Here is a 115,011-nt window from a genome sequence, read left to right on the forward strand (position 1 = left end):
TTTTCTTTTTTGGAAACGATTTATTTACGAAGGACGCAACTGCGTTTAGTAGCGCAAAATCGCAGTCAAACTTTTTTCTCCTGGGGCATCTTTTTGTTCCAAAATAGATACCTCGCCGCCATTTTCTAAAACATCGATTGCCAGCGTATTTAACACTTGGCGACGATCGTATTCCGTGTCAGGATCTTCTCCAAACCCATCGGCGAGATTGGAAGTCGCTACAAACAGATTGGCGATCCTGCCTTCTTTAGCTGCAGGTACGATATCAACCAATTGGTCAATAAATTTCCGATCCAACAGCTTGCCGTATTCCCCAACTTCTTTTTGTGTCAACTCCGCAATCAGCTTTTGCGTACACGTTTGGATCTCTTTCAAAGATAACGATGCTGGTGAAGAGGAAATGCTTGGTTCTGCTTTGAAAAAGTTCGTTTTTGCCACTTTTTTAAACAGCGTTTGATTTTCTGGTAAAGCAAAAAGATACATTGGTAAATGCTCTTCGTTTGAAAAATCATTCTTAAAAAATGCATCAACTGCTTGGTAGTAGTTGACGTGATCGATCTCGACTTCTTCATCTTTGGCACTAAAGCCGTGATAAGCGACGCCTTCTCCCCCTGAGTTAGGGCCACCTTGGGCACTGTAATTAAAGTTGCCCCCGCCAGTGATTTCTTCCCCCAGCGCTTTTTCGATCGTTGTCGGTGCCTCTTCTGGCAACTCGACTTCACGCACTTGATTGTTTTCAACTTGATAGACTTGCATTGAATCGCGATTCAACGCTAAGAGATAAAATGGGTAATTAAATTGTGCGTTTTTGATGACAGCTAATACATACGGGGTTTCCCCTACATAATATTGATCATCCACACGAATACTTAACCGATGGACCAGTACATCTTCTGGTGTGATAATCACCGCCACACTCGTTGTACTGTTACGCCAAAATGATTGATCTGCAAGCAGTTCATCAATTTTTGTTTGAAAAAGATCCCAAGAATGTTCTGGGTATTTCTTTTCAAAGCGGCGCTTCGCATCTTTGGCAAAGTTCTTAAATTTGATTTGATCCTTTTCGACATTCTGGTGGCCGACATGCGTATTGAGCATGATCGTGACAAATGGTCCTTTGATTCCGTCAGATATTACCTGCGATAAAAAACTTTTTCCAAATTTTCCCATTCCACATTACCTCCTGCTTAATCAAATACAAATAAAGTGTACCATGCTTATTTTCTTCCATAAAGTAAAACGATTGCACGCGTTTATTTACTTATTCGTTTTTCTGATTACTCCATATACTGGCTATTTTTCAGCGGATCAGCCAAGGTATTTCTGGTGGCCCATAGAAAGCCTCGTTTGGTCCAAGTCTGAATGGTGGGCTCTTCTAGCTCTTTTAGACTGTGTCCAATGGATTGAAAAAAGACTCTGCCCTTGCCCCATTTTTTGATCCACATCATTGGCAGTATGACTTCTTGGTTAGCTGCATTCGGATGATCTTTAGCGGCAAATGTTGAGGTAGCTAACACAGTGACGGCTGGATCAACCAGACAATAGTATTGCTCCGTCGTCAACTGAGGGATCGATTGCGTATTTGCCGTAATATAGTGATCTGTCGTAAGATCGATGCTATAGGTCGTTTCCAATCCACCAGGATGTGCCAAAAAACAGCCGCCAGTCAGAAACAACCAGCCTTTACTGGCTTGAAAAGCCGAGGCAAAGCCGCCATGAACGCCTGCTAATCCTAACCCTTCTGCTACAGCCTGAGTGACATTTTGCAGCGGCTCATCAGGCAATTCTCCTCGCGTCCAATTCATGATCAACAGATCCAGCCTTTTTAATTCTTCTTTATGATAGAGAGGTTCAAAATCTGAGGCGAGTGTCACCTGATATCCTTCTGACTCCAGCAACGTTTGGTAAAACTGACTGGTTTCTTTTGGGGCGTGTCCTTCCCAACCTCCGTAAATGATCAATGCTTGTTTCATTTTGTGTTTCCTCCATTCTTTCTAACTTAGCGAAAAAAATGCAAAAAGCGAAGCAGAACGATTCTCCGTTTTCCTTCGCTAGTAATTTTTTCTGATTTAACGGTTGATTGAACGCCCGACACGATTGATCGTATGGCGCATACCTCTAATTGCAACTGATGTTTCGAAAATATTTTCGGTCGGTGCCATGCCGCCATAGCCAGCATCACCAATATGCTGCAGATCGACCCCACAAGTTTTGTTGATAATGGCTAATTGTCGCAACGTTTCTGGACGTGCGCTTTCTTGACTCGTTCCGATCGCTGACATCGTCAATAAGTCATATTGTTTGGCAATTTGAACAGCTTCGATCAGATCCTTTTCTAGAAAGCCTTGAATCGAGCCCACGGAAGGCAGTAACAAAATATCTGCCCCAGCTTCAGCGTAAGAAATGATGGCTTCTCGATCAACCACAGGTTCATCTGAGCCGGCACTGTGCATTTTTCCAGCGATTATCAACCCAGAGAAATGTTCTTTTGCCAATTTTACTGCTTTAGCGATTTCTCGGTTGGTCACACCCGTTCCAGGATTGCCTGTAAAGCAAAGAAAGTCCACCCCGAGTTCTTGGGCTTTTTTGATGGTGTCAACCGAACTTGTTCGGCCTTGACTGATGCTGATCTTTTCACTCATCATTTCCGTCGTAGCTGGGATCGGCTCAAGATTGATGCCGACAGGTCGTCCAATCAGTTGTTTTAGTTGAGGAATCGGATTTTTAATGGGCTGTGTAGGATCAAGCAGCTGCTCCAATGTGATACCAGGCATCCCAAAAATAGCTGGACGATAACAATCAAAGCCATTTAACAAAATCAAGTCAGCCCCAAAAGCTGCCGCGACTTCTGCGTTGGTGATATCGCCAGCTTGCGGCATGGTTTGAACCACCGTTTCACAGACGATCACTCGTCCTTCGCTCGCTTTAATGGATTGTTTCAATTCTTGCGCCGACATTTCTTTGATTTCACTATAGTTTGCACTTATCAATCGTTTGACCATGTTTTTCTTCCTTTCTTTTCCTTCTCATCTTGCGAGAAACACGAATAACAGGTAAAATATAGCTATTGTGTTCCCTTAGTTAAATGGATATAACAAGTCCCTCCTAAGGATTAGTTGCTGGTTCGATTCCGGCAGGGAACGTTTTTTGAAGAAAAAGATTCCTTATTTTTAAGGAATCTTTTTTTGTTGGAAAGCAAATACCTCTGCCTCGATTTGTTTAGAAATAATCTTCCAGAATCGGCTTTCCGTCTGGTAAGTTTTCCTGAATCATCACTGCAGCTTCCTTCTCCGTTTCCATTTGCTGGAAAAAGACCAAGGAATCAAGGGATTGCGCCTGCAAAAACAGTTGCACAAAACGCTGAATGGACAAGGTTGCTTTTGGCAACTTGGTGTCCGTCGTTTTCATGACCTGATGCTGAGCGTTTTCGATCGACACTTCATAACACCCATTATTCCATGGGGCATAATCATCCCCTTGAATTTCTATGGCAAAACGACCAGCTTTTTTCAACGTAAATGGATAGCTTGTTAGAAACCCTTCCACATCGACGACTCTTGCCATCATGTCCGGGCGCACTTGGTAGTGAGCCAATGGTTTGGCTGCATTTACTTGCAGGACTTCCCCATCAAACCCTGGTCGATAATGGATCTGCGCTACTGAATCTGCATGGGAAACGATAAACCGATTGAATCCTTGATACGCGTCAGCGGTCAAATAGCCCCACTCTTGAATATCAAAGCGTCCTCCTTCAACAAAGTAGATCAAATACCCTTCAGGAACGCCCGCTTCATTGCGATAAATCGCAAACGTATACGGTCTGCGCAAAACAAACTTGATTTCTTCCCACCAGGCTTGGCGAATCAGCCCACCTTTTTGATGGCGAGGCAATTGATGATAAATCTCGTGAATGATCGGCTGTGCTTCCTCCCAATTCATGCGTTGAATCCTTCCGTTCACTTTCTTGCCATCGGGCCATTGATGCGCATCAACTTCATAAACGGTGCGTTCAAAGGTATATTCATACCCATATCTGCGATAAAACGCAAAGGAGAAAGGTGCCAGATAGGACAGTACAATTTTTTGTTCATAGCAATCTTTAATGATTTGTTTCATGATCCGATCGATCCGACCTTGGCTGCGATACTCTGGATAAGAAGCCACAAAACCGATCCCTGCCATTGGATAAGTCGTTCCATGAAAATTCACATCAAAAATAGTTGCCATGATTTGGCTCGCTAGTTTTCCATCCTCGTCGTAGGAACCATAATTCCATGAATTCTCCGCAAGCTTGCGATAGCGCTTGATATTTGTTTCATTCAACTCCCACTGAAAGGCATAAGAAACCAATTCCAGTACTTCTTGCGAACCGAATTCGGTCATTTTTTTGACATCTGTCATTCCTTCATCTCCTCTACTTGAAAACACGCAAGAAACGCAAAAAAGGCGTCAGTCGACCCCTTAATATGCTTCTTCCATCATACTCAACATTTTTTTAAATTGCTTGCGTTTGAAATATCCTAGAATGGTGCCTAAGAGCATGTCATTCAATTGTTGGATCATTCCTTCAGAAGTCATTTTTTCTTCATAGTGCAAGGTGCAATGCGCGTCATCTATCGCTTCAATTTGATAGTGTACACGGAAGGTATTTTTTTTCGTCGCCGTTTGGAACGCATAGGCTTGGTTTTTCTTGACTGTTTCAATCGTTATGTTGGCATTGCTATCTTTATAAAATTGTTTTAGATAACTATAGCCTTCTAATTGGTCTTCTGTCAACGTTTGATCTGTCGCTTGTTTAATATCATGTAAAACGGAATCGATGATCGTTTTATATAAAAAGTCAGCGGGTACATTCATTTTTTTAGTGATTTCCATCTTGCGCCTCCTTGTCTTTCTTGTTGCGTTTGTGTCCAATTGAAGCCATGATTCCTCCAATAGCCATTAGAATGACTGACGTGATGAGATTCACCCAGTGGTATTCACCTGACTGCGCATTGGCGCTGTATATAAATAACATACTACCGATACTTATAAAAAACAATCCATTTTTAAACATGATATCACCTCACTATTGACTAACGACGTTGAAGTATAGTACTCGGCCCCAATCGGTATTTTTGATTGCGTCCTTGGCAAGCTTCACTGCTTTTTCTTTGTCATCTGCCGTTGTTTCAAAAATCAACTGAATCCCTTTTTTTTCTTTGAAGGTATACTTGATCTCATCTTCTGACAAAGACTCAAGTAATGCTTTGATGTTGTCTTGCTGCATTGCGGAATTTACGATAATCATTTTTTCTCCTCCTAAAAAAGATGGCTAGATGGGTGAAATCACCCATCTAGAACGTTTGCTTCGTTTGATTAGTTCTCTTGGTCTGCTGGGTTGATTTTGTTGGCAGCAATAATAAATGGTGCCCAGATCAATAAAGCTACAGCCAAATTAATGATCGTCAAGATGATTGCACGCCAGTCCCCACCGGTAGCCAAGAAGCCACTTAGGATCGTTGGCATTACCCAGATCACATTTACCACAACTGGTGCAACTAAGCCTAATGTTGTTGCAAAGTAAGCAATTGTCGCTGTAACTAATGGTGCAACAATAAATGGAATGATAAACAATGGGTTCAACACGATCGGTAGACCGAACATTACTGGTTCATTGATGTTAAACAAACCAGGTCCAATCCCTAGTTTACCAACTGTCTTGTAGTCGGCACGTTTAGAAAATAGCAAGATTGCGATCAATAGCATTAAAGTCACACCTGCTCCACCAGGCCAAACAAACGCTTCGAACGAACCTGCTACCCATTTATAAGGAACTGCTTCCCCTAATTGGTAAGCATTGGTATTTTCAACCATGGCCACACCGTAAATCGATTGTAAAACGGGTCCCATGATATTTGTACCATGTAAGCCAAAGAACCACAAAACATGGACAAGCAATACAATGATAAATACGGCAAAGTATCCTTGAGAAAGACCCAATAATGGTTTTTGGATCGATTCGGAGATCCAGTCAATAATTGGCATACCAACGAAACGTTCAAATAGGTAGTAAATCAAGCCTGATGCATATAGCCCGGCGATCCCTGGGATAATTGCTGCGAAAGCACGAGAAACTGCTGGTGGCACTGAATCTGGCATTTTGATAATAATATTTTTTTGCATCAATTTTGCAAAGATAATAACTGAAACGAAACCAAAGATGATTGCGGTAAACAATCCTGAGCCGCCCATATAAGCACTAAATGGGAAATAGCCCCAGCCAGCAGCGCTGATCGTTGAACCATCTGCTGCAAATCCTGATGTAGCACTTGTGCTGTTGATCAAGTCTACTACGTTGGTTGGTAGTGCTTCTTCTAATGCTAAAGAAAGAGAAGCTGATTGTGGAATACCCATAATAAATGCTGCTAAAGAAACCAACGCACCTGATAGTGCATCAACATTGTAAGCCTTTGCTAAATTATAGCCAAAAGATGCTGAGAAGATAACCGCCATGATTGCTAAGGTACCTGTCCAAACTAATCCGTTGACGGCGATCACTGGTGTGAAAAATTTGGTGATTGCATTGTCCGCACCTAGATAAGTGTTTGGAAAATCACGCATGAAGGCGTTCAATAATACTGCAATTGCCCCAGCCATCGTTGCTGGCATCATTCCGATAAAGGCATCCCGCAAAGCAACCAAATGCTTTTGCGCACCAATTTTAGCTGCAACTGGGAGAATGTGTCTCTCCATCCAACTTGTTAATCCATCCATTCTTAATTCCTCCTATAAGTTCTATTCGTCAAAGAAGATTTTTTGATTCATCGACAATAACTACTTCTATCCGTTCAAAGATTATTCGTTATTTAGACGTCGATAGACATCAATGATTTCTTTCGCTAAATCGGTAAATGCGATTGACGTCATTAGGTGATCTTGTGAATGCACTGTCAACAATGTCACGGTCATATGATTGCCTTGCGCTTCTTGTGTCAATAATCCTGTTTGCGAATGATGCGCTTCCACAAGAGATGCTTCAGCATCTTTGATTTTTTGGTCAGCTAATTCGAAGTCCCCTTCTTTTGCTGCCGCGATTGCTTCCATTGCGTCACTTTTTGCATTACCACCATACATGATCAATCCCATAATGGCTTCCAAATTTTGCTCATCCATCTTTAAAAATCCTCCTTACACTTCGATCCTAAAAATCTTAGTTCATTAATGTTTCTGCTTGTTGCAATACTTTTTCGCCGTTCATCATGCCATAGTCTGCCATGTTGATCACGTCCAAAGGAATGCCTTTTGGTGCTAGCTTTTGTTCAAATTGTGATTTCATGAATCGTACTTGTGGTCCTAATAATAGAACATCGACTGGTTTCGACTCCAAATGTTGGTCGGCTTCTGAAGCTGAAACAGCAAAGATATCTGCTTCCATTCCTTTTGCTTCGGCTGCTTTTTGCATTTTCGTCACCAATAGACTGGTACTCATTCCTGCTGAACAAACAAGCATAATCGTTTTTTTCGCCATCGCGTATCTGCTCCTTTCTGTTGTAAGTTACACTTTACTATAAAGCAAAAAGCGTGCCAAAAAAAAATAAGTCCAGACCTTTATATATCAATGGTCTGAACCAATTTTTCTTTTGCACACTCACGGATTTTTCATTACACACTAATATTGTGTGCGGATTCATCATAACTTTTTATTTCATTTTCTAAGAACATTTGTGTTAAATACGCGATCTCATCTTCAGAGATTTTGATTTGATAGTTTTTCTCTATCTGCAATAAATGAGTTCGTAACACATCTGTTTCGATACGATAGCGTTTTTGGAAGGCCGCCAAATTGGGGAAGGTACGAGAATGTTCCTTCTTCAATAAACTTTCCACTAGAAAGGCTAAATGAATCACTAAGCCCGCATCAACGGTAGGTTCCACAATCACATGCAATTGATTTTGAATTTGATGAACGATTCGTTGTAGACTTTCGATCAGATGATAGACGGACCCCACATGCGTTAAAGTATTTTCTAATGAACGTACGATTTTTTCAATCGGCACTTCATCTGAAACGATCCGCTTCAGTACATTCAACCGATTGTCATCAAAGACATCATAGGCGGAAAAGAACGGGATATTTTGATAATCGATCTCGACGGTGCCCGCAATGGCTTTGATCTCATATTCTTCTAGCAAGCCATCAATATGTTTCTTGAAGGTTTCTTTTTCAATAAATTGCATTTGAATGATCTCGACTTTTGATTGATCGACGACGGGATAAATTCGTTGATAAAGTTTGGCAGCGACACCTTCTCCAGTAAAGCAAGTGACGATGACTGCTTTTTTATTCCCCTTCGCTTCGCGAACTGTGCGGAACTGTTCTTGCACGATGGTTTCAAAAGAACGCTGAATGTTTTGATAAATGTCTTCTAAACTTCGGCCACTTTCCGCCATTCGCAAAGCCTCTAAGACGATCATCGTACTGACCATCGAGATGGCTTTCGTACGAATCCCGGTCTCTTCAGAAATCAAATTCGCAAATGAATTGAGGGAACCCATATCAGTTAAAAGCAATAAGCCGTTGCTCATCTTTTCCTTATTGTCAGTGACATAGTTCAATAGCTGTTCATACATTTGACCGACTTCCATATCTAAAGACATATTCATCGCTTTGCCGTGGTCAGTTTCAAGCAGCTCTTGTGCCGTTTCCAACATACTGCTGGCAGTCGCCTTGCCGTGCATCAAGACAATAATCTCGACTTTTTCAAGGGGCAGCTGCGAGGGTTGTTTGACTTGAATCGCTAAAAACATACTGATAAAGCCGATCTCATCGAAGGGGATCTCGACATGGCGTTCTTCTTCGATAATGGTCGATAGATCCATTGCCACCTGGAACTCGGATTTCAAGTTTTTTCTGACTGTATTTAAATCTGGGTGAACGATCATATGTCCTTCCTTGACACGTTCCAGTGTACTTTGCAAATGCAGTGCAAAGGCAAAGCGGGCTTTTTCACTATAGGTTCGAGACAATCTTTGCCCAGCTAGATCATAAAGAACATTTGTCAGTTTCCAAATGTCTTCTGGAATCAGTTCTTTATGAACGGGATTTTGGATCAATTCTTCGACATACTTTTCAAAATACGCATCGACATCTTTAGAGATCAAATTTTCTAGATCGACATTGGCTACGCCCGTTTCAATCAGCGAGCTGACTTTTTCTTCGATCTCGTTATACACTTGCATATTCCGTTGTGGATCACGAGACCAGACGACATCTGGGTCGCCAGGTTCAAAACTTAGAAAGTCGCCTTTGCCATCCAAAAACCGATCCAAGCGTTCCGACATTTCTTTGATCTTCAACAAGCCTTTTTGAACTTGCAAGGAGCAGTCGCCTTTTCGTATCAGCAAGTGTTTTTTTCCATAGGTTCGATAATGCAAAAATGCTTTGGCACAGACGAGTTTAAGGTCGCGCTTGATTTGACCAATGTTGCCTTCTGCCTCATAGAGCATAAAGGCCAATATCGCATCTCGTTCGACATCGATTCGTTGATTCAGACGGGTCGCCTCTTGCTTGATAAACAACGAAATGATTTCATACCGTTCATCTAAGGAACGACTTTCCACATTTGGCAAAGTAATAGCCATGGGAATTCGCCGATTGAAGGTCGTTAAAAAGGTTTCTGATGATTCCGTGGTGGCACCGATGATCTGCACGGCGGCTTCATGAACTTGATTACTTTCCCCTAATGGACGGTAGATCCCTTTATCAATGAAGGTAAAGAGCATTTCTTGCCCTTCTGGCGGCAGTCGATGGATCTCATCTAAGAACAGGATGCCGCCATCGGCTTTTGCCATAAGTCCTGGACTATCTTCTGCCGCACCAGTGTAGGCGCCTTTTTTGATGCCAAAGATGTGACCAAACAACAATTGCGGATTTTGTGCATAATCCGCACAGTTAAAGGACACGAATGGGGCATCTTTTTCTAACATATTTGATTCAACCGCAAAATGATACATACATTCGGCAAATAAGGATTTACCCGTACCTGTCTCACCAAAAATAATGGTATGGAGTCCTCTAGGTGGATATAAGATCGCCGCTTTGGCTTGCTGGATACTTACTTTCAAGGAAGCTTGGACTCCAACCAGACTTTCAAAACTCACTTCAGAGGAAACATCCACATGGACCGTTTCTTCTAAAGGCTCATAAACAACCGGACGGCCGGAACGTTTGCCGATTTTCTTTTCTTTATAAAGCTCACTGAGATAACGGCTTGCATTGCTGCGATCGATTTGTAAGATTTTAGCGACATCAACTGCGGTCAACCCTTGCTTATGCAGTTCGATCGTTTGAAAAATCTCTTCTTTTCGCGAATTCATTCGATAGCCTCCTCATTTTTTTACACACTAATAATAAACAACGTTAATGGTAACACAAAAAGACGCTCAATGGCGTCTTTTTCCTTTGTCTTTTTGCTTTTTCGTCTTTTTCTTGCTCTTTTTGACAGGAGTGTGTAATTTTTCAGGCGTTTTCTTGGAAATTTTCTGCACACTTGCTGTTTTCGTTTCTTTCTTGCTTTCTTTTTCGACAACAGGTGCTTCTGTGTGTAACTGTCCCCCATGCAGATAGACTTCCTTGAGTTCTATGGACAACTGATTCGCGATTTTTTTCAAATCCTTCAAGGAATGGTCTTGAACGATCGTGACGACGGTTCCTTCTTTGCCCATTCTCCCAACGCGTCCTGCGCGGTGTAAATAGGATTCTTTTTCTAAAGGGACTTCTGTATTGATCACGTAAGGCAGATCCACGACATCTAAGCCGCGAGAGGCGACATCGGTCGTCAATAGTTCCACTAGTTTTCCTTGACGAAAGCTCTCTAATGCACCTTTTCGTGCAAGTTTGTTTTGATCAGATGCCAAAGATGCCACCGGCAAGCCATGAAACAATAGCTTTTCTTCCGCATTCCCCATTGTGCTTAATTCATTAAAGAAAACCAAGGCTTGAAAGTTTGGTAAATGAGCAAAGCGTCTTAAAGCATCCACGATTCGTCGTTGCGGATAGTTCAAATAGTAATGATGGATGACGCCTTTGCTCTGATCTTCTTGGGTAACATCAATGATCAGCGGCTCTTTTGACACGAATGGTCCAATCTCATCGATCACTTCGTTCGCGGTTGCTGAAAAGAAACTGCGCTGGATTTGTTTTGGCAATGTTTGATTGATCTTGGCTGCCAGGGTGAAGGCACCCTCTTTCAATAATTGGTCAACCTCATCCAATACCAATGATTGCAGCTGCTGGGTCTTGATTTTTTTGGCTTTGATCAATTCCAACACTCGGCCTGGGGTACCGATCAAGACCTCGGGTTTGTCTTTTAGTTTTTCCACTTGGCGTTTTGTACTTGCGCCGCCAATTAGCGGCAGAACGGTCAAACCAATGGCTTGGGCCCATTCCCGTGCTACTTCTGTGACTTGCATCGCTAATTCTTGTGAAGAAGTCAAAATCAACAGCTGATTGCCTTGCTTTTTTTCAACCTTCGTTAACAATGGCAAGAGATACGCCAACGTTTTACCTGAACCGGTCGGTGAGATTCCTATGACAGACGCGCCGTCTTTTAAAGGACCAAAGGTTTTTTCTTGGATCAAGGACGGTGCGTGATACCCAGCCGCTTGCCATTTTTCCTGCCAGACGTCTGGCAATTGTGTCAATTCAAATACTGTCATAAATGTTCCATTCCTTATTTTTTATCTGCATCAAAAATGATGTCGGCCTGCTTACGCATCAAAGAGACGGTTTCATTGACACTGCGGGCAAGTTCCACCCATTCCTCATAGCGTTGTCCTTGTTTAGGATCATCTTTGTTTTCAATGATGTCTGCAAAGTCTTGCGCTTCTTCGATCATCGGATTGTCTAAAGCAGCGACTGCTAATGGATGCGTTTGTTTTGTTTGGCGTTCATAAAATGCTGCTTCTTCAATAGCATTGACGGCATTCAAATCTAATGTCCCGTCTTCAAAATAAATTTCTGATCGTAACTCTGAATCAGCGATTTTGCCTGTTTGGATCGTGACATCAAAATCAGCATAGCGTAGCACAGCAGTCCCAATACCATCTACACCGGTCGGTAATTTGCGCGCAAAATAATGAACGTCCTGCGGTTTACCAAACCAAGCGACCGCCGCATATACTGGATACACACCCAAGTCTGCTAAAGCTCCACCAGAAAAATGTGGAGAAAAGATATTTGGTTCCTCCCCAGCTAATACAGCGTCATAACGAGACGAATATTTCATATAAGAAAAGTTCGCCCCAAGAATAGCACCGCGTGTCGGTAAGAATTCGGCTACGGTTGAAAAACTCGCTTCATGAATGTTGCGAGCTGCTTCAAAGAATAAAACCTGTTGTTGGTTTGCTAGGTCAATGATCTCCGCCATTTCCTCAGGCGTTGAAAAGGCTGGCTTTTCCACAATGACATTTTTTCCTGCCAAAATCCCTTGCTTGGCTTGTTCAAAGTGCAAACTGTTCGGAGACGCGATATAGACCGTGTCCATATGAGCTAAGCCAAAAAAAGTGGCCAAATCGGTCGCATATTCGATGTCCCCGTATTTTTCCCCAAAGCGTTGCGCTGTGGCTAATTTCCTTGAGTATACGGCTACCAATTGATACCGTTTGGTTTCGTGGGCTGCTTGTACAAATTGATCGGTGATCCAATTTGTGCCGATAATCCCTAAATGAATCATGTGTTTTCCTTCTTTCTTCTATAGATTGGGGTCGTCAAATTCGACGTTCAAATCAAAAGGGATCGGTTCTTTGACCGCGATCATCCCTTGGTTTACCTGGCAATTATAAGCAAACACTTCGACACCTTTGCTTTGCGCTTCAGCGATCTTATCGGCCAGATCCGGCTGCATCTGTCGATGGATCGTGGCGCTTTGCACCACTTCAAATTGGATCATGAACAAAACCGCCGCATAATAGCCTGCTTCTTTGGCATGGATCAATTCATTGACGTGTTTCAAGCCGCGAATCGTTGGCGCATCTGGGAAGGCGCCGATTTGCTTGTTTTCAAGTGTCATCCCTTTAATTTCTATAAACCCTTTTTCTTGTTCGTCTGTTTCAAAATAAAGATCAAACTTAGACATCCCATAGACGACTTCACGCCGCAAGAGAGCAATTTTCCCTTTGATATTTGGCAACTGGATCGTGCCATCCAAAAGGCCTTCATAGCCTAACCGATTGGGTACTTGACTATCAAGATTGATCCATTGGTCTTCTTTCTTGACTGAGATCAAATCGTAATTGGTTTTACGTTTCGGATTGTCCCAATATTGGAGGGTCACGAGTGCCCCTTTGTGCAATAGTTCTTTTCCTCGTCCCGTATTTTTCACATGGACGATCACTTCTTGCCCATCGACTAGACATCGGGCAATGAATCGGTTGTCGCGAACGAGAAACGTGGCTAAGAGGGTATTCGGATAATTCATTTTCTCACCTGCTCTTTTGAATCATAGCATATTTTGATAAAAACTTCTAAACTTCAAACTAAAGTACCATGCTTTTTTACCTTCTCATGGTATACTTATGGCAATTATTTTCTAGTGTGCAGAAGCGGGCATCTTGTTCACAAGGTGCAACTAGATGAATCGTAAGTGATAGGACGTGTATAAATGAAGAAAAGGTCTCTATTGATTGGTTTATCTCTAGCAACGGGCGTGGTCAGCTCCTTGCTGTTGCGAAAGGAAAAACAAAAAAATGAAAACCGCCAAAATTTCATTGGAAATTGGCGTTTTACTTCAAAGACAAAAGAAGATATCATTTTAGAAATTGCCAATGATTATTCATTGACCATCGAAGGCAAACCGTTGCCTGTTTCCATTGTTGAACTGACTCCGATGCGATTAGTGTTACTGGACACATTTGGCTATCATTTAGTTCTGGAACAAAAAGGCTCCGTTATTACTTTATATGATGAAGCAGAAGATTGCCACTATTCTTTGACAAAAAGCACGTAAGTGACCTGAGAAGATCGAGTTCATGTTTTCTTCACATTTTCTTCGGTCAATTCTCAGACTTTTTATCAGCATTTCCTGGCAATCCATGCTATCATTAACTTAACAAGTGGTTGAACAAGGTGTTCCGTTGAGTGATGTTTGATCGTTCATAGATTAAGGTGTAGGTTCGATTCCTACCTTCCACATTTATTTTAAACAGAAAGAAGGGATTTTTATGTTAACGACCTTTATTTCACTCTTTTCCATCTTTGCTTTAGCTGCGTTACTAGCTGGGACATTCTTTTTAGCAAAATTGGCCATGCAACAAGAAACGAGAGCAGTGAAAGTTCCCGTCAGAGCCCAAAACCAAAACCCGAGAATCCATTCCAATCGTCGCTAAGTGAAATCGTTTGACCCGATGTCAATTCAGAAAAACTTGTCTTCTTTATTAAATAGGAAGGCAAGTTTTTTTTGCTGTCTGTTGCCCTTAGGTCTTCTAGGTTGTAATGGTTTAACAACGCCCATTCCCCCTTTGAGCGGTCTTCTCGCAATTAAATGCTAAGTTTTCTCTTAGAGTATTGCAACAGCGGATACTCTTTGTTAAAATTTTTGCTTAGATACAACTTAAAAGGAGCTACTACATATATGCAGAAAATAACCAAGTTCGGGTATTCCTTCGTTGCTGCTTTGGCAATCCTCTTTGCTGCTGTCGGCATCCCCCTCGTTTCATATGCTGATGATACAGCAATGAGCATCGAAGAGATCCAAGAGTTTTCGATTGACGCCAAAGCCGCCTACTCCATTGATTTTGACACAGGGAAAGTGTTGTATGATCAAGATGGCGAGACAGCCATGGGTATTGCCTCCATCACCAAGATCATCAGCCTCTACCTTGTCGCTGAGCAAGTAGAACAAGGAACGATCGCTTGGGATGATCCTGTGCCGATTTCCGATTATGCCGCAAATCTCAGCGTGTCCCCTAACTTATCAAATGTCCCTTTGCATCAAGACGTTACCTATACAGTAAAAGATCTGTATGATGCCAGTTATATCCAATCTGCAAATGCTGCAATCGTCGCGCTCGCGGAGCTGATTGCTGGGTCTGAAAGTGCCTTTGTGGATTTAATGCAAGAAAAAGTGCAATCATGGGGCATCACCGATGCAAAGATCGTCAATGCTTCTGGCTTGAACAATGCTTATCTAGGGGAAAATATTTACCCAGGATCAACTTCAACTGATGAAAACGAACTATCCGCAAAAGATGTGGCATTGATTGCCCGTCATTTGTTACAAGACTTTCCAGATGTTTTGGAAGTAACCAGCCTTTCAACGAAACAATTTGGTGAAGGTTCCTACTCGCCTGTCGAGATGGTCAATTGGAACTGGATGCTTCCAGGTTTTACGAATACGAAAGATGGTGTCGACGGTCTGAAGACTGGTACGACAGATATGGCAGGCGCCTGCTTTGTCGGAACCGCCGTTAAAGATGGCCAACGAATCATCACCGTGGTGCTAAACGTCAATGGTCATGCAGAAAATCCTAGTGTTCGTTTTATTGAAACAGGCCGTTTGATGGATTACTCGTTTGACGCTTGGGAACAAGTAGAGATTTTACCAGAAAATGCGCAACTAGAAGATACCCAGACGGTTGCAGTCAAAGATGGGAAAGAACTGAGTGTGCCCGTTGCCTTAAATCAAGGCTTGACCCTATGGGTGCGTGGGGATATGGATGCAACCGCCTTTGAAACAACCATTGACTTTAATGAGCATTATCGTGATTCTGCCCTGCAAGCGCCATTGACTGAGGGCACAGAAGTCGGTACCGTAAGTGCTTCGATTCCAGCTGATACGCTTGGTTATATTGATGATTCCGATCATGACGAGACTGCAGGATTGATCACAACACAAACAGTGGAAAAAGCCAACATCTTTGTTCGTGCTTGGCGCGGCGTGTCCAACTTTTTCAGTAATCTTTTTTAACCTAAACGAAAAAATCTGTCCGAAGCAAAGACTGCTTCTCGGACAGATTTTTTTTATTCTACTGTTTCCACCGTTGCTGTTGCCAATGGCTCCACAGGGAAAAACAATTCAACTTCCCCCTCCTTAAAATGAGGAAGATACCTTTCTTGAATGGCTGCTGACAACTGGACGTTGTTTTCTGGTAAAACTTCCATCAGCATTTTTTCAGTCATCATCGTTAAGTTTTTTTCATCCGTTTTTACAACGAGATAGGTCATTGCGGGCATTTCCCAACGGACCCAACCGACAGGAGGAAAATTTTCTGTCTGGACTTGAACGCCTGCCAAGTAGCGACCGGTTTCTTGCCAAGGCTCTAACCAATTGGTGCCATCACTCATCAAGCCCCAAAATTCCAGTTCTTCTGCCTTTTGATCACTTACGAGAAATTCGATCTCTTCAAAATCCTTTGTTGCAAGTTCCCAAAGCGCTGGTACCCAAGAAGCACCTTCTTCTGCTAACCCCTTGCCCTCTTTTCCAATCACATAAAAAGCGGGTCGTTCGACGCGAATCACTTCACCTAATTGCATGTTCCTTCCTCCTTCTTTCCTTCATTTTAGCGAATTGCAAGAAATTCAGCAACTTTGACCTTAGCAACAAGCAATTTCTGCCATTTTTCGGTATACTAAGTGTATCGTTAAAGGAGTGAAAAACATGGATTTTACGCAATTGCTGATTTTTGCCATCAGCTATGTGTCGGGCGTGATCGTTGTTCAAAAATGGCGCAAGAAAAAAGATGATCCGGATATTTTCTTTTTTGAATGTTGTTGGACGATTCTAGCCCTGCTAATTTATTTAGCTGTCTCAGAATTACGGACAGGTAGTTTCTTTATTCTGATACCCGTCGCCTTCGCCGGCCTTTTTTTATTTTCTTATCGGCGCAACAAGCACCAACTTGTAAATGGCTTGCTTTTTAATTTGTTCGTGCTGGCTTTTGGCGGCTACTTAGTCATTAATTTATACCGAACCCAAGACATACTCGTAGGTGGTTTACTCGCTGTATTACTGGCAATCTTCGTTGCTGTACTATTATTCGGTTTGGCAACACTCGTGGTCTTTCTTTACTGGAATTCCATTATCGTACTACGAAGAGAATCGCGATCGATCGCCAATTTGTTAACCCTGATCTTAGCGGTGGTTTTGACCGTTTTACTATTTTCAGATACCCTTTTGCACTTTTTCCCAGATTGGATCCGAATCTTATTCGGCATTGTTCCCCTAAGTCTTTTGTATCTGTTTGTAGTCTTTTTGAACTTTTTATCCATTTCAGTCATTTATCAGTTCAACCATCCTCGCTATAATCAGGACTTTATCATCGTCTTAGGTGCAGGCCTTTTGAATGGCACCACGGTCTCCCCTTTATTGGCAAAACGCATCAATACAGCGATCTCGTTCTACGAATCGCAATTTAAAGCGAAAAAAACCGCGCCTCGATTACTGATGTCAGGCGGACAAGGAAGCGATGAGCAGCTGCCGGAAGCTGTTGCTATGAAAGAATATGCGATTGCCCAAGGCGTACCAGAAGGTGAGATTTTAGTGGAAACAAATTCCACGACTACTTATGAAAACATGAAATTTTCGAAAGAAATCATGGATTCGCTTAAGCCAAACGGCTACAAAGCAATCTTTGCCTCAAACAATTACCATATTTTTCGTGCTGGTCTCTATGCGGATCAAGCCCAACTTAAAGCGGATGGTATCGGAGCACCTACTGCCTTTTACTATTTACCGAATGCCTTTTTAAGAGAATTTGTGGCAATCCTTTTTATGCACAAAAGACGACATTTAACGGTATTGATCACCTTACTGATTCTCTATGCAGGTGCAGCGATCCTCCAACTTATTTTTGGCTAAACAAACAAAAAAGTTCTTTGAACCAGTTGGTTCGAAGAACTTTTTTCTTATTGAATCGTGCGATGTTTCTTCCAGAAGCGTTGTTGCCATTTTTCTTTCATGCTGTCTGTAAGGGGTTCTGATGCTTCTTTGATCGCACAATATTTGTCCACCATCGTGACGATATAGCTTTCTTTATAGCGTGGCGGTGCAATCGTTGCTCCCCACATATGTTTCAAGATGATATCTTTTTCAAGATCACTAAGTTCAGTGATTTTTTCGGCATTTTTTACTGCGATTCGTGGATGCATGTACGCATGGGTACCTTCGTCAAACTTTGTAGTACGCCAATCGTAATAAAATAAATCATGAAGGAGTCCTGCACGAGCTGTTGCACGAGCATCGCCGCCCCATTTCTTGGCCAATTTGTAACTATAATAAGAGACGCTGATCGAATGTTCCAAACGTGTGGAGTTCATATGCTGCACAAAATTGGCTAATTTTTTTACAGCTTCTGTTTCTAACAGGTCAGCCACGTAAGACATATATTCGCTATCTTCTTGCCATTTTTCTGTCATAAATTTTTGTCTGCCACCTTTTTTGATCTGCTTGATTTTTACAAGACAAAGTATAGCACCTATTCCTGCAAGTTTCTAGGTGAGGTGCAATAGATTCAAATAGTTTAACAGTTCCTTAAAAATCTAGCTGACAGCAAAATACATCAAAATACCTGCCGCAATGGCGACGTTCAATGATTCCGCCTGACCATAGATAGGAATATATAGATTTTTATCGGTCAATGCCAACAGTTCCTGATTGACCCCTTGCCCCTCGTTGCCTAAAATGAAGGCAGCCGCTTGTTCTTTAGGAAGCTCGGTATAAGGGACTGCTTCTTTGTTTAACTCGGTGCCATAAATCGCCACGCCAGCTGCCTGCAGCTGCTTTAGAAATGGCGGGATCGCTCCTTCTACGATCGGCAGATGATAGTTGCTACCTTGCATGCTGCGCAAGACTTTCGTGCTGTAGAGATCGGCTGTTCCTTCGCCGAGAAAAACCCCGCTGAATCCAGCGGCATCCGCTGTTCGAATCATGGTGCCAACGTTCCCAGGATCTTGCACATTATCTAAAATCAGCCAATTGCCCGTCAGTGTCTGTAAGTCTTGTTCTTGCTTTTCCACCACAGCAAAAATCCCTTGTGGTGTTGGCAAATCAGAAAGCATCGCTGCGATCTCCTCTGTGATCAAATAACTTTCTTCCTGATAATCATCGAGTTGCCCGTTGGCTTCGCTTAACCCTCGCGGGGTCACCAACAACGCTTTGATGGGTACTTGTGCATGCAATGCTTCTTGCACCAAATGCCAGCCATCGATCAAATAGCTATTGGTTTGTGTCCGATGTTTTTTTTGTGTTAGTTTTTTGATTTCCTTGATAAAGGTATTTTTTTTCGATTGAATTTCTTTCATCTTGTCACCTCGATTCATTATAGCATGAGTCAATCGATCTAACTTGTTCTTTTACTGAAAAAACGCTATCATATAAAGCAGAGGAGGGATTGTCCATGAAGAAACTACGAATCCATGTACAAGGACGTGTCCAAGGCGTCGGCTTTCGTTATACCACAAAAATGCTTGCCGATCAGTTGGGCGTCACCGGATCTGTAAAAAACGAAGCGGATGGTTCTGTTTCGATTGAAGCAATTGGCGATGACAAAGCCATCGATGCCTTTGTTGCTGGGGTTAAGGATTCTCCTTCACCCGCTGGGAAAGTAAATCAGATCGACATCCAACCAGACGATGCCATCAAAGAGCGTCGGAGTTTTGATGTAGTGTACTATTAACAATTGAATGTTTTCTAAGTCGAAAGATTGATTTTTCAATGAATTTCTCTTTGTACATTGAAATAGTCGGTCTTTTTTAGTATAGTTATTTTTGTCTAAATTTATTGTGAAGAGGAAGAATAGAATGTCTAAAATGAATAAATGGCTGCTTTCATCAGGATTATTTGGCCTGTTATTAGCATTATCAGGCTGTGTCAGTACCAATGCTGATGGTACGCCGAAAGAAACAGGAATGATTTATCGCTTTTTGGTGAAACCATTAGGGGATATGATCACGATGCTCGTAGAAAACTTCAACTGGTCTTACGGCTGGGCGATCATCGCCGTAACGATCGTTGTCCGTGTCATTATCTTACCATTAGGGATCCATCAGTCTCGAAAAACGATGGTTCAAAGTGAAAAAATGCAGTTTCTGAAACCTCAAGTGGATATTGCACAAGCCAATTTGAAAAAAGCAACCACTCGGGAAGAACAAATGCAAGCGCAAGCGGAGATGCAAAAAATTTACTCTGAAAACAACGTCAGTATGTTTGGTGGTATCGGATGTCTCCCTTTGCTGATTCAGATGCCGATCTTCTCTGCTCTTTATTTCACCGCTCGTTACACACAAGGAATCCAAAACTCTGAATTCTTTGGCGTATCATTAGGCGACCCAAGCATCCTCTTTGTGGCGATTGCTGGTCTTTCCTACTTGGCACAAGGATATATCTCAACCATCGGGATTCCTGAAGAACAGAAAAAAACGATGAAAACCATGTTGATCGTTTCTCCATTGATGATTGTTTTCATGTCCATGAGTGCACCAGCTGGTGTGACACTTTACTGGGTAGTTGGTGGGGTCTTCAGTTGTATCCAAACGTTTATCACGAATGTCATCATGAAACCAAAAATTCGTGCCCAAGTCGAAGCGGAAATGAAAGCAAATCCGCCTAAAACGGTAGTTACGCCTCGTAAAGACGTAACGCCTGAAAAAACAGAAGCTGTCAAAAAAGCGTTGAACACGACAAAGCCTAACGGAAAAGGTCGTAACGCTGGCAAGCAGCAACGGAAGTAATTCTTGACCAAATCGCTCATTGGGCGGTTTGGTTTTTTGTTGTTTTCAAATGGGAATCAGTTGCTTCTTCTATTGCCTTTCGCTATAGTAAATGAGAGGTGAGCGCATGTTTCAAGCATATATCAATATTTTTGTCATTTTCAGTCTCATGTTTATCGGTTATTGGTTGTCTTACAAACAATGGTTTTCTAATCGAACCGCCGATACGTTTTCAAAACTGGTGTTAAATGTCTCATTACCCGCCAATATGTTTTTGACGATCATTAAAAACTTTACGAAAGACGAGTTTCTCTCATTAGTTTCCGGGATGATCATCCCTTTGCTTTCCATGATGATCACTTACTTCGCTGGTTATTTATGGCGCCGTTTCGCGCAAGTTGAAACCAAACACCAAGGGGCATTTTCCGCCATGTTTACCTTTTCCAATACGATCTTCATCGGCTTACCGATCAATTTAGCCATTTTTGGTGAAAAAGCCGTTCCCTATGTGTTGTTGTACTACATCGTAAATACGACATTATTTTGGACCATCGGTATTTTTGAGTTAGCAAAAGATAACCCCGATTTCGGCGAAGCCCGCATTTCCTTTCATCCATTGGTCATGCTAAAAAAGATTTTTTCGCCAGCCTTGATTGGTTTCATTATCGGCTTGATCTGGATGCTGTTCACATTCCCACTGCCCTCCTTTGTTGATGGACTTGGAAGCTACCTAGCAGATTTAACGACGCCTCTATCAATGTTTATTATCGGGATCATCGTGTACTTTGGCGGGCTCAAGAACTTGCGAATGACCAAAGACATTGCTGGTGTCTTGTTTGGTCGCTTCATTCTTTCGCCCCTCGTTGTATGGCTATTAAGCAGAATCATCCCTGTTCCTGGATTGATGCTTTCTGTGTTTATTATCCAAGCCTCCATGCCCGTCCAAAACTCTGTCCCAATTCTTGTGCGAAACTATCAAGGGGATGAAGAATTTGCAACTTCTTGTCTAGGCTATTCCGTCTTACTGTACATGGTGTATCTGCCTGTTTTGCTTTTTTTCTTTTTTTAGCTAGTTAACGAACTTTGTCGAAAAATACTCGTTACCAAAGGCATTCGCTTCTTTCGGTAACGAGTATTTTTCTTCTCTTTGTATGGTAAAGGTTCGATTGATTCGCTGTCCGGACGGCAACACCCCTTATGATTTGTCACTATAGATCACGATTTTTCTGATTTTCGCCAGATTGTGACTGCTTAGGTCGATTTCAATCCGTCCTTCAATGGAAATGCGTTCGTCGATTTTTGATTACTTACTTTGATAAAGATTAACCTGCAATTCATCCTTATTGGATTCGATATAATAGGCGATGTTTTGTGGATGATCTACTGTGAGATAAAGTTTGTCCTTTTTTACCTCTACTCGCTTTATTTCCTCTTCTTTGAAATTTGACATCGGGAAATGATTAGCGACGCTTTCGTGGGCAAAAACAATTTCAGGTTTCCTCGTCAAAAATAAATAGATAATCGAACTGACGCCGATTAGTAACAAGAAGACCAAAAGCTTATTGACTTTCTTTAGCTGCTCTTTCTTCTTGTTGTCTTCAGCGAATTTATTTACTAGATCGATATCATCATAAAACAATTCATCCAAAGAAACTTGATACATTTGAGCTAGCTCGATCAATGTAGTGATATCCGGGTAATTTCTTCCAATCTCCCAGTTTGAAATCGCTGAGCGACTGACATTCAATTCTTTCGCTAACTCTTCTTGCGTCATTCCTAATTGTTTTCTTCTTTCTTTTATCATCTGATGGAATACCATTTTTTCCTCCTTCTGATCTTTTCTTATATTAAAACACAAAATCCCTTCTCTTTTGTTGTGAAAATGAAGCATTGACGATTGCCACATTTCGTGACATCCTTGATAACTGCCTAAAGCCTGTAAAATAGAAGCCATCTTTGTTCACCCCTTTCATACACAAGACAAAAAAAGCCCATCATGCAGAAACTAGCTATACTAGATGCTGCGATGATGGGCTTATTTTTTTTAAGTGAACAGACGTTGGCTTACAACATATCGAACAACGACAACTGATTTTCATCTGGTAGATCTTTTAGAACACCGTTATCCGTCATGTATTCAATCAATGTCTTAGATACTTTCCCGCGATTGGCGAGGTCTTCTTTCGATAAGAAGGGACCGTCTTTTCGTGCTTCCACGATTTGTTTCGCTACGTTCAGCCCTAAACTCGGTACTGCTCGGAACGGTGCGATCAATTTTTTCCCGTCGATCACGAAGTTTTCCGCATCCGATTTATACAGATCGATCATTCCAAATTCATAACCGCGCTCTAACATTTCATTGGCTAACTCCAGAACCGTCAACAGATTCTTTTCTTTCGTTGACGCATCCAATCCTTTGTCAGTGATTTCTTGCATCCGTTCTTTTACGGCGTCTTTTCCTTTTGACATGGCAATCAAATCAAAATCGTCTGCTCGGACAGAGAAATAAGCACAGTAATAGAGAATTGGGAAGTACACTTTAAAGTAAGCCACCCGTAACGCCATCAAGACATACGCCGCAGCATGGGCTTTCGGGAACATGTACTTGATCTTCGAACAAGAATCGATATACCATTCTGGGACATTGTTCTCCCGCATCGCTTGCAAGTAAGTGTCCCGCAAGTCGTCAGGGATCTTGTTCCATTGTCCTTTACGGACCGTCTCCATGATTTTAAAGGCCATCCCGTCATCTAAACCGGCGTGGATCAAATACACCATGATATCATCCCGACAGCCGATTACTTCTGCTAGACTAGCGTCTCCGCGACGGATCAGTTCTTCGGCATTGCCCAACCATACATCGGTACCATGGGAAAGACCAGAGATCTGCAGGAGTTCAGCAAAGGTCGATGGATGGGTTTGATCCAGCATCCCCCGCACAAAGCGGGTACCAAATTCCGGGATGCCTAATGTACCGGTTTTCGAATAGATCTGCTCTTCGGTCACGCCTAACACATCCGTGCCGCCAAAAATACGCATCACTTCTGGATCATCGGTGGGGATCGTTTTTGGATCGATGCCTGATAGATCCTGCAGCATCCGAATGACTGTCGGATCATCGTGTCCGAGGATATCTAGTTTCAAGATATTGTCATGAATCGAATGGAAATCAAAGTGGGTCGTTTTCCACTCCGCATTTTGATCATCCGCTGGGTATTGGATCGGGGTGAAATCATAGACATCCATATAGTCGGGAATAACGATGATCCCCCCCGGGTGCTGACCAGTCGTCCGTTTGACGCCTGTGGCACCTTTAGCCAGGCGATCGACTTCGGCTGCTCGATAATGAAGATTATGATCGCGCTCAAAGCCTTTTACGAAACCAAAGGCTGTTTTGTCGGCTACGGTACCGATCGTTCCTGCACGATAGACGTATTCTTCACCGAAGAGTACTTTCGTATAGTTATGGGCTTCTGGCTGATATTCTCCTGAGAAGTTCAAATCGATATCGGGTACTTTATCGCCGTGGAAACCAAGGAACGTTTCAAAGGGAATATCGTGGCCATCTTTGTTCAGACGGGTGCCGCATTTTGGACATTTTTTCTCTGGCATATCATAACCAGAACCATACGAACCGTCTTCGTAAAACTCCGAATACTGGCAATCGGGACAATAATAATGAGGAGCTAATGGATTGACCTCAGTGATCCCCGTCATGGTTGCCACGAAACTAGAACCGACTGATCCCCGTGACCCTACTAGATAGCCGTCTTCATTGCTTTTATGAACGAGTTTTTGTGAGATCAAATAGATCACGGAAAAGCCGTTCCCAATGATCGAATCAAGCTCTTTTTTCAAACGTTTTTCCACGATCTCTGGTAATGGATCGCCGTATAGCTCTTTGGCACGGTTGTAACTCAAGTCGGTGATCTCTTGTTCTGATCCGGGAATCTTTGGTGTATACAGATCATCTTTTACCGGAATGACTTTTTCACAAAGATCGGCGATTTTATTCGGGTTCGTCACCACGATTTCTTTCGCCGCTTCCGGACCTAAAAATTGAAAAGCAGTCAGCATCTCATCCGTAGTACGGAAGTGCACGTCTGGTAGGCTATGACGATTCAACGGATTGGCGCCTCCCATTGAATTGATCAAGACCTTGCGATAAATGGCGTCTTCTTCGTTTAGGTAATGGGCATTCCCAGTAGCCACAACGATTTTCCCTAACTCTTCCCCCATTTTTACCAGATTCCGAATGATGTCTTCTAGGTCTTTTTCACTTTTCACGAGTTCCGTTTCCAAAAGATGGGCATAAACTGCTTTGGGCATGACTTCGATGTAGTCATAAAACTTGGCAAGTTCTCGTGCTGCATCGACCCCTTTTTGCATCATTGCCACAAAGACTTCTCCTTTATCACAGGCGGTTCCGACTAACAATCCTTCCCGCAATTTCACCAATTCTGAACGTGGGATTCGTGGGACTTTATCATGGAAGTACTTCACATTCGACATCGAGATCAGCTTGAATAAATTCTTCAATCCTGCCTGTGTTCGAGCCAAGATCGTGGCATGGAAAGGTCGAGCTGCTTTGTAGGAGTTCTCGCCCCCCACGTGTCGGTTCAACTCTTCGTGCAGCAGCATCTCATGTTTTTCCATTGCTTCTTTGACAAAGATCCATGCTAAATGACCGGTTGCCTCCGCATCGTAGATCGCTCGGTGATGTTGTTCTAAGCTGACACCGAATTTTTTAGAAAGGACACCTAAACCGAATCGCTTAAACTCTGGATACAAATAACGAGCGAGTTCCAATGTATCAATGACGGGATTTTCCGCTTCTGGAATACCGTATTTTCGATAACTGGTATTTAAGAAGCCCATATCAAATGACGCATTGTGGGCAACTAAAATGGCTCCTTCAGAAAACTCACGAAACAAACGTAAGACTTCTTCTTCTGATTTTGACCCGCGAACCATTTCATCGGTGATTCCCGTCAGTTCTACGGTCGTTCGCGATAACGGATGACCTGGATCGATAAATTCATCAAAGGATGCCTCCACGTTGCCTTTATGCATCCGCACAGCAGCCAACTCAATGATGGTGTCGTATACTGCAGACAACCCAGTGGTCTCCACGTCAAACACGATATAAGTAGCATCGGTCAGTGGAACAGGCTGAGGATTGTAGGCAACCGCTACGCCGTCATCCACGATATTGGCTTCCACACCGTAAAGAATTTTAACACCAGCCTTTTCTCCTGCATGATGGGCATCAGGGAACCCTTGCGCTCCACCATGATCGGTGATCGCAATCGCCTTATGGCCCCATTTGCCTGCTTGAGCGACAAAATCCGCCACGTTGTTGGTGGCATCCATCGTACTCATATTGGAATGCAGGTGGAGTTCGACCCGTTTTTCGCCTTCAGGTGCATAGTCTTTGCGAGCTTCGTGTTTAACTTCCAGCAAATCTTGCGCATTCATAACAAGATCTCGCATGAAGGTATCTTCTTGGACGCTACCGCGTACTTTGACCCAACTACCTTTGGCGATGGCATCAAAGACTTGTTCATCTTTTTCATTGTTGGAGAATTTTTTCACACTAAACGATGACGTATAGTCGGTGATTTTTAAGATCAAAATCTTCCGTTTTGAACGCAATTCGCGGACTTCTTTATCAAAGACATACCCTTGGATCGTAACTCGGCGTTCTTCCTCGATGATATTGATCATCGGTGTCACAGGTTCATCGGCAGGAATATTACGTCCCAAGGCGATTGGTCCGTCAAATTCGACTGTTTTGACTTCTTTTTTGCGTTGCTCGTGAGCCATTAAGTTCTCAGCAGCTTGTTGTTGGAACGCTGCTGTTTGCTCTTCCTTGCGTGCTTCAAGTTCTTTTAAGGCCGCCTCCGCTTGCTCTTGGTCTAGCTGCGGCAAGATCCGAAATTTTTGAAAGCCGAAGGTACTATAATTTTCCTCAATGATCGGCAAGTACTGCTGCTGCAAAATCGTGATGACCGCATCATTGTTGACTGGCAAAATCACTTTGTTCTCTTGCAGCACAGGCATTTGGTTTTTGATCACTTGATGAACCAATGGTCGATCACAATTTTGATTGGCTAACGCTAATGGCCAATATTCTTGAATGAATTGCTCATCAAAGGAACCATCTTGAGCTTCAATGATGATACGAACTTCCGCAATCTCTTTAAACGCCAATTCAATATGTTGTTTAAAGGACTGATACACCATCACCGGTAATAAACGTTCAAATTGGAAATAAAACGTCCACGCTTTTGATTGTCGATGCACGGTCACTTGTTTGATTTGGGCAGTCTGCATCAACGGATGCTGCCGAAGATTTGGAGCAGCTGCAATTTGGTCTAATAATATCTCAAAGGTCTCTCTTTCTTTTGACAATTGAAGATCCTCCTTTTCTCAGTACTCACTAGTATACCTCTTTTTGCCCTCATTTTCATTAAAAAATCGAGAAAGGATTTCCTCTCTCGATCTGCTATTCATTCTTGTTCGTTCCTGTTTATTCCTGATTGGCTAACAAAATCGTCAGGGTCGAAGCGACTTCTTCTTTTCTCACTTCAACGGTCGCACCAGTATGCTTGATTTTGATCTCTACGATGCCTTCTACGGCTTTTTTACCGATAGTCAAGCGAATCGGACAGCCAATCAAATCGGCATCTGCAAATTTGACCCCTGCACGTTCATTGCGGTCATCTACCAGCACTTGATAGCCGACTTGGTTCATCATTTCTTCTACTTCTTCACTTAAGGCATTTTGATAGCTATCTTCAATCGACGTTTGAATGATATGCACATCAAATGGGGCAATTTCTTGGGGCCAATCGATCCCAAATTCATTGCCGTATTGTTCGACGATCGTTGAAAGCAGCCGAGAAACCCCCAGCCCATAACAGCCCATGATGATTGGTTGCTCATCGCCGTTTTCATCGACAACCGTCGCTTCTTGCGCCTCACTGTACTTGGTTCCTAACTTGAAGATATGGCCAACTTCGATTCCTCGCGTAAAGGTTAAGGTTCCCTTTCCATCTGGGGAAGGATCACCTTCTTGAACCAAGCGAAAATCGGCAAAGGCTAATGGTTGAAAATCACGCCCCACATTCGCATTGAGATAATAGCTTTGTTTTTCTGCCGCTGGAACGATCAGATTCGCCATATCTTGGACATGCTGATCGGCGTACAACTGGATCGAATCAGCAAGCGCAATGGGACTGCGCAGCTGCGTCTCACTCGTCAGATAAGACTCCGCTTCCTCAACAGTCAGCACCTTCACTTGATCAGCGGCTAAGTAATGCTTGACCTTTGTTTCATTGAGGCTGTGATCGCCTCGTAATAACACCATAATGACTTGCTCGTCAACGAGTAATAAAGATACTTGAACGATTTTTTGCAAGTCTGTTTCGTATGCCTGCGCCAGCTCCTCTAACGTTAAAGGCTCATCCTGAACGACTTTTTGTAATTCTAAATAGGTCTCGTGAGATTTTTTGGCGATGTATTGACTGGTTGCTAATTTCCAATTGGCGACATAATCGCTTTCGGTCGAGTAGCAGATCAGCTCTTCGCCGATCCCCGACAATGCCAAAAATTCTTTCGAATCTCTGCCACCCATCAAGCCATTGTCCCCGACCACTGCCCGATACTCGATCCCACAGCGTTTCAATATTGCATGATAAGCCATTTCGTAACGATTATAGGTTTGATCTAAGCTGGCTTCATCGGCATGAAAGGAATAGCCATCTTGCATGATAAATTCGCGGCTGCGGATCAATCCAAAGCGCGGCCGCTGTTCGTCCCGATATTTCGTTTGGATCTGATACAAGCTCAATGGCAGCCGTTTATAAGACGTGATCTCGTTTTTGATCAATGTCGTAAACGGCTCTTCATGAGTAGGTCCTAAAACGATCTCTCGTTCGTTTCGATCTGTTAATCGATACAAGGATTCACCATACAATGAGGCACGTCCTGACTCCTTCCATGGCTCATACGGAAGCAAAGAAGGCATCGCCATCTCTACGGCATCGATTTGTGCCAATTCTTCACGGATGACCCGCTTGATCTTTTCTAACACCCTTTGTGCTAGCGGCAAGTAAACATAAATGCCTGCCGCCACTTGTCGAATATACCCTGCCCTAACTAACAGTTGATGACTTAACGTCTCCGCATCGCTGGGGGTTTCCCGCAATGTCGGAATCAAACATTTTGACTGTTTCATTTTTTTCTCCTTTGCTACAAAAAATCATGTTCACCCGATCAACAATTGATTTGCTTGTGCGTCTTATTTTTAAAAGAAGAAACGTTGGATATCATTCCAGGTAACGAGAACCATCAGCAGCATCAAAAACCCAAACCCAATCAGAGTAATGATGCCTTCTTTTTCTTGGCTGATTGGCTTGCCTCGCAAACCTTCTAAAATATTTAAAACCAGCTTACCGCCATCCAATCCAGGAATCGGTAATAGATTAAAGATCCCCAAGTTGATAGAAATCATCGCCATCATCGCGATCACCGTTGTTACCCCTTGCGATGCAGCTTGAGAAGACAGTTGGAAAATCGCTACCGGTCCACCCAATTTATTGATATCTGGTTGGGCAATCAAGTTGCCGACTGCTCTAAAAATCACCAGTGAATTGTCAATGGTCGTTTGCAAGCCGCCCAGTAAGATATCTCCGATCCCAGTTTTTAAGGAAGCGGTGATCCCTAAGAAACCAATCGTGGTCTCCCCTGATTCTTGACTCGCAGGAGTTGCCGTCAAATCAAGTGTTTCTGATCCTCGTTTGACTGCTAGAGCAATCTGAGTATCTGGGTACTTTTGGATCTCAGTCGTTAATTCTGACCAGTTAGAAACATCGACACCTTCGACAGCTAAGATTTCATCGCCATTTTGCAGCCCTGCTTCAGCTGCCGGTGTTCCTGCTTCGATTCCTGTCACGATGGTTGCATCTTGATTCGCAACACCACCTTGTGCAAACACCAACCCAGTGAATAAGACCAAGGATAAAATAAAGTTGTTCATCGGTCCAGCAAAATTCGTCAGCATTCGCTGCCAAAGCTTTGCGGACTGGAATTGAACGTCTTTAGGCGCGATCCGAACTTCAACGCCATCTTCATGGATGATCGTTGCATCATGATCCACAGCGTACGTAATCGCTTCTTGTTCATTGCCATTGATGAACCCTGTGATCGTCAACTTCTCCTCCAAGTCAAAGTCGGTCACTTCCATAGGGATCGCTTGCGGCAATTGGATCTTTTTGCTCGTATTGATTTTGATAACTTTGCCAGTTGCATCTTGAACCAAGGAGACTGGCATACCTGGTGTTAATTCTGTTTCATCTTCACCCCAGCCCGCCATTTGGACATACCCGCCTAATGGCAGCATCCGAATCGTGTAGGTCGTCCCATCTTTCGCTTGATGCGCGAACAATTTAGGCCCCATACCGATGGCAAACTCTCTTACTAAAATACCTGCCCGTTTTGCAAAGAAGTAGTGTCCAAACTCGTGAATCACTACCACTACGGAAAAGATAATGATAAATACAAGTATCGTTTTCATGCTCGTTCCTCTCTTTCACAGCATCCCTCTCATTCAGGGCAGCCTTTCCTTATTTTATCACACCGATTCCCGTTGAGAAACTCACATTCCCGTTGTAACAAGAATTTAAAAAAAGAAGCGCAAGCCAAGCCTGCACTTCTAAATAATTTCTAAAAAACACCGAATAAATACATGATTGGAAACACAAACAGCATGCTATCGAAGCGATCCAAGATCCCGCCATGTCCTGGCAAAAGATTGCCTGAATCCTTCACGCCATAATGACGTTTGATTGCCGATTCCACTAAATCCCCGAATTGACCAGCGATCGAAAAGAGGACCGTCAATAAGATCATGAGGGCACTACCATGTCCAAAATAATCTTTCCCTGGAAATGCTAGCAGATACAAACCGGCTACGACCACCGCAGCAGCAATCCCGCCTAGGGCCCCTTCGATCGTTTTATTAGGGGAAATCTCTGGCCATAATTTTCGTTGACCGTAACGCCGTCCCACCATGTAAGCCCCAATATCTGTTGCCCACACGATAAACAGACCGAAAACTAAAACGACTAAGCCATCTGTTGCTGAACGTGCCGTCAAGAAACGTTCAAACCCGACACCCGTATATAAGCTGACGATCACTGGAAAACCAGCTTCATCGATAGTATACGTATTTTTAGAAATAACCGCGATCCCTAGTAATAGAAGGACGATTACATAATACAAGGCACTTTTATCTGTGCCCTCTGGCAAAAAGAAAAACCAGCGTTCTTGAGGTAAAACTAAAATCACCGCACCGATGATTGAAAGAATTCCTTCAAAACTGAAAACAGCTAGTCCTTTCATCCGAAATAATTCATAAACACCAATCCCTGCCATCGCTGCTGCCAGCAATTCGACGGCAATGCCGCCAACGTAAATAATTGGCAGGAAAAAGGCTAATGCGACGACCGCAGTGATTACACGTTGTCTCACTCTTCTTCCTCCTTCGTTTTCAAACCGCCAAAACGCCGGTTTCGTTGTTGAAAGCTCCCGATCGCATCTTCTAGTAAAGCAGCATCGAAATCAGGCCAGAGCGCTTTCGTAAAGAATAATTCGCTGTAAGCAATCTGCCATAACAAGAAGTTGCTGATACGTTCTTCGCCACTCGTGCGAATCACCAATTCAGGATCACGTAACGCGTTTGGCAAAAAACCAGTCATCAAATGTGTCGCCAGCATGTCTTCCGTGAGCTTGGGCAGGGCTTCCTCCGAAGCTGCAAGCTCTTCATAAAGGGCTTGGACCGCAGTCAAAATTTCTGCGCGGCTGCCGTAATTTAAAGCAAAATTCAAGATCATCCCAGTATTATCTTTGGTTTGGTCAATCGCTCGCTTGACCGCTTCTTGTGTATGCGCGGGTAAAGATTCCGTGAACCCCATCACTTTGACTTGAACATTTTCTTTGATCAGCTCAGGAACAAACGTGTCGAAAAAGTCGACGGGCAGTTGCATCAAAAAGTCCACTTCTTCGTTTGGCCGTTTCCAATTCTCTGTTGAGAACGCATAAAGAGTCAATACTTTCACACCAAGGTGTGAAGCATGTTTCGTGATCTTTTTTACCGTCTCCATGCCTTCTTTGTGACCAGCTACTCTTGGCAAGCGTCGGTTTTGCGCCCATCTGCCATTGCCATCCATAATGATCGCGATGTGTTGGGGAATCGGCAGTGATGGATCAAATTCATGTTCAGCCGCTTCTTTGATATATTTGTCTTTTTGTGGAAAAAAACGCAGCATCGTATTCGCTCCTCTTCCAATTCTTGAAATTCATCTTTTACATTATAACAATAATCAGATTTCTTGCCTATGAAAACCAAGAAAAGATTTCCATATTAAGAAAAAACAAAAAAACAGTCGTGATATTCAAGTACATACGGCACTTTCGACCATAAAAAAAGAGCCGCTGAAGCGACTCTTCGTCATTCCTTTTAAACCTCAAGTAGCTCTTGTTCTTTTTCAGCTGCGATCGCATCGATTTCTTTGATGCTGTTATCTGTAGCAGTTTGCACTTCTTTTTCAGATTCACGCAAATCATCTTCTGTGATATCGCCAGCTTTTTCTTGTTTCTTGTAAGCTTCCATCGCATCACGGCGAATGTTACGAACCGCGATTTTCGCATTTTCAGCTTCTTTTTTCACATCTTTGGCTAATTCTTTACGACGTTCTTCCGTTAATTGAGGAATCACCAAACGAATGACTGTTCCGTCATTGGCAGGCGTGATACCAATATCACTTTGCATGATAGCTTTTTCTACTTCTTGGATCATTGTTTTGTCAAAAGGTGTGATCATCAAAATTCTTGCTTCTGGAATCGTAATTGAAGCCATTTGGTTCAAGGGTGTTGGTACACCATAGTAAGTAACCATTACGCGGTCTAAGATGCTCGCATTCGCGCGGCCAGCACGGATTTGTCCTAATTCCCGCTGCAAGTTTTCTGCTGCTTTTTTCATTTTGTCTTTTGCTTCTGTTAAAATTTTGTCAGCCATGTTATTTCCCCCTTACTGTCGTTCCAATATGTTCACCTAAAATGGCGCGGCGAATGTTTCCATGCTCATTCAAGTTGAATACGACTAATGGAATATCGTTGTCCATACTTAATGAACTTGCGGTTGAATCCATTACTTGCAATCCTTTAGAAATGACTTCTAAATGGGTCAATTCTTCAAATTTCACAGCACTTTGGTCCGTTTTAGGATCTGCTGAGTAGACGCCATCAACATTGTTTTTCGCCATCAAAATGACATCAGCGTTGATTTCAGCTGCCCGTAAGGCTGCGGTCGTATCAGTTGAGAAATAAGGGTTTCCGGTTCCGCCTGCAAAAATGACGACCCGCCCTTTTTCTAAGTGACGTTCTGCTCTGCGACGAATATAAGGCTCTGCGATTTGACGCATTTCGATCGAAGTTTGGACACGCGTTGGTACACCAGCATTTTCTAGCGTGTCTTGTAATGCTAAAGCATTCATCACAGTCGCTAACATGCCCATGTAATCAGCTTGTGCTCTTTCCATCCCCATTTGCGCGCCGATTTGTCCACGCCAAATGTTTCCGCCGCCGACCACGATCGCCATCTGTACGCCTAATTCGTGGACTTCCTTGATCTCTTTAACGATCTCTTGGATCGTCGGTGGTTTGATCCCAAAGCCTTCGTCACCCGCTAATGCTTCACCACTTAATTTTAATACAACACGTTGATATTTTGGTTTGCCCATCATGATTCCTCCGTACATTCTCCAATACTATTGTAGCATATTGGTGCTCTTTCGTTGAAAATTATCTACACTATTTCTTCAAAAACCGTTTTTGCTTAAAAAAAGGGAGCGCACTTCCATGCGTTCCCATCTGTTCGAGGAACAGAATTATTTTTTCACTTGGCTCATTACTTCTTCAACGAAGTTGTCTTCGCGTTTTTCGATACCTTCGCCGACTTCAAAGCGGACAAAAGATTTCACAGTTGCGCCTTTTGATGCAACGTATTTTTCAACTGTCATATCTGGGTCTTTAACGAATGGTTGGTCAACCAAAGCGATTTCTGCTTTAAATTTCTTCAAGCGTCCTTCAACCATTTTTTCAACGATGTTCGCTGGTTTGCCTTCGTTCAATGCTTGTTCTGTCAAGACTTGTTTTTCATGATCCAATTCTTCTTGAGAGATTTGTGCTTCGTTCACGTAGCGAGGGTTGATCGCTGCAACGTGCATTGCAACATCTTTCGCAACTGATTCGTCAGTTGTTCCTTCAAGAACAGTCAATACAGCAATACGTCCGCCCATGTGTAGGTAACCGCCGAAAGCAGCATTGTCATCTTTTTCAACAACTTCAAAACGACGGAAGCTGATTTTTTCTCCGATTACTTGTGTTGCTTCGATCAACGCAGCATCCATTGTGCCTTTAGAAGTTTCTAATTTTAAAGCAGCATCCATATCAGCTGGTTTGTTTGCTGCGATTACTTCAGCGATTTCTTTTACTAAGTCTTGGAACATTTCATTTTTAGAAACGAAGTCAGTTTCTGAGTTCACTTCAACGATTGCTGCTGTGTTGCCGTTGATCGCTACAGATGCTAAACCTTCAGCAGCAATACGGTCGTTTTTCTTCGCAGCTTTTGCCATACCTTTTTCACGTAATAAGTCTACGGCTTTTTCGATGTCGCCTTCTACTTCAACTAATGCACGTTTTGCGTCCATCATTCCTACACCAGTCATATCGCGTAATTCTTTTACTAATTTAGCTGTTACTTCTGCCATTTTTTGTTTCCTCCTAAATGTTTTTAAACAAGATTGCTTGTCTTTAAAAAAAGCTGTTTCAAAGGAGAGTGAGGCTTGGCGCCTAGCCTTTGAAACAGCTCCATCATTTATTATTCAGCTGATGCGTTGTCGCCTTCGACAACATCAACGATTTCTTCGATTGAAGTTGCGTTTTCTGTTGATTCAGCAGCAAAATCTTCTTCTGCTACTTGGTCTTCGCCTTGGTTACCTTCGATGAAAGCATCTGCCATTTTCGCAGTGATCAATTTAACGGCACGAATAGCGTCATCATTTGATGGGATAACAACATCGATTTCGTCTGGATCACAGTTTGTATCGACCATAGCTACGATCGGGATATTTAATTTGCGTGCTTCTTGGATCGCGATACGTTCTTTACGTGGGTCAACAACGTACATTACATCTGGAATTCTTGGCATATCAGCGATACCGCCTAAGAATTTTTCAAGACGTTCGCGCTCTTTGTTCAAGCCAACGACTTCTTTTTTAGGAAGAACAGCAAATGTGCCATCTTCTTCCATTTTGTTGATTTGTTTCAAACGAGCAACACGTTTTTGGATTGTTTCCCAGTTTGTCAAAGTTCCACCTAACCAACGATGGTTAACATAGTATTGACCTGAACGGATTGCTTCTTCTTTGATTGCTTCTTGTGCTTGTTTTTTAGTACCTACGAACAATGCAACGCCGCCTTCTTCAGCAACATTTTTCATGTAGTCGTAAGCTGCGTCTACTAATTTCACTGTTTTTTGCAAATCAATGATGTAGATGCCGTTTCTTTCTGTGAAGATATATTTCTTCATTTTTGGGTTCCAGCGACGAGTTTGGTGACCAAAGTGTACGCCGGCTTCTAGTAATTGTTTCATTGAGATTACTGCCATGTTGTGTTTCCTCCAATTTGGTTTTTTTGTTTTCCTCTCTTGCTCTTTTACTCCTTGAAGAACTGAATCGATCAGCACCGCTTCGCAGATGGAACAAGATGTGGGATTGACGTGAAAAACTCACGCCTTAAACAGTATACAGTAGCTAAAAAAGAAATGCAACTGATTCAAATGAAAAACTACGATTCGTGGTCCAGATTTTTTTTAACGTTCTAATTCTTTTCTTATTATATCTAGGTTTTTTCGGCTTTATCTGCTATGATAAGGCTGACTTAATCAATCATGCTTAAAGGAGTTTACCTATGCGAAAAGCTGATCGCCATTTACTTATTAGACAAATCATTACTGAACATACTGTACGCACGCAAGAAGAATTATTGCAGCAATTGGAAGCCCAAGGCGTCTCCGCCACGCAAGCGACCATCTCTCGCGATATTCGTGATTTGAAAATCGTGAAAGTGCCCGATGAAACAGGTCAGACAAAGTTTGTCATTTTTCAAGGAATGCAATCGTCAGAAGATGAAAAAGAAGAAGAGCAGCGGTTGATACAGATGATCGAAGACGTTGTCACTAAAGTAGATCGTGTGCAATTTATGACGTTGATCCATACCGTTGCGGACAATGCGCCTTTGCTTTCGGCAGCGATCGATGAAGTGACTATGCCAGAAAAAGTTTGCTCGTTGGCGGGCTTTGATACAGTAGCGGTGATTTCCCGCAGCGACGAAGATGCCGAAACTTTTTATCAATTTATCAGAAACCACGCGGTCTTATAAGACACCGAACAAATGTGACCTATCTGTATTTTTACTACAAAAAAGCTGTGTCCTTGTCGAAACAAGGATACAGCTTTTTTTGTTACATTTTGTCGGGTGCATGTAAACCAAGCAACCGTAAATCTTCTTTTAATAAGGTCGTTACTGCATAAACTAGAGCCAGACGTGCGTCTTTTTCCGCATCTTCAGCCAAGATTTTCACATTGGCGTAATACTTATTAAAGGCCTGTGCCAATTTGATGGCATGTTTAGCAATGACGGATGGTTCATATTTTTCTGCTGCTTGCAGCACGGTTTCTGGGTAGCGCTGAATCAATTTGATGACTTCCCAGCTCTCAGTATCTGCCAATGACAAACTGCTGACAGCAGCAGGATCAAAGTCGGCTTTTTCAAGAATGCTCATGGCACGGGCATGAGAATATTGCACATAGGGTCCGGTCTCTCCTTCAAAACGGACAACTTCTTCTAGCGTAAAGTCGAAATTATTCAAACGGTCATTTTTCAAGTCGTGGAAAACGACTGCCCCGACACCGACTTGTTTTGCAACTTCTTCTTTGTTTTCAAGGGTTGGGTTCTTTTCAGTGATTTGTTCTTTCGCTGAATCGATCGCTTCATTCAATACTTCTTCTAAAAGAACGATCTTCCCTTTTCTCGTAGATAATTTTTTCCCATCTTTGGTGATCAATCCAAATGGTACGTGGGTCATATCATCTGCCCACTCAAAGCCCATTTCCTTCAAAACAGCTTTTAATTGCTTGAAGTGATAACTTTGCTCATTTCCTACCACGTACAATGATTTGGCAAAATTGTAGGTCCGTTTGCGGTACAGCGCTGCGGCCATGTCCCGGGTGATGTAAAGAGTCGCACCATCGGATTTGCGGATCAAGGCTGGATTTAAGTCATACGCAGCCAAATCAACGATTTCTGCCCCTTGGTCTTCTTTCAGCAAGTGTTTTTCCTCTAATAATTCCACGACTTCTGTCATTTTATCATTATAGAAAGCTTCGCCATTCAATGAATCAAAGGAAACTTCCAACATATCATAGATTTTATTGAATTCTTTTAATGATTCATCACGGAACCATTGCCATAAATCCATTGCTTCTTGGTCACCATCTTCTAGTTTCTTGAACCAAGCTCTCGCATCATCTTCTAATTGTTTATCTGTCTCGGCAGCTTCGTGAAAATCAACATACAAACGCAACAGTTCGTTGATTGGTTCCGCTTTGACCGCTTCTTCTGACCCCCATTTTTTATAGGCCACGATCAATTTCCCAAATTGTGTGCCCCAGTCGCCTAAATGGTTGATGCGAATTGGCTGGTAACCGATTTTTTCTAAAATAAAGCCGATTGAGTTACCGATCACAGTGGAACGCAAATGCCCCATTGAGATGGGTTTGGCAATATTTGGTGAAGACATATCGATGGGTACTGCTTGCTGATTGCCGATGGTTTGATCGCCAAAATGATTTTTTTCTTTGAGAACCATCTCTAAGACGTGGGCAGAGATTGCTTTTTTATCCATAAAGAAGTTTAAATATGGACCGACCACTTCAATTTTTTCAAAAGACGCTTGATCGATTTTTTCGGCTAAGTCTGCGGCAATTTGCTGCGGCGCTTTCCGATAGACTTTTGCTAGCGAGAAGGCTGGGAATGCCACATCCCCATGGTCGGCTGACTTTGGATTTTCCAGTAATTGCTGAACTTGTTCGATCGATAGATCTTCTTTTACTACTTGATGGATGGCTTGTGCGACGATTTCTTTGTTATTCATAGTATCCCTCCTATAATGACTGAGCCCATGTTTTGATGAAAAGTTGTTTGAAGCAAGCAAACAGCTGTATGTTTTTAACGCAAGAAATGATTGATAAAAACAAAAAAAGCCTCTAGCGCATAACATGCACTAGAGACGAGATTTCCCGCGGTACCACTCTGATTGTCCTTTTCGGACCTACTTTTTTCTGATAACGGCAGAATTCCGTTTGCTTGGCAAATTCTCACAAGTGCGTTTCACAATCTGATCAATTCGGCTTCCACCACCCCGAACTCGCTAACTGATACTCGAATCGCTACTTCTCTTGTTTCATCAAATCAAGGTTATTTACTTCCCAGAAAGTATAGCAAAGAAATGTTTGTTTGGCTAGCGAGATTTTGGCATTTTCAAAAAAATTATTTTATACTTTAGGAATAAATAGATCTCCAGCAGTCACTGCCATGATCGCTTTGATTGAGTGCAAACGATTTTCGGCTTGATCGAATTGACGGGCATACTTACTGCGAAAGACCTCATCAGTGACTTCCATCTCAGAAATTCCATACGCCTGCGCTGCTTTTTTGCCATACGTGGTCTGATCATCATGAAATGCTGGCAAACAATGCATAAAAATCACTTGATCGTTTTGTGTTTTTTTCATCAACGATTGGTTGACTTGATACGGCAGCAGCTGTTCGATCCGCTCTTGGAATTTTTCTTCTTCACCCATTGATACCCAAACATCGGTATACACGACATCAGCGCCTAGAACACCTTGATCCACATCATCAGTCACCAAAATCTTTGCGCCCGATTGCTTGGCATAGGCTTGTGCCTGTGCGATGATGGTTGCTTCTGGCTGCAAGGCCTTCGGGGTGACGACATGAATATTGACCCCTAAAATCGCACTGGTCACTAATAAAGAATTAGCGACATTGTTGCGACCATCCCCACAGTATGCGATGGTCAAGCCAGTCAGCTCACCAAAGTTTTCTTGAATGGTTAAAAAGTCAGCAATCATTTGCGTTGGATGCCATTCATCCGTTAAGCCATTCCAAACAGGTACACCTGAATAGTTGGCCAGATCTTCGACAACCTGTTGACTAAAGCCGCGAAACTCGATCCCGTCGAACATGCGGCCGAATACTTTGGCGGTATCTTCAACAGATTCTTTAGACCCCAACTGAATATCATTGGCCCCTAAAAATTCCGGATGTGCCCCCAGATCCACCGCTGCAACCGTAAAGGCTGCTCGCGTCCGTGTCGAATTCTTTTCAAACAAAAGTGCAATGTTTTTGCCATCTAAATAACGATGTGGTTGATTGTTGGCCTTCATCCCTTTCAAGTGCTGGGAAAAATCAATCAAATATTGTAGTTCTTCTTTTGTAAAATCCTTTTCTGCTAAAAAACTGCGTCCTTTAAAAACCGATGTCATTGCATACCCGCCCTTCAATTAACTAATAATTATACACGATAATATCAAATTATGAAATAAAATACAACAAAATCTTCTATTTGCTCATAAAGAAACCAAAAAAAACACCTAAGAACGGATCTTAGGTGCAATCATCTTAAGAAATCGTATGGGCAAAGCTGACACTTGGATCAGCATTCAATGAAAGATCTGCTAAGCGTTGCTTTTTCAACGCAACATGGGCATAAGCTCCAATCATGGCCGCATTATCTCCGCAAAGACGCAACGGTGGAATCAACAATTCCACTTCCGGCAATTCCTGCATCGCTTTTTGTAAAGCGTCACGCAAGCCTTGATTCGCCGCGACTCCCCCAGCAACGATCAGCTGGTTTACAGGATAAGCTTGGCACGCCCGCAACGTTTTGTGAACCAAGACTTCGACAACGCTGGCTTGGAAACTAGCTGCTAGATTTTCTACTGACAAAGCTTCCTCTCTTTGCTGTGCATTATGCACAAAATTGATAAAGGAACTCTTTAAGCCGCTGAAACTAAAATCAAAATTATCTTCTTGTATCATTGCTCGAGGAAAGTGATACGTATCACTGCCTAGATGCGCCAGGCGATCAATTTCTTTCCCACTAGGATAAGGCAAACCTAGAACACGACCGACTTTGTCATAGGCTTCACCAGCGGCATCATCTCTCGTTTCACCGATGATCTCAAAAGAGCCATCTTCTGCCATATACACCAATTCGGTGTGGCCACCACTGACCAATAACGCCATTAAAGGAAAAACCAATGGCTTCACTAGGCGAGCTGCATAAATATGTCCTGCCATGTGATTGACCGGAATCAGCGGTAAGCTGTGGGCCCAGGCAAAGGCTTTTGCTGCAGACAGCCCAATCAACAGTGCCCCAACCAACCCTGGACCATAGGTAACAGCAACAGCTGACAACTCTTCAGGTTGGGTGTCGGCCTGTGTCAATGCTTCTTCAATACATAAAGTAATCTGTTCGACATGGTGACGACTAGCGACTTCTGGTACGACACCGCCGAAGCGCTGGTGGCTCTTGATCTGCGAAGCAACAATGTTACTTAAAATGGTGTCGCCGTTTTTAATCACTGCCACACTGGTTTCATCACAACTGCTTTCAATGGCTAAAATCAATTCATTCATTTGATTTTTGTCCGCCTACTTTCTTTTCCATAATCAACGCATCCTCTTCTGGATGACTGTAATATTTTTTTCTACGACCGATGACTGTATAGCCCATACGTAAATAAAGAGCTTGTGCTTGCAAATTCGACACACGCACTTCAAGATAGATGCGCCGACCATCGGTTTGTTCCACGAGCGATTCCATTTGCTTCAACAATTCTTTCGCCAAACCACGACCTTGATACGCTGGTAAAACCGCTACATTAAACAACTCTGCTTCATCCAGCACTTGCTGAAAACAGAGAAACCCAATCAGCTCTTGATTGGTTTTTCCATAACGGAACAAATAGCGACTGTTGCTGTTTTGCAAATCTTGTTGAAATTGCTGCACATTCCAAGGCGAGCCAAAGGGATAGCTCTGATCTGCCAATGACCAGAGCATTTGCGGTGTCGGGATCGTTTGATCTGCTTGTTCGTTAGTCATTTAAAAATTTCACCATATCCAATGCGTCTTCATTGCCTTCGGTGTAGTACGCCGTTTTGATCGCCTGTGAAACAAACCCGAGGGTCCGATACAAACGTTGCGCATCACGATTGCCCAGGCGAACTTCTAATGTCAAACGGTCGCATTTGTTTTTCCTTGCATAACGTTCGATTTCTCCTAGCAAGAAAGAACCGATCCCTTTCCCTTGATAATCAGGAATGATCGCGATATTGGTGATATGGGCATCAGCGCCTAAAATCCGCACCCCGATAAACCCAATCATCCGCTCATTATGCAAGATGCCCAAATAAAGATGTTTGACCCGTGAATAAAGCTCTGACAAAAAGGCGCTCTTGGTCCAAGGCAGTTCCCCCGCATACACGAGACGCTCCACCTGCAGCAGCTCTTTAATGTCATCTCCGACTAATTCACGAACAACGTACGTTTCCCCTCGTATCTCTTTTTTACGCTCTGGGTATTGAATCTGACGGAAAAGAGCCAGCTTTCCCGTCATCGTTTTAAATTTTTTCAACATAGGCATCCACTCCCGGTTCATGCGAGGCTAACCATTTTTCTTCGGCTTCAACTAATTTTAAATAGTCTGGTACAAAATCATGGATCGAAGCGACCGGCGCTTCTTCTTTCGCAATAGCAGCTAAAACAACGCCATTCGGGTAATTCCATAAAGACACTTGATTGATATGGGCTGTCGGCAGTTCCGCCTCGATCATGTCTTTAAATTTGATGGTATCGGCGCCGACAAATAGGACATCTTGACTGTCGACTGCTTTTAGCTGGGCCAATAATTCAGACAGTGAGATATGCTGGTCTTTGATCCTTGTTTCTAAGGTCCCATTATGCCATTGGTAGGCACCTGCGTAGACATTTTGACGGCGAGCGTCAAACAACGGCACGATCACTTGCGATACGCCCACACAATTGGCAGCGACTGCTTTCAAACTAGAAACACCAATCAGCGGGATGTTCAATGTTTGCGCCAGCGTTTTTGCTGTTGTGACGCCGATTCGCAAACCTGTATACGAACCAGGACCTTTCGCAACAACGATTTGCTCCAGCTCTTTAGGTGCTATCCCCACCGCTTGCATCAATCCATCAATGGCAGGCATCAATGCTGTGCTGTGGTTTTTGATCGCCATCGTCTGGCTTTGTCCCAACACTTCTTGACCATCGGCCACCGCAACCGCCAGCGTTTGGTTTGAGGTATCAATCGCTAATGTTTTCATCTATCTTCTCCCCATTCAAAAAACTCTCTCATATTCTACCATATTCTAATCAAATGCCCAACCAAGTCTCCAAAAAGATGCCTGCGTTTAGAAAAAAAGCAATAGGACAACAATACCCGAACCTTTGAAAAAAGCAAGCACGGCTGCAGCTGCAAACCGACGAGGCTGTTTAAAGGTTCGGGTAAGACGATAGTCATTTTTTTGTTATTCCATTAAAACTCAGTTGACGTGTGTAACGACATCCTTCGGGATTCAACTGGTTGCTAGGAGGATTGACGCGTGATCAGCTCCGTTGCGATCGTAACTTTGCGAGGAACGGGTGCTGCATTCGTAATGATATCCAGCAAGGTCGTCACTGCCAGCTCCCCCAGCCATTCCGTATGAACTTTGATGGTTGACAGCGTCGGAAAGACGTACTTTGCAACACTGACATCGTTGAAGCCGATAATTGCGATCTCCTCAGGAATCTTGATGTTTTTTTCTTGCAAAGCACGCATAGCGCCAATCGCTAAGGCATCACTGGAAGCAAATAAAGCACTTGGCAACTCTTTGTTTTGTTGCAAATACTCTTTCATCGCCTCATAACCGCCCTCTACTGTAAACGGTGCGCTGAGGTGATATTGCGGGTGGTGTAGCTTCAACCGACGGAGCCGTTCCTCAAAAATCCTGCGCCGAGGGTCTTCGATTTCTTGGTGATGATCCTTGGTAAACTCAACGCCTGATAACAAGCCGATCCTTTGGTGGCCTTTTGCAATAAAGTCATCGATCACTAAATCCACCGCTTGTTGAAAGTCAACTACCAGAGAATTGACGCCCTGAGCCAATGCGTCAAAATCGACCATCAACAAATTGGCTTGGCTTTTTTTCAATTGTCGAATCTGGTGATCATCGAATTTTCCTAGTGCAATCGTTCCATCGACTGCGGTATCAGTCAATCCTTCGTAGGGTTCTTTCAGCAAACGAATCCCTAATTCTTCGGTTTTGTTTTCAATCCCGATACGGATCGCTAAATAGTAAAGATCCGCTAATTCTTCCTCGGTATCAAACCATTGGATCAAGCGCATACTACTGGTTTCTGGCTGACTCTTTTTTTTATGTTTTGTGTAATTGAGTGCTTCTGCGGCTTTAAAAATTTTCTCTTTGGTTTCAGAACTGACCGATAATTCTGAATCGTAATTCAGCACCCGTGATACAGTGGCTGGCGAGACGCCAGCCTGTTGTGCAATATCTTTAATCGTTGCCATCTTCCAGCCTCCTTTTTTTGCGGGGAACTTTTTTATAAAGTAGCTATAAAGCGAGCAAAGGCCGCTTGCCCTGTCTGGTCTCGCTTGAAGACGCCTGCATGCGTCAATACTTGTGTAAAGACTTCCCCTAATGCATTACGTAAAATCTGCGACACGTTTTCGGCATTGCATTCTGGGTGCTGGGCTTTGATCGCATCTGCCCAAGGAATATGGTATGCCGCGATCTGATTGGGCTGATCCAATAGATAAGCAGTCACTTCTTCTAGTTCCGGAGCTAAACGCGGCGGGAGAACTGCCAAGCCCATGACTTCAATCAATCCGATATTTTCTTTTTTAATATGCTGCACTTCTTGATGCGGATGAAAAATGCCGTCAGGATGTTCTTTGGAAACATTATTATCCCGCAAGACTAAGTCCATTTCAAACAGCTCTCCTTGCTTGCGTGCGATCGGTGTCACCGTATGATGAGGCGTTCCATCTTCTGAAAAGGCATTGATCGAAACACTTGGATCTGAGTACTGTTGCCATTGGGCTAACACATATTGGCAAGCGGCGGCTAATTTTTGTTTGTTTTTCGCTTGTAGTCGTATCACCGACATTGGCCACTTCACGATCCCCGCAGCGACATCAGGAAAACCAGTTAAAGAAAAGCGTTGCTCGATCGGCGCTTTTGCCATGGCAAACGTGTGCCGTCCTCCTTGATAATGGTCATGAGACAAGATCGAACCCCCAACGATCGGCAGATCGGCATTGGACCCGACAAAATAATGCGGCATCACTTCAATGATCTGCAACAAGCGAGCGAAGGTTTGCAAATTGATTTTCATAGGACGATGGTCTAAAGAGAGAAAAATCGAATGCTCATTGTAGTAGGCATAGGGCGAATATTGAAAGCCCCATGCTTCATTATTCAAATTCATGCGGATGATCCGATGATTGGTCCGCGCTGGATAATTGACTCGTCCTTGGTAGCCTTCATTTTCCAAACACAACATGCATTTCGGATAATCTACAGAAGCAGCAGCTCCTTCTTTCGCTATTTGCTTGGGATCTTTTTCAGGTTTTGATAAATTGATCGTGATCTCGATCTCCCCATATTCGGTATCAACTGGGAACACGATATTCTTTGCGATGGCCCGAGTCTTGATGTAATCATTTTGACGGCACAGCTCAAAGAAATAATCCGTCGCTTCTTTAGGATCATTGGCATAATGCTGCGCAAAAAAAGCATTGACTACTGAAGGCGGTGGCGTCAAAAAGTCCATCAACTGTGCTTCAAAGATTTCTCTTTCTGCGTGAGAATCGCCAATTTGCTGATTGCTCAAAGCGCATGCCACCAGCTCGTCCATCAAATCAATGGAGGAACGATCGACAGAACGAGTTTCGCTGGGCTCAAAAACAGCTTCCCCGATCATGGCTAGTACTCGGTTTTGCAAATAAATACGATCCATTTCCATCCAGCCGCCAGCCTTGATTGCTAAAGTGACGAAATCGCTGATTGTTTGGCTGATCGTCATTGGTTATTCCTCCTGCCCTTGATACCCATTTGGATGGCTGACATGCCAATTCCAAGCAGTCTCGATGATTGCTTCGACGTCGGTATAGACTGGTTTCCAGCCTAAAACCTTTCGTGCTTTTTCACTCGATGCCACTAAGGTACTTGGATCACCGGCACGGCGAGGCGCCACTCTGGCTGGGATCTCTTTTTTCGTTACATTGCGAGCAGCTTCCACCATTTCTTTCACAGAGTACCCATGATTGCTGCCTAGATTGAAGACATTGCTCTCATTGCCTTTTTGTAAATATTCTAATGCCAACAGGTGAGCAGCGATCAGATCTTCGACATGGACATAATCGCGAACACAAGTACCATCTGGAGTATCGTAATCCTCCCCAAAAATCGCTACCTCTTTACGTTGTCCTAAAGCAGCTTGCAAGATGATCGGTACTAAGTGTGTTTCTGGATCATGGTCTTCACCAATCGAAGCATCCGACTTCGCGCCAGCCACATTGAAATAACGCAATGCGACATACTTCATTCCATAAGCTTCATCGCACCAACGCATCATTTTTTCCATGATCAACTTGCTTTCGCCATATGGATTTTTAGGATTTGTTGGGGTTTCTTCCGTGATTGGACTATGGTCAGGTTCCCCATAAGTTGCTGCTGTAGAGGAAAAGACGATATGTTTCACTTGATGTTCCTTCATCACTTCTAAGAGGACCTGCATCCCATACACATTATTGTTGAAATACTTCAATGGTTTTTCCACAGATTCTCCCACCAAAGAGCTGGCAGCAAAGTGAATCACGCCATCAATCGTTTCTTTTTCAAATACCGATTGTAAAAATGCTTTGTCGCGAATATCTCCTTCATAAAAGGTTGCTGCTGGATGGATCGCTTGGCGATGTCCTGTCAGCAAATTGTCAACGACAACGACTTGTTTTCCTTGTTCGATCAATTGATCGACTGCATGAGAACCGATATAGCCGGCTCCTCCTAATACTAAAATCGCCATATTTTCAGCCTTCTTTCTTCATTCCTTCATCGTTTCTTATTCTACAGTTTTCGTGCACCATCATCAATACTTGCTTGATAAATGTCGGTTGCGTAGCCGATTCCTGCTAAATAGGCTGCTCTGACTGACGCTTCGAAATCAGACCATTCACTTGCTTTGACCAATGCGATCCCGCAACCGCCAAAGCCCGCACCAGTCATCCGCGCACCTAGAACAGCAGGGTGCGCTTGAGCGGCTGCGACTAGTGTATCTAGTTCATGCCCTGTCACTTCATAATCATCTCGCAATGAGGCATGGGAGGCATTTAATAACTGGCCGAATTCTTCAAGATCACCAGCAGTCAAAGCAGCTTTTGCTTTCAATGTCCGTTGGTTTTCCGTCACCGCATGTTTCGCCCGTTTGATCAAGCGTGGATCATCGATCAATGCTGTATTTGCAAAAAAGGTTGCTTCGTCTAATGCGCCCAATGAATCAATGGCTAATGATTTTTGCAAACGAGCCAATGCTTCTTCACATTCTGCACGTCGTTCATTGTATTTAGAATCAGCCAATTCGCGTCGCTTATTGGTATTCATGATCGCTACGACATAATCGCCAAATGCCGCTGGTACGACTTCATAATTTAACGTGTTCGTATCTAAAAGCAGTGCATGGTCTTTTTGACCCATTCCGATCGCAAATTGATCCATGATCCCTGAGTTAACGCCAATAAACTCATTTTCGACTTTTTTGCCGATTTTAACTAAGTCCAAGGTCGTCAGGGTTAAATCAAAGAGATCTTTTAGACAAACCCCCGTCAGCAATTCAATCGATGCCGAAGAAGAAAGACCTGCGCCATTCGGAATGTTGCCATAAAAAGCGATGTCAAAGCCGCGATTGATCACTTGCCCCGCTTCTTTTAGGAAACGAACGACTCCTTTCGGATAGTTTGTCCAATCATCTTCTTTTCGGTAATCCAGCTCATCTAACGAAAAGGAGATCACGCCTTTTTCTGGAAAGTTCTCTGAATAGAGTTGGATCAACTGGTCTTCACGTTTTCGCGCTACTGCATACGTCCCTAATGTGATCGCCGCCGGGAAAACATAACCGCCATTGTAATCCGTGTGTTCACCGATCAAGTTGATTCTCCCTGGTGCAAAATACATGCCTGTGCCTTCTGTTCCAAATTTATCAATAAATATCTGTTGCAATTGCTCCATTTCTCTCACTCCCACTTTCTTTTTAGTAAACTTATTGTAAAATATTTACTAAATTATTTCAAGCGTTTTCAATCCCAAAAGTGATTTTTTTTGATATTTTTTCCGTTTTCATTCATAATGAACCTATAACTAAAGGCGAGGTGTTTAATGATGAAACGATTTCTTTCAGGATTTTTAGTAGGAACAGTCGCAACGGTTGCTGCAGCTGCAAGTGTTGTTATGACGGTCAAGAAACAAGTGATTGATCCAATTGATGAACAACAAGCGGATCATGATGAAAAACGGAAACGTGCGATGCGTAAAAGCGTTGCCCGTTAATCATTTGCTACAAAAGAGCCGTCAGCCTTCAATAGGCTGGCGGCTCTTTTAGGTATCATTCTTCCTTCTCCAGTAAGTCCTGCAAAATCACGGCTTGATTTTGTTCTTCATTTTTCGCTCCGTATAGTAAGGTCACGGTCTCTTGTTCAGCAACCAACGCGTTTAACTGTGCCAAGGCATCTTTAGCGGGCGCTTTCTCTAATTCTTGTAGATAGCGGTCTTTAAACGCATCAAAACGTTCAGGATCATGCCCAAACCATTTGCGCAATTCAGTACTTGGTGCGACTGCTTTGAGCCATAGATCGATCTGAGCTGTTTCCTTTTTCATCCCTCTAGGCCAGATGCGATCCACCAATACCCGATAGCCATCTGTCGTTTCCGCCGCTTCATAAATTCTTTTTCGCTTGATCAACGCACACTCTCCTTATTGATAGACCTAAGTTCAAATAAAGGCAAAAGCCCACAATGTAAATTGAACAATGACTTACTTGAAACACTCCGTTTGGTGTTTCGTCACTCATTCAAATTTGCTTGTGTTCTTTTGCCTTGAGTTCTCTGTTTTATAAACTATTTTTCTTTTTCGTCTTGCCGCTCCAGCCTTCATATCCTTCTTTTAGGATATAGACATTGGTAAAGCCTTCTTTACGTAATTTATTCGCTGCGCGAATACTCAACGATTTACGCGTGTCATATAAGTAGATCGGTTGATCTTTACGAAATGCGCTGAAGGAATTGGTTAAAACAGTAAAGGGAATATTACGCGCTCCTAAAATATGTCCACTGTCAAACTCATTTTTTTCCCGAACATCGATCACTTGGGCTTTCTTCATTCCTGCTTTGAATTCATCTTCTGAGATGATCGTTGCTGAACGGCGTCCCATGATTTGAAAATACGCCCAGTTCAAAGCGATTGCTAAGATGATTAATCCCAAAACCAAGTTTAGCCACATAATTGGTGTCATTTCTTCTATTCCTCTCTATTGTAACAATCATTCTTTTTTTGATTTATGCTGCTTGAATGTATCATTGCCTAGCAGCTTGGCATCTAAGCTTTTGCTGCAAATTGCAAAGCTAATGATGCTGCCCCGATCACACCGGCATCATTCCCAAGTTCTGCCAATTTGATTTCGGTACTTTCCGTTACCTGTGGGAAGGTAAACTGAGCAAAGTAGGCAGCAACCCGTTCACGTAAAAATTCACCGGCTGCTGATACGCCTCCACCTAAAACGATACTTGATGGATTTAATGTGTTTCCTAAATTTCCGCATGCCAACCCAAGGTAGAAGCACACTTTATCAACGACCATCAAGCCAAATGGATCGTTTGCTTGAGCCGCTTCAAAAATATCTTTACTTGAAACATCTTCCCCATTGTCCAGCTGCTGTTTCAATGCCGAATCGCCAGCATATTCTTCTGCCAACTGTCGAGCAACTCGCACAACACCCGTCGCACTAGAAACCGTTTCTAAACAACCACGTTTGCCGCAAGTACATTCAAACCCTTCAGGATCAACAGTGATATGACCGATTTCTCCAGCACAACCCGCAACCCCATGAAGCAATTGCCCTTCCATGATGATACCACCGCCAACACCTGTACCTAGTGTGATAAAGATGACATCAGGATTGTTATCCCCTGCCCCTTTCCAGCGCTCACCTAAAGCTGCTACATTGGCATCGTTATCGATGGCAAAGGGGATTTTTGTGCCTTTTTCAATCAGTTCTTTGACTGGCTGAAGTGTTTTCCAGTTCAGATTGTAGGCACCGATGACGGTTCCTTTGTCACGATCGACACTTCCTGGTGTCCCCATACCAATACCGATAAATGCTTCTGGCTGTAAGCCATATAATTCTAGGCGATGATTGATCGATGCCACGATTTCTGGCACGATATGTGAGCCTTCATCAAGAATATTGGTGTCAATACTCCATTTTTGCTGAATCTCGCCTTCGCTCGTTAAAATAGCGAATTTCACCGTTGTTCCGCCTAAATCAATTCCGATGATTTTTTTGTCCATCACTTGTTTTCCTCCCGGCTTTCTTCAATTCGATGCTCCCGCGTAAGAATTCGCCGGGCAGTCAGATATACATCCCGATCTATCAAGCGACTGTCATAAAAGTTTTTCAGCTCGATTTGCATCAGTTCTATATCGTAGATCCGCTTGCCGACATATACGTAAACACCAAATTGTTTCAGTAATTGTTGTACGTCATATAACGTTTCCATTTAACCACTTCCTGCTTATTATACAAGTAATTAATATTTTTTAAAACCATATATCACAAAAATAGCCAATAAGAAAACAAAGAGTACGCCAGAGAGGATTCTGGTGTGGATCGAATATTTTCCATAGTTCTTTGGCAATGCCAAAAGATTCCCTAACAATAACCCACCGAGGATCCCCCCAATGTGTCCCCACATATCGATCGTTTGATCAAACACCCCAAAAACCAGGTTCAATCCAACGAATAGGGCAAATTGCCGTACCATTGCTTGGATGCGGTAATCATTTCTAAAATGCCAACCTAAAATCAAAAATGCCCCGAAAAGTCCGAATAAAGAAGTACTCGCGCCTGCTGATTGAACCCCTATTTGGTTGAAGGCAAAACTCATGGTATTGCCCATGATGCCGCTTAGCAAATACAAGGTAAAAAAACGGCTATGACCATAGATGGCTTCTACTTGCTGCCCCATATAATACAGAATCACAGAATTGATCGCAAAATGAGCCAAACCGAAATGTAGAAAGATCGGGGTAACGAAACGCCAATATTCATTTAAATAAACGACAAACGGACCAAACATCACCCCGCCTGATTGAATAGAGGGACTAAAATAACCTAAGATAAACACAATTGTTTGGATAGCTAAAAACAGATACGTGAAGACCGGCTGATTCAGCCATCTTTTCATTTGAGAATTCATTGACATGCTCCTTTACGTGCGAATAAGAGAATCCGTATAGATTTTATCGATTGGGATGTCGAATACATCTGGTGTCCATTGATCGTTGAATTGCTCTCCGAAGACCAAAGAAACGGTCTTGCCATCGAAAGCTGACAAGAAACGATCATAATAGCCACCGCCAAAGCCGATGCGATAGCCGTTTTTAGAAAACGCCAAACCGGGAACAATCAGCAAATCCAAGTGATGGGCTTCTTGCTCACTGATCGGCTCTTCAACTCCAAATGCCGACGCTTCATAACGCGTTGTCGGCTCCACATGATAAAACTGCAATTTTTTCTGTTGTGCTTTCGGCACTGCGATTCGTTTGTTTTGTTCAAATCCTTTAGCAAAAATAGCCGCTGTATCAAATTCAAATGGCAACGAACGGATCACACCTACTGACTCAGCTGTTTGCCAAATCTGAGAAGAAAACAGCAACTGCAAAATCAGCGTTTCTTTCTGCTGCTTTTGTTTGATTGGCATTTGTTTTAATGTTTGGATCATGTGCTCTCTAATGACTGGTTTTTCCATTGGATCACTCCTCTCAGAAATAGTACCAAAAACTGTGTCCAAATAGCAAACTAGAATCGCATTTTTCTTGACAAGATCATGACTAGTTGCTCATCCTTCTTTACGTCGGATCAGCAAAAAGACAAAGTATGGTGCCCCTACGATAGAAATGATGATACCAGCTGGGATCTCGCCGCTTGTCAATAGCAAACGACCGATCGTATCACTGACTAAGACTAGCAGACTGCCGATCATTCCCGCTAAGAAAAAGGCACTGCGAGATTCTCTGCCGATGAGTCCCTTAGCGATATGAGGCGCCAATAAACCCACAAAGGCTAAATTACCAGTATAGCCAACCGTACTGGCAGCTAAACCAACCGCGATCACTAAAAACCACGTCCGCAAACGGGTCAAAGAAACCCCTAAGCTAATTGCCTGCTCCTCGCCAAAGCCAAGTAAGTTAAGCCTTGGTACGGTCCAGAAAGCTGCGGCAGACAATACGATGACCCAAGGAAGCAGACTGGTGATTTGCTGCCAAGAAGTTCCCCAAATCGAACCAGAAAGCCACGCTGTTACAAAGCGATAGCGGTCTTTTGATAATTCCACCGTAAAGAGTAAGGTAGCCGCCGCCAGCCCTGCATTGACGGCGATTCCCGCCAGCAGTACTCGCTCCATCGATAACAATTGGCGGTGCTTATAGGCAATCAAATAGACCAGTACAGCAGCTAATAAACCACCGATGATCCCAACGACAGGCAAAAGCTGAGATCCTTGGGTATAAAAACCTAAGTAGATCATCACAAAGAGCCCTGCCCCATTGTTGATTCCTACGATACTTGCATCAGCCAACTCATTTCTCGTTACTCCTTGCAAGACAAACCCAGAAAAACCAAAGGCACCACCAGCGATCAGCGCTAGACAAGCCCGTGGTAGTCGAAACTCAGTAAAAGTCAGTACTTGACTCGAAGATGCCGTTCCTTGAAAGATTGCCCCTAATGCCTGAAAGGATAAAATTGTTTTTCCCACCATGACACTTCCTAAAAAAGCGACCATCAGCAGTAGGAAAAAAACAGAGAGTGTTTTTTTCATCAGCCTTCCCTCCGTATCTTGATCAATAGAAAAGGCACACCAATCAATGCCATCAGTATCCCAAAGGGTGTCTCAAAGGGCGGATTGATCAGGCGGCCAGCCAGATCAGCGGCCATCACCAGTGTTCCCCCTCCAAGGATCGTCAAAGGCAAAATCAGTTGATAGTTTTTGCCCACCATTCCCCGCACGACATGAGGAACCATTAAGCCGACAAAACTGACCGGTCCAACAAGCGAAACTGCCATTCCCGCCAAAACTACGACTAACAGTAAGGCAGATGCCCGAATCAGATGCGGGTGCTTGCCTAATGAAATGACGGTGTCATCTCCTAGCGCTAACAGATTCAACGCTTTTCCTAGACGTAGCACAAAAACGATGGCAATCAGATAGATGGGGCCCACAAAACGCAGCTGCTGCCAAGTCACATTTGCGGCACCACCGATAAACCAAAAGGCTAGCTCTTGATTTAAATCAAATTGCAGTGACAGGGTCTGACTGATGGCTGAGAAAAAAGAACTTAGTGCCACACCAGCCAAAATCAAACCTGTAGGTGACATACCCAATTTGGCATAGCGAGTCAATAAAAAAAGCAGCGCAGTTGCCGCAAAGGCACCAAAAAACGAAAATAGCGCCGCTTGACTCGGTTGAATACTAGGAAATAGGATAAATGCGATCGCTAATCCCATCGCAGCCCCACTGTTGACACCTAAAAGACCGCCATCTGCCAGAGCGTTTTTCGTAATTCCCTGCATGATAGCACCCGTAACAGCAAAACAACTTCCTACTAGAAAAGCAGCCAACACACGGGGCAATCGAATATTGCGCAAGACTTGATGCAGCTGATTCTCATAGTCAAAAGCAAAAATAGCATGCCAGATCGTTTCAAAGGAAAGGTCTGCAGCGCCTTGGGTGATCGCCAAAAAGAAACAGATAATAAAGCAGCAGCTAAAAAGCAGCAGCAACCAAGAAAACTTTTTCATGCTTGGGCTCCTAACTCATAGGTCAAGACCAATGGCTTTGTGCTATTAGGAAAGGTTCCTAACATGGCGTCGATCTCAAACAAACGCTGCAGCCACTCTTTGGTCAGCACTGTTTCTGGTGTACCAGAGACCAACAGTTCTCCACCTTTTAATGCATAAATATAATCAGAAAAACGTGAGGCATGATTCAGGTCATGAATCGACATAATGATCGTTTTTCCGTAGGTTTTATTGATTTGCTGTAATAAGAGCAAAATTTCTAATTGATGCGCTGGATCTAAAAAGGTCGTTGGTTCATCTAAAATCACGATATCCGTATCTTGCGCCAGTGCCATGGCGATCCAAACGCGCTGTTTTTGTCCCCCTGACAGCGTGCTGATCGTTTCATCTGCTAGTGCCGTCAAACCCGTTGCCTGCAAAGACCATTCGATCGCCGCAAGATCTTGTTCCGATAAACTATTTAGTCCTTTTTGATAGGGAAAACGACCATAAGAAACAATTTCGCGAATCGTCAAGCCAATCGATGAATCGCTAACTTGTGAGAGCAGCGCAATCTTTTTCGCCACTTCTTTGGTTTTGATGTTTTGCAGGTTTTGTGCATCTAAGAGAACCTCACCAGACAATGGCTGTAAAATTCGGGCAAGTGCCTTTAAAAACGTCGATTTCCCACTGCCGTTCGGACCGATTAAGCCGATGATTTTCCCTTCTGGCATCTCAATTGTTAGATTTTGCACAATTTTTTGTTTTTGATAGCCGACACTCAAGTCAACTGTTCGTAATTTCGCCATATTCGTCCCCAAAATAAATGATTGATAATGCTTATCAATTATGAATGTAATCCTACTATTCGTCAATAGTTCTAAAAAAAGGAAATAAAAAAATAAGATTGACAAAGGCGCATTTCTTCGTGATAATAGCTATCAGCAAATGAGAACTATTCTCAATTAAAACAATAAGTGCTCAACATGTAACAAAGGAGGAAGTGTTTCTATGAAACAATGGTCAAAAAGAAGTACTTGGCTTACCCTGCTAGCTGCCTGCTCCCTTACCCTACTGGGTGCTTGCAGCACGAATAATGACTCAACGGATAGCAGTGGATCAGCCACTACTTCTTCAGAAATAGCAACAACCTTTACCGATGCGATGGGAAATGAAGTCACTGTTCCCGAAAACCCACAGCGGGTGATTGGTAGTTATTTGGAAGATTATTTGGTCGCTTTAGGGGTAACACCGGTTGCTCAATGGACCGTCGGCAATGACAGTGATCAAGCATACTTGCAAGACAAACTGGCGGAGGTTCCAAGGATCAACTACGATCTGCCCTTTGAAGATGTCTTGAGCTTTGAGCCAGACCTGCTTCTGATGGATAGCAATTCCATGGTGGAAGGCGACAAATATGATCAATACAGTAAAATCGCGCCGACCTATGTGGTCACAAATGGCGAGGACGTGACTTGGCGGGAACGTCTGACAGATATCGCAAAGGTGTTACACAAAGAAGAGCAAGCTGCCCAAGTAGAAGCTGATTATGATGACTTAGTCGCTGCTACCAAGGAAACGTACGCTGATCAAATCCAAGGCAAGTCGATCGCTGTTTTATGGGTGGTCAATAACTCTGTCTTCATGGTTTCAGAAACAAAATCAAGCGGTCAGCTGCTGTATCACGAACTCGGGTTCGAAGTTCCCGCACTGGTTTCGGAAATCAGTGAAAGTGCCACTGCTGATTGGTCTGCCGTTTCTCTGGAAAAATTAGCAGAATTGGATGCCGATTACCTGATTTTAGTGAATAGTGATAAAGGCGCTGATTTTTTCAGTGAACAAGTCTGGCAAAATCTTGATGCAGTCAAAAACAATCATTTATGGGAATTCGGCCCTGAATCAAGCTGGCTCTACAACGGTCCGATCGCCTACACCAAAATGATCGAAGATATCCAGAGCAAATTGGACTAATGCGTTTCAAGAAATTCGTCAAGTAAAACTACTTAACAAATTTCAGGAAAAAGCTAGCATTCCCTCACGAAACATGCTATTATATTTTAGTCTGAGAGATTTCTTAGAGGATTCTTGTATCGTTAGGGGGGAAAATCATGCGCGTAAACATCACATTAGAGTGCACTTCTTGTAAAGAACGCAACTACTTATCCAACAAAAACAAACGTAACAATCCTGATCGTTTGGAAAAGAAAAAATATTGCCCACGTGAAAGAAAAGTTACTTTACACCGCGAAACAAAATAATGCTATTTAAGAAGTTCGCAAACGCTGATAACCAAGGCGTTTGCGAACTTCTTTTTTTGTAAAAACTAGCTTTGAGGTGATGGTTTTGAATGGAACTCCCCTTCTATTAGCCCTTGTTCTTTCAAACTTAGATAGTAATTGCATCGTCTCCTTGATTACTCTTTGTTTTAGCTGCTTCTTGACTTCTCTTCTTTGGACTTTTAAGCCAATTCTTTGTAAAGTCACAAAAATAAATTTTAATGTATAATGTATAGAAAAAAGGAGAAATTAAATGTTTAACAAAGAAGGAAAAGAGTTTCGTTGCAACCATTGCAAAAAAGTGATCGACACAGGGGAAGTTGTTTGGACAAAATGGCCGTTTCCGCCGAAAGCTTCTGCTTACCAACTAAAACCCAGAAAAGAATTAGCACTGATAAACGCGCCGATCCTTTGCCTAAATTGCTCAGAAAAGCTTCGCCTGGAACACCTCGAGTAACTATTCTTTTCATCGTTTTATTGTCTCTCTTTGTCCATCATAAAAAAGAGCAGGCAGTAGCCAAATTCACTTAGTGAATGTATTGCTGCTTTTTTGAATAAGCATCAGGAGAACGCATGAGCAGCAACAAAGATTTCAGGGGCGATTAAGCGGCAGCTTTATTTTCCGAAATTTTTTGCAGTATCTCTCCCGCGATTATGCGCGAGATGATTTTGGCAATAACCATAATATGAAGCCGCTCTCTCCCGTTGCCATCTTTTCTGTATACTTTGATCTCCGATCGACCCTTTCATGCTATACTGCCTATAGGAGGTGAACCCATGCTTGGCAATTTTACGTATCTACCTAGTAACTATCGTCTGTTTTATGGCGCTTTTCTTTTTGCTCTTATTGGAAATATGCTTTTCATTTTCATCAAACACCCTGCTTGGACCTTTAGCCTACCGACGGTGATTGTCCTCTTCTTAATAAATGTCTTCTTTTGGACAAAATACACGAAGAAACTTATTCCTTGCGTAACAGATGCACTGTTTTATGTTCTGCTCTTCCTCTTGGTATTTCACAATCACTAACATAATGCTTCTTTTGATACTGATTGTTTCTCTTTCCCCTATTTCGTCATAACAAAGGAGTGTTGATGCGATGGAGATTTCCCATATCACGTTGATCGTACAGAATTTAGCAAAGACGACAACGATGCTGGAAACATTGTTTGATGCAGAGGAAGTTTATGATAGTCAGGACCAGGCCCATTCTTACTTCCCAGAAAAATTCTTTTTGATCGATGGCTTATGGCTTGCTGTTATGGAGGATGCCTCCCAGAAGTTGCCAAAAACGTATAACCATATTGCCTTTAAAATCGATCAAGCTCAAATCGATTCCTTGATTACGCGCATCCAAGGACTAGGATTGAAGATCGAAAAAGATCGTTCCCGCAGCAAAGGCGAAGGTGCTTCTATTTATTTTTATGACGATGACAACCATTTATTTGAATTGCATACTGGTACGTTGGCTGAACGGTTGCACCATTACCGTCTGACAAAAACGAGGTGATCTTCATTGCTAGCAACTGCATTGACTGTTATGTAAAGAACGCCCACATGAAAGGAAGAAAACAATGAAACTAGATATGGTCGGTATTATCACAAAAAACATGGAACAGGCACTGGCTTTTTATCAAGTACTTGGCTTCACGCCATTAGGTCAGCACTCAGAAGATTATATGGAATTAGCAAACGACGGGGTTCGCATCTCCTTGAATAGCCGCCAGATGGTTGCTGGGATCTACGGACATGCACCAATGACTGTGGGTGATACGATTGAATTAGCCTTTTTATGTGATTCTCCTGAAGAAGTTGATGCCCTTCATGCAAAAGTCGTTGCTGCCGAGTATCAGTCTTTCAAAGAACCTTGGTCTGCCTTTTGGGGGCAACGCTATGCCATTGTCAAAGATATAGACGGCAATCTCTTAAGTTTGTTTGCAACCCTACCTGCCGAAAATTGATTTAAGCTACGACAGTCGGTCCAATGGAGCGGCTGTTTTTTTATCCGTTTTTCGGGTAAAAAGACAAAACCCCGTATGTATGTCCAATCGAATTCTGATAATCTGAAATGAATGTATTCCTTATAAACCAACGTTTCCCATCATTATAAAACAAAAATAACTTCTCTATAAAAAAACAAATCCCCCTCATCCGCTCCTGTTCGCTTGACAAAAAAGAACAAACGTTCGTATAATTTCGGTAAGGAGTGATAAAAATGGGTGGTTTTAATTATGCGCTCGAGCCAAAACGCGATATCTTATTTATCGATGTCAAAAGTTTTTATGCTTCTGTCGAATGCATCTCTCGCGGATTAGATCCTATCCAAGCGATGCTGGTCGTCATGTCACATTCTGACAATACTGGTAACGGCTTAGTCTTAGCAGCTTCCCCAAAGGCAAAATCGGTATTGGGGATTTCAAATGTGACTCGCAATGACAACCTGCCGACACATCCCGATTTGTACAAAGCATCGCCGCGTATGAGTTTTTATATCAAAGAAAACACCAAAGTCAATAATGTCTTTCGCAAATATGTTGGACAAGACGACTTGCTGCTCTATTCGATCGACGAAACGATGATGGATCTGACCCGTACACTGGATCTTTTCATTCCCGATAAAACGATCTCTCGCGAAGAAAAACGTTGGTTGATTGCCCAGCAAATTCAAAAAGACATTTACGAAACAACGAAATTGTATGTCACCATCGGCATTGGCGATAATCCATTGTTAGCAAAACTGGCTTTAGATAACGAATCGAAACACAATCGTTCCTTGATCGCTGAATGGACCTATGACGATGTACCGACAAAAGTTTGGCAGATCGCCCCTATGACAGAGTTCTGGGGGATCGGTCGGCGTACAGAAAAACGACTTCACATGATGGGGATTGAAACGATCGAGCAATTGGCTCACGCCAGTCCTGATCTTTTACGCAGTCGCATGGGGATCATTGGCGAGCAGCTCTATCATCACGCCCATGGCATTGATCGCACGATTTTATCTGAACCGACACCACAAGTGATGGAAAAAAGCTACGGCAATAGCCAAGTCCTACATCGCAATTATTATTTACAAGAAGAAATCGAGATCGTCATCAAGGAAATGGCGGAGCAAGTTGCCGCTCGGATTCGCCGTCATCATTGTCAGACCGCTTGTATCAATGTTTACATCGGCGTAGCCTTTGGTGAAACTGCCTCTGGTTTTTCCCGACAAATGAAGATCCCGCCAACTGACAATACTCGCAAACTTGTGGCTCATTGCCTGTTTCTCTTTCGAAAATTTTATACGGGGCAAGTCGTTCGCCACATTGGTATTACCTATTCAAAATTGGTTTATACAGAAAATGTCCAGCTGGATCTTTTTGAGCAAGCAGAAACGCAGTTGCGCCAGCGTAAATTAGATTTGATCATCGATAAGATTCGTGAGAAATATGGCTTCACTTCGATCGTTCATGCCACAAGCCGAATGGAAGGCGCTCGCGCCATTGCTCGCAGCAAATTAGTCGGCGGACATGCCGGTGGTCTAGATGGGATCGCTAATATAGGACCCGTCCATCAGCAAAAGGAAAAAGAATCGTTTGCTGATGGTTCGAAAAATACTGGCACTTGATTCGTTTTTCTTTCCTTTTTGCTGACAAATCTTAAGATAACATTAACAAACGGTCCATTTTTTAAAGATTTATGTAATTTCGATTCGCCCACCTCCCCCTTTGTTCTTTTCTAAGGTACTTTAATAGCAAGGAGTGTGAGCAGATGAAAATTGACAAAATCGAATACAAACGAGTCATCAACGGTGCGGGACACCTTGAGTACGATTTGCTGCAATATTTAGAAAAGAATCGGGCGACTGCTGCACAAAACCTGAAACAGTCTGAGATCGATTACCTTTTAGAAAAAGATATTCAGCATCGTATCATCCAACATGCGCGTAAGAGTTTCTTTGGCGATACGATCGTTTTAAAAGATGAATATGCCGAAGATTATCTTTTATTAAAAAAGTATACGGATATGTTCCAAGAATCATTCTAAAAAAAACGCAGAACCAGCTGGTTCTGCGTTTTTTTTATTCTTCGAAATGTTCTTTATAAACATCATCGACTGTCTGGTTCGGGTCGATCACGATATAAAGGCTCTTCGTTTTCTCACTGATTTTTGTTGATTGGTATACGTTATCCAATCCTTCCGTATCTTTGTCCTTATATGGGAAATACACAAGATCCGGTGTACCGTTACGGTAAAGAATTTCCATCCGTTCGATATCTTCATATTTCAACGCACGGGCAAACATCCCTAATTCAAGCCCACCTAAGTTGATGTCATGCGTTGCCACATGATCGCCTTCTTGGAAGATTTCAATTTTGAACCCAGCACATGGATGAATCTCAACAAATTCGCTTCCGTGGATGCGGCCAAAACTGGTCGTGATTTGTTTGATCCACAAGTCACCGATGTAACGGCGCTCAATCGTCCATGTTTCTCCATTACGGAAATAAAATTTTAAAGCTTTCATTTCTCTAGCCATGACAAAACGCTCCTTTTTATTAGTAATACACTTTAATTCTAACACATAGTCGCCATCGGGACACAAATTAACTTTGTTTTTCGTTGACTTTTTTCATGAACCGAGAGATTTCCACTGCTGCTCGTTGATGCGTCCCAGTGGCAATGATCTGTTGTTTCGCGTCTATTACCTGATAATGAAATTGGAGCCCCTGTTCTTTTTCCCACTGCACAAGAACTGTGATCGTCGCTCCAACTGGTGAAGGTTTCAAATGATTGATCGAAAACTTTGTACCGACGGTAGTAAACCCTTTATCTAAAGTAGGCTCAAGGGCTTCCCAACAGGTGTTTTCCACCATTGCTACCAATCGCGGGGTTGCTAAAACGTCTAATCCTCCAGAACCCAAAACAGCCGCAGTGTCTTGCTGTCCCACGATAAATTCTTTTTTGCTTTCCATTCTTCAGTTATCCCTCCTTTGCTAAATACGCTTGGACAAACGCTAATAGTGCTTCTTTTTCATTAGGGATTTTTCGTGTGATGACTGCAGCTTCGGCAGCGGTCAAGACTTCTTTGAGCCACGGACCAGAAGAACGATCGATCGTTTGCAGTAAATCACGTCCATTGATCGCCAACTCCTTCAGTGAATGGATCGGCAGCTGCTGATAGCGCTGACTGATTTTTGCTGGATCGTTGGGCTGATTGTCATAACGCAATAATCCTTCGGCTAAACAGGTTGCTTCTAGACCGAACTGATACAACACTAGGTCATTCCATTCGCCGTTTCGACGCGCGAGCAGTGCTTGATAAGCCGTGTGTACTTGGCGGATGCAGTCATTGGAACATTTCCAAGCTTTTAAAAAGCTGCGGACTGCCTCTGTCGCTAAACCCATTTGGTCAATGAGCAAAACCCAGGCCGCCGTTTCGTTTTCTAATGGGATCGCTGGCAGGTCTGCCATCCGCAGTAACGCCTCACCGTATTCCCGCAAGCCTGGGCAATAGATATAGCATTCGGTTTCTACTAGCGCCCGTAGTGCTTGGTTCCGATGATTGCCTAACAGCAATTTCACGAATTCAATCATGATCCGTTCAACAGAGATTTTTCCCAACAAGGCATGATTCGCATGGATAGCAGCCAATGTTTCTGTTTCTAAAACAAAGCCCAATTGACTGACAAAACGCAGCCCCCGCATCATTCGTAGGGCGTCCTCATGGAAACGTTCCTGGGGGTGACCCACTGCTCGTAAGATTTGATTATCGATATCTGCCAGACCATCGAAAAGATCAATGATGACACCATCTTCTTGAAGTGCCAACGCATTGATGGTAAAGTCCCGCCGTTTTAGATCTTCTTTCAGGGAACGGACAAAATCCACTTTGTCGGGTCTGCGGTAATCTTGATAGGCTGCTTCCGTTCGAAACGTAGTGATCTCATACTGCGCCTGCTCCCACAAAACCAACACCGTCCCATGCTCGATGCCAATGTCAATGGTTCGAGGAAAAAGCGCCTTGATTTCGGCTGGAAATGCACTGGTAGCAATATCGACATCATGAATCGGCTGGCCTAAGATCGTGTCTCGCACGCTGCCGCCGACAAAGTATGCTTCATAGCCTGCGGCTTCGATTTTTTTTAAAAGCGGTGCAGCTTCTGCAAATTCTTTTGGTAGTTTAGTCAGTTTCATTTACTTTCCCATCTTTTCTTTCAAAACGATACGCATCCCGCTGATTGAATTTTGCCATATTTTCCTCAAACACTTCAGTCAGGTCGATGTCTAGTGAATTGGCCATGATCATCGTCACAAAGAGTACATCACCGAGCTCTTCTGCCACTGTTTTTTCAACTTCATCGCTTTTTTTATTTTTTTCCCCGTAATAGTGATTCACTTCTCGCGCCAATTCGCCGACTTCTTCGGTCAAACGAGCCATTTGGGCGAGGGGGCTGAAATAGCCAGTTTTGAATTGCTGAATATACGCATCGACTTCTTCTTGCATCGATGCCAAAGAACGTTTTTCTGTCATTTTCTCCACCCTTTCTCGTTTATCTTACCAAAAGAATGGCTGCCTGCCTAGATAGAGCCCCCTTCAGGATTTGTTGTGCATTCAATGATTTCGTGCTACATTGATACTTGTGGAAGTTGAATAACGGAGGAAACAGGATGCGGGCATTTTTTTCATGGCGAACGATTCGCGATATTGTTTTGATTATTTTTGGTACAAGTATCTATGGCTTCGGTCTAGTCTATCTAAATATCCCAAATGACTTAGCAGAAGGCGGTGTGACGGGGATCACCTTGATCCTGCGAGCCTTATGGGGAATCAATCCTGCCATCAGTACACTGATCTTAAATATTCCGATCATTTTGATCGGTGGCAAAATTCTTGGTCGACGCTCATTAGTGTATACGATTTTAGGAACTTTTGGTTTGTCTTTTTGGTTGGCATTTTGGCAGAGTGTTCCCCTGTTGATCGATCTGCAGCACGATCTGCTGATCGTTGCGCTCTTGGCTGGTTTGATTGCAGGGATCGGTAGTGGGATCGTCTACAAGGTCGGGGGAACGACTGGCGGAGTCGATGTATTGGCACGTATTTTAGAGAAAAACTTTGGGGTGACGATCGGTCGTTCGCTTTTGATCTTTGATGTGTTCGTCCTGTTGCTTTCTTTGACTTATATAGATTTGAACCGCATGATGTATACCTTGATTTTTTCTTATGTCTTCACGCGCGTGATCGATTCGATCCTAGATGGCGGCTATTCAGCCAAAGGGATCTTAGTGATCAGCAATCACAGCGAAGAGATGGCTCCTGTTTTAATGGATGAATTAGAACGAGGCGTCACGTTTTTACAGGGCGAAGGGGCTTACTCAAGAGTGTCGAAACAAATCATTTATATGGTGGTCAGCGGGCGGGAGATTTCTGAAGTCAAGCGCATCGTTCATGACTTTGATCCGCAAGCGTTTGTTTCTGTCATCAATGTCCATGAAGTCGAAGGTGAAGGCTTTACCTACTTAAGACCTAAGTCGCGGTTCTTACAGCGCAAAACCGCTGTTTCTAAAACAAAATAAAGACTGAAAAAAGCAGCCCCGGTTAAAGGGCTGCTTTTTGCTTGTTAACGGCTTTCTTCTTTTTGCTGGAGCAAGTGTCGATTTACTTCATCCGAAAGTTCTAAGAAGGCATCACGATCCCCATTTTCCAAGGCTAGATCGATTTGCCGATACAAGGTATCGATTTTGGTTTTTGTTTCTTCTTTTTCAAGATACTGGGTAACATGTTGGGTCATTTCTTGATCCAAGTGGTCGTTCCAACGTTCATAAGGATTGTCTTCTAAAACTGCTAAATAAAAGGATTGCGACCAAGAATCTGGGAAGAGACATTCAAGATACAAGGGTTGTTTCCAATTCATGCGAATCTCATGAAAAATCTGATCAATGTCATAAAAGGTCTGCCCTTCGATGCTCAAGACAAACGGTTCGCCCCCAATTTCTGTACTGCGGACACTCAAGCCCCGTTTGGCTGCGGCTGCCCCTTCTACAAAATGAACATTGGTCAAGATCGCTTCATGGTTCGCCAGATAGTTTAACACCCAAGAGACTTCTCGGCGGCTGAAGGAAACGGTCGAAACTAACCAATTAAGAAACTTTTTCTTTTCTTGTACATTGATGTTCATTTCTCTCACCTATCTTTCTAATAAGTCCTCCACGATCGACTGTACTTCTAAATCACCTGGCTCATGCGCCAAATAATGTTGCAGCAAATGAAGTGCTTCAGGTAAACGCCCTTCTTCACGTAAGAAAATGCCATATTCTTTCATAAATGCTGGCTCATGGTGCAAATCAGCATTGGCTTCTTCGTAATAGTTTGCTGCTTTGTCAAAATCTTCCAGCGCATTATACGCTTGCGCCAAATTCCAAAGGGCATGCGGCTGTTCATTGTCTTCCATTCGTTCGATGGTCAAGATCGCTTCTTGCCAACGCTCTTCATTCAAGTATAAATTACTTAAGGTCAGTAACGTATCATCTTCTTTGTCACCAGTCTCCAATGCTTTTAGTAAAAATGATTCTGCTGCTTCACTGTCATGAAGTCGGTAAGCATTCTCGGCAGCAAAATGATAGAAATCCACTTGATATGGATCTTCATGAATCCCTTCTTCGATCACACGCTGCGCTTCTTCCAGCTGCTCTTCTTCTTGCAATGCTTCTGCAAGATAAAGATACAAGGCGCGGTATTGCGGATTCATGACCCGCAACTGCTGCAAGTAGCGAATCGCTTGTTCATTTTCTTTTAGCTGCAAATAGACTAAAGCTGTTTGAAAAAGACGCTCATCGGTCTGTTCGTCTTCTAGGCTTGCTTCAAAATATTCCAATGCCTCTTCAAACTTTCCCGCCATACTCAATGATGTACCAGTCCGTTCAACGATCGAGATCCCCGAAATATCCGTGATTTCTTCTTCCAGCAATCCTTGATAAAGGTCAACGGCTTCTTGATAGCGATCAGTCGAAAAGGCTAACTCAGCTAATGCAAACCGTATCAAAGGTTCATCTGGCACAATGCTTTGCGCTTCTTTTAGTTTGGCTTCACTAACTTCAGGGATACCGATCAATTGGTAAAGATCCGCACTCAATAGTAAGGCTTGCAAATACGCTTCACTGGTCGGTGGTATTTGATCAATATAGGCAAAAGCCGTTTCGATCTGGTCTTCTTCCATCGCAATTTCTGCTAAAGGAAGCAGCAAAGCTTCATTATCAGGATGTCGTTGCTGCAAGGTTTCAAATAACGTTTTCGCCTCTTCCAAAAAGCCGATCTGCAATAGTTCATCACCTAAAGCGCCTAAAGTTTCATCATCATCTTTTTGCAGAGCTTCGGTAAAATTTAATTGTGCTTCAGCCAGTTCTTCCGCGGCTAATGCTTTTAACATTTTTTCACTATATGTTTCCATTTAAACCCCTCGAATCTCATTGATTAATCGCTGATAAGTCTCCATCGTCTGGACGAGATCTTTTTCCTCGATTTTTGTTCTGCCCCCTATTGTACCAACTTTTGCCAAAAATAACAGTTTTTTTTCTTTTTGCTGCAATTCCAGTACATGACTGAAATATTCGCTTAATGAAAAAGACTCGGGCAATTCGATGGGAAAGCCTAATCGGGCAAGCCATTGGCAGAACACGGGCAGATCGACAGTCAATTGCTGCTGCTGGACGGTCCACATAAAATGAAACAAAAAGCCAAAGAATAATTTCATCGCATCAGACAGCAAGTGCCCATTTTCCGTTCGATAAGCAGCATCGGCAAAGAGTTGGCCAAACTCCTCCAATTCGCTGCCTGATTGCTGGTATAGTTGGATCAACCGATCGGTATACGCAGCCAACGAATGTCTCATCAACGCCTGATGACTGGGATAGGTTCGATAAAGCTCTTTTAAAAACTCACTATCGGCAAGCACGCCACAACGAATCAGAGTCAAAAAATCGACCAATTTCCCATCGATCTGTTTTTCTGCGATCGTCTGATCGTAAATAACAAATTCGGGTGTATTAGGATTTTCCAGCATCGGGATATCTGGCTTTTTCACAACGATCGCTGTTTCTTTCACACTTTTAGCTAAAGCCCGCAAGGAAACGGGAATCAGCCAAAGCTGTGTCGTCAGAACCGACGTCGCGTGGATAAAACTGCTCAATGCCAACACGCCTTCATTCCCAAAACCGACGATCAACAGCGGCTCTTGTTTTGAAAAGCGACCGAAGAAATCCATTGCAGCTTTAAACTCGCTAAAGTTGTTGCAATACATTTGATTGGTACAAATATACCAATTGACCTCTCGTGGCAAAAACAGGCGGGTCAATTTTTCTGAAAAGCGGTCATAATAGCGCTGATTCGTCAAAATGATCACCTGCTGCGGCTCGATCGACTGTTCTCTCATGACCGATGCTAGTGTTTCACCATAAGAAATTTGGGTTTCTTGTTCATTTCGGAAAAAAACAGCTTCCATCGGCTCACTCCTTTGCTACTACTTCCTATTATAACAAGAAGCCGCTTAAACACCTACTAAATCGCTAATGATTAGGAAGTATTTTCCTGTGATTGGTTCAATGATCCGATAAAAAGCAAAAAACATGATTTCCTCTTCTTCCAAAGGAAAATCATGTTTTTTCTTAAACCAAAAGTGAGTAGAGTGATTGATTTTGCTGAAGGTTGATATAGTTTTGGTCAAACTGTTCAATTCGTGACAGTAATGCGGGGAGATCTTTTTTGTGTTTCAACAAGATTCCCAGCATTACTGGTCCTGTTCCACGATTGATTTTTTTTGTATATTCAAACCTAGTGATATCATCATCGGGACCTAATACATGGCTAACAAATTCCTTCAACGCACCGGGACGTTGTGGGAAATTGACGATAAAATAATGTTTCAATCCTTGATAGATCAGTGATTTCTCTTCGATCTCTGCCATACGGGAACTATCATTGTTACCACCACTCACAATACAGACGACTGTTTTGCCTTTGATTTGCTCTTTGATCAGATCCAAAGCTGCCACACTCAAGGCACCAGCTGGTTCAGCGACGATCGCTTGCTTGCTGTACAATTCCAGAATCGTTTGACAGATTGCGCCTTCTTCCACAGCTACCAATTGATCCACGTAGCGTTTGGCATGGGCATAGGTTTGAGCTCCGACTTGTTTGACCGCTGCACCATCCACAAAGGTTTCAATATGCTCCAGTGCCACTGGTCCTTGATGATCAAAGGCGGCTTGCATCGAGGCTGCCCCTACAGGTTCTGCTCCAACAACTTTTATCTTCGGTTGCTTTTCTTTCAAATAGGCTGCGGTTCCGCTGATCAAGCCGCCCCCGCCAATCGCTGCCACGACCAGATCGATCGTTACTTGTTTTTTTTCAGCATCCGCCAGCATCTCCACAGCAACGGTTCCTTGTCCTGCGATAATATTAGGATCGTCAAAGGGAGCAATGAAGGCCATTTGCTGTTCTTTTGCAAAGTGTTTAGCCGCTTGGGCTGCCGCATCAAACGTATCTCCCACCAATTCGATTTTGACATAGTCTTCACCGAAAAAGAGGACTTGCGCGATTTTTTGCTGTGGCGTCGTTGTCGGCATGAAAATAACCGCTCGGATCTGCTGTTCTTGACAGGTATAAGCAACACCTTGCGCATGGTTTCCGGCACTGGCACAGACGACGCCACGACGAGTCAGTTCAAGATCTGCCTGGGTGATCGCATAGTAGGCACCGCGTAATTTGAAGGAGCGGACTTTTTGCAAGTCCTCTCGCTTCAACAAGACCGTCGCTTGATACTTCTCAGATAAAAAGCGATCATACTGCAGCGGCGTATGACTAACTGCTCCCCGCAGTCGCTCGTAGGCTTGTTCGATTGCAGAAACTGTCACCAACAAACGCGTCCCTCCTAATCTTTCGCAACAAACGGCATCATTTTCCGTAACTCGCTGCCGACTTTTTCAATTTGATGATTGCCGTTTTCCTCACGCATTTTATGGAATTCAGGGAAGCCGTTTTGATTGTCTTCAATGAATCCTTTCGCAAATTGGCCGTTTTGGATGTCTGTCAATACGGCTTTCATGTTTTCTTTGGCTTGTGCAGTGATCACCCGAGCACCAGAAACGTAGTCACCATACTCAGCCGTATTCGAGATCGAATGGCGCATTTTTTTGAAGCCTCCTTCATAAATCAAGTCAACGATCAGTTTCAATTCATGACAAACTTCAAAATAAGCCAATTCCGGTTGGTACCCCGCTTCTACCAATGTTTCAAAGCCCGCTTCGATCATACTGGTCAAACCGCCACAAAGTACGGCTTGCTCACCGAAAAGATCGGTTTCGGTCTCTTCTTTAAAGGTCGTTTCCAAAACGCCGACCCGTGTGGCACCAATGCCTTTTGCATAGGATAAAGCCGTTGCTTGTGCGTTACCAGTCGCATCTTGATAAACTGCAAACAAGGCTGGTACCGCAAACCCTTCGGTAAAGGTTCGACGCACCAAATGACCTGGTCCTTTTGGCGCAACTAGAAAAACATCCACCTCTTTTGGTGGCGCGATCACATCAAAATGAATATTGAAACCATGAGCAAATGCTAATGCATTGCCCGCAGAAAGATTCGGTTCGATCTCTTTTTTATACAACGATCCTTGGATCTCATCGGGTGCCAAGATCATGACTACATCCGCTTTTTGAACGGCTTCGGCTACTGGGAAAACCTCAAATCCATCGTTTCTTGCGGCTTCCGCTGATTTTCCTTCACGAATGCCGATAAAGACTTCATGACCTGTGTCCCGTAAATTTTGCGCATGAGCGTGCCCTTGAGAGCCGTAGCCGACGATCGCAATCTTCTTGTCTCCTAAATTATCTGTAACTTCCTCGTTGTAATATACTTTTACCATACTTGTTTCCTCCGAATTCTTTCTTTATTTTAAGCAATTCAAAATTGCACTTACCCTCTTGTAAAGCCAGTGACACCCGTCCGTGCCAATTGTTTGATGCCGTATGGACGTAAAACCTCGATGCACGCTTCTACCTTTTTCGTATCGCCAGCAACTTGCACAACGATTGTTTTTAGTGCCACATCGACAATGTGTGCTCGAAATGGATCGATCACTGCTTGGATCTCCGAACGGCTTGTGGTTGGCGCATTGACTTTGATCAGCACCAGCTCCCGTTCGATATGAGGAACTTCTGTAATATCAGAAACCTTCAAGACATCGATCTGCTTGTTCAGATGCTTAGTCACTTGTTCTGTTTCTGCCAAATCGTTCACGTTGACAATGATCGTCATACGTGAAAACTCTGGTCGTTCTGTCGTACCGACAGAGATACTCTCGATATTGACTTGACGACGGTTCAAGACACTCGTGATACGGCTCAAAACACCTGCTTCATTATGGACGATTGCTGCTAATACCCGTTTCATCCTCTTAGACCCCCATCATTTCATGATTGGCTTTCCCCGGTGGGATCATCGGCAGCACATGCTCAGATGGCGAGACCATTACTTCGATCAGCTGCGGCCCTGCTTGAGAAAAAGCTGCTGCCAATTGATCAACCAGTTGCTCTGGGGCATCGATCCGACAGCCTTCAATGCCATAAGCCTGTGCCAGTTTGACAAAATCAGGCTGCTGCGCAAAAACGGAGGCAGAGCGCCGCTTGCCATGGAATGTTTCTTGCCATTGGCGAACCATTCCTAAAGAGCAGTTGTTCAATAACACAAATTTGACATTCAAGCCATACTCATTCAAAATCGCAAATTCTTGGTTCGTCATTTGAAATCCACCATCGCCAACGAACACCACGACCATTTTTTCTGGATGAGCAAATTGAACGCCGATTCCTGCAGGGATGCCATAGCCCATCGTCCCTAGTCCGCCACTGGTGATCAATTGTTTGGGAAAGTGAAAAGGATAATACTGCGCGACCCACATTTGATGCTGACCAACATCGGTGATGACGTAAGCCTCTCCTTTGGTCAAACGCCCTACTTCTTCGATGACTTTTTGAGGTTTGATCTCTTGTGTCTGAGTGCGATCATAGCGATAAGGTTTTTCCTTTTTCCGTTTTTGGCATAGATCCAACCAAGTCGTCCAGGTTCCTCTTGTTGGTGGGTACCGCAGCATTTGCTGCAAAGCAGCCTTGGCATCGCCGACGATTGGGATCTTTGTCGTTACGATCTTGCCGATCTCCACTGGGTCAATATCGATATGAGCAACGATCGCCTGCTTGCCGAACTGACTGCCGGCCGTTGCTAGGCGATCATCGAAGCGAGAGCCGATATTGATAATCAAATCGGCTTCTGATAAAGCCATGTTCGCCGCATAGGTGCCATGCATACCGCCCATGCCTAAGAAAAATTGATGATCACTTGGCAGTAAGCCTAAGCCAAGCAACGTTGTCACTGTCGGCAACTTGTACTTGGCAATAAATGCATTTAGTTCAGCTGCAGCTTCGGCAGCGATCACGCCTGCACCCGCCAGTACCACTGGTCGCTGAGCTTTTTCCAAGACTTGCATCAGTTTTTCGATTTGCAGACGGGATGGCTCTGCCGTCGGCTGATAACTTTTCCTTGTGATCGGCAATGAGCAGGTTTCAGCGGTTTCTTGTAATGTAATATCTTTCGGAAGGTCGATGACAACCGGTCCTTTTCGCCCTGTGGAAGCGATATGGAAGGCTTCAGCGATCACTTTTGGCAGCTCATCGACACAGCGGACTTGGTAGTTGTGCTTCGTGATCGGCAACGTGATACCCAGAATATCCGCCTCTTGGAAGGCATCTTTGCCAATTCCTGGTACCGCCACTTGTCCCGTGATAACTACCAATGGTACGGAATCACTCATAGCATCGGCAATGCCCGTGACGACATTTGTAGCACCTGGTCCGCTCGTCACTAAAACGACCCCAACATTGCCAGTAGCTTTGGCATAGCCTTCAGCGGCGTGGATCGCGCCTTGCTCGTGACGCGTCAAAATATTCGGAATCGCTGCATCATATAATTGATCATATAACGGCAGGACGGCGCCGCCCGGATAGCCAAAGATCATTTCGACGCCTTGCTCTTGTAAGCTGTCCACTAATACTTGTGCGCCAGTCCTTAGATGCGATGCTTGATACTCGATATTTTCCATTGCTACTCCTCCTCATCAGGTACTCGCATAATCCCGCCCGTATTGGCAGAAGTCACTAAAGCGGTATAACGTGCAAGCCATCCTTTTTTCACTTTTGAACGAAACTTCGGTCGTTCTTGCGCACGCTGGGCAAGCTCTTCATCGGATACTTGCAGATTCAGCGTTCGATTTGGTAAATCGATAATGATTTCATCGCCATCGTTGACAAGGCCTAATGGACCCCCTGCAGCGGCTTCTGGCGAAATATGGCCAACGGCGATTCCTCGGGTCGCTCCTGAAAAGCGACCATCGGTGATCAAGGCGACATCTTTGCCTAACCCACGTCCAACGATGCTTGAGGTAGGCGCCAACATTTCTGGCATACCTGGTCCTCCTTTTGGTCCCTCATAGCGGATCACTACAACATGTCCTTTTTGTACGGTATGATTGTCGATGGCAGCAACTGCTTCATCATGTGAATCAAAACAGATCGCTTTGCCTTTGAACACTTGGACACTTGGATCGACCCCACCGACCTTGATGACACTGCCTTCTGGGGCGATATTACCGTACAAGATCGATAGACCACCCACAGGACTATACGGGTTTTCTTTGGGATGAATAACTTCTTCGTTGTGGATCTTCGCTTCAGCGACATTTTCGCGTAACGTCTTGCCTGTGACAGTCGGTCGATCAGGATGAATCGCTCCCTCGATATCACAAAGCTCCCTTATGATTGCCGAAACGCCGCCAGCTTCATGAACATCGTGCATCGAATAGGCTGATGATGGCGCGATTTTTGAGAGATAAGGCACTCTTTTAGCGATTTCATTGACCCGTCTTAAGTCATAATCTATCTCAGCTTCATTGGCGATCGCTAAGGTATGCAACACTGTGTTGGTGGAACCCCCCATCGCCATGTCTAAAGCGAAGGCATCATCAATAGCTTCTTTGGTCACGATGTCTCGAGGTTTCACTTGTTTTTCAACAAGATCCATCAACTTAAAGGCGGCTTGTCTAACTAGTTCTCGTCGTTCTTCAGATACGGCAAGAATCGTACCATTGCCTGGCATTGCCAATCCTAAGATCTCTAAGAGACAGTTCATTGAATTGGCAGTAAACATCCCTGCACAGGAACCGCAAGTCGGACAGGCATTTTGCTCCATAAATTCAAAGTCTTCTTTCGTCATGTTGCCAGTCTTGTAAGTCCCCACGGCTTCAAACATGGAAGACAAGGTTATCTGGTGGCCCCGTGGATCAATACCGGCTTTCATCGGACCGCCAGAACAAAAGATCCCCGGTACGTTCGTCCGCATCGCTGCTAAAATCATGCCAGGAGTGATCTTGTCGCAATTCGGGATATAAAATACGCCGTCAAACCAGTGAGCATTGATCACGGTTTCTGCGGAATCAGCGATCAATTCTCGGCTGGGTAGCGAATAACGCATGCCAATATGACCCATCGCAATGCCATCATCCACACCGATCGTATTGAACTCAAAAGGGATGCCGCCAGCTTCACGAATCGCTTCCTTAGCGATATCTGCTAACTCCCGTAAATGCACATGTCCAGGCACAATATCGATATAGGAATTACATATCGCAATAAATGGCTTGTTCATGTCATGGATATTTTTTACTTGTCCTGTGGCATAGAGCAGACTCCTAGCTGGCGCTGCATCGATCCCTTTTTTAATCTGATCACTTCTCACACTCATCATCTCCTGCATTTTGGAATAAAAAAAAGCATCCCGGTTATAAAAAACTGGGATGCTTTGCCAGAATCCCATTTTACTTACGCAAATAGGACTCAAACAAACGGATAATTTTTGCTTCCGTGTTCTAAGTCCTGGTATCAATAATAATGACTAATAAATATTGATTAAAATTGCGCATAGAAAATGGCTCCTTCATTAGAAATAGTAACGTTCTTGTAATTGTTTACCAATATACCCTTTGCCAAAACACTTGTCAACGAATTTTCTGAATTTTTTTTCAATAATGACAATTCCAAGGAACCCTTCCTCACATTAAATGTCATTTAATCGCTTGCTTCTTTTGATAAAAATGACTTTTAAATCACCTTTATTCTTGCTTGAGAATTAAAGTGTGCCCGCAACCCTTGTTTTTTTTAGATCAAAAGAAAAACAAAAAATATTTTTGAATTTTCTGACAATAATACCGTTTCTTTTCCCATTCGATCCGCCTGCATGGTGGCAGTTCCTAGTTAGACAAAAGAAAAAACCCTTGATTACTCAAGGGTTTCTACAAGACTCAATTATTTCACTGCGTCTTTAAGAGCTTTACCTGGTTTGAATGCAGGTACTTTGCTAGCAGGGATCTTGATTTCTTCACCAGTTTGTGGGTTGCGTCCTTTGCGTTCTGCACGAGAACGAACTTCAAAGTTACCAAAGCCGATCAATTGAACTTTTTCACCGTTAGCTAAAGCGTCTTGAATTGTTGAGAATACAGCGTCTACTGCTGCAGTTGCGTCTTTCTTAGTTAAGTCAGTAGCTGCTGCAACTTTTTCGATTAATTCTGCTTTATTTGCCATGGATGGTTTCACCTCCTGATATTTTTTTTGATGTCATGCATCAACAAAAATCTTGAGTGGTCCAAGGTTTTTGTCAAATATTGATTACCATCAATATTCTGATATAACGTTATCATAAGAACCTTGTAATATCAAGGATTTTAACGTTTTTAGGGGGTTTTTTTTTGGTTTTTTCCCATTTTTCTAGAAAAGGACAGATTTCTTTGTAAAAAGAAACAAAGTATGATAAAATCTCTATTTTCTTCTGCGAGGAATGATCCGAATCGGCGTTCCTTCAAAAGTGAATGCCTTGCGGATTTGATTTTCTAAGAAACGTGCATAAGAGAAATGCATCAGTTCTTCTTCGTTGACAAAAATAACAAAAGTTGGCGGTTTGACAGCTACTTGCGTCGCATAAAAAATCTTCAAACGTTTGCCTTTGTCTGTTGGGGTTGGGTTGATCGCCACAGCGTCCATAATGACGTCATTCAACAACGCAGATGGAATACGCATGTTTTGATTCATGCTGACTTCTTCAATCAATTGCGGCAGCTTATTCAAGCGCTGTTTCGTCACTGCGGAAACAAAAATGATTGGCGCGTAATCCAAATATTGGAATTCGTCTCTGATTTCTTCTTCAAAATCACGCATCGTATTCGTTTCTTTTTTCAATGTATCCCATTTATTGACAACAATAATGATTCCACGGCCTGCTTCATGGGCATAGCCAGCAATCCGTTTGTCTTGCTCGCGAATCCCTTCTTCGGCGTTCAAGACCATCAAGACGACGTCTGAGCGTTCAATGGCCCGCATCGCCCGCATCACACTGTATTTTTCAGTAGACTCGTAGACCTTCCCTTTTTTACGCATCCCTGCCGTATCAATCATGGTAAATTCTTGACCGCTTTCGCTGGTAAAATGGGTATCGATCGCATCACGAGTCGTTCCTTCGATATCAGAAACGATCACTCGCTCTTCCCCTAGAATTGCATTGATCAAAGAGGATTTACCGACATTTGGACGACCAATCAAACTAAACTTGATGATGGAATCATCTTCTTCTTCTGCTTCATTGGTGAAGTGTTTGACTGCTTCATCAAGAACATCCCCGATCCCTAATCCATGACTTCCTGAGATTGGGTATGGATCGCCTAGACCCAAACCATAAAATTCATAGATGTCGGTACGCATCTCGGGATTATCAACTTTGTTGACGGCTAAAATCACGGGTTTGTTGCTTTTGTACAGCAAACGAGCCACAAGCTCATCAGCATCTGTTACTCCTTCACGAGCACTCGTAATAAAAACAATGACATCTGCTTCATCGATGGCGATTTCTGCTTGATGCTTGATTTGATCCATAAACGGCTCATCACTTAAATCGATCCCACCTGTATCGATTACGCTAAACTCACGGCCTAGCCATTCACCAGTGGCATAAATACGATCTCTGGTCACTCCTGGAGTATCCTCAACGATCGAAATTCGTTCTCCAGCTATCCGGTTGAAAATGGTCGATTTCCCCACATTCGGACGTCCAACGATCGCTATTGTTGGATTTGACATTTTTTACCCTCCATTTAAAAAAGCAGTCCTTGTACGCTGCTTCTTGTATTCAATCTTACTTAGTTTACCTAAAGCCATGGAAAGTTGCAAGCTTTCCTGGCAAACAAAAAACCAGCTTATAACAAATTCAAACATCGAATCGTTATAAGCTGATGGCATACAATTACTCTTCGTCGCTGTCTTTTAAGGCATCACCTAAGATATCACCCATAGTAAAACCAGTTGATTCTTCTGGCAATTGATAGTCGTCCTCTGAAACCTCTTGTGTTTCATTGGTGTTTTCGGCTTTTTCTAATGCTTTGATACTTAATGCGATTCGGTGTTCTGAAGGGTTCACTTCAAGCACTTTCACTTGCACTTCATCACCTTCTTGTAAGACTTCATGTGGTGTCGCAATGTGTTTATGGGAGATTTGTGAAATATGGATCAGCCCTTCAACACCTGGGAAGACTTCCACAAACGCACCGAAGCTTGTCAAGCGTTTAACAGTCCCTGTCAAGACACTGCCAACAGCCGCTTGCTCTTCAATATTGGTCCAAGGTCCAGGCAATGTGTCTTTGATCGAAAGTGACACACGTTCTTTGTCTGCATCAACAGATAAGATACGCACATTGACGGTATCGCCAACAGATAAAACGTCACTCGGTTTGCCAACATGTCCATGAGAAATTTCAGAGACATGGACAAGTCCATCGATGCCGCCAAGGTCTACGAAGGCACCAAAGTCGGTCAAACGCGCTACTTTTCCTTCTACTTCTTGTCCTTCATATAAATCAGCTAATAAAGCTTCTTTTTGTTTTGCTTTTTCTGCTTCGACAACTGCTTTATGAGAAAGGATCAAACGGTTTTCTGAAGGCTCGATCTCAACGATTTTGAAGGTCAAAGTTTTCCCTTTGTAATCTTCGAAATCCGCAACAAAATGGTCTTCGACCATTGATGCTGGGACAAACCCACGAACACCTACATCAACCACTAACCCGCCCTTAACGACGTTGGTGACTGGTGCTTCAATGATTTTTCCTTCTTGGAAATCTTTTTCGATATCTTCCCAAACTTTTTTCGCGTCTAAGCGACGTTTAGAAAGGAGATAGCTGCCGTTTTCTTTGTCTTTACCAATTGCTGAAATCACAACCAATTCTAAGACATCCCCAACTTTGACTGCTTCGTTGATGTCTTCAACAGGTAAAGTTGATAATTCTTTTGCAGGAACAACGCCTTCAACGCCGGCGCCTTCGATCCCAACGATCGCTTGTTTATCCTCAATGGCCAATACCTCACCTTTAACGATATCTCCAACTTTTACTTCTTGGAAATTGTCTAAAGCGGCTTCCATTGATTCATTTCCACTCTCAACCTGATTATTTTCAAATTCTGTCATCTCTCATGTCCTCCTAACCAACAATTCTGCAATAATTGCACTACATCTTTTAGTTTAAAATAGAATGAAAAAAAAATAAAGCGATTTCTCTTATTTTCCTAAAAAACTAGGGTTTTTTCGTTAAAAAAGTCTTTTCACCTCTGTTTTCTTACTCACTTTCATCTTTTGGTTTCGAAAAATAAAAAAACAATGGGGAACACCCATTGTTTTTGTTAATCAATTTTTTCTTTGATGGTTTTTTTGATTGCTTCGACGACTTGCTCGATCGTTAAACCAGACGTATCGATTCGAACCGCATCCTCCGCTTGTTTCAAAGGGGAGACTTCTCTGTGAGAATCCAGATAATCTCTTTGCTGGATCTCTTCTTTCAACGTCTCATAATCGGTTTTGATCCCTTTTTGCTGATTTTCTTTAAAACGGCGCTGTGCGCGTTCTTCCACACTTGCTACCAGAAAAATCTTAACTTCTGCTTGTGGTAAAACCGCCGTACCAATATCGCGGCCATCCATCACGACACCGCCATCTTTAGCGATCAACTGCTGTTGTTGGACGAGTTTTTCACGAATCGCTGGGTATGCCGACACCTTCGAAACTGCGTTGGTTACTTCTGGCTGACGGATCGCTTCGGTGACTTGCTCTCCTCCTGCAAAGACCTCTTGACCGTGTTCAGTCGGTTCAAAAGTGATGGGGTATTGATCGATCAAAGCAGCGATCGCCGCTTCATCTTCAAGTGAACAGCCCGTTTTTAAAGCTAAATACGTGATGCTTCGATACATGGCACCAGTATCCGTATAAATAAATCCCAGGTCATTCGCGATGATTTTTGCCACTGTGCTTTTCCCAGATGACGCAGGACCATCAATAGCGATGTTGATTTTTTTCATTTTTCTTACTCCTCGTTTCCCAACGATGTGTATTCCTTCATCGTTTCTGCTTATCGCCCACCTTGGCTTCTTTCTTTCAAGAAAAAAAACCGCCAAAGCGGTTTTTTATTTAATTCGTAAGGTGTCGCCAGGGTAAAGCATGTAGTTGTTTGGATCAATCCCATTTAATTGATATAGGGTTTCAACTGAGATGCCTGTACGGGCTGCCACTTGTTCAGGACCTTCGCCAGCTTGGACTGTCGTGTATTCCTCGGTACCAGTTGCGCCTTGACCTTGATCAGTTTGCGTATTCTCTTGTCCCGCATTGTTTTCTTGTTGCGCCGGTTCACTACTTGATGGCGTCGTTGAAGCTGGTGCAGAACTACTGCTACTTGATGAAGAACTTGATTCACTTGTTGACGAACTCGTTTCACTTGTCGATTCCGTAGTGGATGATTCCGTCGTTGATGATTCGGTTGTTGAAGACTCTGTCGTACTTTCTACAGTACTGCTCGAACTTGCTGTGGTTGGGGCATCATTGTTATGGTTCAATACCCAAATACCGGCACCAACCGGAATTGCCACGATCAAGAAAAGCAAAACTAAAACGATCGTCAAAAAGAGTGAATTCCCACGCTTTTGTTTTCTTTGTTGGGATCTTGATGCAGAATCATCGTATTCTGTATCATAGATTGGTTGTTCCCACGGTTCTTGATTTTCTGAATTGTAGTCATTGTCTTTCTTGCTCACTCGTATTCCCTCCTAGTTTCCTTCCGATGTATTATACCATAGGTAAATAAAAACTGTCCTACAAAATACGATTCAATTTATATCTTTAAAAATTTTTATTAAACGTTCCTGCCAATGATGGGCTTCCTTTTTCTCGGGCAGCTGTTCTTCACCCGCTATTTCGATCCCGTCATTGTCGCAACAATAAGGATTCTCCTGGGCTTCCTCTCCGAAATGCGCCAGTAAAAATTGTCGGCGACAACCTGTAAAATGAATATAAGCCAACATTTTCTGTAATTGTTCTTGTTTTTGCTGTTCATTGCGTTTTAATGTTTCCAGCCAAAAGGAAGTTCCCAACTCTTTCATTTTTTGCTGCCACTTTTCTTGCAACGGTGTCAAGGGTTCTTTCCTCTTCTCCTGAACCGTTCGTTCTAAAGCAAGGCGTTCTTCTTTATTTTCTCGCTGAAAGAAGTAATGGATCTGCTCATCATGTTCCTGATAAAGCAAAATCGCATTGCTTTGTTTGCCGTCACGACCAGCTCGCCCGATTTCTTGACTGTAATTCTCTAACGAATCAGGTAGATCATAATGGATCACAAAGCGAATATCTTCCTTATTGATCCCCATCCCAAACGCATTGGTAGCAACGAGTAATTTTAATTTATTCTGAGAAAACTGCTGCTGCAACGTTTTTCTTTGATCACTCGCGAGACCACCATGATAATAGCCTACCAAATAGCGCTGACGCAGTTTGTTATAGACTTCTTCGACTTTGCTTCTTGTGGAACAGTAGATGATCCCAGCCCCGCCTAAGCGGCTGAGATAGTCTGCTAATGCCGCATCTTTGTCTGTCGTTTGCTCTACGAACAAGCCGATATTGCTGCGGTTCATCGAATAACGGTAGACATTGGCGTTCTTTGCTAATAATACTTGCCGTATATCTGCTTCCACTTGTGCTGTTGCAGTAGCCGTCAAGGCTAACGTAACGGGTGCCTTCAAGCGTTTCTTTACTTCACCAAGCTGCAAGTACTCTGGTCGAAAATCAATGCCCCATTGCGAAACACAATGGGCTTCATCCACCACGAGCATGGCGATCTTAACCTGTTCCAATTGATGCAAAACAGCTTCTTGTACGATCATTTCTGGACTTAAAAACAAAAACTTGTACTTCTGCAAATGCTGCATCACATACTGGCGATCAGCAAGGTCCAATTGACTATTAAACGCAATCGCGTGTTTTTCCCCTTGCTTTTGTAAGCCGTAGACTTGATCTTCCATCAAAGAGACTAACGGCGAGATAATGATCACGATCCCGTCTACTAGGTACCCTGGCAGCTGATAGCACAGACTTTTGCCATTCCCAGTAGGCAGAATCGCTAACGTATCTTGCTGTGCTAAAACACTTTCGATGACTTCTTTTTGTCCTTGGCGGAATGTTTTGAAACCAAAATACTGATTCAGTGCATCTTCTAACATCGAATCCCCCGCTTCTGAGCAATCTGTAACAAACGAATCGTCAAAAAATCAGTCGTAAGAAGCGCCTGTAATTCTTGATAGCTATTTTTCCAAGAAGCTTCTGGCAGCTTTTTCAGCAACGCTGTATCAAAGCGCTGAAAAGGAAACGTTGGATCAAGCAATGCCCACTCAATCAAATGATCATTAACAGTTCCTCGTTTGATCCTTCTTTTTTCCATAATCTGCTCGACAGAATCGCCTCGCAAAAACAATGCTCGGCTTTCCACCATGCTTTGGTTTAAATTTCTCTTTAGAAAAGGCGACAATCCTCGAAACAGGATCGTCTGGGGCGTTTTTTCGATCAAGGTTAAAAATTGATGGATCGAAGCTCCTACATAAAGAGTGTCCCAAGGCTTACTTTGAACATTTTCTGGTAAAAGCTGAAAAAACGCCTGCCCTAGAATATCTGGACCCGATAAGGTGCCCGCTAAAAAATCTGCCACTTCTGCGGGAAGCTGGTCAAAAATTGCTGATAGCTCTTGATACAGGCACTTTTTGATGTCAGGATTGTGACGGATCAGCTGACGGACAGGTTCTGTATAGAGTGGCGTGTTTTCAACGGGAATATACTGATTGGTCACGCCTTGATACGCAGCTGCTTGAACCAGCAGTCGAACAAAACGCCAAGCCTCCTCCGTCGTTCGTCCATAACGAAAGTAATTCGCATAACGCAACAATCGTTCACCTGGCTGCTGGCTGTTTATAGCGGTTGTTTTGAGCAGCAGACCATCTGAATCTCGACTTAGAGCCCCTCGTTGGATCAAGTCAGCGAGCGTTTGTTGATACGCTTTCTCATTCAACTGGGGCAACGATTGAAAGAGACCTAAGCGATCATAAAAAAAGGCATAACTCAAGACAGAGCTAGTACGCTTACCAATGAGAATTTGATAAAGTGTTGATGGGCGCAGCTTGTCAGTATCAGAAAACAGCGCTAAAATAAAAGAATCCATATTTCCCCTCCAGAAAGGACTAAAAAATGTCACAACGCTGTAAAATTATTCCTGAGCGCTGCATTGCTTGTGGCCTATGTGCGATCTATGCCCCCGAGATCTTCGATTATGATGAAGACGGGATCGTTTTATTTGCCCAAGAACCAAATGCTCGGCAACAGTTTATCATAGAAGACCAACAAGAAAAAGTCAAAACTGCTTATCGCAAATGCCCTACCCGTGCGATTATCATGGAAAAATAAAAAAAGCCGACTTGCCATTGACAGACCTTTCGTCTGCAACAGCAAGTCGGCTCATTTTTTTATTTTCCTATAGCAGAATGATGGGGCTGCTTACGAGCCAACCATGGCAGCAGTTTGGCGTGAAGTGCTAAAAAGACGGCACTGACGATTGCGCCTTTGACCAAATTGAAAGGTAAGATCCCGATCGCCACATATTGCGGCAAAGACATTCCTAAAAATTGATCGGCTGTGACCCCGAAAAAGCGCAGGTAAAGCGGTGTGATCACAAATAGGTTCGCCACACTCATAAAAATCGTTACCGACAAGATACCGCTGATGACACCAACCATTTTGTTTTTGGTGTGAATACCTTTGCGGAAAAAGTAGTACATTGGCAAAGTAAAGGCACATGATGCTAAAAAGCTTGCCGTATCCCCCACCATATCAGCAGGTGAAAAACCAGATAAGAACAAATGCAGCACCGAACGAATGAAAGCAGTCAATACCCCGCTCCAAGGACCAAATAAAAACATCATGATCATCACGGGAATATCACTAAAATCGATCTTTAAAAAGCTGAATGCTGGGAAAATCGGAAAAGCGATAAATTGCAAAATTGTTCCCATAGCAGCACACATGGCGATCGTCACCATTTTTCTTGTTTTGTTGTTCATCAGTATAAATCCTCCTAAGTTCAGGATTCCTCTTCAAACGAACCTATTAAATTTCCTCGGCTTTCTTGTCGGCGCCAGACAAAAAATACCCTCTTTTTTCCACAGGGAAAAAAGAGGGTATTCGAAATAGCCATAAGCAAATCAAATACGCTCTATCTTCTTTATCCAGACTGTACTGTCGGTATCGGAATTTCACCGATTCAGCTATTTCCGAAGAAATAGGTCGTGGACTATAACCACCGGTCGGGAATTGCACCCTGCCCCTGAAGACGAACCTTTATTCTATTTATTACATGTTCTATTATACACAAAATCTAAAAATTAACAATAGTTACGTTTTCAGATACTTTTCAATTATTTTGCACTGTTTTTCAGCTGGCTGACTTCCTTCTTCGTCAGCTCTCGGTATTCCCCTGGACGAAGACCTTTCAAATCTAACGGACCATAATTTTCCCGTTTTAATTTTTGCACAGGCAAACCAACTGCTTTTAACATATTTTTGACTTGATGGTTGCGTCCTTCGTGGATCGTCAATTGCACAATACTAGATTGCGCTGTTTGATCTGTCGACAAGATCTCAAAGCGAGCAGGTGCCGTCTTACGGCCTTCGATCCGAATCCCTTTTGTCAATGGGAGCAGCTGCTTTTTATCCGCAATCCCTTTGACTTTGGCAACGTACACTTTGTCGACTTCGTGTTTCGGATGCATCAGTGTCTGTGACAATTCCCCATCATTTGTCAGCAATAACAAACCAGAGGTATCATAGTCCAAGCGCCCGACGGGATACACCCGTTCAGGAACTTCAGCAAAATAATCCAAAACGACTTTGCGCTTTTTATCATCCGTTACAGCTGAGATCACACCACGAGGTTTGTAGAATAGATAATAGACGTGTTGTTCTTGTTCGATTGGTACACCATCGACTTCAACAACATCTTTTGAGCTAACTTGGACCCCTAATTCTTTGATCACTTGCCCGTTGACACGCACTCGGCCTTCAGTTATCAATCCTTCAGCTTTTCTTCTTGAGGTGATGCCAGCATGGGCAATCACTTTTTGCAAACGTTCCATCTTCATTCTCCTTCTGTTTCTGCTTGTTTGTAGCGGTCGTAAAAAAGATCAAACGGTGCATCTTCTTCAAGTTCATCTTCCATGGATTGGATATCGGGTAATTCAGCCAAACTTTTTAAGCCAAAATAATCCATAAAGTATTCCGTCGTACCATATAGGATCGCTCGTCCTGGTCCGTCAACGCGGCCTTTTTCTTCAATCAGTCGTTTTGCCACCAATTTTTGAACCGATCCGCTAGATTGGACGCCGCGGATCTCTTCTACTTCCATCCGAGTGATCGGCTGCTTGTAAGCAATGATCGACAACGTTTCTAAAGCGGCCTGAGACAACGAGCTGCCCATCGGTGATTCAGCATATTTCTTCAATAAAGGGGCAAATTGTTTCTTGGTGGTCAAAATGAAATGATTGCCCACTTCAAGAATATGCAACGCAGTATGTTCATTTTCTTCATATTGCTGATTTAGTTCCTGCAAATGCTGATAGACACTGGCAGTATTGCTTTTGACTAAGTAACTCAATTCTTCAAGACCGATCCCCTCATCACCGACGACGAATAAGATCGCTTCTAATTCACTATATTTACTCATCTTCTTTACCTGTTGGATAGAGCAGAATCGACGCATAATTGTCTGTTTGCTCTACTCGAATCGTTCCTTTTTTCATTAATTCTAACAGTGCCATAAAAGTTACCACAACTTCTGTTTTATTGTAGGTCGTAAAAAACGAATCAAAGCTGCGGCCTTTTTTAGCACTGACATGTTGCATCTCCAGCTGAATCGCCGCCATCTTTTCATCGATGGTGCTTTCATCAGGAGAAATTTTGGTTTCTAGTACTTGGCGATTTTTCTTTTTCTCGATCATTTTTTGAAAAGCCAAAAAGAGATCGATCGTATTGAATTGATTGGCTCTTAACTGATCTTCTTCCTCTTTGTATTCATCGACATCCATCGGATCTTTCGTATAATACAAACTTCGCTCTTCCGCTTTTTCGGAAAGCTGCTCGGCTGCATACTTAAATTTGCGGTATTCTAGCAGCTGTGCCACCAGCATATCCCGTGGATCTTCTTCGTACTCTTCCACTTCAGCAATCAGCTCTTGTTTCGGTAACAGCATCTGGCTTTTGATCGCCATCAGAGTTGCCGCCATGACTAAATATTCACCAGCGACTTCTAATTCTAAAATTTTCATGGCATGGATATACTGCATGTATTGTTCGGTGATGGTTGCAACTGGAATGTCATAAACATCGATTTCCAGTTTTTTGATCAAATGAAGCAGCAAATCCAACGGTCCTTCAAAGACAGCTAATTTTATTTTGATTTCTTCCATTCCATCCTCGATTTCTAGGCGCGCGGAAAGTGCTGCTTGTACACTTCCGTCATCCGTTTCTTCGTTATATGCGTGTAAATCTGAGTGGTCGAGATATCTGCGTGTCCTAACAGCTCTTGAACCGTTCGCAGATCTGCCCCGTTTTCTAATAGATGGGTCGCAAAACTATGGCGCAACGTATGGGGAGTCACATTTTTGGTGATCCCAGCTTGTCGAACCAAGGCTTTTAAATTTTTCCAGATTCCTTGACGAGACAGCTGCCTGCCATGGTTGTTTACAAACAGGTGGCTTTCATCCGGTGTTTTTCTCGTCAAATACGGACGTGCATCGCTGAGATACGTTTCGATCCATTGAATCGCTAGATCCCCTAATGGGACGATCCGTTCTTTGTCGCCTTTCCCGGTTGTTTGCAACAAGCCCATACTTAAATGCAAATCATTCAATTTCAAACCGATCAACTCGCTGACGCGCAAACCTGTCGCATACATCACTTCCAAAATCGCTCGATCGCGAATGCCCAACACCGCTCGAGTATCTGGTGTTTCGATCAAGCGCTCCACTTCCTGCAAACTCAAAGTGTCAGGTAGCTTCTGCTGTTTTTTCGGCGAATCAATATGCTGCATCGGATCATGATCTGTCAACCGTTCTTGACGCAAATATTGATGGAATCTTCGCAAACTGGAAACCATCCGAATCACGGTTGCCGAGGATTTTCCCGCCTCTTGCAGACTTTGCAAAAAAGACAAAACGATCACTCGGTCGATCTGTTGCCACTGCGTCACTTGTTTTTTTTGTAAAAACGCAAGATACTGTTGCAGATCCCGCTGGTAGCTGGCACGGGTATTTTGGGATAGCCCGCGCTCAATGGTCAAATAATGAAGATAATCAATAATTTGTTCGTTCATGGGGCTTCCTCTACTTTCAGCTTTTTTATCATATCAAATTCTGGCTCGTTTAGATAGTAGCTTGCCAACAAAAAAAGAGGCATTTACCCGTATCTTTTGCCCAAGGAAACACCCGAATCATAGCAGATTTTTTGGTTTCTTTCAAATCGGAAAAAAGGACACTCTTCCTATTGAAACCATCTGACTATCATTCGGGTGATAACAAATTTTTTTCAAATTACCCAGCTACAGACACTAGGCTTTGTTTTGGCATTTTTGGCAGACACCATGAAATGTCAACCGATGATCCTTTACTAAAAAATGGTACTTTTGTTCGACGATCTCTTCGACTGTGCCCAACAGATCCTCTTCAACCTCTTCAATATTGCCGCATTCCAAACACAACAAGTGATGATGGAAATGTTTGGCGCCTTCTTTACGTAGATCATAACGAGCGACACCGTCATTAAAGCTGACTTTATCGACGATTTTCAAATCCGTCAAAATCTCCAATGTTCGATAGACGGTTGCTAAGCCAATCTCAGAATTTTTTTTACGCACAAAGAAGAAAATCTCTTCGGCGGATAAATGATCTTTCTCATTTTCTAATAAGACCAACAACGTCGCTTCTCGCTGAGGAGTTAATTTGAACCCCGACTCGTGCAATTGTTTCTTGGTCTTTTTTAACGCTGCTGTTGTGTTCATAGTTGCCTCCGTATGCCGCTAATTTATAACGATTCTAATTTGAGTGAGAATCACCCAAGACAAACATTGTAATCATTATAAATTAGAACAGCAAAAGAAACAAGTATTCTCAATTAGGTTTTTTAACAAGAATCGTAAAGCCATCTTTTTGCTCAATCAAACGCTGTTTCATCAAGGTTCCTAACGCCCGTTTAAATTGGCCTTTACTAATACCAAACGTTTGTAAAATCTCTTCTGGTGCTGATTTATCGGTAAAAGGAATTTTATTTTCTGGTGCTCGTTCTAAAAAGGTTAGGACCATGGCGGCATCATTTGAAATCGCCTCGTGGGCTCTTGGTTTCAACGAAAGGTTCAAGACCCCATCTGGACGAACCCCGATCACTCGTCCTTTAACAACTTCCCCAAGACGCGGCTCTTGATAGCGCTCTGATGGGTGGACGAAGCCAATATAAAAATCATCCGTCAATAAGTAGGTTCCCGCTAGTTTTAAGCGATACACGGTACCTGTAACATCTTGATTCTTCATCTGTTCCGTACCATTCTTACTCAGTGCCTTGAAGATTTTCTCATCTGCTAACGAAGCCCATATACGCTCTTTGTCGTCGACGCGCAAGCTGACCATCAAACGATCGCCTTTTTTGGGCCAAAGTTCCCGCATTGTTGGCAATTCATCTAATGAAACCACCATGTCCTTGTCTTTTAAACCGATATCGACGAAAACGCCTAAGTCGCGACGGCTTCCTGTGACTGTACCAAAGGCATAATGCCCTTTGCGGCTTTTCGGAATATTCGTAGTGAGCACATTTTCTTGCTTTTGGTTTTGATAGCCAAACCCTTCGACGGCTTCACCTAAATGATGTTCGCCTTCTTCCTTGGCTAGTCGGAAGGTAACCCCGCCTTTTTGAACAAAATAATTCTGTTCATTTTCATCAATGATCAATCCGCTAAATACGGATGCTAATAAGTCTTTCATCTATTCTCTCCTTCTTCATAAAAACTGCCCGTTGCTAGAAAAAGAAACGCAGCAGTGCCATAGCAATAACGCCTGTGATAACGATCTTCATCAAATCTTTTGTATAATACCCCACCAACAATGCTGGGATACAGGCAACAGTTTCTTTGACTTTCAAGATGGGAAATTGCCCTACTCGAAAGATCAGCAAATTTTGAACCAACAATGCCGCCAAAATACACAACGGCAAGTAACTCAAAAAGATGGTGAAAGGTTTTGGAAATACGAGCTTTTTAGAAAATAAAAAAGGAACGATTCGCGGAATCCAAGTAACCAACCCACATGCTAGCATTAGTATAACAAAATTAGTCATGATGTGTCACCGTCCCAACCAAACATCCTGCCAAGGTCGCAGCTATTACCGCGATCTCAGCAGTAGAAAAACGCATAAATAAAATCAATGTCCCCACAACTGCCCCGAGTACTAAGAGCGTTTGCTGGGTTTTCTTCTTGAGGGGTCGCTCTACTTGAAATAAAAAAAGACCAACAAACATGGCTACCAAGGCAAAATCTAAGCCTAACGCTTCTGGATCTGGAATAAACGAGCCTAATAGTCCGCCCAAAAAGGTTGCGAAGATCCAACTCAAATACGCCATCACGTTCAACCCATGGGTCCATTTCGCTGTGACTGGTTTGTCTTGTTGCAGTGCCGTCGTCAAAACGCCATAGGACTCATCAGTCAAAAGCGTCCCAATCCCGATAGCAGAAAGCAAAGGAGTCTTTTTAAAATAGGAAGCCACTGATAAGCTCATTAAGAAATGTCGTAAATTCACTAAAAAGACGGTTGCGACGATCGTCATGAACGGTGCTTGAATCGCGAGTAATGCACAAATAATAAATTGAGCACTGCCTGCATAGACAATAATAGACATTAAAATAATTTCAAGAATCGACAACCCAACGCCTTTTCCCACGACCCCCATCGCAAAACCAATCCCTAAGTACCCAAGAATCGTTGGTACACAAGCAATGACCCCATCTTCAAAGCGATCATATCTTTCTATTTTCTGCACAAAAAACCCTCCCTGTTTGAACGATTATCTTTCATCATATCGAAAACAGGGAGGGGAAACAAGTGTTTTTCACATGTGCATGTAATAACTCTGAAAGTTTTCTAGTGACTCATGAGACTTAGCGAACGGTGTGATCGTTCCCATTGCCTCTGAAATAGCCAGTTTTGGCGTTTACCGTAAATAAGTATAGCGGGAACGCTGAATCATTCGTTCCTTTAAGCAAGCTGCCTTGGGCATTTGTCGCATAAAAATTGTAATAGCCTTCGCCGTTGACGATCCGCACGCGTTCAAAAGTATAACCACCTTCAACCACGTAACCACGGGCAATCGCTGTGGCGATGATTTTTTCTTGGACACCATCTGCCCACACCCAAGCGCTATTGTTTACATCATTCAAATCACTTTGACGGGCTGGAATAATTGGCTGATTATTGGTATTTGTTGGCGTATTTGGCGAAAGCACATACTCTTCTTCAGACGTGCTTTGTGCGGGCGTCGCAGCGCTTGTAGAACCGCCGCTTGAAGCGGAAGCGTTGTTCTCAGAAGCCGCCGCTTGTGCTGCTTCTTGGGCCGCTTGTTGTTGTGCCGCTGCTTCTTGCGTAGCGGTTTCACGCTTCGTCAACGCAGTATCGACTTTGCGCAGATCAGCAGTGAGACTTTCCACCAATGAATCGATCGGTAAAGCTTGGACTTTTTTCATCAAGGCATTGTAGTTCTCACGGGTGACACTTGCAGGTGCTTCACCATCACCACTTAAAGCCACCATGCTCTTCACCGCATTTTGAACTTCCTCGATCGCACTGAACTCTTTTTGTCCCATGTCGATGGCTTGATTGATCAACTCATCAAAGGCATCCCCGTTCTCACGCTTCGCCATTGTGACGGCAGCCGCTTCTTTCAATGAGACTTCTTCCAATTGATCTTCCACAACGGCAGGACTGCTAAAATAGCTGTTGATCTCGGTCAAAGTTGCTAGTTTGTCAGCGATCGTCGCAGCTTCTTGTGACAAGGCATCGTACCGTTCATGGTCTTGAAACTCTGCCAACTGATTCGTCACAGCCGTCAGCTGTTCTGATGTTTTGTCGTTTTTAATGAACACTCGTTCATCATTTGTATAAAAATCATTCAGCTCATTTTCAATTTGATCGAGTGTACGGTTTTCCTGCGCCAGTTGCGTTTCTCGGGCTGTTTCTTGTTGCTGCTGTTGATAGTAATACGCCCAACCGCCACCAGCTGCCACTAATAAACAAGCCGCTGTAATATAGAGTGCTTTGCGAGGACTCTTCTTTTTTTCGCTAGGCGTCGACGTTTTTTCTTCAGTAGTCGCCTTTTTCGGTGCTTCATCCGCTGCGGTGATCGGCTCAGGAATTGGATCGATCACTGGTTCTGGCTGCTTCTTCGCTTCTTCAATGACTGGATCCGTCACTGGTTCATCTTCGCTTATCAGTAGAGGTTCCTCACTGGCTTGTTCCTGACTTTCTTCTTCAGTAGCAGACAAATCATCAGTGGCGGCTTCTGCTTCTAGAGCAGCGGCTTTTTCTTCTTCATCAAGTTTGTGTTGGCGGATATAAGCAGCCAAAATATCAGCGTCATGCTGTTCCTCCGTACTTAATGCATCGGTTTCACTTGCTTCCTCACTGGCTGATGTCGCATGCTCTTGCGTTGCGCTAGAACTTTCTACTTCCGTTTTTTCCTCAGCTTCTTTCTTAGAGGCTGAGGTGGGGGTTACATGTTGCTCATCGGAAAAAGTCCCTTGCTGCGCGAGGTCGATCGTTTCTTCATTTGAGGATGGCCGATCACCTAAGTGCTCCTCCATTTTTCCGATCGGGACGTTTTTAAAGTCTGACCAGCGAATATCATCATTTTTATTCTGTGGCTCTTCTGGCGTAACGGAAGAGTCAGATGTTGGTTCCAGTTCATTCTCCTTTGCCTGGTTCCATTGGAACCCGCAATTGGGACAAACGGGTGTTTCTTCTATTGCTTGAAATCCACATTCAGGACATGTCTTCTTCATTGATTCAAACTGACTCCTTTTGTTTTTTGCATTTCCTTTTATGAAGCAGTCGCCTCTTTCATCAGACGCTTGCTGTACCTACTGCTTCTTTTTTTAGACCAGCAAATAATGGGTCTTTTTTGACACTTCGTTGTTTGTTACGTTTTGATGCAGATGCACAAAATTAAATTTATCACATTCTTGGCAATTAGCCAACACTTGCTTGGTTACGTTTTTATTAAGTTCTTTACCAATCTTGTGTCGAGAGGATAAAATCTGAATAAAAAAGACTTTCCAAAGGGTTCCTTTGGAAAGTCGATAAACCTTGATTATTCTAAGAAATCTTTCAATTGTTTTGAACGAGATGGATGGCGTAGTTTCCGTAATGCTTTTGCTTCGATCTGACGAATCCGTTCTCTCGTTACCCCAAAGACTTTTCCGACTTCTTCTAATGTCCGAGTACGACCATCATCGATTCCGAAACGCAAGCGCAGCACGTTTTCTTCACGGTCAGTCAACGTATCCAGTACATCTTCTAGCTGCTCTTTCAACAGCTCATAAGCCGCATGCTCTGCTGGACTTGTGGCATCTTGGTCTTCAATAAAATCACCTAGATGAGAATCGTCTTCTTCACCGATCGGTGTTTCTAATGAAACAGGTTCTTGAGCGATCTTCAAGATTTCACGAACTTTTTCCGTCGGCAGATCCATTTCTGCGCCGATTTCTTCTGGTGTCGGTTCGCGCCCTAAGTCTTGCAGCAATTGCCGTTGAATACGGATCAATTTGTTGATGGTTTCCACCATATGCACAGGAATACGAATGGTTCGCGCTTGGTCAGCGATCGCACGGGTGATCGCTTGACGGATCCACCAGGTCGCATACGTCGAGAATTTGAACCCTTTGCGGTAGTCGAATTTCTCAACGGCTTTCATCAAGCCCATGTTTCCTTCTTGGATCAAATCAAGGAATTGCATTCCTCGACCCACATAACGTTTGGCAATACTAACGACCAAACGTAGGTTGGCTTCTGCCAAACGCTGTTTTGCCTCTTGGTCGCCTTCTTCGATTTTCAGTGCGAGCGCCACTTCTTCTTCTGCGGTCAATAATGGCACACGACCGATTTCTTTCAAGTACATCCGAACGGGGTCATTGATTTTCACACCAGTTGGTGCAGACAGATCTTCTTGAGGTTGTGTTTCTTGTCGTTTTTCATTGCTCTTTAGACTATGGACTGAAGGCTCTCCATTTTCATCCACGACACTGATGCCTGAATCCTCCAGTTTTTGAATTAATTTGTCCATTGCATCAGCATCCAAAGTATACGGCGTTGCTAAACGATTCGTAATGTCATCGTAAACAACTTGCCCCTTTGTTTTGTTTTCTCGGATGTATTCGGCAACTGCTTTGTCATACGTTTTTTTTGTTTCTTCTGCCATGAAAGAAAGCCCCTTTCAGTTCGCTATTTAGCTTGTTTCAACCGTTTGGTCAAATCAATGATTTCGATCGCAAGTTCAAGTTCTAATTGCTGGTTTCCTTTTTGTCTTGCTTCTTGCTGCTGGATTCGTTTTTGATTGATTTCTTCAGCAATGCCCGACTTTTGAAATACCTGCAGAATGTCCTGAAATTCTTGTTCAGTCCCTTCCTCAGAAGCTTTAAGATCTGCAATATCGATCACCATTTTTTTCATTGAATCTTCTTTTAAAAAATCTAAGAACTTTGCTAAAACAAAGTGTTCTTCTGTTTCCATATACGCATCAAACAGCAGATAAAGCTGTTGGTAACGATCATGGATAAAGGATATGCCACTCGCTCGAAAGCGATGGTTTAACGTACTGTCATGAAACAAACGGTACAATAATAATTCTTGTGCTTTTTCTACCTGTGTTTTGGGCTGCTGCCGCGTAGGCGGCGTAAAGACCATAGGATTGGTTGTTGGCGCTGGCGGCGGTGCATCTTGCCGCGGCTGCTGCTCTTGCCGGTTTTGCTTGAGCTGCTGCTGCAAGGTCTCACGGCTCAAGTTGAACTCTGTGGACAACTGAGTCAAATAACGGTCTTGCTCCAGCAAAGAATCCACCCGCTGTAATTCCTTTAAAACGACTTGGACATAATCTAGCTGCTCTTTCTCATTGGCCAAATTTCGATTTGCTCGATGGTAATCCATTTTGAAAGCAAAGACGGTTTCTTTCCCATGTACAGCTAATTTATAAAAAGCTTCTGTCCCATATTTGCGCAAATAGTCATCTGGGTCCATCCGTTCCGGCACTCGAACCACAGATAATTTCAAGCGGCTATTGTTTTGCAAAAGATCGATCCCACGGTTCGTGGCTTCAACCCCTGCACTATCTCCATCGTAACAAAGAATCACTTCTTGTGCCACTCGCTCGATGTGAGCGATCTGCTGATTGGTCAGGCTGGTCCCCATCGAGGCGATCCCATTTTCGATCCCTGCTTGCCAAGCGGCGATCACGTCCATAAATCCTTCAAATAAATACACTTGGCCATCTTTACGCATCGCTCGTCGCGCTTTGTCAAAGTTGAAAAGAACCTCGCGTTTATTGAAAAGAATCGTTTCAGGACTATTTAAATATTTTGGTTGGTCTTGATCACCGACTTTTTCGCTTGCTAACCACCGACCAGAAAAACCAATCGTTTTCCCCTGAGGATTGCGGATCGGAAACATGATTCGCTGGTAAAAGCGATCCGCCAGTGAGCCATCGTTGCGCTGAACAAAGAGTCCTGTATCAGGAAAAAACTCTGCTTTGGCTTTTTCATTCAAAAAAACTTTCTCCAAAAACGAGCGTTCATTCGGTGCAAAGCCAATATTGAACTCTTCGATCAGTGCCATCGTCAATCCACGATCTAATAAATAGTCAAGCGCTTCTTGTCCAGCAGCTGTATTCACCAACATGTGATGATAGACTTCGGCGGCTTTTTCATGTAACGCAATCAATTGACTCGTTTGTGAGGTCGCTTCATTGATGCCTTCAGACTGCTGATATTGCGGATCAAGAGGAATATCGTTCATTTCTGCTACTTTGACGACTGCTTCTGGAAAACTGATCCCTTCAAGCTCCTGTAAGAAACCATACACATTTCCACCACGACCACAACCAAAGCAATGAAAAATTTGTTTGTCCTCTGCAACGGAAAAAGAAGGTGATTTTTCATTATGGAACGGACACAAACCAAAATAATTTTTTCCAGACTTCTTTAACTGGACATACTGTCCCACGATATCGACGATATTGCTACGTTCGCGAATGTCGTCAATGACCGTTTGAGGAATTCGTGCCATCCACTCACCTCCATTTGGTAAGTATTCATTGGTTTACTAGGTAAAAAAACGCACTAATAGATATCAGTGCGAAGAATAATTAGACAGAATCACTCATAATGATTTTACCATATTTTATTTGTATTTCAAGCTTTTTTGTTTCACTTATTTTCCAACGCTTATGAAAAGAAACGCGCCGTAACATTGATCTTCCATTGATTCATTTTTATTAAATCAGCGTAGAATAAATTGCCGCCGTTATGATACAGGTGACCACCATTATAAAAAACGGATTGGATGCCCCAGTAACGATAGGTTTGTTCCGTATCATTGCCTAACAATGGAGATAAAACCTCTCTGGAATATGTTTCTGCTAGCTCTAAGGTGTTCACTCCCCCTCGGGCAGCGACATAATCAATATAATCTGTACCAAAATTATACGCCTGTACGGCGGTCCAAAGATCACAGTTCATTTGCTCGGCTTTTTCAATCAACTCGGCTAAATAGGAAACACCTTGTTCGATGCTTTGTTCTGGCGTATCGAACTGATTTTGTTTTCCATAAACACTTTCAGAACTTTGCATCGGGTCGTTGCCTTGTCCTTTTGACTCCGTCAGCATGATGCTCATGGCTAATGACTGATATTCAGAGATGTCGTGGGCTTGCGTCTGTTGCGCGATTGCTTCTTCATACGCATAGACAGCTTTCAATGCCGTATAGTTTCGATAGACCCAAACCCCTGCCCCGATCAGCAACAGCACGAGGGCCAGCTTCAGTATAAATCCTAGGAAACGTCGAATTTTTCTCATCAAATACATCCCATCTTTTCTAAGTCAGAATCTATCGTACTATGAAATGAACGGGCTGACTAGAATTTTTTCTCTCCTAAAAAATCCTTAATAAAATCACAAGATTATTTAGAAAAAAACAAGCAATCCTAAGCTGACCGAGGGTTTGGCGATCTTTCGACAAGAAAAAGGAAACAGCGCTTCTTCAAAAGGAAGCACTGTTTCACTCATCATTATTTTTCGATCGTGGTGACAATACCAGAACCGACTGTTCGTCCACCTTCACGAATCGAGAAGGTCGTTCCATTTTCTACAGCGATCGGATGGATCAATTCCACATCGATCGTTACGTTGTCACCAGGCATCACCATTTCCGTTCCTTCTGGTAAAACGATATTCCCAGTTACGTCCGTTGTACGGAAGTAAAATTGTGGGCGATAGTTATTAAAGAATGGGGTATGGCGACCGCCTTCTTCTTTTGTCAACACATAGACTTCCGCTTGGAATTTCGTATGCGGTGTGATAGAACCTGGTTTTGCTAACACTTGGCCACGTTCAATTTCATCACGGGTGATGCCCCGTAACAATACCCCTACGTTATCGCCAGCTTCTCCGAAGTCCATCGTTTTGCGGAACATTTCTACCCCTGTCACGACTGCTTTTTGTGTTTCAGGTTTGATTCCGACGATCTCTACTTCATCCCCGACTTTTACCATGCCGCGATCGATCCGACCAGAAGCAACGGTTCCCCGTCCTGTGATCGAAAAGACATCTTCGATCGGTAACAACAATGGTTTGTCAGTATCTCGTTCAGGCGTTGGGATATATTCATCTACTGTATCCATCAGCGTTAAGATCGCTGCTTCAGCATCTGGGTCCCCTTCCAAGGCTTTTAACGCAGAGCCTTTTATCACAGGAATGTCGTCGCCAGGAAAATCATATTCAGTCAGCAATTCTCTGACTTCCATTTCAACTAAATCGATCAACTCGTCATCATCGACAAGGTCCGTTTTATTCAAAAAGACGATCAAATGTTTCACACCCACTTGACGAGAAAGCAAAATATGCTCCCGTGTTTGTGGCATTGGGCCATCTGTCGCTGATACGACCAAGATTGCGCCGTCCATTTGAGCAGCCCCTGTAATCATATTTTTCACATAATCCGCGTGTCCCGGTGCATCGATATGGGCATAGTGCCGTTTTTCCGTTTCATATTCCACATGAGCAGTATTGATTGTGATACCACGTTCGCGTTCCTCAGGAGCCGCGTCGATACTTGCGTAATCTTGCGGATTGGCAAGCCCTTTTTTCCCAAGAACTGTGGTAATTGCAGCAGTCAAGGTGGTTTTCCCATGGTCGACGTGTCCAATCGTTCCGATGTTGACATGGGGTTTGCTACGATCATAATGTTGTTTTGCCATATTGTTTCCCTCCTAGAGAAAGTTGAGTCGTTGGTTGACTCGAATCATATTTTTGCGATTTACGCTTCCAAAGAGATAAGGATTAACTTATTTTTTGTAAGTTTAAATCTACCCTTATTATAGGTCAAAATTAGTCAAAGTCAAGCAAGAGGTCTCGGCAGCTAATCCCTAAGAATTTCTTTGCTTTTTGTGATCCATTGGACGTAAGCCTGGTTTTTATGAATAATAGAAGATGAGGTGAGAAATGTGAAGAAAATCATTGCAGCGCTGGTTTTTACAGCAATTTTTCTTGGCGGCTGCTTCCTTACTTATGACTATTACTATGGTGGAAGTGACTATTATACAGTTATCAACGATGCGGGGGAACACGATACCGAAGTCAGTGACGAGGGGGTCGTTGAAAACATCTATCGTTATACACAAACAGCCTACAGCGCCTCTGGTGACGTCAAAACGGTCAAAATGAATGAACACCGTTCCGCTCCTTTGAAAGAAGGCGCCTATTTGAAACTATTGGTCAATCCAAACAAAGGCGTTATAAGCTGGAAAGAAGTTTCTGAAGAAGACGTTCCTCAAGCGGCTCTTGAAAAGCTGACCCCTCAATAATTGCTGCTATCAAGCAAGCGTCTGTAAAAAAGCAGGCCGTCCTCTTTCTAAATGAGGACGCCCTGCTTTTTGTGCTCTATAATTTATGGGCCTGATGAATCAGAATTGATTCTTCAGCCCCATTTTCATTATTGACAAAGAGCCGCTTTTTTGTACTTGTTTTGCCATCGTCTGCTTAGAAACAGCTCTTGTTACATCCGATTAATCACTTCTTCTACATTTTTGATCGTTACGGAAATCGTGCCATCAGGGTTATTGATAAATTCGATCAAATTCGGATCTCGGTAAACATCCAAAGGAACGATCAATTCGATTCCATTCGATAATTTTAGTTTTTGCTTACCAAATTTTTTCTCCGAGATCTCACGAACATCCCGCATCATCGGTGCTTGATTGACGAATCCTTTTTCAACCACTTCTTCTTGAAATGAAAGCTGAGCAGTAATATTGTCTTTAAAGACTTTTTGCGCCACTTCACTCACATCGATATGACCAGACTCTTCGATCGTATCGTAGACCGCTTCTTTCAAATCGGCAACAACGTTATAGGTGGGTGTTTCAAATTTCTGACCAATTTTTTCGGCTACTTTTTTGATGACTTTGACATTTTCTTCTAAAGATGGGATCGGTTCGGCATCAATGACTTTTGTTGAAAAGTAGGCGTATTTTTCACCTGAAAAGCTATATTTCTTTTCAATCAGTTCAAAGTCTAAGCTCTCCACATCGATCGTGATCCCTTCATCTGCCTTTTGGGTTTTACCAGCTAGTAAGGCACGATGCAAAATCAAATTATTTTCGATCCCAGCCTCCCCATTATCAATAAAATGCGTATAGCCATCTTGATAATTGACCTTCAAAAAAGCCAGCTGCATTCTTGTATCTAATTCATATAAGACGACAAACGCATCCGCACTTGGCGCATCTTCACTTTCCTTGTACGCTTCATACCAGCGTTGCACGATCGCTTCACTGGCTGCGATAAAGTCGTCTGGTGCTTGTTTGACCAATTGAGCGATCGTTGAAGTTTCGAGTAAACGACCTGTTTTGGTTTGCGGTGTAGCAAGTTTCTGAATTTTCTTCGTCAAATAATCACGAATGTATTCCGTTGTTAAATCAAGTTCAACTTGAGAAAAAACTGGATCGCCTGTTTGACGGTCCACAATGTGTAAAATCGCATGTTTCAAATAAATATCCATTGGTTACGCTCCTTATCCATTTGTCTAGTGTACAAAATAAATAGGCGAACTGACAAGAGCGAATCGGCATTTTCCTTCAATATTCGCTTTCTTTTTAAAAGGTGCAATCATTGGAAATTCCTGCCTCGTCTGCTAAACTAGAAGTATCACAGAAAACGGAGGAATGAACATGAACAGCTATACGTTATCAAACAATGTGACCATCCCTGAGCTAGGCTTTGGCACATGGCAAACACCAGACGGCGACGTTGCCGTAGCATCAGTCAAAAAAGCACTAGAAGTAGGTTACCGCCATATTGATACAGCACAAGGCTATAAAAATGAAGCCAGTGTTGGTCAAGCGATCAAAGAAAGCGGCATTCCCCGCGAAGAGCTTTTCTTGACTACAAAATTATGGAATGCGAACCATTCTTATGATCTTGTGATGTCCTCTTTTGAAGAATCTTTAGAAAAATTACAAACAGACTATATCGATCTTTTCTTGATCCATTGGCCAAATCCAGTGGCTTTTCGCGACAATTGGCAAACAGCAAACGCAGAAACATGGCGTGCTTTTGAAGAGTTGTATCAAGCAGGCAAAATCAAAGCGATCGGCGTCAGCAACTTCTTACCACATCATTTTGAAGAATTGAAAAAAACAGCGACTATCTTCCCAATGGTCAATCAAATTTTCCTTGCACCTGGCGAGTTACAAGAAGAAGTCGTGACTTATTGCCAAGAACACGATGTATTGCTTGAAGCATACAGCCCATTAGGTACTGGGAAGATCTTTGATGTACCAGAAATGAAAGCATTAGCTGAAAAGCATCAAAAATCAATCGCTCAAGTTGCATTACGCTGGTCTTTACAACATGGTTTCTTGCCATTACCAAAATCAGTTACACCAAGTCGGATCGAAGAAAACATTCACGTCTTTGATTTTGAGCTATCTGAAGATGATATGAAAACGATCGATCAATTAGATGGTGTGGTTGGGAAAGCGACCAATCCAGATACGACAGGGTTTTAATTTCACTCTCTATAAAGGAGAAGCCTATGAAAAAAACTGATTTCAATCATCTCTCCCCTGCTGTTCAAAAAGCCTTACATGCTGATTTTGTTTTTCTCGTTTGGCCAGACAAAGTCCAACACTTTCCAGCACGTCAATGGACGACCAGCGACTATCAGCAGATGCTGACCGAGAAACTTACTGGGGAACCACGCTTTTTTCTTTGGGAAAACTACTTAGTCGCAACTGGAGAAAATGACCTTTTGGTCCTGATGCCCAAGTACCATCAAATCAATGATCTAGTAGAAACACCAGCGCCGCTTTTTTAGCAGCGTTGGTGTTTTTTCAGGAAGTATATAAATTTTTTTGTATTTTTCATGAGAATCACTGTTCTTTTCTGCAAATTTTCCTTATAATCGATAGTGATCGAGAGGAGAAGATTATGAAAAAGAAACAATTAGCAAAATTGAAACAACAATTCCGCCCGTCTTATGAAACAGCTCGACAACAGTTGTTTACAGCGATCGAGCGCAAAACAGCAGATAAGTTTGACCTTCCGACAACTGTGTATATCAATCCTAAAAACCAAGAGGAATTATTGATTGAATTGTTGAAGGAAACGCCAAAAGAACAAAAAATCGCTGTTCCTTTAGATGAGAACTTCAAGATCGTCGTGAAACGAATCCAACGCTTAGAAGCTGGTTTGCTTGATCGTTTCAGCGATAACTTAGTCGATGAGATCGCTGCTTACTGGTTGCCGACCAATCCGCAAGAAAGTACGGCACCCGCTCCTGCAAAAGAACCAGCGAAAGTGAAGGAAGAATCAGCACCAGCTGAAGCGGCTGCACCGACTACCTCTGCATCAACTAAAGAAGTAGAAAAAGCAACTGAAACAATGGCTGATACTGCTGACAACACAATGACTTTTTCAGCATTTGCTGAAAAAATCGCAGCATTCCCTAAATTTTCTGCCAAACAATCTTCAGGAGAAACGATCGTGATCGAAGCTTCCCCGAAAGAAGATCGTGTTCTAGCAACGATTTCTGAAACAGAAAGTGATACTTTTACCATCGAAACTGCGCTAGAGCGCAAATACAAAGTAAAATTAGAAGTCATTCCATTGATCGAGGCGTATGCCCACACGGCGATTTCGAAACGATAAAAAAACTGGGAGAATGGTTCATTCTCCCAGTTTTTTTATATCCCGACGATAGTGAATAAAAATATAGTTGATTGATTTTTACTCTTTGCTTAAAATCAGTAAGAATTACCACAATTTATTAAATTTGTCCTTCTCCACAGACGAAATTAATGGGATACTTTAGTATTCCTTTGCTTCTTTTGCGTCAATCCTTCTTCCTTAAACACTAGCTTCTCTTCCTTCTTCAATAAACTAAAGTACTCTGCCAAGATTTGCGGTGACTCTGAAAATAAAAGCGAGAAGCGGCTATTTTGGCTTTTATAAAAGGTTACAAAAGTTTGATTATTTACTGTTTGTTCAATCTCTATTGCGGTATATTGATCATATTCACCTTTTAAAACACCCAGTTTGATCAGCTGATCTGCTCCTAATCCTTCTTTTGAAAAACCAACTAAACAGACTAAGCCGATCAGTGCAAACAATTTCAACTGGTCACTCAACTGATCTGGCCAAAAAATGACGAAAAGAAGCGCAGACAGAATGAAAGCAGTTGCCTTTTTTATAGAGCTCGCTTTTGCCTGCAAAAGAATTTTGCGCTGCTCTTTGAGTTGTATCACTAACAGAACGAGTAAAAATAAGTTGATCATAATTGCTTCCGCCATGAGTAACTTCCTTTCAGACTACCATTCTGCAATAGTGCCATCATAGTTCTTCCATTTAGGGTTAGTCCAAATCAACCCTTCTTGTGAAATATCTCTAACTCTATCCTCATCCATCTCCAACCCTAAACCGGGCTTACTTGGTATTTCTACATAGCCATCCTTATACTGAAATACTTCTTTGTTTTTCACAAAATCTAACAGATCAAAGCCTTTATTGTAATGGATTCCTAAGCTTTGCTCTTGAATAAAAACATTTGGGGTACAAGAATCAACTTGCAGTGTTGCTGCTAAAGCAACGGGACCATATGGTGCGTGCGGGGCAACAGCCACGTCATAAGCTTCAGCCATGGCAGCTATTTTTCGCATTTCCATGATCCCTCCACATAATGCCACATCAGGCTGGATCACATCTATTGCTCCTTGCTGAAAAAGTGTTTTAAACTGCCAGCGAGTATACAGTCTCTCCCCAGTGGCTAAAGGCGTTGCCACAAGCTGGGCAACTTCTTTAAAATGTTCCTCATTCTCAGGAAGAACAACTTCTTCTAAAAACATTGGATGATAAGGTTCTAATGCCTTAGCTAAAACTTTTGCCATCGGCTTGTGGACTCTCCCATGGAAATCAATTCCAATATCCAATTTATTACCAAAGCGTTCCCTAATCGAAGTGACACGTTCCACCACTTCCTCTATCTTTACATAAGAGTCAATATAGTGCAGTTCCTCTGTTGCGTTCATTTTAACTGCAGTAAACCCACGGTCAACACGATCTTGTGCTTGCTCTGCGACATCATCCGGACGATCACCGCCGATCCAAGAATATACTTTGATTCTGTCACGAGCAGCACCGCCTAATAGTTCGTAGATAGGAACATTCAATGCTTTTCCTTTAATATCCCACAGAGCCATCTCTAGACCAGAAACGATTGTTCCATGTATGGGACCGCCACGAAAGAAAGATCGGTGCATTTCTTGGAACAATCGCTCAATCTCAAACGGGTTTTGTCCTAACAGAAATCTTTCCCCTACCTCATAAGCTCCTGCAACAACTGTTTCGGTTTTTGTTCCAGAAATCATCTCTCCCCAGCCATCGATTCCTTCATCTGTTGACAATTTTACAAAAATCCAGCGGGGTTTTACTTTATATACTGTAATTTTAGAAATTTTCAAAACAATCTACTCCTCTTTTTCGACAATATTTTATTCAATTGCTGCTTCACGATTAATTTTTTTGATTCCTTCAAAGAAATACCATACACCGCCAAATCCTAGAAGAAGAACTGGAATACCAATCATCGGTTCATAGGTGAATGCAATGAAAACCAGGTAACTTTGAATCATTGAAGTTGCTGCAAAAGAAGAAATAAGCATGGCACTGGACCCAAGATCAATCCCTACCTGTTTGGCTATTTCGGTTAGAATAGGTGAAGTGACTGTTCCACACCAAAGCAAAGAGGCTGTGACAACTAAACCGATAATAATGTTTTTCAGCAAGTTTCCTCTAGTCAATGCAACAACCATTGCTACTCGAAATGGAACTACAGCTAAATCGGCAAATGGTAACACACGATTTCCGGGTAAGACCAAAGCCATAGCAATTGTTAAAGGAATAATAATCAGTGCAGTTGTTATAACATCTGGATTGCCCACAACAACCGCTGCATCTAGTCCAATAAATAAACGGCGACCTTTAAATTTCTTCTGAGACCATTTTTGCGCTGCGTCTGAAATAGGCATTAATCCTTCCATAAAAAGAGAGGTCATTTTTGGTATCAGAACAAGGACAGCAGACATACTAACCCCTAATTGAAGAATCTGAGTGATATCATAGCCAGCTAAAAAGCCGATTGCGATACCTATGACACCGCCCATAATCATAGAGTCCCCAAAGAAACCCAAATATTTTTGTGCATCCTTAATGGTAAACTTGGAATTTCGAAAAAGAGGAATGCGGTCTAAAAGCCAGTTTAACGGCCATGCAATTACTAAAGAAGATAAGGCTGAAACCGTGGGTAATGAAACCCCTGGAATTCCAAAAAAATCTTCAACCAAAGGCTGTGACCAATCAGACATTTTAAATGTGACAATTGCCATTACAACTGATGCGCCCACACCTAACGCTACGTTCTTAGTCACAAAATAAACCATTACACCAACAATAGCCATATGATGATAATTCCAAATATCAACATCCAACGTTTGAGTTCTTTTGAGAACCAACAAGATGATATTAACGATCAATATAGCAAATATAAGCAGTGCAATAATTGGAGATGCCCAAGTAACCGCCGCGATTGAGCCCCATCCTACGTCCAAGGCATCCAGCTGTACGCCGGTCCGCTCTACCATAGCACGGGCTGCTGGTCCGACATTGGTTGTCATAAAATCCAGAATCAGACGAATCCCTGCAAATCCGATTCCTAGTGTTAGCCCAGACTTAAATGCTCTTGAGATTTTCAAACCGAAAATCATGCCGATAATTGTAATAATGACAGGAAGCATCACTGTAGGACCAGCGTCAATAAAGAAATTGAATACATTCATTACATAATTCATTCTTTTTTCTCCTTAACTTTTTTATTTTAAATAATTCAAAATTTCTTCCATAGTTTGTTCAGAACCAATTCCCGTTAAAATAGGCATTCCCTTTACCACAGGAACTTCACCAGTCTGACCTTCAAATTGACCAGTTGTCACTAACAAGTCATAGTCTTGAACTTTACTAGGTACTTCCATCAGTTTGGTTTGGGTTGTGGAAGCCTCAACTCCATGTTCATTCAGATAATCCTTCACTTTTGATGCTACTACGGTTGAAGTCGCAATCCCATTCCCACAAGCAATTAAAATTCTTTTCATTTTCATTTCCTCCTATTTTTTAGGCTATCGCCTTTTTTAATAATGTTAGCAATTTTAGATCCGAATTCGCCGCCGTCATTTGTTCACGAAGTGGCTCATCTTGAATAATACTGACAATCTTTTGTAACATCTCCACTTGGCCGTGCGGTTCACCGATGGCCATCATGATAACAATTTTAGTAGGTAAAATGACTTGATTATCTTCCATATTGCGAAACCCTACAGCTGTTTCTAAGGTTGCAATCGCCAAAGTTGTTTGATTGACCAAATCAAAATTTGCATGAGGAATTGCTACGCCGGGCTGTGTCGAAGGTAAACCGGTTGGATATTCGGACTCGCGTAACTGTATTGCTTCGATATAATCTTCTTTGACATAGCCTCGTTGGTATAGTTCATTCGCTAAAAAAGCAAGGACTTCTTTATCACTACCTGCTTTTATATTTCGAAATACTAGTTCTTCGTTCAGTTGCAATTCCATTTGTTTTCCTCCTTAAATCTCTGTCGCTAATTTCTGTAGTGATAGCGCTAGTTTTGCTGGGTCAGCAGCTTGCAAGTCTTGCGATTGAAAAAGATTGGAACCTAAACCAAGATAACTCGCTCCATGGTCAAAATATTCCTTGGCGTTAGAAATCGAAATTCCACCAACACCCATCAAAGGTAGCTTGCCCAATGGAGCTTGCACATCTGTGAAAAAGCGTGGTGTCACAACTGCAGCGGGGAAAACTTTAACGATATCCGCTCCATCTGTAAACATCTCATTGATCTCAGAAGGGCTCATTGCCGCCGGTACTGAGAGCACTTGCTCTTTCCTTGCAAAATCCATTATTTGCTTCGTAAAACGATGGGGACCTAATAAAAAACGAGCCCCAGCTGCGACGGCTTTTTGGGCGTCAGGTAACGTTCTTACTGTTCCTGCCCCAATGAGAATAGTTTCACCAAATAATTTGCTTAACTTGTTGATATGTTCTAGAGCCCCTAAAGTGTTTAATGTGATTTCAACTGCAAACTCTTTCTCAAGCCCACTCATTGCCGTTAAAACTGCATAAGCTTGTTCATATGTGTAACCCCTCATAATAATTGTAAAGCGTGGGTAATCTTCTACTTTCATCGTTTTCCTCCTAAGTCACTTGTCTAATTAGCTGATAAGCTGTTTTCGTATCTGAGCTTTCCTTCAAACGATTTAAAAACGTAGAATCATTACTAATATCTGCTAACTGATTCACAGCTTTCAAATGTTTCGTCAAATCATAAAACGATAATGGATAAATAAAATGGATTTTTTTACCGTTTGGAAAAGCGATTGGCTCAGCAGCAATCAATAGACTTATCCCGTCTTTTAACACGCCATTTTGTGGTGCTGTATGCGGGATACACGTTTGACTCCCTAAATACCCAGCGTATCCTTGTTCTTCGATTTGATCCAAACAATCTTGAATAAACAGCTCTGTAATCATCTGATTTTCTAACAAAGGATGGCAAGCAAATTTCACTGCTTGTTGCCAAGTTAGCTTCTCTGACGTTCTTCTTATAAAATCAGGTTTCAAATAATCAGTCAATGATGGTAACGCTTTAAAATTTTCTAAAGGTGAATCTTGCTTTTGCTTCAATAAAAAGTACTCTAACTCTTCCCTTAGTTGCTTCGCATCATTTACTTGAGCATATGTGCGAATCACCGAAAACAACTCATCAACTGAGCGGTCTACTTCATTTAATCCTAACTCTTTTAACACACGGTATCGCAGACTGATCTGCTGCTTATAAGTCATGATAGGATCAATAATAAATTGCGGTAATTCACTGTTTAATGCAGTAGTTGTAAAAACCAAGTCATAATCCGTTCCAAATTTATAAAAATCTCTTACTGAAAATGAAGCTAAAAAATGCAACTCGGGAAATAGTTTTTTTAAATTTTCTCTCATCAGTTTTGAAACCATAACCCCATTTGCACAGACAACTACTGCCCTTGGTAATTGCGCTGCTATTTGACGAGGACTCATTAATTGAAAACCAAAGTAATAAGATAGAAGTGCCAACTCATCATTTGGAAACGCTCGGCCTAACCAGTTTTCTGTGGGAACAATCAGCTCCTTCATAAGATCCTTCAAAATTGCATGGTTGCTATCTTGAACTAAGCTATCAAGGGAGTACATACCCAAGCTCAAATTGTATTTTATACGAAAACACGCTGGACGCAGATGGCCCAAAATCCGACGTTCAAATGCCTCTCTATCTTCAATCATAATTAGTGTTTGGTTTTGAAAACTTGTAACCATTTCACTGATCAAACATCTTAATTCACTATCTGAATCAAATACTTGAGTCGTCTTACGTTCAAAAATATTAGATGTCAAAAATAGCAGAGCTAGCCAAGAAAGATAGTTAGGAGACATGCTGGACCAAGGTGTATCTTGAAGCAAAATAGTCAGAACTTTATATTCTGGAGTTTTTCGAATCTCTATTTGTACCATTTCATCTTTTGAAGCAATCGGTGAAGTTGCACGTTGCAAGGTCATTCTTACAGCTGATTGCAGATAATCAATAGATTCATCTGAATACCTTAAATGAAGCAATTGCTCCATGTTGTGTATCAAATGAACAACCTCTTCTTCGGGAATAGTCGGTGCCAATTTTCCTTTAATATCATCAAGACGAAATAATGAATGCTGCTTAATTAAATCAGAGAGCAGTTGTAAGATTCTCCTTTCCAATCCTTGCAGTTGATAACCGCTTTGACGATCATAGTGAATGGACAGGGCGTATTTGCTAACAAACTGCTTCGCTTTCTTTAAATCTTCTTGAATCGTATTGCGACTTACCGATAAGAGCTGTGTAAAATGATCCATGTCAATGTAACCGGTATTAGTACATAAATAACTTAACATGATGGCAATTCGCTCATATTCAGAGAAAATTGTAACCATGGCAGAAGAATCTTCTTTATTTTGTTCAAGAGAAATCATTCGTAACACTTCTAAAGGAATAATAAAATCTCCCATATGGTTACGCCTGATTTGAGGCAAACCGTTTTCAAGTAACTCCTCATTAAATTGCTTAATGGAATAATTAATCTGTCTTCTTGTTAAAGAAAGTGATGTGGTTAACTCTGCCATCTTTGTCTCGGGTTTTTTTACCAATCGTGTGAGAATTCTTCGGATCCGTTCATTCATTTGATTCCCTCCTGATGAAATCATTATAGCTTTGATTCTTCGTAAAAAGATGTATAATTGAAAGCGTTTTTTGTCATAGTTGTTTTTTCTTTTTGTCCTAGTAAAACTATTTTTGATAAATCGCTGCTTGGAACCGACAAATTAAAAAAGTCCTCTATCAGCAAAAGTACAGCGAGATTTTTTATCTATTGCATTATTATCTCCAAAACAAAAAAAGGACGAACTCCCTTTAGTAAGGGGATTCGTCCTTTCCATTTATTGTTTAGGATAAAAAGTTTTAAAAACTAGAGAACCTTTTTTAATTGCGTATTTCGGTTAAAAATTTACGGGCTTGCTCTTGGTTCATTTGAGTCGCAGCTCGCAGCTTAGCTGCCAGCTGTTCAATCTCGGTTCCTTTTGCTCCAACTGAAATAGCTAATGAACGGGCTTGCATGCTCATATGGCCTTGCTGGATACCTTCTGAAACCAATGCTCGCAACGCGGCCAGATTCTGAACCAGCCCGACACTTGCCGCCAGCGAAGCTAACTCACTCGCCGTTTCAACACCAGTCAATGCCAACGCAGCTTGGGCTTTTGGCAATATTTTTGTGGCACCCCCGACTGTGGCTATCGCCAACGGCAGTGTGATACTACCAATCAAACGGTCTTCTATGATGGTCCAGGAAGTCAACCCTTGCATGCGGCCATTACGGGCAGCATAGCCATGACAAGCGGCAGAAACGGCGCGAGTGTCGTTTCCGGTAGCCAAAATCAGCGCTTCAACCCCATTCATGATCCCTTTGTTATGGGTAGCGGCACGATATGGATCGATCTTGGCAAAATCAGCTGCATGAACAATTTTTCCGGCAACTTGTCTGCCATTTCCGGTCTTGCTCAATTTGTCAAAAGGTACCGAGCAAGTGGCTGTTACTAACGATTCCGTAGCGAGATTGCTTAAAATACTAAAGAGAATTTCTTCTTCTGGGAACCATTTGCGAAAAAGTTCTGCCACTCCTTCTAAAATCGAATTGATGATATTGGCGCCCATCGCATCTTTGACATCAACCATTAAATCGATCGACACATAAGCGGTTGCTAAGTCAGATTCTGCTGGCGAGAAGTTCCGACCGATCACTCTTCGCAATCCACCGCCGCGTTTCACGATGGAAGGATACGTCTCATTCGCCACTGCAAAGATCGTTGCTTGCTCGGATTCAACTTTTGCCAAAATCGCTTCCGGATCCTGAACATCCATAAAGACGATCTGGCCTCGAAGCAAACGTTCTTGACTGGTCGTCGTAATGGGCCCAACCATTTTTGCTCCATTGCTCATCGCTGCGATCACCGAGGGTTCTTCTGTGGCTAACGGGACATTGTATGCTTTGCCATTCACCTGCAGGTTCAGCCCTACGCCTAACGGGATCTCTACTTCACTGATTTGGTTTTCGATCATGTGATTAGCCGTTTCCTTGTTTAGCGTCATTTCTTGAAAAATTAAGGATTCTGCTGCTGTGATCGCTCCTTGTGCTTCAAGAAAGGCTAATCGTTCATTAGGCGCGAGGGCGTAGAACTTTTTTTTTTCTGTTTTTTCTGATGCCGACTCTTCATCAAAATTCGTTTGACTTGCTGTCGCCGAAGGATTTTCTAACAGCATCGCTAGCCCTAATCCGCCACCGACACACAAAGAGGCGATTCCATAGCGCTCTTGGGTGTCTTTTAGCTGATAAGCGACGGTCGTTGCGATCCGCGCGCCAGTCGCTCCAATGGCATGTCCCAGTGAAATGCCCCCGCCGTAACGGTTGACTTTCTTCGGATCCAAACCAAGTTCACGTTCTACTACGATCGAAGAAGCTGCAAAGGCTTCATTGATCTCAAAAATACCGATATCTTCAATCGTCAGTGCTTGCTTTTTCAGTAACGTATCGATTGCTTTGATTGGTGAGATTCCCATGATCTCTGGGGCAAAACCGACTTCGACGATCTCTTTGATCACTGCCAGATAAGGAATCTGATGCTCTTCACAATAGCTTTTTGACGCGATCAAGACCATGGCCGCCCCATCATTGATGGTTGAGGCGTTCCCAGCAGTCACCGTACCGTCTTTTTTGAAAACTGTTTTTAATTCAGCTAATTTTTCGACTGTCGTAGTGGCGCGAATGCCTTCGTCCTGTAAAACGGTTCCTGATTTTTCAGTCAACGGCACGATCTCTTGATCAAATTTCTTTGCTGCTTGCGCTTTGGCAGCTTTCATTTGTGAGTGGTAGGCAAACTCATCTTGCTCTTTGCGAGTGATCCCGTATCTTTCTGCTACCGTCTCAGCCGTCAGTCCCATTGGCTTGCTACTGAATGCATCTGTTAATCCGTCATGCATCATTGTTGACACCGGAGCTGAATACTGATCTTCCGCCTTGTTATAATAACTAAAGAGCGGCGCATTCGTCATACTTTCAATCCCACCAGTCAATACGACGGATGCCTTGTTCAATTGAATTTGCTCCATCCCCATTAGAATCGCTTTCATTCCCGAACCACATACTTCGTTGATCGTTGAGGCTGGTATATCTGAGGAAAGCCCACTTTGCAAGGAAACTTGGCGTCCTGGATTTTGACCACTGCCTGCTTGTAGCACATTTCCGATAATCACTTGTGCGATATGTTCTTTTGCTTGTTGGTTTCTTGCCAACAAGGCTTTTGCAGCGACTGTTCCTAATTCTACCGCTGTATATTCTTTTAATGACCCATGGTATTTGCCAATTGGCGTTCTTAGTGCGTCGATAATGACAACTTCTTCCACGTACGTCACCTCCTCTTGAAATATATCATTAAATCCTCCAAAAAAGAATACCCCACATTCGGTTGTCGCACCCTTTTCTACTTTCTTTAATAAAGTTTAAATTCTAATCAATTCTTTTTCATTTTTTTCAAAAAATATGATACCTTAGAACGTGTAGCCTACTAAGTATGTAGAACATAAAGGAGCGACGGAATGAACGTTGGTATTGATAAAATAAATTTTTTTGTCCCCCCCTATTTTATAGATATGGTTGATCTAGCTCACGCCCGAGAGGTAGACCCGAATAAATTTACGATCGGGATCGGTCAAGATCAAATGGCGGTCAATAAAAAAACACAAGATATCGTCACCTTTGCCATGCACGCGGCAAAAGATATCCTTACGAAAGAAGATTTACAAGCAATTGATATGGTGATCGTCGGAACAGAATCTGGCATCGATGAATCAAAAGCTTCGGCAGTGGTTTTGCATCGCCTATTAGGTATCCAGCCATTTGCACGGTCCTTTGAAATCAAAGAGGCGTGTTACGGCGCAACGGCGGGCTTACAATTTGCCAAAGCCCATGTACAAGCCAATCCACAAAGCAAAGTTTTGGTCGTGGCTTCAGATATCGCCCGTTATGGCTTAGCTTCTGGTGGCGAGCCCACTCAAGGTGTGGGCGCTGTTGCTATGTTGATCTCGGCGGATCCAGCAATTTTGCAGCTTGAAAATGATAATTTGATGTTGACGCAAGATATTTATGATTTTTGGCGTCCAGTAGGACATCAATATCCAATGGTAGATGGTCATTTGTCAAATGCCGTTTATATCGATTCATTCAAACAAGTTTGGCAAGCCCATTGCGAAAAAAATCAGCGGACAGCAAAAGATTATGCGGCTTTGAGCTTCCATATCCCTTATACAAAAATGGGTAAAAAAGCCTTGTTGGCTGTTTTTGCCGAAGAAGATGAAACAGAACAAAAACGCCTGATGGCTCGCTATGAAGAATCGATCGTTTACAGCCGTCGTACCGGTAACTTGTATACTGGTTCACTGTATCTGGGCTTGATCTCTTTATTGGAAAATTCCTCTAGCCTGCAAGCAAATGATCGAATCGGATTATTTAGCTACGGATCAGGAGCGGTTGCTGAATTTTTCAGCGGCTTGTTGGTACCCGGCTATGAAAAACAGTTGGCGCAAACGGCACACCAAGCGTTGCTCGATGACCGTCAAAAGCTAACGATCGCTGAATACGAAGCGATGTTCAATGAGACGATCGATATCGATCAAGATCAATCCTTCGAAGATGATCTGCTTTATAGTATTCGTGAAATCAAAAATACCATTCGTTATTATAAAGAAGAAAACGAATGACCCTGAAAAAAACTTTGCTTCTTTTTTAGCTAAAAAGCTTGAAGGAACAAAGTTTTTTTCTTTCTTTGAAAATGATTGAAACGAAACTTGTTTTCCAAACATTTTCTGCATGTTATTCAAAAATTTTCAGATAATTCAGGAAAAACATTTGACAGTCCGCTTTTTTTTGTCTATACTAAAATCAATTCAAGTTTGGAGGGACTTTTTATGTTAAACACGACCGTATCCCCACAACTGAATACCTTTTACTTTAGCTACTTTAGATAGTTTGTATTCATATTACATTATGGATGCAAACCAAAAACGAGTTTTGTTTGTATCTATGATGGCTAAAGCATTTTAACTTGAACTTGCAGCCATGTAGAAAATCTTCTAAATGGTTGCCAATATACGTTTACGCTTGGTATAGGATCGAATCCATTTAGACGATTGTCTGAATGGATTTTTTTGTTCAGGTAAACCCCCATAAAAAAAGAGACGATCATAGGAGGAATTACAATGAAAATGAAAAAATGGATCACGACTGGGTTACTGACAGCTTCCCTACTGGCATTGGCAGCTTGCGGAGAATCAAGCAACACTTCGGAAGAAAACGACGGAACAAAAACAGTCGGTGTCTTACAATTGGTCGAACATGGCTCCTTGAATGCAGCCTACGAAGGGTTCAAAGAAGGCTTAGCAGAAGCGGGCTACACGGAAGGTGAAAACCTAACGATTGAATACCAAAATGCGCAAAACAGTCAAGACAATTTAAAAAGTATGAGCGAACGCCTAGTGAATGCCTCACCAGATCTTTTATTAGGCATTGCCACTCCTGCTGCTGTATCTTTAGCAAATGAAACCACCGACACCCCAATCGTAGTTACCGCAGTCACTGACTTAGTTGGAGCGAAATTGGCCGATTCAAATGAAGAACCTGGTCGCAACATCACCGGTACTTCAGACATGGTGCCGATTGAGCAACAGATCAACTTGCTGTTAAGCATCGTGCCTGATGCCAAAACGATCGGCATTATGTATAACGCAGGTGAAGCCAATTCAAAAATCCAAGCTGACTTGGCAGAAGAAGCCTTAAAAGCTGCGGGCGTTGATGTAAAAGTATTGACCGCCAATACAACCAATGATGTGCAACAAGTAACCACCAGCCTTGCAAAAGATGTTGACGGCATTTATGTTCCAACAGATAATACCTTTGCCTCTGCTGCTGCAATCGTCGGCGAAGTTGCCAAAGAAACCAAAACACCGATCGTCGCTGGTTCCGTAGAACAAGTCGATGATGGTGCCCTAGCAACTTACGGTATTGATTATAAATCCCTTGGCATTCAAACAGGGAAACTAGCAGCGAAAATTTTGGATGGCGATGCAGAGCCAGCAACGACGCCCGTTGAAACAGCGGATAATTTAGAGTTAGTCGTCAATGAAGAGATGGCTGCTGCTTTAGGGATTGATCCTGCCAGCATCACTGCACCAGAATAACCATACTAACTTAGATTTGAGGAAATCATATGAATTTAGTCGACACATTCTTGCTCTTACTACAATCTGCCACCTCTCAAGGGATCCTTTGGGCATTGCTGGCGATTGGTGTATTTTTAACCTTTCGTATTTTAGATATCGCTGATTTAACTGCAGAAGGGAGTTTCCCCTTAGGCGCTGGGATCGCAGCAATCAGTATTACGAATGGTCTCTCGCCTATTTTAGCGAGTCTGATGGGCTTTGGCGGCGGCATGGTAGCCGGCTTAGTATCTGGTCTGCTGCACACAAAACTAAAAATCCCTGCCTTATTGGCGGGGATCATCACGATGACTGGACTGTATTCCATCACAAATCGTGTGATGGGTGCTCCCAACATCGCCTTGCTGGGGCAAGACACGGTCTTCACCCAATTTCAAGCCATGGGACTGACCAAAAACAATGCCGTGATTCTTGCAGGCTTTCTCTTCGCGGCAATCGTCATTTTGTGCTTGTTCCTCTTTTTCCGTACAGAGATCGGCTTAGCATTGCGAGCGACGGGCGACAATTTAGCTATGAGCGAGGCCAACGGCATCAACACTGATAACATGAAGATTATCGGCTATATGATCTCTAATGGCTGTATCGCCCTCTCTGGTGCCCTCTTAGCCCAAAACAATGGCTTCGCTGATTTGAACTCAGGGATCGGTACGATCGTGATCGGTTTAGCATCGATCATTATTGCAGAAGTTTTATTTGCCAATAAATCTTTACTTTTGCGATTGATCACCATCGTGATCGGGGCAATCGTTTATCGCTTTATCTTGGCTGTCGTATTCGAATTCAATGTCGAGGCCAACGATATCAAATTGGCATCTGCAATCGTCTTAGTCATCTGCCTCTCCTTACCGCAGCTTCGTTCAAAACTAGGACTTAAAAAGATGCTGCCAAAAACCAAAGGAGGCCAATCCTAATGACTTCAGTCTTAACAATCGAGAATCTACACCAAACCTTTGAAAAAGGAACGATCAATGAAAACCATGTCTTGCGAGGCATTGACCTGACGATGAATGCCGGTGATTTTATTACGATCATCGGTGGGAATGGTGCTGGAAAATCGACCCTCTTAAACAGTATCGCAGGAACGATCCCAACAGAACAAGGAAAAATCACCTTAGATGGGAAAGACATTACCCGTTTATCCGTGACCAAACGGTCAAAAGATATTAGTCGGGTCTTTCAAGATCCACGTATGGGGACCGCGGTTCGTTTGACCGTTGAAGAAAATTTAGCATTGGCTTACAAACGCGGCCAAGTCCGCGGATTTGCAACAGGCGTCAAAGCGAAAAACCGCGCGTTTTTCCAAGAGAAGTTAGCCAGCCTAAACTTAGGCTTAGAAAATCGCCTTTCTGCTGAGATCGGTTTACTATCAGGCGGACAGCGGCAAGCCATCACCCTCTTGATGGCGACGTTGCAGCAGCCTAAATTGATTTTATTAGATGAACATACCGCAGCCCTTGATCCTAAGACCTCATTGACGGTCATGGCATTGACTGATCAGTTGATTCGGTCCCAACAGTTGACGGCTTTCATGGTCACTCATGACATGGAAGATGCCATTCGTTATGGCAATCGCCTGATCATGCTTCATCAAGGCAAGATCGTCGTAGACATTGCCGGTGAGCAAAAGCAGCATTTGACGGTCCCTGAATTGATGGAAATGTTCCATCAAAATAGTGGTACTGAGTTGAAAGATGACCAACTGCTCTTACGCTCTTAACAAGCAAAAAAGGCACGTAGAAAGAATCCTCCTTTCTACGTGCCTTTTGCTGTAATCACACTGCTTGCAAAAGTCTTACTTCGCTTCGTTTTCTGCAATGATGTCCGTTACCTTCATCAAGCGAGTCAATGTTGCTCGTTCGTCTTCTGCCAGATTGCTTTCGATGTATTGAATGGTTTCTGTCAGCTTGGGAATCGTCATATACTCTAACGCATTGACTCTTCGTCTCGTCCGTTCGATCTCATTGGCCATCAGTTGACAGGTTTTCTCGATCTCGGCCAACTGCAGCATCACTGGCAGCATTTGATCCAGATGGGACAACGAGAGATCCAGCTCACTGGTGGTACTCACAAAACCGTAGGAAAAATCATCATCCGAGCTTTCTTCTTCGTAAACAGGGTTCAACACTGGCACATCCATATTCATGATGGTTCGGCTTTGCACATCTAAGGTCACTTTATTCAAAGGGATCATAAAGGCTTCTTGCAAAACAACATCGGGAATACTACTAGAAGCCAGCACATACTCTTCCATTCCTGCTTGCAATGCGGTCTCCATCTTTTTACGAAGTTCCTGGTTTTTCTTTACTAGCTGAATGAACTGACGTACTAGCTCATCTTGCTTGTCTTTCAATAATTTGTGACCACGGGTTGCCGTCGTCAGCCGCTTTTTCAAACGACTTAGTTCCATCCGTGTCGGATTGACATTTAAGATCGCCATTAAGAACTCACATCCTCGTCCGTTGGGTAATAGGCGTCGATAAATTCTTCTTTGATACGGCTCAACTCTTGTTTTGGCAAGGTAGCTAATAGCTTCCAGCCTAAATCTAACGTATCTTCAATCGTCCGATTGGTTTCAAATCCTTGATTGACGTACTCTTTTTCAAAAAGATCAGCAAAGCGCGCGTACTTTTTATCAAGGTCAGATAAGGCAGACTCCCCTAAAACGATCGATAGCTCTTTGGCAGCTTTCCCATCGGAATAGGCGGCATAGATTTGATTCATCGTTGCCGCATGATCGGCACGGGTCTTACCTTCTCCCGTTCCTTTGTCCTTCAACCGTGAAAGACTTGGTAAAATATCCACTGGCGGGTTGATATTGCGCTTGTAAAGGTCCCGCGACAAAATAATTTGTCCTTCCGTGATATAGCCGGTCAAATCAGGAATCGGGTGGGTTTTATCGCCATCTGGCATCGTTAAGATCGGTATTTGTGTGACCGATCCTTCTTTGCCCATCAAACGTCCTGCCCGTTCATACAGCGTCGCTAAATTGGTGTACAGATACCCTGGATAGCCACGACGTCCCGGAACTTCTCGGCGGGCAGCGGAGATTTCTCGCAACGCTTCACAGTAATTCGTCATATCGGTCATGATCACTAAGACGTGCATGCCTTTTTCAAAAGCCAAATACTCTGCTGCGGTCAATGCCATCTTAGGTGTAGCGATCCGTTCGATTGCTGGATCATTGGCAAGGTTCATAAACAAAACAGAACGATCTAACGCACCGGTTTTGCGGAATTCATCCACGAAAAATTCAGCTTCTTCAAAAGGGATCCCAATTGCTGCGAAGACGATCGCGAAATTGCCTTCTTGGCTAGGTACTGTTGCTTGTCGTGCGATTTGAGCAGCGATCTCTTTATGAGGCAAACCAGACGCAGAAAAGATTGGTAGTTTTTGTCCACGAACTAATGTATTTAAATGATCGATCGTTGAGATCCCCGTTTGGATAAATTCATCTGGGAAGTCCCGCGCCATCGGATTGATGGCTTCACCGTTTACATCGATGCGTTTTTCTGGCAAGATTCTCGGGCCGTTATCTTTTGGTTTTCCTAAACCGTCAAACACCCGACCCATCATATCTAGAGAAACCCCTAGAGTCAAACCAGTCCCTAGAAACCTTGCTTTGCTTTCTTCTGCACTCAAATTACTGGTACCTTCAAAGACTTGGACAACAGCATTGTCATCACTGACTTCCAGTACTTGTCCTTGACGGATCTCGCCTGTGTCCATGCGGACCTCAACGAGTTCGTCGAATTTCACGCCTCGAACATTTTCGACCACCATTAAGGGGCCAGCAATTTCGGAAACTGTACGATATTCTTTTAACATCAATGAACACCTCCAGTTTCAATGATTCGTTGTAACATTTCTTTGATGTCATGCTTGATCGTATCCAAGCGAGTCAATTCTTCTTCAGGAATGTATTTGCTGCGGGCGATGCGCTCACGCAGATCAACCGTTCCTTTGGTGATCTCATCTAAGTAAGCACCTAGCTGCAATGCACGCTGTGCTTGTTCATTAAAGTAGAGAATGTTTTCCAGCATCTTGAACTGCTTGTTGCGGGAAGTGTACGTATCAACGTCATCGAAGGCGTTTTGCTGCAAGTAGTCTTGTCTTAAAGAACGAGCAGTCATCATCGTCAAGCGGTCTTTCTGGGAAAGAGAGTCCATCCCTACCAGCTGAACGATTTCTTCTAATCGGCTTTCCTCTTGGAGAATCGCCATGGATTCATTGACTAGCTCCGACCAGCGATCACCTAATAATTGATCCAAATAAGAATTGATTTGATCCTCATAAAGGGAATAGGAATTCATCCAGTTGATGGATGGAAAATGCCGCTTTTGCGCCAACATACTATCCAATGCCCAAAAGACTTTCACGATTCGTAAGGTATTTTGAGTGACCGGTTCTGAGATGTCTCCTCC

117 protein-coding genes, 1 tRNA gene, 1 riboswitch and 1 other annotated feature (1 of these 120 running past the window's edge) are annotated in these 115,011 nt (G+C 42.9%); of the genes, 27 read left to right on the forward strand and 91 right to left on the reverse strand.

Annotation, left to right across the window (positions count from 1 at the left end):
- Positions 1–45 precede the first annotated feature (45 nt).
- The 3 genes from ACTW1R_RS10850 to ACTW1R_RS10860 form a co-directional block, all read right to left on the reverse strand.
- The gene (locus ACTW1R_RS10850; protein ID WP_005229492.1) at positions 46–1,170 is read right to left on the reverse strand and encodes a baeRF6 domain-containing protein; all 1,125 of its coding nucleotides are present in this window, start codon (positions 1,168–1,170) and stop codon (positions 46–48) included.
- Positions 1,171–1,277: 107 nt separating this feature from the next.
- On the reverse strand, positions 1,278–1,973 hold the full coding sequence (locus ACTW1R_RS10855) for a ThuA domain-containing protein (RefSeq protein ID WP_270290134.1): 696 nt from the start codon (positions 1,971–1,973) through the stop codon (positions 1,278–1,280).
- 96 nt (positions 1,974–2,069) lie between these two features.
- On the reverse strand, positions 2,070–3,002 hold the full coding sequence (locus ACTW1R_RS10860) for a DUF7916 family protein (RefSeq protein ID WP_010749339.1): 933 nt from the start codon (positions 3,000–3,002) through the stop codon (positions 2,070–2,072).
- 69 nt (positions 3,003–3,071) lie between these two features.
- On the opposite strand from ACTW1R_RS10860, the gene ACTW1R_RS10865 reads away from it, so the two are divergent.
- A tRNA-Arg gene (locus ACTW1R_RS10865) sits at positions 3,072–3,143 on the forward strand.
- Positions 3,144–3,219: 76 nt separating this feature from the next.
- Here the strand turns inward: ACTW1R_RS10865 and ACTW1R_RS10870 are convergent.
- The 11 genes from ACTW1R_RS10870 to sfsA form a co-directional block, all read right to left on the reverse strand.
- Positions 3,220–4,401 carry a GNAT family N-acetyltransferase gene (locus tag ACTW1R_RS10870; RefSeq protein ID WP_271813266.1) on the reverse strand — a complete coding sequence of 394 codons (1,182 nt, stop codon included), beginning with the start codon at positions 4,399–4,401 and terminating at the stop codon, positions 3,220–3,222.
- 60 nt (positions 4,402–4,461) lie between these two features.
- Entirely contained in the window at positions 4,462–4,875 is a 414-nt protein-coding gene (locus tag ACTW1R_RS10875; RefSeq protein ID WP_005229481.1) for a DUF3284 domain-containing protein, read from the reverse strand.
- Positions 4,862–5,056, reverse strand: coding sequence for a hypothetical protein (locus ACTW1R_RS10880; RefSeq protein ID WP_005236946.1), 195 nt, complete (start codon positions 5,054–5,056; stop codon positions 4,862–4,864). Before ACTW1R_RS10880 ends, ACTW1R_RS10875 begins: the two co-directional genes overlap by 14 nt.
- Positions 5,057–5,068: 12 nt before the next feature.
- A complete protein-coding gene (locus ACTW1R_RS10885; RefSeq protein ID WP_005231914.1) occupies positions 5,069–5,290 on the reverse strand; it encodes a hypothetical protein in 222 nt (73 codons plus the stop codon).
- 68 nt (positions 5,291–5,358) lie between these two features.
- Entirely contained in the window at positions 5,359–6,756 is a 1,398-nt protein-coding gene (locus tag ACTW1R_RS10890) for a PTS sugar transporter subunit IIC (protein ID WP_081116262.1), read from the reverse strand.
- Positions 6,757–6,837: 81 nt separating this feature from the next.
- The gene (locus tag ACTW1R_RS10895; RefSeq protein WP_005229473.1) at positions 6,838–7,155 is read right to left on the reverse strand and encodes a PTS lactose/cellobiose transporter subunit IIA; all 318 of its coding nucleotides are present in this window, start codon (positions 7,153–7,155) and stop codon (positions 6,838–6,840) included.
- Positions 7,156–7,192: 37 nt separating this feature from the next.
- Entirely contained in the window at positions 7,193–7,510 is a 318-nt protein-coding gene (locus ACTW1R_RS10900) for a PTS sugar transporter subunit IIB (protein ID WP_005229471.1), read from the reverse strand.
- Positions 7,511–7,644: 134 nt separating this feature from the next.
- A complete protein-coding gene (locus ACTW1R_RS10905) occupies positions 7,645–10,359 on the reverse strand; it encodes a sigma-54-dependent transcriptional regulator (protein WP_270290133.1) in 2,715 nt (904 codons plus the stop codon).
- A gap of 66 nt (positions 10,360–10,425) precedes the next feature.
- Positions 10,426–11,700 (reverse strand): DEAD/DEAH box helicase, encoded by a 1,275-nt coding sequence (locus ACTW1R_RS10910; RefSeq protein ID WP_074933044.1) that lies wholly within the window; start codon positions 11,698–11,700, stop codon positions 10,426–10,428.
- Between the two features lie 14 nt (positions 11,701–11,714).
- Positions 11,715–12,716 carry a Gfo/Idh/MocA family protein gene (locus ACTW1R_RS10915; protein WP_081116266.1) on the reverse strand — a complete coding sequence of 334 codons (1,002 nt, stop codon included), beginning with the start codon at positions 12,714–12,716 and terminating at the stop codon, positions 11,715–11,717.
- An 18-nt stretch (positions 12,717–12,734) separates the two neighbouring features.
- Complete coding sequence (gene sfsA / locus ACTW1R_RS10920) at positions 12,735–13,460, reverse strand: DNA/RNA nuclease SfsA (RefSeq protein WP_074933048.1); 726 nt, start codon at positions 13,458–13,460, stop codon at positions 12,735–12,737.
- Between the two features lie 183 nt (positions 13,461–13,643).
- Between sfsA and ACTW1R_RS10925 the strand changes: the two genes are divergently transcribed.
- The 3 genes from ACTW1R_RS10925 to ACTW1R_RS10935 all read left to right on the forward strand — a co-directional run bounded on the left by ACTW1R_RS10925 (position 13,644) and on the right by ACTW1R_RS10935 (position 15,947).
- Positions 13,644–13,988, forward strand: a complete 345-nt coding sequence (locus tag ACTW1R_RS10925) for a DUF4828 domain-containing protein (protein WP_074933050.1) — start codon at positions 13,644–13,646, stop codon at positions 13,986–13,988.
- Positions 13,989–14,202: 214 nt separating this feature from the next.
- Positions 14,203–14,367: a hypothetical protein gene (locus ACTW1R_RS10930; protein WP_005229460.1), complete on the forward strand. Its 165-nt coding sequence runs from the start codon at positions 14,203–14,205 to the stop codon at positions 14,365–14,367.
- 245 nt (positions 14,368–14,612) lie between these two features.
- Positions 14,613–15,947, forward strand: a complete 1,335-nt coding sequence (locus tag ACTW1R_RS10935) for a serine hydrolase (RefSeq protein ID WP_016610746.1) — start codon at positions 14,613–14,615, stop codon at positions 15,945–15,947.
- Positions 15,948–16,000: 53 nt separating this feature from the next.
- On the opposite strand, the gene ACTW1R_RS10940 is transcribed toward ACTW1R_RS10935, so the two are convergent.
- Complete coding sequence (locus tag ACTW1R_RS10940) at positions 16,001–16,513, reverse strand: GyrI-like domain-containing protein (protein ID WP_010749327.1); 513 nt, start codon at positions 16,511–16,513, stop codon at positions 16,001–16,003.
- Between the two features lie 124 nt (positions 16,514–16,637).
- Between ACTW1R_RS10940 and ACTW1R_RS10945 the strand changes: the two genes are divergently transcribed.
- Entirely contained in the window at positions 16,638–17,837 is a 1,200-nt protein-coding gene (locus ACTW1R_RS10945; protein WP_128432502.1) for a YdcF family protein, read from the forward strand.
- Between the two features lie 47 nt (positions 17,838–17,884).
- On the opposite strand, the gene ACTW1R_RS10950 is transcribed toward ACTW1R_RS10945, so the two are convergent.
- Together ACTW1R_RS10950 and ACTW1R_RS10955 are read right to left on the reverse strand one after the other, a co-directional pair.
- Complete coding sequence (locus tag ACTW1R_RS10950) at positions 17,885–18,394, reverse strand: HD domain-containing protein (protein ID WP_005229452.1); 510 nt, start codon at positions 18,392–18,394, stop codon at positions 17,885–17,887.
- 123 nt (positions 18,395–18,517) lie between these two features.
- Complete coding sequence (locus ACTW1R_RS10955) at positions 18,518–19,279, reverse strand: TrmH family RNA methyltransferase (RefSeq protein ID WP_074536769.1); 762 nt, start codon at positions 19,277–19,279, stop codon at positions 18,518–18,520.
- Between the two features lie 95 nt (positions 19,280–19,374).
- Here ACTW1R_RS10955 and ACTW1R_RS10960 point away from each other — a divergent pair, with 95 nt between their 5' ends.
- The 3 genes from ACTW1R_RS10960 (at position 19,375) to ACTW1R_RS10970 (ending at position 21,755) form a co-directional block, all read left to right on the forward strand.
- Positions 19,375–19,653 (forward strand): acylphosphatase, encoded by a 279-nt coding sequence (locus tag ACTW1R_RS10960; protein WP_010749324.1) that lies wholly within the window; start codon positions 19,375–19,377, stop codon positions 19,651–19,653.
- Positions 19,654–19,777: 124 nt separating this feature from the next.
- Positions 19,778–20,707, forward strand: a complete 930-nt coding sequence (gene yidC / locus ACTW1R_RS10965; protein ID WP_010749323.1) for a membrane protein insertase YidC — start codon at positions 19,778–19,780, stop codon at positions 20,705–20,707.
- Between the two features lie 106 nt (positions 20,708–20,813).
- On the forward strand, positions 20,814–21,755 hold the full coding sequence (locus ACTW1R_RS10970; RefSeq protein WP_271813278.1) for an AEC family transporter: 942 nt from the start codon (positions 20,814–20,816) through the stop codon (positions 21,753–21,755).
- 234 nt (positions 21,756–21,989) lie between these two features.
- Here ACTW1R_RS10970 and ACTW1R_RS10975 read toward each other — a convergent pair whose 3' ends face one another.
- The 10 genes from ACTW1R_RS10975 to rpsB form a co-directional block, all read right to left on the reverse strand.
- Positions 21,990–22,640: a helix-turn-helix domain-containing protein gene (locus ACTW1R_RS10975; protein ID WP_271813279.1), complete on the reverse strand. Its 651-nt coding sequence runs from the start codon at positions 22,638–22,640 to the stop codon at positions 21,990–21,992.
- Between the two features lie 110 nt (positions 22,641–22,750).
- On the reverse strand, positions 22,751–27,100 hold the full coding sequence (locus ACTW1R_RS10980) for a PolC-type DNA polymerase III (RefSeq protein WP_142968305.1): 4,350 nt from the start codon (positions 27,098–27,100) through the stop codon (positions 22,751–22,753).
- A 118-nt stretch (positions 27,101–27,218) separates the two neighbouring features.
- Complete coding sequence (locus ACTW1R_RS10985; protein ID WP_005229438.1) at positions 27,219–28,928, reverse strand: proline--tRNA ligase; 1,710 nt, start codon at positions 28,926–28,928, stop codon at positions 27,219–27,221.
- Between the two features lie 69 nt (positions 28,929–28,997).
- Complete coding sequence (gene rseP / locus ACTW1R_RS10990) at positions 28,998–30,266, reverse strand: RIP metalloprotease RseP (RefSeq protein ID WP_005229437.1); 1,269 nt, start codon at positions 30,264–30,266, stop codon at positions 28,998–29,000.
- 149 nt (positions 30,267–30,415) lie between these two features.
- Positions 30,416–31,222: a phosphatidate cytidylyltransferase gene (locus ACTW1R_RS10995; protein WP_005229436.1), complete on the reverse strand. Its 807-nt coding sequence runs from the start codon at positions 31,220–31,222 to the stop codon at positions 30,416–30,418.
- Positions 31,219–32,019, reverse strand: coding sequence for an undecaprenyl pyrophosphate synthase (uppS, locus tag ACTW1R_RS11000; protein ID WP_010749317.1), 801 nt, complete (start codon positions 32,017–32,019; stop codon positions 31,219–31,221). The genes ACTW1R_RS10995 and uppS overlap by 4 nt, the downstream gene beginning before the upstream one ends.
- A gap of 191 nt (positions 32,020–32,210) precedes the next feature.
- Positions 32,211–32,768 (reverse strand): ribosome recycling factor, encoded by a 558-nt coding sequence (frr, locus tag ACTW1R_RS11005; protein WP_005229434.1) that lies wholly within the window; start codon positions 32,766–32,768, stop codon positions 32,211–32,213.
- A gap of 1 nt (position 32,769) precedes the next feature.
- Entirely contained in the window at positions 32,770–33,492 is a 723-nt protein-coding gene (pyrH, locus tag ACTW1R_RS11010; RefSeq protein ID WP_005229433.1) for a UMP kinase, read from the reverse strand.
- A 147-nt stretch (positions 33,493–33,639) separates the two neighbouring features.
- Positions 33,640–34,521: a translation elongation factor Ts gene (gene tsf / locus ACTW1R_RS11015; RefSeq protein ID WP_005229432.1), complete on the reverse strand. Its 882-nt coding sequence runs from the start codon at positions 34,519–34,521 to the stop codon at positions 33,640–33,642.
- A 110-nt stretch (positions 34,522–34,631) separates the two neighbouring features.
- Positions 34,632–35,420, reverse strand: coding sequence for a 30S ribosomal protein S2 (rpsB, locus tag ACTW1R_RS11020; protein ID WP_005229426.1), 789 nt, complete (start codon positions 35,418–35,420; stop codon positions 34,632–34,634).
- A 302-nt stretch (positions 35,421–35,722) separates the two neighbouring features.
- On the opposite strand from rpsB, the gene ACTW1R_RS11025 reads away from it, so the two are divergent.
- Positions 35,723–36,193: an arginine repressor gene (locus ACTW1R_RS11025; protein WP_005229424.1), complete on the forward strand. Its 471-nt coding sequence runs from the start codon at positions 35,723–35,725 to the stop codon at positions 36,191–36,193.
- 82 nt (positions 36,194–36,275) lie between these two features.
- Here the strand turns inward: ACTW1R_RS11025 and argS are convergent, their stop codons facing one another.
- The 10 genes from argS to ACTW1R_RS11075 form a co-directional block, all read right to left on the reverse strand.
- Positions 36,276–37,967 (reverse strand): arginine--tRNA ligase, encoded by a 1,692-nt coding sequence (gene argS / locus ACTW1R_RS11030; protein ID WP_005229423.1) that lies wholly within the window; start codon positions 37,965–37,967, stop codon positions 36,276–36,278.
- Positions 37,968–38,095: 128 nt separating this feature from the next.
- Positions 38,096–38,289: a binding site (T-box leader), on the reverse strand.
- A 78-nt stretch (positions 38,290–38,367) separates the two neighbouring features.
- Positions 38,368–39,381: an ornithine carbamoyltransferase gene (gene argF / locus ACTW1R_RS11035; RefSeq protein WP_005229421.1), complete on the reverse strand. Its 1,014-nt coding sequence runs from the start codon at positions 39,379–39,381 to the stop codon at positions 38,368–38,370.
- Positions 39,382–39,517: 136 nt separating this feature from the next.
- Positions 39,518–40,537 carry a tRNA (adenosine(37)-N6)-threonylcarbamoyltransferase complex transferase subunit TsaD gene (gene tsaD, locus ACTW1R_RS11040; protein ID WP_015510054.1) on the reverse strand — a complete coding sequence of 340 codons (1,020 nt, stop codon included), beginning with the start codon at positions 40,535–40,537 and terminating at the stop codon, positions 39,518–39,520.
- Positions 40,530–41,003, reverse strand: a complete 474-nt coding sequence (gene rimI, locus ACTW1R_RS11045) for a ribosomal protein S18-alanine N-acetyltransferase (RefSeq protein WP_005229417.1) — start codon at positions 41,001–41,003, stop codon at positions 40,530–40,532. Before rimI (ACTW1R_RS11045) ends, tsaD begins: the two co-directional genes overlap by 8 nt.
- On the reverse strand, positions 40,996–41,538 hold the full coding sequence (gene rimI / locus ACTW1R_RS11050; RefSeq protein ID WP_005237007.1) for a ribosomal protein S18-alanine N-acetyltransferase: 543 nt from the start codon (positions 41,536–41,538) through the stop codon (positions 40,996–40,998). Before rimI (ACTW1R_RS11050) ends, rimI (ACTW1R_RS11045) begins: the two co-directional genes overlap by 8 nt.
- Positions 41,522–42,247 carry a tRNA (adenosine(37)-N6)-threonylcarbamoyltransferase complex dimerization subunit type 1 TsaB gene (tsaB, locus tag ACTW1R_RS11055; RefSeq protein WP_271813287.1) on the reverse strand — a complete coding sequence of 242 codons (726 nt, stop codon included), beginning with the start codon at positions 42,245–42,247 and terminating at the stop codon, positions 41,522–41,524. The genes rimI (ACTW1R_RS11050) and tsaB overlap by 17 nt, the downstream gene beginning before the upstream one ends.
- A 263-nt stretch (positions 42,248–42,510) precedes the next feature.
- On the reverse strand, positions 42,511–43,491 hold the full coding sequence (locus tag ACTW1R_RS11060) for a LacI family DNA-binding transcriptional regulator (protein WP_005229404.1): 981 nt from the start codon (positions 43,489–43,491) through the stop codon (positions 42,511–42,513).
- Between the two features lie 32 nt (positions 43,492–43,523).
- Positions 43,524–45,008, reverse strand: coding sequence for a UDP-glucose--hexose-1-phosphate uridylyltransferase (gene galT / locus ACTW1R_RS11065; protein ID WP_271813289.1), 1,485 nt, complete (start codon positions 45,006–45,008; stop codon positions 43,524–43,526).
- Between the two features lie 3 nt (positions 45,009–45,011).
- Positions 45,012–46,010, reverse strand: coding sequence for a UDP-glucose 4-epimerase GalE (gene galE / locus ACTW1R_RS11070; RefSeq protein ID WP_005229400.1), 999 nt, complete (start codon positions 46,008–46,010; stop codon positions 45,012–45,014).
- 41 nt (positions 46,011–46,051) lie between these two features.
- A complete protein-coding gene (locus ACTW1R_RS11075) occupies positions 46,052–47,209 on the reverse strand; it encodes a galactokinase (protein WP_271813291.1) in 1,158 nt (385 codons plus the stop codon).
- Between the two features lie 150 nt (positions 47,210–47,359).
- On the opposite strand from ACTW1R_RS11075, the gene ACTW1R_RS11080 reads away from it, so the two are divergent.
- Positions 47,360–47,527: a DUF3042 family protein gene (locus ACTW1R_RS11080; RefSeq protein WP_017144401.1), complete on the forward strand. Its 168-nt coding sequence runs from the start codon at positions 47,360–47,362 to the stop codon at positions 47,525–47,527.
- A gap of 55 nt (positions 47,528–47,582) precedes the next feature.
- On the opposite strand, the gene ACTW1R_RS11085 is transcribed toward ACTW1R_RS11080, so the two are convergent.
- The 9 genes from ACTW1R_RS11085 to ACTW1R_RS11125 form a co-directional block, all read right to left on the reverse strand.
- Positions 47,583–47,939, reverse strand: coding sequence for a DUF488 domain-containing protein (locus tag ACTW1R_RS11085; RefSeq protein ID WP_010749308.1), 357 nt, complete (start codon positions 47,937–47,939; stop codon positions 47,583–47,585).
- A 148-nt stretch (positions 47,940–48,087) separates the two neighbouring features.
- Entirely contained in the window at positions 48,088–48,489 is a 402-nt protein-coding gene (locus ACTW1R_RS11090; RefSeq protein WP_005229396.1) for a rhodanese-like domain-containing protein, read from the reverse strand.
- Positions 48,490–48,572: 83 nt separating this feature from the next.
- Positions 48,573–49,544 carry an ROK family glucokinase gene (locus tag ACTW1R_RS11095; RefSeq protein WP_005229395.1) on the reverse strand — a complete coding sequence of 324 codons (972 nt, stop codon included), beginning with the start codon at positions 49,542–49,544 and terminating at the stop codon, positions 48,573–48,575.
- Entirely contained in the window at positions 49,544–49,753 is a 210-nt protein-coding gene (locus ACTW1R_RS11100; protein ID WP_005229394.1) for a YqgQ family protein, read from the reverse strand. The genes ACTW1R_RS11095 and ACTW1R_RS11100 overlap by 1 nt, the downstream gene beginning before the upstream one ends.
- A gap of 30 nt (positions 49,754–49,783) precedes the next feature.
- Positions 49,784–50,452, reverse strand: coding sequence for a rhomboid family intramembrane serine protease (locus ACTW1R_RS11105; RefSeq protein WP_489927277.1), 669 nt, complete (start codon positions 50,450–50,452; stop codon positions 49,784–49,786).
- 12 nt (positions 50,453–50,464) lie between these two features.
- Complete coding sequence (locus tag ACTW1R_RS11110; protein WP_010749307.1) at positions 50,465–51,004, reverse strand: 5-formyltetrahydrofolate cyclo-ligase; 540 nt, start codon at positions 51,002–51,004, stop codon at positions 50,465–50,467.
- Between the two features lie 90 nt (positions 51,005–51,094).
- Entirely contained in the window at positions 51,095–52,072 is a 978-nt protein-coding gene (locus ACTW1R_RS11115) for a FecCD family ABC transporter permease (protein WP_087627760.1), read from the reverse strand.
- Positions 52,072–53,052 carry a FecCD family ABC transporter permease gene (locus ACTW1R_RS11120; protein ID WP_195961135.1) on the reverse strand — a complete coding sequence of 327 codons (981 nt, stop codon included), beginning with the start codon at positions 53,050–53,052 and terminating at the stop codon, positions 52,072–52,074. The genes ACTW1R_RS11115 and ACTW1R_RS11120 overlap by 1 nt, the downstream gene beginning before the upstream one ends.
- On the reverse strand, positions 53,049–53,840 hold the full coding sequence (locus tag ACTW1R_RS11125; RefSeq protein WP_060792279.1) for an ABC transporter ATP-binding protein: 792 nt from the start codon (positions 53,838–53,840) through the stop codon (positions 53,049–53,051). Before ACTW1R_RS11125 ends, ACTW1R_RS11120 begins: the two co-directional genes overlap by 4 nt.
- A 202-nt stretch (positions 53,841–54,042) precedes the next feature.
- Between ACTW1R_RS11125 and ACTW1R_RS11130 the strand changes: the two genes are divergently transcribed.
- The 7 genes from ACTW1R_RS11130 (at position 54,043) to ACTW1R_RS11160 (ending at position 59,336) form a co-directional block, all read left to right on the forward strand.
- Complete coding sequence (locus ACTW1R_RS11130) at positions 54,043–55,002, forward strand: ABC transporter substrate-binding protein (protein ID WP_015510061.1); 960 nt, start codon at positions 54,043–54,045, stop codon at positions 55,000–55,002.
- 137 nt (positions 55,003–55,139) lie between these two features.
- The gene (rpmG, locus tag ACTW1R_RS11135; protein ID WP_005229384.1) at positions 55,140–55,289 is read left to right on the forward strand and encodes a 50S ribosomal protein L33; all 150 of its coding nucleotides are present in this window, start codon (positions 55,140–55,142) and stop codon (positions 55,287–55,289) included.
- Between the two features lie 271 nt (positions 55,290–55,560).
- The gene (locus tag ACTW1R_RS11140) at positions 55,561–55,764 is read left to right on the forward strand and encodes a hypothetical protein (protein WP_195961133.1); all 204 of its coding nucleotides are present in this window, start codon (positions 55,561–55,563) and stop codon (positions 55,762–55,764) included.
- Positions 55,765–56,406: 642 nt separating this feature from the next.
- Positions 56,407–56,817: a FosX/FosE/FosI family fosfomycin resistance hydrolase gene (fosX, locus tag ACTW1R_RS11145; protein WP_005229379.1), complete on the forward strand. Its 411-nt coding sequence runs from the start codon at positions 56,407–56,409 to the stop codon at positions 56,815–56,817.
- A gap of 64 nt (positions 56,818–56,881) precedes the next feature.
- A complete protein-coding gene (locus ACTW1R_RS11150; protein WP_271813295.1) occupies positions 56,882–57,268 on the forward strand; it encodes a VOC family protein in 387 nt (128 codons plus the stop codon).
- A 254-nt stretch (positions 57,269–57,522) separates the two neighbouring features.
- Positions 57,523–58,917, forward strand: a complete 1,395-nt coding sequence (locus ACTW1R_RS11155; RefSeq protein ID WP_271813296.1) for a Y-family DNA polymerase — start codon at positions 57,523–57,525, stop codon at positions 58,915–58,917.
- Between the two features lie 143 nt (positions 58,918–59,060).
- Positions 59,061–59,336, forward strand: a complete 276-nt coding sequence (locus tag ACTW1R_RS11160; protein ID WP_005229370.1) for a hypothetical protein — start codon at positions 59,061–59,063, stop codon at positions 59,334–59,336.
- A gap of 34 nt (positions 59,337–59,370) precedes the next feature.
- On the opposite strand, the gene ACTW1R_RS11165 is transcribed toward ACTW1R_RS11160, so the two are convergent.
- The 4 genes from ACTW1R_RS11165 to ACTW1R_RS11180 form a co-directional block, all read right to left on the reverse strand.
- Positions 59,371–59,829: a hypothetical protein gene (locus ACTW1R_RS11165; RefSeq protein WP_005229368.1), complete on the reverse strand. Its 459-nt coding sequence runs from the start codon at positions 59,827–59,829 to the stop codon at positions 59,371–59,373.
- 67 nt (positions 59,830–59,896) lie between these two features.
- A complete protein-coding gene (locus ACTW1R_RS11170) occupies positions 59,897–60,265 on the reverse strand; it encodes a thioesterase family protein (protein WP_128488667.1) in 369 nt (122 codons plus the stop codon).
- Positions 60,266–60,272: 7 nt separating this feature from the next.
- Positions 60,273–61,487 (reverse strand): CCA tRNA nucleotidyltransferase, encoded by a 1,215-nt coding sequence (locus ACTW1R_RS11175; protein ID WP_128488665.1) that lies wholly within the window; start codon positions 61,485–61,487, stop codon positions 60,273–60,275.
- Positions 61,474–61,824 carry a nucleotide pyrophosphohydrolase gene (locus ACTW1R_RS11180; RefSeq protein ID WP_005231912.1) on the reverse strand — a complete coding sequence of 117 codons (351 nt, stop codon included), beginning with the start codon at positions 61,822–61,824 and terminating at the stop codon, positions 61,474–61,476. The genes ACTW1R_RS11175 and ACTW1R_RS11180 overlap by 14 nt, the downstream gene beginning before the upstream one ends.
- A gap of 137 nt (positions 61,825–61,961) precedes the next feature.
- Between ACTW1R_RS11180 and ACTW1R_RS11185 the strand changes: the two genes are divergently transcribed.
- Positions 61,962–62,867, forward strand: a complete 906-nt coding sequence (locus tag ACTW1R_RS11185) for a YitT family protein (RefSeq protein WP_010749295.1) — start codon at positions 61,962–61,964, stop codon at positions 62,865–62,867.
- 44 nt (positions 62,868–62,911) lie between these two features.
- Here ACTW1R_RS11185 and ACTW1R_RS11190 read toward each other — a convergent pair whose 3' ends face one another.
- From ACTW1R_RS11190 to ACTW1R_RS11260, 15 genes are all read right to left on the reverse strand, one after another.
- Positions 62,912–63,469, reverse strand: coding sequence for a YpiB family protein (locus ACTW1R_RS11190; protein WP_005229358.1), 558 nt, complete (start codon positions 63,467–63,469; stop codon positions 62,912–62,914).
- A 9-nt stretch (positions 63,470–63,478) separates the two neighbouring features.
- Positions 63,479–64,738: a tetratricopeptide repeat protein gene (locus ACTW1R_RS11195; RefSeq protein WP_005229356.1), complete on the reverse strand. Its 1,260-nt coding sequence runs from the start codon at positions 64,736–64,738 to the stop codon at positions 63,479–63,481.
- Positions 64,739–65,788, reverse strand: coding sequence for a hypothetical protein (locus ACTW1R_RS11200; protein WP_005229354.1), 1,050 nt, complete (start codon positions 65,786–65,788; stop codon positions 64,739–64,741).
- Between the two features lie 163 nt (positions 65,789–65,951).
- Positions 65,952–67,205 (reverse strand): threonine ammonia-lyase IlvA, encoded by a 1,254-nt coding sequence (ilvA, locus tag ACTW1R_RS11205; protein WP_271813300.1) that lies wholly within the window; start codon positions 67,203–67,205, stop codon positions 65,952–65,954.
- Between the two features lie 11 nt (positions 67,206–67,216).
- Positions 67,217–68,206: a ketol-acid reductoisomerase gene (ilvC, locus tag ACTW1R_RS11210; RefSeq protein WP_128488661.1), complete on the reverse strand. Its 990-nt coding sequence runs from the start codon at positions 68,204–68,206 to the stop codon at positions 67,217–67,219.
- A gap of 50 nt (positions 68,207–68,256) precedes the next feature.
- Positions 68,257–68,733: an acetolactate synthase small subunit gene (gene ilvN / locus ACTW1R_RS11215; protein ID WP_005229349.1), complete on the reverse strand. Its 477-nt coding sequence runs from the start codon at positions 68,731–68,733 to the stop codon at positions 68,257–68,259.
- Between the two features lie 4 nt (positions 68,734–68,737).
- Entirely contained in the window at positions 68,738–70,438 is a 1,701-nt protein-coding gene (gene ilvB, locus ACTW1R_RS11220; RefSeq protein WP_128488659.1) for a biosynthetic-type acetolactate synthase large subunit, read from the reverse strand.
- Between the two features lie 2 nt (positions 70,439–70,440).
- Positions 70,441–72,129: a dihydroxy-acid dehydratase gene (gene ilvD / locus ACTW1R_RS11225; protein ID WP_015510070.1), complete on the reverse strand. Its 1,689-nt coding sequence runs from the start codon at positions 72,127–72,129 to the stop codon at positions 70,441–70,443.
- A gap of 566 nt (positions 72,130–72,695) precedes the next feature.
- Positions 72,696–72,971: an HU family DNA-binding protein gene (locus ACTW1R_RS11230; protein WP_003126821.1), complete on the reverse strand. Its 276-nt coding sequence runs from the start codon at positions 72,969–72,971 to the stop codon at positions 72,696–72,698.
- 234 nt (positions 72,972–73,205) lie between these two features.
- Positions 73,206–74,516, reverse strand: a complete 1,311-nt coding sequence (gene der, locus ACTW1R_RS11235) for a ribosome biogenesis GTPase Der (RefSeq protein ID WP_005231911.1) — start codon at positions 74,514–74,516, stop codon at positions 73,206–73,208.
- A gap of 163 nt (positions 74,517–74,679) precedes the next feature.
- Positions 74,680–75,894: a 30S ribosomal protein S1 gene (rpsA, locus tag ACTW1R_RS11240; RefSeq protein WP_005229333.1), complete on the reverse strand. Its 1,215-nt coding sequence runs from the start codon at positions 75,892–75,894 to the stop codon at positions 74,680–74,682.
- 212 nt (positions 75,895–76,106) lie between these two features.
- Positions 76,107–76,778 (reverse strand): (d)CMP kinase, encoded by a 672-nt coding sequence (cmk, locus tag ACTW1R_RS11245; RefSeq protein WP_034858340.1) that lies wholly within the window; start codon positions 76,776–76,778, stop codon positions 76,107–76,109.
- A 105-nt stretch (positions 76,779–76,883) separates the two neighbouring features.
- Positions 76,884–77,507 carry a LysM peptidoglycan-binding domain-containing protein gene (locus tag ACTW1R_RS11250; protein ID WP_015510072.1) on the reverse strand — a complete coding sequence of 208 codons (624 nt, stop codon included), beginning with the start codon at positions 77,505–77,507 and terminating at the stop codon, positions 76,884–76,886.
- A gap of 72 nt (positions 77,508–77,579) precedes the next feature.
- Positions 77,580–78,962: a RecQ family ATP-dependent DNA helicase gene (locus ACTW1R_RS11255; RefSeq protein WP_213335534.1), complete on the reverse strand. Its 1,383-nt coding sequence runs from the start codon at positions 78,960–78,962 to the stop codon at positions 77,580–77,582.
- Complete coding sequence (locus ACTW1R_RS11260; protein ID WP_271813306.1) at positions 78,956–79,951, reverse strand: helix-turn-helix domain-containing protein; 996 nt, start codon at positions 79,949–79,951, stop codon at positions 78,956–78,958. The genes ACTW1R_RS11255 and ACTW1R_RS11260 overlap by 7 nt, the downstream gene beginning before the upstream one ends.
- 26 nt (positions 79,952–79,977) lie before the next feature.
- Here ACTW1R_RS11260 and ACTW1R_RS11265 point away from each other — a divergent pair, with 26 nt between their 5' ends.
- Positions 79,978–80,193, forward strand: a complete 216-nt coding sequence (locus tag ACTW1R_RS11265; RefSeq protein ID WP_005229322.1) for a ferredoxin — start codon at positions 79,978–79,980, stop codon at positions 80,191–80,193.
- Between the two features lie 59 nt (positions 80,194–80,252).
- Here the strand turns inward: ACTW1R_RS11265 and ACTW1R_RS11270 are convergent, their stop codons facing one another.
- The 14 genes from ACTW1R_RS11270 to tuf all read right to left on the reverse strand — a co-directional run bounded on the left by ACTW1R_RS11270 (position 80,253) and on the right by tuf (position 94,336).
- A complete protein-coding gene (locus tag ACTW1R_RS11270) occupies positions 80,253–80,846 on the reverse strand; it encodes an ECF transporter S component (RefSeq protein ID WP_010749232.1) in 594 nt (197 codons plus the stop codon).
- Between the two features lie 150 nt (positions 80,847–80,996).
- Positions 80,997–81,121: riboswitch (FMN riboswitch) on the reverse strand.
- A 79-nt stretch (positions 81,122–81,200) separates the two neighbouring features.
- Entirely contained in the window at positions 81,201–81,917 is a 717-nt protein-coding gene (locus tag ACTW1R_RS11275) for a pseudouridine synthase (RefSeq protein WP_074536680.1), read from the reverse strand.
- Between the two features lie 2 nt (positions 81,918–81,919).
- The gene (gene scpB, locus ACTW1R_RS11280) at positions 81,920–82,504 is read right to left on the reverse strand and encodes an SMC-Scp complex subunit ScpB (protein WP_005229316.1); all 585 of its coding nucleotides are present in this window, start codon (positions 82,502–82,504) and stop codon (positions 81,920–81,922) included.
- Positions 82,497–83,246 carry a segregation/condensation protein A gene (locus ACTW1R_RS11285; RefSeq protein ID WP_005229314.1) on the reverse strand — a complete coding sequence of 250 codons (750 nt, stop codon included), beginning with the start codon at positions 83,244–83,246 and terminating at the stop codon, positions 82,497–82,499. The genes scpB and ACTW1R_RS11285 overlap by 8 nt, the downstream gene beginning before the upstream one ends.
- Before the next feature lie 14 nt (positions 83,247–83,260).
- Positions 83,261–84,151, reverse strand: coding sequence for a site-specific tyrosine recombinase XerD (gene xerD / locus ACTW1R_RS11290; protein WP_128488653.1), 891 nt, complete (start codon positions 84,149–84,151; stop codon positions 83,261–83,263).
- 234 nt (positions 84,152–84,385) lie between these two features.
- Positions 84,386–84,835 carry a ferric iron uptake transcriptional regulator gene (gene fur / locus ACTW1R_RS11295; RefSeq protein WP_015510076.1) on the reverse strand — a complete coding sequence of 150 codons (450 nt, stop codon included), beginning with the start codon at positions 84,833–84,835 and terminating at the stop codon, positions 84,386–84,388.
- A 109-nt stretch (positions 84,836–84,944) separates the two neighbouring features.
- Positions 84,945–85,808: a CvfB family protein gene (locus ACTW1R_RS11300; protein ID WP_015510077.1), complete on the reverse strand. Its 864-nt coding sequence runs from the start codon at positions 85,806–85,808 to the stop codon at positions 84,945–84,947.
- Between the two features lie 34 nt (positions 85,809–85,842).
- Positions 85,843–86,160, reverse strand: a complete 318-nt coding sequence (locus ACTW1R_RS11305; protein WP_128488649.1) for an AzlD domain-containing protein — start codon at positions 86,158–86,160, stop codon at positions 85,843–85,845.
- A complete protein-coding gene (locus ACTW1R_RS11310; RefSeq protein WP_081116294.1) occupies positions 86,153–86,860 on the reverse strand; it encodes an AzlC family ABC transporter permease in 708 nt (235 codons plus the stop codon). The genes ACTW1R_RS11305 and ACTW1R_RS11310 overlap by 8 nt, the downstream gene beginning before the upstream one ends.
- A gap of 118 nt (positions 86,861–86,978) precedes the next feature.
- A complete protein-coding gene (locus ACTW1R_RS11315; protein ID WP_489927278.1) occupies positions 86,979–88,874 on the reverse strand; it encodes a cell division site-positioning protein MapZ family protein in 1,896 nt (631 codons plus the stop codon).
- Positions 88,875–89,182: 308 nt separating this feature from the next.
- Positions 89,183–90,289 carry an RNA polymerase sigma factor RpoD gene (gene rpoD, locus ACTW1R_RS11320; protein WP_005229298.1) on the reverse strand — a complete coding sequence of 369 codons (1,107 nt, stop codon included), beginning with the start codon at positions 90,287–90,289 and terminating at the stop codon, positions 89,183–89,185.
- 23 nt (positions 90,290–90,312) lie between these two features.
- Positions 90,313–92,148 carry a DNA primase gene (gene dnaG, locus ACTW1R_RS11325; RefSeq protein WP_060792343.1) on the reverse strand — a complete coding sequence of 612 codons (1,836 nt, stop codon included), beginning with the start codon at positions 92,146–92,148 and terminating at the stop codon, positions 90,313–90,315.
- A gap of 158 nt (positions 92,149–92,306) precedes the next feature.
- Positions 92,307–92,936: a lysozyme family protein gene (locus ACTW1R_RS11330; RefSeq protein WP_005229291.1), complete on the reverse strand. Its 630-nt coding sequence runs from the start codon at positions 92,934–92,936 to the stop codon at positions 92,307–92,309.
- A 212-nt stretch (positions 92,937–93,148) separates the two neighbouring features.
- A complete protein-coding gene (tuf, locus tag ACTW1R_RS11335; RefSeq protein WP_005229289.1) occupies positions 93,149–94,336 on the reverse strand; it encodes an elongation factor Tu in 1,188 nt (395 codons plus the stop codon).
- Positions 94,337–94,582: 246 nt separating this feature from the next.
- On the opposite strand from tuf, the gene ACTW1R_RS11340 reads away from it, so the two are divergent.
- Positions 94,583–94,942, forward strand: a complete 360-nt coding sequence (locus ACTW1R_RS11340; RefSeq protein WP_144809609.1) for a YxeA family protein — start codon at positions 94,583–94,585, stop codon at positions 94,940–94,942.
- A gap of 191 nt (positions 94,943–95,133) precedes the next feature.
- Here the strand turns inward: ACTW1R_RS11340 and ACTW1R_RS11345 are convergent, their stop codons facing one another.
- Positions 95,134–96,138, reverse strand: a complete 1,005-nt coding sequence (locus ACTW1R_RS11345) for a nucleoid-associated protein (RefSeq protein ID WP_005229284.1) — start codon at positions 96,136–96,138, stop codon at positions 95,134–95,136.
- A 163-nt stretch (positions 96,139–96,301) separates the two neighbouring features.
- Between ACTW1R_RS11345 and ACTW1R_RS11350 the strand changes: the two genes are divergently transcribed.
- The 3 genes from ACTW1R_RS11350 to ACTW1R_RS11360 all read left to right on the forward strand — a co-directional run bounded on the left by ACTW1R_RS11350 (position 96,302) and on the right by ACTW1R_RS11360 (position 98,288).
- Entirely contained in the window at positions 96,302–97,147 is an 846-nt protein-coding gene (locus ACTW1R_RS11350) for an aldo/keto reductase (RefSeq protein WP_375826630.1), read from the forward strand.
- A gap of 26 nt (positions 97,148–97,173) precedes the next feature.
- The gene (locus ACTW1R_RS11355; protein ID WP_271813318.1) at positions 97,174–97,455 is read left to right on the forward strand and encodes a hypothetical protein; all 282 of its coding nucleotides are present in this window, start codon (positions 97,174–97,176) and stop codon (positions 97,453–97,455) included.
- A 113-nt stretch (positions 97,456–97,568) separates the two neighbouring features.
- Complete coding sequence (locus ACTW1R_RS11360; RefSeq protein WP_010749217.1) at positions 97,569–98,288, forward strand: hypothetical protein; 720 nt, start codon at positions 97,569–97,571, stop codon at positions 98,286–98,288.
- Positions 98,289–98,434: 146 nt separating this feature from the next.
- Here the strand turns inward: ACTW1R_RS11360 and ACTW1R_RS11365 are convergent, their stop codons facing one another.
- The 8 genes from ACTW1R_RS11365 to ACTW1R_RS11400 form a co-directional block, all read right to left on the reverse strand.
- Positions 98,435–98,929, reverse strand: a complete 495-nt coding sequence (locus ACTW1R_RS11365; protein ID WP_005229276.1) for a hypothetical protein — start codon at positions 98,927–98,929, stop codon at positions 98,435–98,437.
- 18 nt (positions 98,930–98,947) lie between these two features.
- Positions 98,948–100,096, reverse strand: coding sequence for a galactonate dehydratase (dgoD, locus tag ACTW1R_RS11370; RefSeq protein WP_271813320.1), 1,149 nt, complete (start codon positions 100,094–100,096; stop codon positions 98,948–98,950).
- A 30-nt stretch (positions 100,097–100,126) separates the two neighbouring features.
- Positions 100,127–101,482, reverse strand: coding sequence for a PTS galactitol transporter subunit IIC (locus tag ACTW1R_RS11375; protein ID WP_060792349.1), 1,356 nt, complete (start codon positions 101,480–101,482; stop codon positions 100,127–100,129).
- Between the two features lie 21 nt (positions 101,483–101,503).
- Positions 101,504–101,782 carry a PTS sugar transporter subunit IIB gene (locus tag ACTW1R_RS11380; RefSeq protein WP_005229267.1) on the reverse strand — a complete coding sequence of 93 codons (279 nt, stop codon included), beginning with the start codon at positions 101,780–101,782 and terminating at the stop codon, positions 101,504–101,506.
- A 19-nt stretch (positions 101,783–101,801) separates the two neighbouring features.
- Complete coding sequence (locus ACTW1R_RS11385) at positions 101,802–102,260, reverse strand: PTS sugar transporter subunit IIA (RefSeq protein ID WP_005229265.1); 459 nt, start codon at positions 102,258–102,260, stop codon at positions 101,802–101,804.
- Between the two features lie 12 nt (positions 102,261–102,272).
- The gene (locus ACTW1R_RS11390; protein ID WP_060792350.1) at positions 102,273–102,890 is read right to left on the reverse strand and encodes a bifunctional 4-hydroxy-2-oxoglutarate aldolase/2-dehydro-3-deoxy-phosphogluconate aldolase; all 618 of its coding nucleotides are present in this window, start codon (positions 102,888–102,890) and stop codon (positions 102,273–102,275) included.
- Between the two features lie 10 nt (positions 102,891–102,900).
- Positions 102,901–104,949, reverse strand: a complete 2,049-nt coding sequence (locus ACTW1R_RS11395) for a BglG family transcription antiterminator (protein ID WP_489927279.1) — start codon at positions 104,947–104,949, stop codon at positions 102,901–102,903.
- Between the two features lie 298 nt (positions 104,950–105,247).
- The gene (locus ACTW1R_RS11400) at positions 105,248–107,722 is read right to left on the reverse strand and encodes a hydroxymethylglutaryl-CoA reductase, degradative (RefSeq protein WP_271813326.1); all 2,475 of its coding nucleotides are present in this window, start codon (positions 107,720–107,722) and stop codon (positions 105,248–105,250) included.
- Between the two features lie 192 nt (positions 107,723–107,914).
- On the opposite strand from ACTW1R_RS11400, the gene ACTW1R_RS11405 reads away from it, so the two are divergent.
- From ACTW1R_RS11405 to ACTW1R_RS11420, 4 genes are all read left to right on the forward strand, one after another.
- Complete coding sequence (locus ACTW1R_RS11405) at positions 107,915–109,075, forward strand: hydroxymethylglutaryl-CoA synthase (RefSeq protein ID WP_271813328.1); 1,161 nt, start codon at positions 107,915–107,917, stop codon at positions 109,073–109,075.
- Between the two features lie 498 nt (positions 109,076–109,573).
- A complete protein-coding gene (locus tag ACTW1R_RS11410; protein ID WP_010749214.1) occupies positions 109,574–110,551 on the forward strand; it encodes an ABC transporter substrate-binding protein in 978 nt (325 codons plus the stop codon).
- Positions 110,552–110,580: 29 nt separating this feature from the next.
- A complete protein-coding gene (locus ACTW1R_RS11415) occupies positions 110,581–111,501 on the forward strand; it encodes an ABC transporter permease (RefSeq protein WP_005229245.1) in 921 nt (306 codons plus the stop codon).
- The gene (locus tag ACTW1R_RS11420) at positions 111,501–112,307 is read left to right on the forward strand and encodes an ABC transporter ATP-binding protein (RefSeq protein WP_142965342.1); all 807 of its coding nucleotides are present in this window, start codon (positions 111,501–111,503) and stop codon (positions 112,305–112,307) included. Before ACTW1R_RS11415 ends, ACTW1R_RS11420 begins: the two co-directional genes overlap by 1 nt.
- Positions 112,308–112,382: 75 nt before the next feature.
- Here the strand turns inward: ACTW1R_RS11420 and ACTW1R_RS11425 are convergent, their stop codons facing one another.
- The 3 genes in view from ACTW1R_RS11425 to ACTW1R_RS11435 are tightly spaced (each overlapping or abutting the next) and all read right to left on the reverse strand, a layout consistent with a single transcriptional unit that may run on beyond the window.
- Positions 112,383–113,027, reverse strand: coding sequence for a V-type ATP synthase subunit D (locus tag ACTW1R_RS11425; protein WP_005229243.1), 645 nt, complete (start codon positions 113,025–113,027; stop codon positions 112,383–112,385).
- Positions 113,027–114,415: a V-type ATP synthase subunit B gene (locus tag ACTW1R_RS11430; RefSeq protein ID WP_128488642.1), complete on the reverse strand. Its 1,389-nt coding sequence runs from the start codon at positions 114,413–114,415 to the stop codon at positions 113,027–113,029. The genes ACTW1R_RS11425 and ACTW1R_RS11430 overlap by 1 nt, the downstream gene beginning before the upstream one ends.
- Positions 114,415–115,011, reverse strand: the end of a protein-coding gene (locus ACTW1R_RS11435; RefSeq protein WP_271813330.1) for a V-type ATP synthase subunit A. The gene runs 1,179 nt beyond the window's last position; only the last 597 of its 1,776 coding nucleotides appear in the window; its start codon lies off the right edge, out of view; its stop codon occupies positions 114,415–114,417. The genes ACTW1R_RS11430 and ACTW1R_RS11435 overlap by 1 nt, the downstream gene beginning before the upstream one ends.

Source organism: Enterococcus sp. R12, assembly GCF_058135755.1.

Excerpts from the sequence above, each read along its gene's own strand:
- ACTW1R_RS11425 (WP_005229243.1), bottom strand. The coding sequence starts at position 113,027 with ATGGCGATCTTAAATGTCAATCCGACACGGATGGAACTAAGTCGTTTG.
- ACTW1R_RS10870 (WP_271813266.1), bottom strand. The coding sequence starts at position 4,401 with ATGACAGATGTCAAAAAAATGACCGAATTCGGTTCGCAAGAAGTACTG.
- ACTW1R_RS10880 (WP_005236946.1), bottom strand. The coding sequence starts at position 5,056 with ATGTTTAAAAATGGATTGTTTTTTATAAGTATCGGTAGTATGTTATTT.
- ACTW1R_RS11155 (WP_271813296.1), top strand. The coding sequence starts at position 57,523 with ATGGGTGGTTTTAATTATGCGCTCGAGCCAAAACGCGATATCTTATTT.
- ACTW1R_RS11090 (WP_005229396.1), bottom strand. The coding sequence starts at position 48,489 with ATGACACCAATTATGTGGCTAAACTTGGTTTTGGGATTAATCATCTTA.
- ACTW1R_RS10895 (WP_005229473.1), bottom strand. The coding sequence starts at position 7,155 with ATGGATGAGCAAAATTTGGAAGCCATTATGGGATTGATCATGTATGGT.
- ACTW1R_RS10900 (WP_005229471.1), bottom strand. The coding sequence starts at position 7,510 with ATGGCGAAAAAAACGATTATGCTTGTTTGTTCAGCAGGAATGAGTACC.
- ACTW1R_RS11300 (WP_015510077.1), bottom strand. The coding sequence starts at position 85,808 with ATGAAAGACTTATTAGCATCCGTATTTAGCGGATTGATCATTGATGAA.
- ACTW1R_RS11080 (WP_017144401.1), top strand. The coding sequence starts at position 47,360 with ATGAAACGATTTCTTTCAGGATTTTTAGTAGGAACAGTCGCAACGGTT.
- tsf (WP_005229432.1), bottom strand. The coding sequence starts at position 34,521 with ATGGCAGAAGTAACAGCTAAATTAGTAAAAGAATTACGCGATATGACT.
- ACTW1R_RS11130 (WP_015510061.1), top strand. The coding sequence starts at position 54,043 with ATGAAACAATGGTCAAAAAGAAGTACTTGGCTTACCCTGCTAGCTGCC.
- rpsB (WP_005229426.1), bottom strand. The coding sequence starts at position 35,420 with ATGGCAGTAATCTCAATGAAACAATTACTAGAAGCCGGCGTACACTTT.
- ACTW1R_RS11275 (WP_074536680.1), bottom strand. The coding sequence starts at position 81,917 with ATGGAACGTTTGCAAAAAGTGATTGCCCATGCTGGCATCACCTCAAGA.
- ACTW1R_RS11385 (WP_005229265.1), bottom strand. The coding sequence starts at position 102,260 with ATGGAATTGCAACTGAACGAAGAACTAGTATTTCGAAATATAAAAGCA.
- ACTW1R_RS11075 (WP_271813291.1), bottom strand. The coding sequence starts at position 47,209 with ATGGAGCAATTGCAACAGATATTTATTGATAAATTTGGAACAGAAGGC.
- rpsA (WP_005229333.1), bottom strand. The coding sequence starts at position 75,894 with ATGACAGAATTTGAAAATAATCAGGTTGAGAGTGGAAATGAATCAATG.
- ACTW1R_RS11140 (WP_195961133.1), top strand. The coding sequence starts at position 55,561 with ATGTTTAACAAAGAAGGAAAAGAGTTTCGTTGCAACCATTGCAAAAAA.
- ACTW1R_RS11265 (WP_005229322.1), top strand. The coding sequence starts at position 79,978 with ATGTCACAACGCTGTAAAATTATTCCTGAGCGCTGCATTGCTTGTGGC.
- ACTW1R_RS10970 (WP_271813278.1), top strand. The coding sequence starts at position 20,814 with ATGTTTCAAGCATATATCAATATTTTTGTCATTTTCAGTCTCATGTTT.
- ACTW1R_RS11110 (WP_010749307.1), bottom strand. The coding sequence starts at position 51,004 with ATGGAAAAACCAGTCATTAGAGAGCACATGATCCAAACATTAAAACAA.
- ACTW1R_RS11160 (WP_005229370.1), top strand. The coding sequence starts at position 59,061 with ATGAAAATTGACAAAATCGAATACAAACGAGTCATCAACGGTGCGGGA.
- ACTW1R_RS11390 (WP_060792350.1), bottom strand. The coding sequence starts at position 102,890 with ATGAAAGTAGAAGATTACCCACGCTTTACAATTATTATGAGGGGTTAC.
- argF (WP_005229421.1), bottom strand. The coding sequence starts at position 39,381 with ATGACATCGGTTTTTAAAGGACGCAGTTTTTTAGCAGAAAAGGATTTT.
- ilvC (WP_128488661.1), bottom strand. The coding sequence starts at position 68,206 with ATGGTAAAAGTATATTACAACGAGGAAGTTACAGATAATTTAGGAGAC.
- ACTW1R_RS11165 (WP_005229368.1), bottom strand. The coding sequence starts at position 59,829 with ATGGCTAGAGAAATGAAAGCTTTAAAATTTTATTTCCGTAATGGAGAA.
- ilvN (WP_005229349.1), bottom strand. The coding sequence starts at position 68,733 with ATGAAACGGGTATTAGCAGCAATCGTCCATAATGAAGCAGGTGTTTTG.
- ACTW1R_RS11095 (WP_005229395.1), bottom strand. The coding sequence starts at position 49,544 with ATGGACAAAAAAATCATCGGAATTGATTTAGGCGGAACAACGGTGAAA.
- ACTW1R_RS10975 (WP_271813279.1), bottom strand. The coding sequence starts at position 22,640 with ATGGCTTCTATTTTACAGGCTTTAGGCAGTTATCAAGGATGTCACGAA.
- ACTW1R_RS10855 (WP_270290134.1), bottom strand. The coding sequence starts at position 1,973 with ATGAAACAAGCATTGATCATTTACGGAGGTTGGGAAGGACACGCCCCA.
- galE (WP_005229400.1), bottom strand. The coding sequence starts at position 46,010 with ATGGCGATTTTAGTATTAGGAGGAGCCGGCTATATCGGTTCTCATGCA.
- pyrH (WP_005229433.1), bottom strand. The coding sequence starts at position 33,492 with ATGGGCAAACCAAAATATCAACGTGTTGTATTAAAATTAAGTGGTGAA.
- fosX (WP_005229379.1), top strand. The coding sequence starts at position 56,407 with ATGGAGATTTCCCATATCACGTTGATCGTACAGAATTTAGCAAAGACG.
- ACTW1R_RS11270 (WP_010749232.1), bottom strand. The coding sequence starts at position 80,846 with ATGAACAACAAAACAAGAAAAATGGTGACGATCGCCATGTGTGCTGCT.
- ACTW1R_RS10950 (WP_005229452.1), bottom strand. The coding sequence starts at position 18,394 with ATGACAGAAAAATGGCAAGAAGATAGCGAATATATGTCTTACGTGGCT.
- ACTW1R_RS11375 (WP_060792349.1), bottom strand. The coding sequence starts at position 101,482 with ATGAATTATGTAATGAATGTATTCAATTTCTTTATTGACGCTGGTCCT.
- ACTW1R_RS11380 (WP_005229267.1), bottom strand. The coding sequence starts at position 101,782 with ATGAAAAGAATTTTAATTGCTTGTGGGAATGGGATTGCGACTTCAACC.
- frr (WP_005229434.1), bottom strand. The coding sequence starts at position 32,768 with ATGGCTGACAAAATTTTAACAGAAGCAAAAGACAAAATGAAAAAAGCA.
- yidC (WP_010749323.1), top strand. The coding sequence starts at position 19,778 with ATGTCTAAAATGAATAAATGGCTGCTTTCATCAGGATTATTTGGCCTG.
- ACTW1R_RS11420 (WP_142965342.1), top strand. The coding sequence starts at position 111,501 with ATGACTTCAGTCTTAACAATCGAGAATCTACACCAAACCTTTGAAAAA.
- dnaG (WP_060792343.1), bottom strand. The coding sequence starts at position 92,148 with ATGGCACGAATTCCTCAAACGGTCATTGACGACATTCGCGAACGTAGC.
- fur (WP_015510076.1), bottom strand. The coding sequence starts at position 84,835 with ATGAACACAACAGCAGCGTTAAAAAAGACCAAGAAACAATTGCACGAG.
- ACTW1R_RS10940 (WP_010749327.1), bottom strand. The coding sequence starts at position 16,513 with ATGCAATTAGGTGAAGTGATTCGCGTCGAACGACCCGCTTTTTATGTG.
- ACTW1R_RS11125 (WP_060792279.1), bottom strand. The coding sequence starts at position 53,840 with ATGGCGAAATTACGAACAGTTGACTTGAGTGTCGGCTATCAAAAACAA.
- ACTW1R_RS10850 (WP_005229492.1), bottom strand. The coding sequence starts at position 1,170 with ATGGGAAAATTTGGAAAAAGTTTTTTATCGCAGGTAATATCTGACGGA.
- ACTW1R_RS10885 (WP_005231914.1), bottom strand. The coding sequence starts at position 5,290 with ATGATTATCGTAAATTCCGCAATGCAGCAAGACAACATCAAAGCATTA.
- ACTW1R_RS11260 (WP_271813306.1), bottom strand. The coding sequence starts at position 79,951 with ATGGATTCTTTTATTTTAGCGCTGTTTTCTGATACTGACAAGCTGCGC.
- tuf (WP_005229289.1), bottom strand. The coding sequence starts at position 94,336 with ATGGCAAAACAACATTATGATCGTAGCAAACCCCATGTCAACATCGGA.
- ACTW1R_RS11360 (WP_010749217.1), top strand. The coding sequence starts at position 97,569 with ATGAAAAAGAAACAATTAGCAAAATTGAAACAACAATTCCGCCCGTCT.
- ACTW1R_RS11345 (WP_005229284.1), bottom strand. The coding sequence starts at position 96,138 with ATGGATATTTATTTGAAACATGCGATTTTACACATTGTGGACCGTCAA.
- ACTW1R_RS11195 (WP_005229356.1), bottom strand. The coding sequence starts at position 64,738 with ATGGAAACATATAGTGAAAAAATGTTAAAAGCATTAGCCGCGGAAGAA.
- ACTW1R_RS11230 (WP_003126821.1), bottom strand. The coding sequence starts at position 72,971 with ATGGCAAATAAAGCAGAATTAATCGAAAAAGTTGCAGCAGCTACTGAC.
- ACTW1R_RS10905 (WP_270290133.1), bottom strand. The coding sequence starts at position 10,359 with ATGAATTCGCGAAAAGAAGAGATTTTTCAAACGATCGAACTGCATAAG.
- ACTW1R_RS11405 (WP_271813328.1), top strand. The coding sequence starts at position 107,915 with ATGAACGTTGGTATTGATAAAATAAATTTTTTTGTCCCCCCCTATTTT.
- ACTW1R_RS11315 (WP_489927278.1), bottom strand. The coding sequence starts at position 88,874 with ATGAAGAAGACATGTCCTGAATGTGGATTTCAAGCAATAGAAGAAACA.
- ACTW1R_RS10860 (WP_010749339.1), bottom strand. The coding sequence starts at position 3,002 with ATGGTCAAACGATTGATAAGTGCAAACTATAGTGAAATCAAAGAAATG.
- ACTW1R_RS11185 (WP_010749295.1), top strand. The coding sequence starts at position 61,962 with ATGCGGGCATTTTTTTCATGGCGAACGATTCGCGATATTGTTTTGATT.
- argS (WP_005229423.1), bottom strand. The coding sequence starts at position 37,967 with ATGAATAACAAAGAAATCGTCGCACAAGCCATCCATCAAGTAGTAAAA.
- uppS (WP_010749317.1), bottom strand. The coding sequence starts at position 32,019 with ATGCTGCGTTTTTTTCCACAAAAAGACAAATATATCAAAGAAGCGGCT.
- ACTW1R_RS11060 (WP_005229404.1), bottom strand. The coding sequence starts at position 43,491 with ATGGCAACGATTAAAGATATTGCACAACAGGCTGGCGTCTCGCCAGCC.
- ACTW1R_RS10875 (WP_005229481.1), bottom strand. The coding sequence starts at position 4,875 with ATGGAAATCACTAAAAAAATGAATGTACCCGCTGACTTTTTATATAAA.
- ACTW1R_RS11350 (WP_375826630.1), top strand. The coding sequence starts at position 96,302 with ATGAACATGAACAGCTATACGTTATCAAACAATGTGACCATCCCTGAG.
- ilvB (WP_128488659.1), bottom strand. The coding sequence starts at position 70,438 with ATGGAAAATATCGAGTATCAAGCATCGCATCTAAGGACTGGCGCACAA.
- ACTW1R_RS11285 (WP_005229314.1), bottom strand. The coding sequence starts at position 83,246 with ATGGAAGAAATCAAAATAAAATTAGCTGTCTTTGAAGGACCGTTGGAT.
- ACTW1R_RS11305 (WP_128488649.1), bottom strand. The coding sequence starts at position 86,160 with ATGACTAATTTTGTTATACTAATGCTAGCATGTGGGTTGGTTACTTGG.
- rimI (WP_005229417.1), bottom strand. The coding sequence starts at position 41,003 with ATGACTAACGAACAAGCAGATCAAACGATCCCGACACCGCAAATGCTC.
- cmk (WP_034858340.1), bottom strand. The coding sequence starts at position 76,778 with ATGAAAAAAATCAACATCGCTATTGATGGTCCTGCGTCATCTGGGAAA.
- ACTW1R_RS10930 (WP_005229460.1), top strand. The coding sequence starts at position 14,203 with ATGTTAACGACCTTTATTTCACTCTTTTCCATCTTTGCTTTAGCTGCG.
- ACTW1R_RS11430 (WP_128488642.1), bottom strand. The coding sequence starts at position 114,415 with ATGTTAAAAGAATATCGTACAGTTTCCGAAATTGCTGGCCCCTTAATG.
- ACTW1R_RS10985 (WP_005229438.1), bottom strand. The coding sequence starts at position 28,928 with ATGAAACAGTCAAAATGTTTGATTCCGACATTGCGGGAAACCCCCAGC.
- sfsA (WP_074933048.1), bottom strand. The coding sequence starts at position 13,460 with ATGAATTATCCGAATACCCTCTTAGCCACGTTTCTCGTTCGCGACAAC.
- ACTW1R_RS10960 (WP_010749324.1), top strand. The coding sequence starts at position 19,375 with ATGAAGAAACTACGAATCCATGTACAAGGACGTGTCCAAGGCGTCGGC.
- ACTW1R_RS11025 (WP_005229424.1), top strand. The coding sequence starts at position 35,723 with ATGCGAAAAGCTGATCGCCATTTACTTATTAGACAAATCATTACTGAA.
- ACTW1R_RS11330 (WP_005229291.1), bottom strand. The coding sequence starts at position 92,936 with ATGAGAAAAATTCGACGTTTCCTAGGATTTATACTGAAGCTGGCCCTC.
- rpoD (WP_005229298.1), bottom strand. The coding sequence starts at position 90,289 with ATGGCAGAAGAAACAAAAAAAACGTATGACAAAGCAGTTGCCGAATAC.
- ACTW1R_RS11105 (WP_489927277.1), bottom strand. The coding sequence starts at position 50,452 with ATGAATTCTCAAATGAAAAGATGGCTGAATCAGCCGGTCTTCACGTAT.
- ACTW1R_RS11200 (WP_005229354.1), bottom strand. The coding sequence starts at position 65,788 with ATGGAAGCTGTTTTTTTCCGAAATGAACAAGAAACCCAAATTTCTTAT.
- ACTW1R_RS11255 (WP_213335534.1), bottom strand. The coding sequence starts at position 78,962 with ATGTTAGAAGATGCACTGAATCAGTATTTTGGTTTCAAAACATTCCGC.
- ACTW1R_RS10890 (WP_081116262.1), bottom strand. The coding sequence starts at position 6,756 with ATGGATGGATTAACAAGTTGGATGGAGAGACACATTCTCCCAGTTGCA.
- ACTW1R_RS11410 (WP_010749214.1), top strand. The coding sequence starts at position 109,574 with ATGAAAATGAAAAAATGGATCACGACTGGGTTACTGACAGCTTCCCTA.
- ACTW1R_RS11115 (WP_087627760.1), bottom strand. The coding sequence starts at position 52,072 with ATGAAAAAAACACTCTCTGTTTTTTTCCTACTGCTGATGGTCGCTTTT.
- ACTW1R_RS10935 (WP_016610746.1), top strand. The coding sequence starts at position 14,613 with ATGCAGAAAATAACCAAGTTCGGGTATTCCTTCGTTGCTGCTTTGGCA.
- ACTW1R_RS11415 (WP_005229245.1), top strand. The coding sequence starts at position 110,581 with ATGAATTTAGTCGACACATTCTTGCTCTTACTACAATCTGCCACCTCT.
- ACTW1R_RS11150 (WP_271813295.1), top strand. The coding sequence starts at position 56,882 with ATGAAACTAGATATGGTCGGTATTATCACAAAAAACATGGAACAGGCA.
- ACTW1R_RS11365 (WP_005229276.1), bottom strand. The coding sequence starts at position 98,929 with ATGGCGGAAGCAATTATGATCAACTTATTTTTACTCGTTCTGTTAGTG.
- ACTW1R_RS10925 (WP_074933050.1), top strand. The coding sequence starts at position 13,644 with ATGAAGAAAAGGTCTCTATTGATTGGTTTATCTCTAGCAACGGGCGTG.
- ACTW1R_RS10945 (WP_128432502.1), top strand. The coding sequence starts at position 16,638 with ATGGATTTTACGCAATTGCTGATTTTTGCCATCAGCTATGTGTCGGGC.
- ACTW1R_RS11395 (WP_489927279.1), bottom strand. The coding sequence starts at position 104,949 with ATGAATGAACGGATCCGAAGAATTCTCACACGATTGGTAAAAAAACCC.
- ACTW1R_RS11190 (WP_005229358.1), bottom strand. The coding sequence starts at position 63,469 with ATGAACATCAATGTACAAGAAAAGAAAAAGTTTCTTAATTGGTTAGTT.
- ACTW1R_RS11180 (WP_005231912.1), bottom strand. The coding sequence starts at position 61,824 with ATGACAGAAAAACGTTCTTTGGCATCGATGCAAGAAGAAGTCGATGCG.
- ACTW1R_RS10915 (WP_081116266.1), bottom strand. The coding sequence starts at position 12,716 with ATGATTCATTTAGGGATTATCGGCACAAATTGGATCACCGATCAATTT.
- xerD (WP_128488653.1), bottom strand. The coding sequence starts at position 84,151 with ATGAACGAACAAATTATTGATTATCTTCATTATTTGACCATTGAGCGC.
- ACTW1R_RS10910 (WP_074933044.1), bottom strand. The coding sequence starts at position 11,700 with ATGACAGTATTTGAATTGACACAATTGCCAGACGTCTGGCAGGAAAAA.
- ACTW1R_RS11175 (WP_128488665.1), bottom strand. The coding sequence starts at position 61,487 with ATGAAACTGACTAAACTACCAAAAGAATTTGCAGAAGCTGCACCGCTT.
- tsaD (WP_015510054.1), bottom strand. The coding sequence starts at position 40,537 with ATGAATGAATTGATTTTAGCCATTGAAAGCAGTTGTGATGAAACCAGT.
- galT (WP_271813289.1), bottom strand. The coding sequence starts at position 45,008 with ATGACGATCAGCCAAACAATCAGCGATTTCGTCACTTTAGCAATCAAG.
- ACTW1R_RS11120 (WP_195961135.1), bottom strand. The coding sequence starts at position 53,052 with ATGAAAAAGTTTTCTTGGTTGCTGCTGCTTTTTAGCTGCTGCTTTATT.
- scpB (WP_005229316.1), bottom strand. The coding sequence starts at position 82,504 with ATGAGTAAATATAGTGAATTAGAAGCGATCTTATTCGTCGTCGGTGAT.
- rseP (WP_005229437.1), bottom strand. The coding sequence starts at position 30,266 with ATGAAAACGATACTTGTATTTATCATTATCTTTTCCGTAGTGGTAGTG.
- ACTW1R_RS10955 (WP_074536769.1), bottom strand. The coding sequence starts at position 19,279 with ATGAAAGAAATTCAATCGAAAAAAAATACCTTTATCAAGGAAATCAAA.
- ACTW1R_RS11100 (WP_005229394.1), bottom strand. The coding sequence starts at position 49,753 with ATGGAAACGTTATATGACGTACAACAATTACTGAAACAATTTGGTGTT.
- ACTW1R_RS11355 (WP_271813318.1), top strand. The coding sequence starts at position 97,174 with ATGAAAAAAACTGATTTCAATCATCTCTCCCCTGCTGTTCAAAAAGCC.
- der (WP_005231911.1), bottom strand. The coding sequence starts at position 74,516 with ATGTCAAATCCAACAATAGCGATCGTTGGACGTCCGAATGTGGGGAAA.
- ACTW1R_RS11170 (WP_128488667.1), bottom strand. The coding sequence starts at position 60,265 with ATGGAAAGCAAAAAAGAATTTATCGTGGGACAGCAAGACACTGCGGCT.
- rimI (WP_005237007.1), bottom strand. The coding sequence starts at position 41,538 with ATGTTGAAAAAATTTAAAACGATGACGGGAAAGCTGGCTCTTTTCCGT.
- rpmG (WP_005229384.1), top strand. The coding sequence starts at position 55,140 with ATGCGCGTAAACATCACATTAGAGTGCACTTCTTGTAAAGAACGCAAC.
- tsaB (WP_271813287.1), bottom strand. The coding sequence starts at position 42,247 with ATGAAAACATTAGCGATTGATACCTCAAACCAAACGCTGGCGGTTGCG.